Here is a 115,343-nt window from a genome sequence, read left to right on the forward strand (position 1 = left end):
CGCGTACGGGCGGACGGCGAGGGAGACACGGGCGCCCGCTCCCCGCTCCCCGCAGGCCTGCGCCTCGAACTGGTGGACCCGGGTACGGCACCGGCAGCACCCGCGACATCCGCGCGACAGAGCGCTCGCGTCATGGGGGCGGCGGAGCCCGAGTACGCCACCGAGGCCGCGGAGTCGGACGCGGCCAACGCGGACCTCGCGCCCCTCGGCGCCACCGAGATCCCGGCACTGAACCGACAGCAGACGGAGGAAGAGGCGCTGACGCTGCAGCGGCGCCAGGAGACGGAGACGGGAGCGGGAACGGTATCGGAGGAGCGGCAGGTGAAGCCGTACATCGGCCCGCGCCCGCGGATCGTCACCCGGCGCGGCTGGGGTGCGGACGAGACGCTGCGCGAACGCGGCTTCGTCTACACGAAGAAGGTGAAGGCGGCCTTCGTGCATCACACGGCCTCGGGCAACAAGTACTGGTGCTCGGACGCCCCGTCCCTCATCCGTGGTATCTACCGCTACCACGTGGAGAGCAGCGGCTGGCGGGACATCGGCTACAACTTCCTCGTCGACCGGTGCGGAAACATCTACGAGGGGCGCGCCGGCGGCCTGGCGAAACCCGTGATGGGCGCACACACGCTCGGATTCAACACGGACAGCATGGGGATCGCCGTCCTCGGAACTTTCGTCGACTCCAAGCCGTCCAAAGCGTCAGTGGGTGCGATCGCCCGGCTGACCGCCTGGAAGCTGGGCCTGTACGGGGTCAATCCGAACGGGAAGACATACCTGAAGTCGGGTGGTGGCAATCTCTACCCAAAGGGAAAGAACGTACGACTGAACGCGATCTCCGGCCACCGGGACGGCTTCGCCACCGAGTGCCCGGGCCGGCTGCTCTACGGGAAGCTCGGCTCGGCGCGCAAAACGGCGGCCAAATACCAGGGGCGATGAGGATTCGGCCGACCGGACAGCGTCTTCGGTCGGTCCTGGCAGGAAGCAGAGACGACAGGTGACAGAAGCGATCCTCCTGGTCGGCGGCAAGGGCACCCGGCTGCGTCCGCTCACCGTGCACACCCCGAAGCCGATGGTCCCGGCGGCCGGGGTTCCCTTCCTCACCCACCAGTTGGCGAGAGCGAGAGCGGCGGGGGTGGAGCACGTCGTCCTGGCGACCTCCTACCTGGCCGAGGTGTTCGAACCGTACTTCGGCGACGGCTCGTCGCTCGGCCTCCATCTGGAGTACGTCACCGAGGACGAACCCCTCGGCACGGGCGGCGCGATCCGCAACGTGGCCCCGCGTCTGCACTCCGGCCCGGACGACCCGGTCCTCGTCTTCAACGGCGACATCCTCACGGGCCTGGACATCAGGGCCCTCGTCCGCACCCACGAGTCGACGCGGGCGGACGTCTCCCTCCACCTGACCCGAGTGACGGACCCGAGGTCCTACGGCCTGGTCCCCACGGACGAGACGGGCCGGGTGACAGCGTTCCTGGAGAAACCGCAAACCCCCGAGGAGATCGTCACCGACCAGATCAACGCGGGGGCGTACGTCTTCCGCCGCTCGGTCATCGACGCGATCCCGGCAGGCCGCCCGGTGTCGGTGGAAAGAGAAACGTTCCCGGAACTACTCGCTGTGGGGGCGCATCTCCAGGGCCTGGTGGACTCGACGTACTGGCTGGACCTGGGCACCCCCGCGGCCTTCGTCCGCGGCTCGGCCGACCTGGTCCTGGGCCGAGCCCCGTCCCCGGCCGTCCCCGGCCGCTGCGGCGACCGCCTGGTCCTCCCCTCGGCCCGGGTCGCCGCCGACGCCAAACTGACCGGCGGCACGGTGGTGGGCGAGGGCGCGTTCGTGGCGGAGGGCGCCCGGGTCTCGGGCAGCACGATCCTGGCGGGCGCGGTGGTCGAACCGGGCGCGGTCATCACCGACTCCCTGATCGGCGCGAGGGCCCGCGTGGGTGAACGCTCGGTCCTCACGGGCACGGTCATCGGCGACGGCGCGGTCATCGGCGCCGACAACGAACTGAGCGAGGGCGTACGGGTGTGGTGCGACGCAAGAATCCCGGCGGGCGCACTCCGCTTCTCGTCGGACCGGTAGGCCGTACCTCACACTCACCGGCCGGCACCCTTCAGCCGGTCCGGCGTTTGAGGACGAGCGCGTTCAGCGCGTAAGGGGGGTCTGGGGGCGCAGCCCCCAGGGATGGGACGGCTAGGGGCGGCGGGGGCGAAGAAACCGCGCCCCGCCTCAGAGCCGCCCGATATCCCCCTTACGCATACGTGGCGCCCGCCTCCCCGGCGTACGCCCACTCAGCAGGATCAACCGAGCCGCCCGATGCCGCTGCCCCGCATACGGCTCCAGCAACGACAACATCACCTCGTCATCCGCGTCCCGATCCCCCGCCAGCGCGAACCCGACGATCCCCGGCAGATGCAGATCCCCCACAGTCACGGCATCCGCCGCCCCATGACTCCGCTGCACGACCTCGGCCGAGGTCCACGGCCCCACCCCGGGAACCAACTCCAACCGAGCCCGCGCCCGCTCCGGATCCAGCGTCACAGCCTCCTCGATCCGCCCCGCGACCCGGACAGCCCGCAGAACCGTCGAAGCCCGCTTGTCGTCGACCCCGGCCCGATGCCACTCCCAGGACGGAATCAGAGCCCAGTCCCGAGCCGCGGGCACAACGAACAACCCCTGCGGCATGCCTTCGGGCCCGGGCGCAGGCTCCCCGAACTTCCGTACGAGCAGCCGCCAAGCCCGGTAGGCCTCATCGGTCGTGACCTTCTGCTCCAGCACGGACGGAATCAGCGACTCCATGACCAGCCCGGTCCGCGTCAGCCGCAGGCCCGGCCGCCGATGCCGCGCGAGCGCGACAATCCGGTGCCGAGGTGCGAACACCTCGGGATCGTCGGCCGCCCCCAGCAACTCGGGCAACTGCTCCAGCAACCACTCGGCCCCGTGCCCCCACGCCTCCCCCCGGACCACCCCGTCCCGCAGCGCGACCCGCAGAGTGCCGGCCCCGGCAGGCGTACGGCTGGCCCGCCACACGGACCCGTCCGGCGCCGCCCGGAACGTGGGGTCGCCCGGCCCCCGCCGCAACGGCCCCAGAACCAGCCCGAGGTCGAGCGGCACACCGGGCACCCAGGTCCGCGACCGCCCCGGCGCACCGGCCTGCCGCGGCACCCCACCGGGCACGACGACATGCCCACCCCGCACGGTCGTACGAGTGGGCCGGGAAGGCTGAGGAGAGAACCGTCCTGCCACGAAAACCGTTCCTAGCACACACAAAATGGAGCCCGGAAAAACGAACCGCCGCTACGACGAACCGCCCCTACGACGAGCCGCCGCCAAGAAAACAGCAGCCCCCGCCACCCACAACCTCACCGCACCTCGATGAACGCCCCCGCATCCCGGTCCACCCGAGCCCGCGGAGCCTCCGCCGGATGTCCGACCGCGACCGCGCCCATCGGATCCCACCCCGCCGGCAGCCCCAGCACCTCCCGCACGACATCCCGGCAGAACATCGTCGACGACACCCACGCAGACCCGAGCCGCTCACCGGCGAGCGCGACAAGGAAGTTCTGCACCCCGGCCCCGGTCGCGACCACGAACATCTCCCGCTCGGCCCCGTCCCGTCGAGCGTCCCCGTACGTGTGCGACCCGTCCATCACCAGACAGGGCACCACCAGATACGGCGCCCCCCGCAGCACATCCCCCCGCCGCACCCGCTTCTCGACGGACGCCTCGCTCTTCCCGTCCCGCCGCAGATCCGCGATCCAGGCGTCCCGCATCGCGTCGAGCAGCTCGGTCCGGGACCGCTCCGACTCCAGCAGTACGAAGCGCCAGGGCGTCGTGTGATGCGGAGCGGGCGCGGTCACCGCGGCGGCGACCGCCCGCCGTACCGCCCCGGGGTCGACGGGCTCGTCGGTGAAGGCCCGCACCGTACGCCGCTGGGTCACCGCCTCCCGTACGGCCTCCGACGTACCGAGCCGGAACATGTCGTCGCGGGAGTCGCGCACCAAGGCCCGGGCCCCCGCCCTCTCGCTGTCGCCCTCGACCACCAGCTGAGGCAGCCCGCGCACGACGGCGACGGGCAGCCCCGAAGCCTTGCCCTTGACCAGATCCCCGGCGCCGGCCAGCTCGTCGGCGGTCGCCACTACGGTCGCGGAGAGCGGATTGCCGTACGCGTCCGTGCCCCCGCGCAGATCGTCGAGCACGCGCACGCCCGCCGCGCCGATCGCCACGTCGGTGAGCCCCGCACGCCAGGGTCGCCCGAAGGTGTCGGTCACGACGACCCCGACGTTGACGCCCAGCGCGTCCCTGAGCCCGTCCCGCACCGCACGCGCGGACGCGTCGGGGTCCTCGGGCAGCAACAGCACCGTCCCGGAGGGCGTGTTGGAGGCGTCGACACCGGCCGCGGCCATCACCAGCCCCTGCCGGTTCTCCACGATCCGCAGCGGTCCGCGCCGGGCGACGACCCGCACGGTCTCGGCGTCGATCGCGGCCTCCCGGTCCGCCGCCTCGACGACGCGTCCCTCGGCCTTGGACACGATCTTCGAGGTGACGAGCAGCACGTCCCCGTCGCGCAGCCCGGGCTCGGCGGCGGCGATGAGCTTCGCGAGATCGTCTCCACGCTGAACCTCGGGCAGCCCACCCACGGCCCAGACCCGATACCCGTCCCCGCCACCGGTATCGATACCGCCGCCGGTACGGCCACCGATCGCACCCTCACCGGAAAGTCCGCCGTTCAAGCGCCCCGCACCTCCTCCGCCAGCGCGAGCGCCTCGCGCGCCATCTGCGCCGACGCCTCCACGTCCGTCATCATCAGCGGCACCGCACGGCAGCGGATGCCCGCCGTCTCCACCCGCTCCACCGCGCCCGCGTCGACCGTGTCGACGAGCCAGCCGTCCAGCAGACCCGAACCGTAGTGCTCGGCGACCGCCGCCGCCGTGGCCTCCACGCCCACCGCCGCGAGCACCTTGTCGGCCATCCCGCGCACGGGCGCGTCCCCGACGATGGGGGAGAGGCCCACCACGGGCACGCCCGCCTCGGCGATCGCCTCGCGGATGCCGGGCACGGCCAGGATCGTGCCGACGGACACCACCGGGTTGGAGGGCGGGAAGAGGATCACGTCGGCGTCGGCGATCGCCTCCAGGACCCCCGGCGCCGGCTTCGCCTGCTCCGCGCCGACCGGCACGATGGCCTCGGCCGGCACGGAGGCCCGCAGCCGCACCCAGTACTCCTGGAAGTGGACGGCCCTGCGCTCCCCGTCCACCTCGACGGCGACATGCGTCTCCACGCGGTCGTCGGACATCGGGATGAGCCGCACCCCGGGCTTCCACCGGTCGCACAACGCCTCGGTGACGGCGCTCAGCGGATAGCCCGCGCCGAGCATCTGCGTCCGCACGATGTGCGTGGCGAAGTCCCGGTCGCCGAGACCGAACCACTCCGGCCCGACGCCATACGCAGCGAGCTCCTCCTTCACATGGAAGGTCTCGTCGGTCCGCCCCCAGCCCTGCTCCTCGTTGATGCCGCCGCCGAGGGTGTACATCACCGTGTCGAGATCGGGGCAGACCTTCAGCCCGAAGAGGTGAATGTCGTCCCCGGTGTTGCCGATGACGGTGATGTCCGCGTCCGGCACGGCCCGCTGAAGACCGCGCAGGAACCGGGCACCACCGATGCCGCCTGCCAGAACCACAATGCGCATGCGGACAAGTCTTGCAGGCGGGTACGACAGTGCGCCGACCGGTCGCCGGGCCGCCGGCGCGGACCCCGCTCTCAGCCGGTCACGGCCGCCGACGGCGCGCAGCGCGCGGCGTGCATCGGCATCTCCGTCAGGCCCGGGTAGTAGACGTGCAGGCTCACGGCCGGTTCGAGGCTGTCGTTGACCACCTCGTGGACGTACCCGGGAGCGAACACCCGCTGCGAGCCCGCCTTCAACGCGCGCGTGCCGCGCTCCGTCCGCTCGGTCAGCCGCCCGTCCAGGACCGTCAGGACGCCCGACGAGCCGCCGTGGTCGTGCAGCCCGCTGCCCTGTCCGGGGACCCAGGAGAGCAGCCACACCTCGTAGCCGGGGCCGGTGCGCAGCCGGTGGTACCAGCGCGAGGTCGCGTCGTACCGGACGAGGTGCGCCCACTGGGAGGGGTCCGCGGCGATGGCGCGGGCCAGGCCGACGAAGTCGGCGACGGTGGCCGGGTGCTCGCGCGGCGCCTGGAGGAGGTGCGGTACTTCGAGGATGTCGCCGGCGATCTGGAGGTCGCTGTCGCTGTTCATGGAGTGCGGAGGTCCTCGGCGGGAGAAGTGTGGGGGTTGGCTGGGTGTCGCGTACCGTCCGCCCGGGTCACGGGCGGGAAGGCCGGGAAAAGCAGCGCCCTGGTGTGGGCTTCGGGGGAAACAGCAGCCGAGTCGCGGTGGACTCAAAGGCAGCCGGAGCGCGTTGGGCTCAACAGCTGGAACAGCAACAACAGCTACAGCGAACACGGTCAGCACCGAGGGACCGCGCGGGGCGGGTCGAGGTGGGTACCGAGTTCGCGAGCATGCCCACAAGGACATCGGTTCACACCTTCACTGTCAACTCGACGCCCGGTATGTGGGACATGTTTCACCTCATCCGGTTCATCTCCCAGGTGAAAGGTTTGTTCGCCGGCCTTCGAGGACACATGGCGCACAACCAGGCGCACGGAGTTCGGAACGAGATCGAACTTCTGGGCGTCCTCTCCCGTACAGGCGCTGTGCGGGGGTAGTCGTCCCCCGGGGCCTCCTCTGCCTGTCAAGGTTTATGCCGATTTGAACACTTTCCGCTTGGCCTTGGTTCCGCAGAGTGAATAAGGGGCCCAATAGCAGATCTCGGCTTGACTCGCCCGGAGCAGCACACTTGTAATTTCACTCGTGTCGTTCGGCCGACAACGGTCGACGGCAACCTCACGGGGACGCGAAAGACAGACGAGGGGCGCACATGACCGAGACGGTGCAGCAACTGCTGGTCGACGACGCGGACGAGGAACTCGGCTGGCAGGAGCGCGCGCTGTGCGCCCAGACCGACCCCGAGTCCTTCTTCCCCGAGAAGGGCGGCTCGACCCGCGAGGCCAAGAAGGTCTGCCTCGCGTGCGAGGTCCGCTCGGAGTGCCTCGAGTACGCCCTCGCGAACGACGAGCGCTTCGGTATCTGGGGCGGCCTGTCCGAGCGGGAACGCCGCCGTCTCAAGAAGGCCGCGGTCTGAGGCGTACGGCACCGGGCTCCACGTAACGCAGCACACGGCAGCACAACGAACGGCCCGTCGCGGGTGGGGTTGTCCACAGGCGGCGGGCCGCCGTGCTGCCCAGCCGATAGTGTGGCTGCTCGTCCGAGACGCCCCGCCGCTCACAGAGGGCACAGGCGTCCCCCACAGTCCACCGAACCGGGGCCCGTACCTCGATGTCCGCGCACAGCCACACGGCAGCCGACTACGGCACTGCCGCCACGCCCGAGTTCCCGCGTCACGTGGTGACCGCGGTACTCGTCTCCCACGACGGCGCCCGCTGGCTGCCCGAGGTGCTCGCCGGGCTGCTCGGGCAGGAGCGCCCGGTGCAGAACGTCATGGGGGCCGACACCGGCAGCGCGGACGACTCCGCCCAGCTGGTCACCGAAGCCCTCGGCGCCGACCGCGTCCTGCACCTCGCCCGCCGCACCGGCTTCGGCCAGGCCGTCGAGGAGGCCAACCGCACCGCGCCCGTCCTCACCCCGGACGAGCTGACGTATCTGAAGCGCCCCAGCGGCTGGGACCCCGTCACCCGCAGCTGGCGCGACGACGCGTACGACATGCCTGAGCTGCCCCACGGGGAGCCGGTGCAGTGGCTCTGGCTGCTGCACGACGACTGCGCGCCCGAGCCGGACGCACTGGCCCAGCTGCTGCGGGTCGTGGAGCACGAGCACGAGTTGGGCCGGGGGGACGACATCGCGGTCGTCGGCCCCAAGCTGCGCGGCTGGTACGACCGCAGACAGCTCCTCGAAGTCGGCGTCACCATCGCCAACTCCGGCCGTCGCTGGACCGGCCTGGACCGCCGCGAACAGGACCAGGGCCAGCACGACCACGTCCGCCCGGTGCTGTCCGTGTCCACCGCGGGCATGCTCGTACGGCGCGACGTCTTCGACGAACTCGGCGGCTTCGACCGCCGGCTGCCCCTGATGCGCGACGACGTCGACCTGTGCTGGCGCGCCACCGCCGCCGGCCACCGTGTCCTCGTCGCCCCCGACGCGGTCGTACGGCATGCCGAAGCGTCCTCCCGCGAGCGGCGCACCGTCGACTGCGTGGGCCGCACCTCCGCGTCCCCGCACAAGGTCGACAAGGCAGGCGCCGTCTACACCCTGCTCGTCAACAGCCGTACCGCACAGCTGCCCTGGGTGCTGCTGCGCGTGGTGCTCGGCACGCTGGTGCGCGTGGTGGCGTATCTGGTCGGCAAGGCCCCCGGACAGGCCGTCGACGAGATCCGCGGTCTCCTGGGCACCCTGCTGCGGCCCGAGCGGATCATCGCCGGGCGCCGCCGACGAGGCGTCGCCCAGATCGACAAGGGCGAGCTGCGAGCCCTGTTCCCGCCCCCCGGCGCGACCGTGCGGGCCACCGTCGAACAGGTCGCCGGCGACTTCGGCGGCCGCTCCGACCCCGAGGTCACCTCCGGTGCGGGCCGGCACGGCGGCGCGGTCGAGTCCGGGCCCGGCGGTGACGACGCCGACTTCCTGGAGATCGAGCAGTTCGCCCGCCTCAAGCGCATCGCCCGCAAGCCCGGCCCGGTGCTCTTCCTCGTCCTCCTGCTCGTCTCGCTCGTCGCCTGCCGTGAACTGCTCCGCAGCGGTGCCCTCGTGGGCGGCGCGCTGCTGCCCGCGCCGGCCGACTCCGCCGAACTCTGGGCGCGCTATCTGGACGCCTGGCATCCGGTGGGCGTGGGCGACACCTCGTCGGCGCCGCCCTATCTGGCGCTCGTCGCGATGCTCGCCTCCACCCTGTTCGGCTCGGCGGGCCTCGCGGTCACCGTCCTGCTGATCGCCTCGGTGCCGCTGGCCGGCTTCACCGCGTACTTCGCCTCCCGCCCGCTCGTCGAATCGCGGCTCCTGCGCGCGTGGGCGGCCGTTGTCTACGCCTTCCTGCCCGCCACCACCGGTGCCCTTGCGGGTGGCCGGATCGGCACCGCCGTACTCGCCGTCCTGCTGCCGCTGATGGCCCGCGCGGGCATCGCGGCAAGCGGTCTGACACACGCGTCGGGAGCGCGCGGCAGCTGGCGCGCCACCTGGGCGTACACGCTGCTGCTCACGATCACCACCGCCTTCACACCGATCGTGTGGCCCATCGCCCTGCTGCTCGGTCTCGCGCTCCTCGTCGTGCGGCGGGGCGAGATCACCGCCTACGGGCCGCGCTTCCTGGCCCAGCTCGGCGTGCCCCTGCTGGTCCTCGCCCCCTGGTCGCTGTCCCTGCTCCCGTTCGGGTTCTTCCAGGAAGCCGGCCTGGAGTACGGCTCCGGCTCCGCGGGCGCCCTCGACCTCCTCAGCGTCAGCCCGGGCGGACCCGGCACGGTCAGCGGGCTGATGCTCATCGGCGTCGTGCTGGCCGCCCTGGCCGCCCTGCTGCGCACCGAGCGCCAGTTCGGCATCTGGACCGCCTGGGCGGTCGCCCTGGTGGCGCTCGTCTTCGCGGTCCTCTCGAACAGCTCGACGTGGGCCGGACCCGCCACCCTCGTCTACGGCCTCGCCCTGCTGGCCGCCGCCGCGCTCGGCGCCGACGGGGCACGCTCGCGCGTGGCCGAACAGAGCTTCGGCTGGCGTCAGCCGGTCGCCGCGCTGATCGCGTTCGCCGCCGCGGCGGGCCCACTGCTCCTCGCCGCCGGCTGGATGATCGGCGGCGCCGACGGCCCGCTGGAACGGCGTGACCCCGTCCAGGTGCCCGCGTTCGTCGCCGAGGAGAGCGGCACCCGCGACCAGGCCCGCACCCTGGTTCTGACCGGCGACTCCACCGCCCGTGTCGGCTACGCCCTCGTCCGCGGTTCCGGCGTACGCATGGGCGACGGCGAACTCGCCGCCCGGAGCGGTGAGAACGAACTCCTCGACAAGGTCGTCGCCAACCTCGTCGCGGGCTCCGGCGCCGACCAGGCCGACGAACTCGGCGGCTTCGCCGTGCGCTACGTCCTCGTCCACAAGGGCGCGCCCCGCCAGATCAGCCGCGTCCTCGACGCGACGCCCGGCCTGAGCAGGCTCAGCCAGCAGGAGGGCGGCGCACTGTGGCGCGTCGACCGGCAGGTCTCGCGCGCCGGCATCGTCCCGGCGTCCGGCTCCGGTGCCCCGCAGCCCGTCGCCGCCGGACCCGTCGACATCCACACCACGGTCCCGGCCGGCTCCGGCAGCCGCGTCCTGCGCCTCGCCGACTCCTTCGACGAGGCGTGGACGGCCACGCTGGACGGCAAGCCCCTCACCCCCACCACCCTCGACGGCTGGGCCCAGGGCTTCGAGCTTCCCTCCTCCGGAGGGAAGCTGGACGTCACCTTCGACACCCCGATCGGCCACACGGCCTGGCTGTGGACGCAGGGCGCGCTCGCCGTCGTCCTCGTCGTCATGGCCCTGCCGGGCCGCCGCCGGGACGTCGACGACGACCTTCCCGAGGAAGAGCGCGAGATCCCCGCCCAGGCCACCACGGGCGAGGGCCGCCGCGCCCGCCGCCTGCGCGCCCAGGCGGAGGCCGACCAGACCGAACAGGCCGACGAACAGGCCGAGTTCCCCTCCGCCACCCCTCCTCCGGAGGAGGCACCGGCGGCGATCCCGCAGCAGCAGCCGTACGGCGACGAATGGAACACCGCCGCCTACGCGGGCACCCAGTACGAGGGCTACAGCGCCGACCAGTACCAGAACGCCCAGCAGTACCCGCCGGGCACCTACGACCCGGCTTACCAGGGGGATCCGTACCAGAGCGGCCAGTACGACCCGTACGCGTACGGCGGTTCGCCGCAGACGACGGCGTACGACCAGACGTACACCCAGGGCTACGACCCCGCGTACGACCCGGCGCAGCCACCACAACCGCACCCACAACAGCCGCACCCGCAGGATGAGCGCCCCGACGGGAGCCAGCAGTGAACCGCACCACCATCTCCCTGATCGTCGGCACGACCGCGCTCGCCGCCGTCACCGGCTTCGCCTCGCTCAGCACACCGGACGCGTCGGACGCGGGCACGGCCAAGGCCGCCGCCCAGCTGCCCGTGGAGCGCACGAGCCTGCTCTGCCCGGCTCCCAGCACCTCCGACCTCGCGGAGACGGCGTACACGTCCTTCACGCCCGTCACAAAGGGCACCGGGAGTGACGGCAAGGCCGAACTGGCCGCCGCCACCGCGGAGTCGGCCACCGGCGCCAAGGGGAAGGGCAAGGCGAAGCCCGCCAAGCCCGTCCTCACCCCCAAGGAGCCGGGCAGGCCCGTCACCGGGGACACCTCGGGCGGTGACTCGCCCGCGCTCGTCGGCATCGCCGAGGGGAAGTTCGCGCCGGGCTGGACCGTCCAGGAGACCACCGAGGTCGCCGCGGGCACCGGCCGCGGCCTGCTGGGCGTCAACTGCACCGTCCCGGACACCGAGTTCTGGTTCCCGGGCGCCAGCACCGCCGCCGACCGCACCGACTACGTGCACCTGACCAACCCGGACGACTCCGCCGCGGTCGTCGACGTCGAGCTGTACGGCAAGGACGGCAGCCTCAAGTCCGAGGTGGGCGAGGGCATCACGGTTCCGCCGCACGGCAGCGAGCCGATCCTGCTGTCCACGCTCACCGACGGACCGCAGGCCGACCTCACCGTGCACGTGAACGTGCGCAGCGGCCGGGTCGGCGCCGCCGTCCAGGCGCTGGACGCCAAGACCGGCGGCGACTGGCTGGCCGCGTCCACCGAACCGGCGGGCAGCCTGGTTCTGCCGGGCATCCCCAAGGACGCCACCTCCGTACGCCTGATCGCCTTCACACCCAGCGAAAGCGACGCCGACCTGAAGGTGCGCCTGGCCTCCCCGACGGGCCTGATCACGCCGGTGGGCAACGAGACGCTGCACATCAAGGCGGGTATGACGGCCGCCGTCGACCTCGGTGACCTCACACGCGGCGAGGCGGGCTCCCTGGTGCTCACCCCGACCGGCACATCGGTGCCGTTCGTCGCCGCCCTGGAGGTCGTACGAGGCAAGGGCGCCAATCAGGAGACCGCTTTCATCCCGGCCACGGGCCCGGTCTCCGCGCGCGCGACGGCCGTGGGCAACACCGCCAAGGGCACCACGCTCTCCCTGACCGCCCCGGGCCGTGCCGCCCAGGTGAAGGTCACGGCGTCCGCGGGCAGCGAGGGCGGCACGGCGGCCACGAAGACGTACACGATCAAGGGCGGTACCACCCAGGACGTCGAACTCCCCGTCCCGGCAGGCCTGAAGGGCACGTACGCGCTGACGGTCGAGTGGGTCTCCGGTGGAGCCGTCTACGCGTCCCGGACCCTCGCGGCCCCGGCCGACGGCGTCCCGGCGTTCACGGTCCAGACGCTGTCGGACGACCGGGGGACGGTGGCGGTCCCGGACGCGGAGCAGGATCTGTCGGTCCTGCAGAAGTGACAGCGGGGGCGAGTGATCGCCCCGGGACGACCGAAGGTGCCGACTGCCGACAAGGGGTGTCGGTGTCAGTCCTCGCCGTACCGCGGGTCCACGGTGTCCGGGGTGAGCCCCAGCAACTCGGCGACCTGCTCGACCACGACCTCGTGGACCAGGGCCGCGCGTTCGTCGCGGCCCTTGGTGCGGATCTCGACCGGGCGGCGATAGACCACCACGCGCGCGGGGTGACCCTCGCGGGCGGCGATCGTGCCCCCCAGGGGGACTGTTTCGTCGGCCCAGGCCTCGGGCGGCCCTTCGAGCTGCGGTACCTCGAGGACGAGGAAGTCGAAGTCCGCGAGCTGCGGCCACCGCCGCTCCAGCCGCTCCACGGAGTCCTGCACCAGATCCGCGAACGCCACGGCGCGGCTCGCGGAGAGCGGAACCTGCGGCGGGGCCACGGGGCCGCGCATGCCACGGCCGTGGCGATCACGGCGGCGGGGCCCGGGGGCTGCGGCGCGGGGTGGTACGGGGTTGTCCATCACTGACGAAGCGTAGTCCCCGCGACCGCCGCACGGGCGCCGGGCACGCTGCGCCCACGGGCATCGGCCGGGGCCGGACCGCCCGCCCCCGACATGTCGCGGGATGACCATTCCGGCCAAGGTTGGGCTCGATTTCATATGCCTCCTGGAACACCGACGACCGTCGTTGTAACGGCAATTGACATGGTTTATGCCAAGTGGTGACCGGGACCAGGATTGTTCGGTATCTCGTAACCCGTTGTCGCCCCAGGTCAACGAGGTGTCCGGGAAGACCCGTGTGGGCGGTTTCACACCACGACACGGGAGAGTGGCCTGGTGGGGAGTCGTCGCGGCCCGCTCAAGAGTGCGGTACCGTCCAACGTCGTGAGCCCTGTACGTCGCTGTTCGCGCACCGCTTGCGGCCGTCCCGCCGTCGCGACGCTGACGTACGTCTACGCCGACTCGACCGCGGTCCTCGGCCCCCTCGCCACCTACGCCGAACCCCACTGCTACGACCTGTGCGCCGAGCACTCCGAGCGCCTCACCGCGCCGCGTGGCTGGGAGGTCGTCCGGCTCCTGGACAGCTCCGCTCCCGCGCGGCCCAGCGGAGACGATCTGGAAGCGCTTGCCAACGCGGTCCGCGAAGCGGCCCGCCCGCCGGGGCGTACGGCCGAAGCCGGCGGAGCACGTACGGCGGACCCGCGCGAGGTCGCCCGACGCGGACACCTGAGAGTCCTGCGCTCCCCGGACAACTGAGCCACCGGAGCCGTGTCCGGCCCCTTCCCCCTCCACTCCCCGTCCACGCGTCCGAGCCCTCGTCGTCATCCCCCGCTTCGACGCCGTCCAGGTAGTTTGGGGCGACCGATGGGACTTTCGGAAGGGTTGGCCGTGTCTGCAGATCTGTCGCAGCTCGTGAAGGCGTACGACGTGCGCGGGGTGGTCCCGGACCAGTGGGACGAGCCGCTGGCGGAACTGTTCGGCGCTGCCTTCATCCAGGTGACCGGGGCGGACGCGATCGTGGTCGGACACGACATGCGGCCCTCGTCGCCCGGCCTGTCGCGCGCCTTCGCGCGCGGGGCGGCGGCACGTGGCGTCGACGTGACCGAGATCGGGCTGTGCTCCACGGACCAGCTCTACTACGCGTCGGGCGCCTTCGACCTGCCCGGCGCCATGTTCACCGCCTCGCACAACCCGGCCCAGTACAACGGCATCAAGATGTGCCGGGCGGGCGCCGCACCGGTCGGCCAGGACACGGGCCTCGCCGACATCCGTGAACTGGTCGAGTCCTGGCTGGACTCGGGCGTACCGGAGCGGGAGCCCGTGACGCCGGGAACGATCACTCGGCGGGACACGTTGGAGGACTACGCGGCACACCTCCGCTCGCTCGTCGACCTGACCTCCGTCCGCCCCCTGAAGGTCGTCGTCGACGCGGGCAACGGCATGGGGGGCCACACGGTCCCGACGGTCTTCGCCGGCCTGCCCCTCACCCTCGTCCCCATGTACTTCGAGCTGGACGGCACGTTCCCGAACCACGAGGCCAACCCGCTCGACCCGGCCAACCTCGTGGACCTCCAGAAGCGTGCCCGCGAGGAGAACGCCGACCTCGGCATCGCCTTCGACGGCGACGCGGACCGCTGCTTCGTCGTCGACGAACACGGCGATCCCGTCTCGCCGTCGGTGATCACGGCGCTGGTGGCCTCCCGCGAGCTGGCCCGCAACGGCGGCTCCGGCACGGTCATCCACAACCTGATCACCTCCTGGTCGGTCCCGGAGGTCGTCCGCGAACAGGGCGGCACACCGGTACGCACGCGCGTGGGCCACTCCTTCATCAAGGCCGAGATGGCACGCACGGGTGCGATCTTCGGCGGCGAACACTCCGCGCACTACTACTTCAAGGACTTCTGGAACGCGGACACGGGCATGCTGGCCGCCCTGCACGTCCTCGCCGCCCTCGGCGGCCAGGACGGCCCCCTGTCGGCCCTCGTCGCCCAGTACGACCGGTACGCGGGCTCCGGCGAGATCAACTCCACGGTGGACGACCAGACGGGCCGCCTGGCCGCGATCAGGACGGCGTACGCGGGTCAGGAGGGCGTCGAACTCGACGAGTTGGACGGTCTCACGGTCGCCGCCACGGACTGGTGGTTCAACGTCCGCCCGTCCAACACGGAACCCCTGCTGCGCCTGAACGCGGAGGCACGGGACGAGGAAACGATGACGAAGGTACGGGACGAAGTGCTGAGCATCATCCGAGGCTGACCCGGCCCGCACCTTTGTGGGGGTCCCCTGGGACGGGTAGGGGCGACAGGGGCGAAAGCCCTCCCACCGCCCACCACACCCCCCGACACCCCACCCCCCACGGCGGTACCCTGACCAGGCCACATCACCGCGCCCCCGAAGGGACACCACATGCCGCTCGAAGCCGGCCTCCTGGAGATCCTCGCCTGCCCGGCCTGCCACGCACCCCTCAAGGAGCAGGAGTCCGAGCTGATCTGCACCGGTCAGGACTGCGGCCTGGCGTACCCCGTCCGGGACGGAATCCCCGTACTGCTCGTCGACGAGGCCCGCCGCCCCGCGTAGGTCCGTCCCGGCGATCGGAGGTGCCACCCATGCTCGACGAATCGCTGCTCGACGCCCCCGAGGCGTTGGCGGACGCAGACCGCCGCGGCCTCCTGCGCGGCGCGGCGGAAGCGGGCGCCCGCGTCCGCACCGCCGCCCGCCACGCGGCAGAGGCAGGCATCAACGACCTGAAACCGGACGGCCGCCCCCGCGCCGTCCTGATCGCGGGCCCCGGCGCCGCCGCGACCTGTGTCGCCGACCTCCTCGGCACCCTCGCCGGCGCGACCAGCCCCGTCATCCGCCTGGCTCCCACGGGCGTCGCCCCCGCGGCAGGCGCCCTGCGCTGGGAGCTGCCGGGCTGGGCCGGCTCCGTCGACCTGCTCCTGATCGCCACCCCCGACGGCACCGAACCGGGCCTGTCCCTGCTCGCCGAGCAGGCCTACCGCCGCGGCTGCACGGTCGTCGCCGTGGCGCCCGCCGGCACCCCGCTCAGCGAAACGGTGCAGGGCGCCGCGCACGGCCTGTTCATCCGGATGGCGACCGCCCCGTACGAGCAGGACGAGGTGGACCAGCCGCTCGCCGCCTCCGCCCCCGGCGTCCTGTGGGCGCTGCTCACCCCGCTCCTCGCCCTTCTCGACCGCACGGGCCTCCTCACCGCCCCGCCGGACGTGCTGGAGAAGGTTGCCGACCGCCTCGACCACATCGCCGAACGATGCGGCCCGGCCATCGCGACGTACAGCAATCCGGCCAAGACCCTCGCCGCCGAACTCGCGGACACGCTTCCGGTGATCTGGACGGAGGGCACGTCGGCCGGGCCCGCGGGCCGCCGGTTCGCCGCCGCCCTCGCCGAACTCGCCGGCCGCCCCGCGCTCGCCGCCGAACTCCCCGAGGCGCTCGCCGCGCACGGCGCCCTGCTCGCGAGCCGCCTCGCCGCGGGCGCCGACCCCGACGACTTCTTCCGCGACCGGGTGAGCGAGGCACCCGCCCTGCACGCGCGCGTGGTCCTGCTCCGAGACCGCCCGACCGGCGGCCTCAGCGCGGCCCCCGCCGCCCGCGAACTCGCCCTCGGCCACGACACGGCGATCAGCGAGCTCGAACCGGAGGACGGCGCCGAACTGGAGAACCTGGCGGAACTGATCGCCACCACGGACTTCGCGGCGGTGTACCTGGCGCTGACGGCAGGTTCCTGACCTGCAACAACCGCCAAGACCGACACCTCCCAAGCAGCCCATCGCACCTCATCCCCTTCTTCGACCTGCACGCAGAAAGACCGGTATGGACCGCCTCGACAACACCATCCGCCCCTACGCCTGGGGATCCACCACCGCCATCGCGGCGCTCCTCGGCACCGAGCCGACCGGTGAACCGCAGGCGGAGATGTGGATGGGCGCCCACCCCGGCGCACCCTCGCGCACCGGACGCGGCACGCTCGTCGAGGTCATCGACGCGGACCCACAGGGCGAACTCGGCGCGGCGGCCGTCGCCAAATTCGGCCCCCGCCTGCCCTTCCTCCTCAAGATCCTCGCCGCCGGCGCCCCCCTCTCCCTCCAGGTGCACCCCAACCTCGCCCAGGCGAAGGAGGGTTACGCGGACGAGGAGACCCGCGGGATCCCGGTGGACGCCGGGCACCGCAACTACAAGGACGCCAACCACAAGCCCGAACTGATCTGCGCCCTCACCGAGTTCGACGGCCTGTGCGGCTTCCGCGACCCCTCGCAGACCGCCGACCTCCTCGCAGGCCTGGAGGTCGACTCCCTCAAGCCGTACGTCGACCTGCTGCGCGCCCACCCCGAGGAGGCGGCGCTGCGCGAGGTCCTGACGGCCGTACTCAGCGCTGACCGCGAGGACATGGCCCGCACGGTCACCGAGGCCGCGACCGCCTGCGCCCGCCTCGGCGGCGACTACGCCCCCTACGCGGACATCGCCCAGCACTACCCCGGCGATCCGGGCGTCATCGCCGCCATGCTCCTCAACCACGTCCGACTCCAGCCCGGCGAGGCCCTGTTCCTCGGCGCGGGCATCCCGCACGCCTATCTCAACGGCCTCGGTGTCGAGATCATGGCCAACTCGGACAACGTCCTGCGCTGCGGTCTGACCCCCAAGCACGTCGACGTCCCCGAACTCCTGCGCGTCGTCCGCTTCGAGGCGAGCGACCCGGGCGTACTGCGCCCGGAGGCCTCCGCCGACGGCGAGGAGGTCTACGACACCCCCATCGACGAGTTCCGCCTCTCCCGCTACGTCCTCCCGGAGAGCGCACCCGCCCGCGACCTCACCCTCCCGACCCCGCAGATCCTGCTCTGCACAGCAGGCTCGGTCCGTACCGGAGACATCGAACTCGCCCCCGGCCAGTCGGTCTTCGTACCGGCGAACGACAAGGCCGAGGTGTCCGGCCCCGGCACGATCTTCCGGGCGACGGTCGTCGTCTGACCCCACCCGGGGACTGCCGGGGCCCGCCGGAGACTGTTCGAGCACATCCCGGGCACTGGTTGCCGGGGTCTGTGTGACAGCCTGGCGGGCCGTTGCCGGAGGGGGCTGCAACAATGACCCACCGGCAAAGGGCGGGCAAAGCCCGGGACAGCGAACGTACGAAGGGACAACGCGAACACATGAGCGCGTCAGGCGGCACCAGGGCGATCGTGGCGGCACTCGGCGCCAACCTCGCGATCGCGGCAGCGAAGTTCGTGGCGTTCCTCTTCAGCGGTTCGTCGTCGATGCTCGCGGAGTCCGTGCACTCGCTCGCCGACTCCGGCAACCAGGGCCTGCTCCTCCTCGGCGGCAAGAAGGCGCAGCGCGAGGCGACCCCGCAACACCCCTTCGGCTACGGCCGCGAGCGGTACATCTACGCCTTCCTCGTCTCCATCGTGCTCTTCTCGGTCGGCGGCATGTTCGCGATCTACGAGGGCTACGAGAAGATCAAGCACCCGCACGAGATCGAGCACTGGTACTGGCCGGTGGGCGTCCTCGTCTTCGCGATCATCGCCGAGGGCTTCTCCTTCCGTACGGCCATCAAGGAGTCCAACCCGCTGCGCGGCAGCGAGTCCTGGAAGGACTTCGTTCGCCACGCCAAGGCCCCCGAACTGCCCGTCGTCCTCCTGGAGGACCTCGGCGCGCTCGTCGGCCTGGTCCTGGCCCTCGGCGGCGTCAGCCTCGCCCTCGCCACCGGCGACGGCGTCTGGGACGGCATCGGCACCCTCTGTATCGGCATCCTGCTCATCCTGATCGCCCTGGTGCTGGCCGTCGAGACCAAGTCCCTGCTGCTGGGCGAGGCCGCGGGCCCGGAAGCGGTCGTGCGGATCGAGAAGGCGATCGTCGACGGCGACACCGTCACCGGCATCATCCACATGCGCACGCTCCACCTCGGCCCCGAGGAGCTCCTGGTCGCCGCCAAGATCGCTGTCCAGCACGACGACACCGCCGCCGAGGTGGCCGCCGCGATCAACGCCGCGGAGTCCCGCATCCGCGCCGCCGTCCCGATCGCCCGCGTCATCTACCTGGAACCCGACATCTACAGCGAGAGGGACGCCGCCAAGGGCCCCGACCGCGAGGCCACTCCCGGCGGCCCTGCCGGGCCCGCCGCCCACTGAGTTCCCCTCCGCTCGGCCTCGGTCTGTCCTGATGTGTTCGCAGGCGGACTGGGGACGGCCGGGCCGACAGGTGTAGCTTGGGACGGAGCCAGACGTCGCTGCTGATGGCGGTCGGGCGGTCCCACTGCGGACCGACCGAGGGAGAGAGGGCCTCCGACGGACTGTGCTGCGCGTACCAGGGCATGCATGTGCCCTCTTCGGGCACCACTGTGTCCGCCGCCGCGCAGACCAGCCGTATCCACCTCGCCCCAAGCTTGAGGAGCAGCCCGTAATGACGACTGTCGACAACCGACAGGACTTCAAGGTCGCAGATCTCTCCCTGGCCGAGTTCGGCCGCAAGGAGATCACCCTCGCCGAGCACGAGATGCCCGGCCTGATGTCCATCCGCAGGGAGTTCGCCGCCAGCCAGCCGCTGGCCGGCGCCCGCATCATGGGCTCGCTGCACATGACCGTGCAGACCGCCGTCCTGATCGAGACCCTGGTCGCCCTGGGCGCCGAGGTCCGCTGGGTGTCCTGCAACATCTTCTCCACCCAGGACCACGCGGCCGCCGCCATCGCGGTGGGCCCGAACGGTACGCCCGAGAACCCGCAGGGCGTCCCGGTCTTCGCCTGGAAGGGCGAGACCCTGGAAGAGTACTGGTGGTGCACGGAGCAGGCCCTGACCTGGCCGAACACCCCCACCGGTGGCCCGAACATGATCCTGGACGACGGCGGCGACGCCACCATGCTCGTCCACAAGGGCGTCGAGTACGAGAAGGCCGGCAAGGTCCCCTCCGCGGACACCGCCGAGTCCGACGAGCACCGCGTCGTCCTCGAACTGCTCGGCCGCACCATCACCGACGGCTCGCAGAAGTGGACCCAGCTCGCCTCGGAGATCCGCGGCGTGACCGAGGAGACCACGACCGGCGTCCACCGCCTGTACGAGATGCAGCGCGACGGCGCCCTCCTGTTCCCGGCGATCAACGTCAACGACGCCGTCACCAAGTCGAAGTTCGACAACAAGTACGGCTGCCGTCACTCCCTGATCGACGGCATCAACCGCGCCACCGACGTCCTCATCGGCGGCAAGACCGCGGTCGTCTTCGGCTACGGCGACGTGGGCAAGGGCTGCGCGGAGTCCCTGCGCGGTCAGGGCGCCCGCGTCATCGTCACCGAGATCGACCCGATCTGCGCGCTCCAGGCGGCGATGGACGGCTACCAGGTCGCGACCCTCGACGACGTCGTCGACAAGGCCGACATCTTCATCACCACGACCGGCAACAAGGACATCATCATGGCCAGCGACATGGCCAAGATGAAGCACCAGGCGATCGTCGGCAACATCGGCCACTTCGACAACGAGATCGACATGGCCGGTCTCGCGAAGATCCCGGGCATCGTCAAGGACGAGGTCAAGCCGCAGGTCCACACCTGGAAGTTCCCCGACGGCAAGGTCCTCATCGTGCTGTCGGAGGGCCGCCTGCTGAACCTGGGCAACGCCACCGGTCACCCGTCGTTCGTGATGTCCAACTCCTTCGCGGACCAGACCCTGGCCCAGATCGAGCTGTTCACCAAGCCCGACGAGTACCCGACCGACGTCTATGTGCTGCCCAAGCACCTCGACGAGAAGGTCGCCCGCCTCCACCTCGACGCGCTCGGCGTGAGGCTGACGACGCTCCGCCCGGAGCAGGCCTCGTACATCGGTGTCCAGGTCGAGGGCCCGTACAAGCCGGACCACTACCGCTACTGAGCCAACACCCAGCCAGTGGTGAGCACGTCCGTGCACTGACGCGCTCACCACCAGCAGGTCCTCCGAGGCAGGCCCCCGCACCCCCGTGCCGGGGGCCTGCCCTTTTACCGAGGCTCAGAGGCTCGAAAGCCCAAGCGACAGTGACAGTCCGAAAAACCCAGGACCCCCATGCCCCGCGGCCGTTATTCGCTCCACGATCCGCACGATCACACCCCCCTCGCAGAAGAGCACTTCCACTGCGCCCCCGGCCCTTCCGGATGGCGCTACGTCTCCCAGCTGACCGCCCCGTCCGGCGACCACAGTGGCTCCGTCGATCTCACCCTCGACGACCTGGGCCGCCCGATCCGCCTCGAACTGCACGCGGCGAGCTGGCAGGTCCGCGGCGCCGCCCTGGAAGGCGTCACCTGGGTCCGCACCGATCCCACCGGCACCCATGCCACCGAAGGCAATGTCCGAGCCCACGCCTTCACCGGCACATCCCCGGCGTTCCTCGTCGCCACCGCCCGCCTCCTGCGCCTCACCCCCTCCACCGCCGCGACCCGCGTACGCCTCGTCGCCCTCACCGACCCGGTGCTCGCCCCACGCACCGTGGACCAGTCCTGGGCCTTGGTGAAGAGAGAAGCACACGCCACTGACAACGGCCCTCTGACAGTGGACGAATACCAGGTCACAGCCCTGGACACGGGCGAACAGCATGCCGTACACATCGCCGGCGACGTGGTTCTCGCGGCACCGGGCATCGAGCTGGAACACCTCGAATCCCCGCCGTCGACGTTCGCCGACTAGGCAGGCGGAGCGAACCCGCCGGAGGCACGGTGATCACCGGCCCGGTCCTGCGGCGCAGGGTCGACGACCGGGACGGGCACGGCCGATTCGGCAACCGCCGGATGGGGACCCCCAGCGGGCGGGTGCGGAACCGCAGCCGACCACTGGGGCAACGGCACCGGAGCCCCGAACGGCTGAGGTACCCCAGGCATCCCGGGGCCACCGGCCGCCGCCCCGCTCCCGAACGCCCGCCGGGCCTCCCGCACCTGCCGCTCCTGCACCACGGCCGCCAGATAGGCCGCCGGAGGAACGTCCGGCGGCGCCGGAGTCCCCGTACGCGCCGCCACATCGGCGGCGAGCCGCTCAGCCATGGCCGAGCCCACCTGCGGGTCCAGTTGTCGCATGCGCGTCAGATACTGACGTACGGCCAGCCACAGCCCGTCGGGCACGCCCGACAGATCGAGCTCCGCGAACCGTCCGGACAACCAGGGCGGCGGAGGAGGAACGAACGCGGTCTGACCGACGGGCACTCGCTCCCGTACGACGAGGGTGCCCGCGACGACATCACCGAGCCGCCGTCCCCGCGCCGAGACGAGCGACGCGACACAGGCCACCACCCCGACCGTCATCAGAATCTCGACCACACCGACCGCACCCCGTACCAGCGCATGCCGGAAGCGGATCGGCCCGCCGTCGTCCCGCACCACCCGCAGACCGCACGCCATCTTGCCGAGCGACCGGCCATGGCTGAGCGTCTCCACGGCGATCGGCGCGCCCACCAGCACCAGAATGAAAGCCGCGATGGAGAGGGCGATCTGTGCCGCCTCGTCCAGCGAGGCCGTGGATATGACCAGAACAATGGTGACGAGGGTGTAGACCAACCCGACCACCACGAGGTCGAGCAGCACGGCAAGCGCCCTGCTGGGCAGTTTTGCCGGGCGCAGCTCCAGCGCCACAGCCTCGCCCGTAACCAGCTCACTCACGCCTGCCGTCCTTCCCCTGACCTGCCCCCGGAACCGCCAGTCTGCCAAGCTGAAGGGCATCGCGCCGCAGTACGACAAGCCGACACCCACGACGTGCAGTCGACGAACAGCCGAGGAGCAGGCAAAACGATGGACCTCGACGTCTTCGTCTCCGCCCACCGCCCCGAGTGGGACCGCCTGGACGCACTGCTGCGCCGCCAGCGCCGCCTCACCGGCGCAGAGGTGGACGAGCTCGTGGCGCTCTACCAGCGCACAGCCACCCACCTCTCGCTGATCCAGTCGAGCGCCCCGGACCCCCAGCTGACCGGTCGGCTCAGCCAACTCGTGGCACGCGCGCGTAGTGCAGTGACAGGAACCCGCCGCGCTTCCTGGCGTGATGTCACGCACTTCCTTACCCACGGTTTCCCCGCGGCGGTCTACCGATCGCGCCATTGGTGGGTCCCCACCGCCCTCATCTCCACGGCGGTCGCGGTCCTCCTGGGATGGTGGATAGGCACGCACCCCGAAGTGCAGTCCTCCATAGCGGCTCCCGACCAACTGCGCGCCCTCACCCGCCCCGGTGGCGAGTACGAGACGTACTACTCCAGCCACCCCGCCGCTTCCTTCGCCGCTCAGGTGTGGACGAACAACGCCCAGGCCGCCGCGATGTGCCTGGTCCTGGGAGTCTTCCTCTGCTTCCCGGTCATCTGGATCCTCTTCCAGAACATGCTCAACGTGGGCGTCGGCCTGGGCCTGATGTCCTCGGCGGGCCGGCTCGACACCTTCCTCGGCCTGATCCTGCCGCACGGCCTCCTGGAACTCACCGCGGTCTTCGTAGCCGCCGGTACGGGCCTGCGCCTCGGCTGGACGGTCATCGATCCCGGCCCGCGTTCCCGCCGCACGGCACTGGCCGAGGAAGGACGAGCAGCCCTGGGAATGGCGATAGGCCTGGCTCTGGTCCTCTTCGTCTCGGGCGCCATAGAAGGCTTCGTCACCCCGTCGGGCCTGCCCACCTGGGCGCGCATCACGATCGGGGTCGTCGCCGAACTGACCTTCCTCGCTTACGTCTATGTCCTCGGCGGACGAGCGGCCCGAGCCGGCGAGACCGGCGACCTCGAGACGGCCGAGCGCAGCGCCGCCGTCCCCACGGCTGCCTGATGTGCAGACACACCTGTCGGGCTGCTAGTCTCCTCTTCGCCCCACAAGAGCCGTTGACGCGGAGGGAGTGGGGAGGTAGATTAGAGCAGTTGCCTAGAGCCGGACAGGCTCGGTGGTAACGGTGAAAATCCACTGGTTGCTCAAGGACTTTGATTCTTGAGGACCACATCCCGATTAACCTCAGGAATGAACAGCCGGTCAGCCCGGCCAAAAACTTCTGATAAAGTCGGACTCGCCGGAAAGGGAAACGCGAAAGCGGGATCCTGGAAAGCGCCGAGGAAATCGGATACGGAAACGGTCTGGTAGAGTCGGAAACGCAAGACCGAAGGGAAACTGCCCGGAGGAAAGCCCGAGAGGGTGAGTACGAAGGAAGCGTCCGTTCCTTGAGAACTCAACAGCGTGCCAAAAATCAACGCCAAGTTTGTTGATACCCCGTCTCTCCCGTTCGGGAGGGCGAGGTTCCTTTGAAGCAGTAAACACAGCGAGGACGCTGTGAACGGTCGGGCTTATTCCGCTTGACTGTTCCGCTCTCGTGGTGTGACCCGATTACGGGTTGACATTCACGGAGAGTTTGATCCTGGCTCAGGACGAACGCTGGCGGCGTGCTTAACACATGCAAGTCGAACGATGAAGCCTTTCGGGGTGGATTAGTGGCGAACGGGTGAGTAACACGTGGGCAATCTGCCCTTCACTCTGGGACAAGCCCTGGAAACGGGGTCTAATACCGGATAATACTCCTGCAGGCATCTGTGGGGGTTAAAAGCTCCGGCGGTGAAGGATGAGCCCGCGGCCTATCAGCTTGTTGGTGAGGTAGTGGCTCACCAAGGCGACGACGGGTAGCCGGCCTGAGAGGGCGACCGGCCACACTGGGACTGAGACACGGCCCAGACTCCTACGGGAGGCAGCAGTGGGGAATATTGCACAATGGGCGAAAGCCTGATGCAGCGACGCCGCGTGAGGGATGACGGCCTTCGGGTTGTAAACCTCTTTCAGCAGGGAAGAAGCGAAAGTGACGGTACCTGCAGAAGAAGCGCCGGCTAACTACGTGCCAGCAGCCGCGGTAATACGTAGGGCGCAAGCGTTGTCCGGAATTATTGGGCGTAAAGAGCTCGTAGGCGGTCTGTCGCGTCGGATGTGAAAGCCCGGGGCTTAACCCCGGGTCTGCATTCGATACGGGCAGACTAGAGTGTGGTAGGGGAGATCGGAATTCCTGGTGTAGCGGTGAAATGCGCAGATATCAGGAGGAACACCGGTGGCGAAGGCGGATCTCTGGGCCATTACTGACGCTGAGGAGCGAAAGCGTGGGGAGCGAACAGGATTAGATACCCTGGTAGTCCACGCCGTAAACGGTGGGAACTAGGTGTTGGCGACATTCCACGTCGTCGGTGCCGCAGCTAACGCATTAAGTTCCCCGCCTGGGGAGTACGGCCGCAAGGCTAAAACTCAAAGGAATTGACGGGGGCCCGCACAAGCAGCGGAGCATGTGGCTTAATTCGACGCAACGCGAAGAACCTTACCAAGGCTTGACATACACCGGAAACGGCCAGAGATGGTCGCCCCCTTGTGGTCGGTGTACAGGTGGTGCATGGCTGTCGTCAGCTCGTGTCGTGAGATGTTGGGTTAAGTCCCGCAACGAGCGCAACCCTTGTTCTGTGTTGCCAGCATGCCCTTCGGGGTGATGGGGACTCACAGGAGACTGCCGGGGTCAACTCGGAGGAAGGTGGGGACGACGTCAAGTCATCATGCCCCTTATGTCTTGGGCTGCACACGTGCTACAATGGCCGGTACAATGAGCTGCGATGCCGTGAGGCGGAGCGAATCTCAAAAAGCCGGTCTCAGTTCGGATTGGGGTCTGCAACTCGACCCCATGAAGTCGGAGTTGCTAGTAATCGCAGATCAGCATTGCTGCGGTGAATACGTTCCCGGGCCTTGTACACACCGCCCGTCACGTCACGAAAGTCGGTAACACCCGAAGCCGGTGGCCCAACCCCTCACGGGGAGGGAGCTGTCGAAGGTGGGACTGGCGATTGGGACGAAGTCGTAACAAGGTAGCCGTACCGGAAGGTGCGGCTGGATCACCTCCTTTCTAAGGAGCATTTCTTACCAGGGCTCTTCGGGGTCGTGGTCAGAGGCCAGTACATCGGCGAATGTCCGGTGCTGGTTGCTCATGGGTGGAACGTTGATTATTCGGCCGGGTTCACGGGTCGGAGGCTTGTAAGTACTGCTCTCGCAAGAGGGCGTGGAAAGCATGATCTCCGGGCGGGACATGGTCGGGCACGCTGTTGGGTGTCTGAGGGTACGGCCGTCATACGGTCGCCTTCAGTGCCGGCCCCGGTAAAAATCCGCTGTGGTGGGTTGTGACGGGTGGTTGGTCGTTGTTTGAGAACTGCACAGTGGACGCGAGCATCTGTGGCCAAGTTTTTAAGGGCGCACGGTGGATGCCTTGGCACCAGGAACCGATGAAGGACGTGGGAGGCCACGATAGTCCCCGGGGAGTCGTCAACCAGGCTTTGATCCGGGGGTTTCCGAATGGGGAAACCCGGCAGTCGTCATGGGCTGTCACCCACATCTGAACACATAGGGTGTGTGGAGGGAACGCGGGGAAGTGAAACATCTCAGTACCCGCAGGAAGAGAAAACAACCGTGATTCCGGGAGTAGTGGCGAGCGAAACCGGATGAGGCCAAACCGTATGCGTGTGAGACCCGGCAGGGGTTGCGTATACGGGGTTGTGGGATCTCTCTTTCATGGTCTGCCGGCCGTGAGACGAGTCAGAAACCGTTGGTGTAGGCGAAGGACATGCGAAAGGTCCGGCGTAGAGGGTAAGACCCCCGTAGTCGAAACATCAACGGCTCGTTTGAGAGACACCCAAGTAGCACGGGGCCCGAGAAATCCCGTGTGAATCTGGCGGGACCACCCGTTAAGCCTAAATATTCCCTGGTGACCGATAGCGGATAGTACCGTGAGGGAATGGTGAAAAGTACCGCGGGAGCGGAGTGAAATAGTACCTGAAACCGTGTGCCTACAAGCCGTGGGAGCGTCGCGTTGCATGCTTGCATGCAACGTCGTGACTGCGTGCCTTTTGAAGAATGAGCCTGCGAGTTTGCGGTGTGTTGCGAGGTTAACCCGTGTGGGGAAGCCGTAGCGAAAGCGAGTCCGAATAGGGCGATTCAGTAGCGCGCTCAAGACCCGAAGCGGAGTGATCTAGCCATGGGCAGGTTGAAGCGGAGGTAAGACTTCGTGGAGGACCGAACCCACCAGGGTTGAAAACCTGGGGGATGACCTGTGGTTAGGGGTGAAAGGCCAATCAAACTCCGTGATAGCTGGTTCTCCCCGAAATGCATTTAGGTGCAGCGTCGTGTGTTTCTTGCCGGAGGTAGAGCACTGGATAGGCGATGGGCCCTACCGGGTTACTGACCTTAGCCAAACTCCGAATGCCGGTAAGTGAGAGCACGGCAGTGAGACTGTGGGGGATAAGCTCCATGGTCGAGAGGGAAACAGCCCAGAGCATCGACTAAGGCCCCTAAGCGTACGCTAAGTGGGAAAGGATGTGGAGTCGCACAGACAACCAGGAGGTTGGCTTAGAAGCAGCCACCCTTGAAAGAGTGCGTAATAGCTCACTGGTCTAGTGATTCCGCGCCGACAATGTAGCGGGGCTCAAGCGTACCGCCGAAGTCGTGTCATTCCAGCAATAGGGCCAACGCCTGCTGGGATGGGTAGGGGAGCGTCGTGTGCCGGGTGAAGCTGCAGCGGAAGCTAGTGGTGGACGGTTCACGAGTGAGAATGCAGGCATGAGTAGCGATACACACGTGGGAAACGTGTGCGCCGATTGACTAAGGGTTCCTGGGTCAAGCTGATCTGCCCAGGGTAAGTCGGGACCTAAGGCGAGGCCGACAGGCGTAGTCGATGGATAACCGGTTGATATTCCGGTACCCGCTGTGAAGCGTCAAACATTGAACCAGGCGATGCTAAGTCCGTGAAGCCGCCCCGGAGCCTTCGGGCAAGGGGGAGTGGTGGAGCCGACGGACCAGACCTGCAGTAGGTGAGTGATGGGGTGACGCAGGAAGGTAGTCCATCCCGGGCGGTGGTTGTCCCGGGGTAAGGGTGTAGGCCGTGTGATAGGTAAATCCGTCACACATTAGGGCTGAGACCTGATGCCGAGCCGATTGTGGTGAAGTGGATGATCCTATGCTGTCGAGAAAAGCCTCTAGCGAGTTTCATGGCGGCCCGTACCCTAAACCGACTCAGGTGGTCAGGTAGAGAATACCGAGGCGTTCGGGTGAACTATGGTTAAGGAACTCGGCAAAATGCCCCCGTAACTTCGGGAGAAGGGGGCCATCACTGGTGAGGAGACTTGCTCTCCGAGCTGGGGGTGGCCGCAGAGACCAGCGAGAAGCGACTGTTTACTAAAAACACAGGTCCGTGCGAAGCCGTAAGGCGATGTATACGGACTGACGCCTGCCCGGTGCTGGAACGTTAAGGGGACCGGTTAGTCACATTTCGGTGTGGCGAAGCTGAGAACTTAAGCGCCAGTAAACGGCGGTGGTAACTATAACCATCCTAAGGTAGCGAAATTCCTTGTCGGGTAAGTTCCGACCTGCACGAATGGCGTAACGACTTCTCGACTGTCTCAACCATAGGCCCGGTGAAATTGCACTACGAGTAAAGATGCTCGTTTCGCGCAGCAGGACGGAAAGACCCCGGGACCTTTACTATAGTTTGATATTGGTGTTCGGTTCGGCTTGTGTAGGATAGCTGGGAGACTGTGAAGCGGGCACGCCAGTGTTTGTGGAGTCGTCGTTGAAATACCAGTCTGGTCGTGCTGGATGTCTAACCTGGGTCCGTGATCCGGATCAGGGACAGTGTCTGATGGGTAGTTTAACTGGGGCGGTTGCCTCCTAAAGAGTAACGGAGGCGCCCAAAGGTTCCCTCAGCCTGGTTGGCAATCAGGTGTTGAGTGTAAGTGCACAAGGGAGCTTGACTGTGAGACCGACGGGTCGAGCAGGGACGAAAGTCGGGACTAGTGATCCGGCGGTGGCTTGTGGAAGCGCCGTCGCTCAACGGATAAAAGGTACCCCGGGGATAACAGGCTGATCTTCCCCAAGAGTCCATATCGACGGGATGGTTTGGCACCTCGATGTCGGCTCGTCGCATCCTGGGGCTGGAGTCGGTCCCAAGGGTTGGGCTGTTCGCCCATTAAAGCGGTACGCGAGCTGGGTTTAGAACGTCGTGAGACAGTTCGGTCCCTATCCGCTGCGCGCGCAGGAACATTGAGAAGGGCTGTCCCTAGTACGAGAGGACCGGGACGGACGAACCTCTGGTGTGCCAGTTGTCCTGCCAAGGGCATGGCTGGTTGGCTACGTTCGGGAGGGATAACCGCTGAAAGCATCTAAGCGGGAAGCCTGCTTCGAGATGAGTGTTCCCACCCACTAGATGGGGTAAGGCTCCCAGTAGACGACTGGGTTGATAGGCCAGATCTGGAAGCCCGGTAACGGGTGGAGGTGACTGGTACTAATAGGCCGAGGGCTTGTCCTCAGTTGCTCGCGTCCACTGTGTTGGTTCTGAAACCACGAACAACCCCATGCCCGGGGCCACCGGGTGTGGTGCGGTTGATATGTGTTTCACCGTGTTTCGGTGGTCATAGCGTGAGGGAAACGCCCGGTTACATTCCGAACCCGGAAGCTAAGCCTCACAGCGCCGATGGTACTGCAGGGGGGACCCTGTGGGAGAGTAGGACACCGCCGAACAAATATTGCGAAAAGCCCTGTACCGGGTTCACCGGTACAGGGCTTTTCTGCGTTTCAGAGTTGTTTGGAATTGGTGCCTCTCCTTGGTGGAGAGGCACCAATCAGAGGCGTCCTGCAGTTTTCAGGGCCAGATATGCGTCTGCCAGTGCCGGCGCCAATTCATCCGGGGTCGCGTCTACGACCGTGACGCCGTGGCGGCGGAGTTGTTCGGCGGTTCGATGACGTTCTGTCTGTGCTTGGGCGGCGGCTGCGGCCTCGTACACCGCTTCTGGGTTTCCTCGGGCTGCTGCCATGGCTGCGACGTGGGGGTCCGCGACGGAGGCCACGAGGATCGTGTGGCGCTGGGTCAGTTGAGGGAGGACGGGGAGCAGACCCTCTTCGATGGGGGCCGTGTCCAGACTGGTGAGCAGGACGATCAGGGAGCGTCTCGGAGCCGTACGGAGAGCGGTGGCCGTGAGGCTGCGGGCGTCCGTTTCGACGAGTTCGGGTTCCACGCCGGCCATCGCGTTGACCAGGGACGGGAGGACGTCGGCCGCGGCTCGGCCTTGGACCAGGGCGCGCACCCGGCGGTCGTACGCGAGGAGGTCCACGCGGTCGCCTGCGCGGGAGGCCAGGGCTGCGAGGAGGAGGGCCGCGTCCATGGAGGCGTCCAGGCGGGGCACGTCGCCGACGCGGCCCGCGGACGTGCGGCCGGTGTCGAGGACCAGGAGGATGTGGCGGTCGCGTTCGGGACGCCAGGTGCGTACGGCGACCGTGGTCTGGCGGGCTGTGGCGCGCCAGTCGATGGAACGGGTGTCGTCGCCGGGGACGTACTCGCGCAGGCTGTCGAATTCCGTGCCTGCGCCGCGGGTCAGGACGCTGGTGCGGCCGTCGAGTTCGCGCAGGCGGGCCAGCTTCGAGGGGAGGTGCTTGCGGCTGGTGAACGGGGGGAGGACCCGTACCGTCCAGGGGACCTTGTGGCTGCCCTGGCGGGCGAAGAGGCCCAGGGGGCCGTACGAGCGGATCGTCACGCGGTCGGCCTGGCGGTCGCCTCGGCGGGTGGGGCGCAGGCGGGTGGTGACACGGCGGCGCTCGCCGGCGGGGACCGTCAGGCGGTGGCGGGAGGCCTCCACCTCGGTGCCGGACTGCCAGCTGCTGGGGGGCCAGGCATCGCGTAGGTGGGCGCGGAGCGGACGGCCGGAGGGGTTGGTGACCGTGAGCGTCACGTCGGCTGATTCGCTCAGGCGTACGGATGCGTCGCCGGAGCGGGAGAGGCCGAGGCGGCGTACGGGTGCTGCCAGGGCGAAGTCGCAGGCGCAGGCGATTGCCAGGGGGCCGTTGACGGCGAGGATGCCGGTCCAGCTGGGCCCCCAGATGCCGATGGGGATCGAGCCCAGGGCCGCCAGGAGGGCGGTGCGTCCGGTGAGGGCCATCAGCGGGGGACGGGGACGTGGGCGAGGATCGCGTTGATGACCGAGTCGGCTGTCACGCCCTCCATCTCGGCTTCCGGGCGGAGTTGCACGCGGTGGCGGAGGGTGGGCAGGGCGAGTGCCTTCACGTCGTCGGGGATGACGTAGTCGCGGCCGGTCAGCCAGGCCCAGGCGCGGGACGTCGCGAGGAGGGCCGTGGCGCCTCGGGGGGAGACACCGAGCGTGAAGGACGGGGATTCGCGGGTCGCGCGGCAGATGTCTACGACGTAGGCGGTGATTTCCGGGGAGATCGCCGTCTTGGCGACCGCCGCGCGCGCTGCTTCCAGGTCTGCCGGGCCTGCCACGGGGCGTATGCCGGCGGCGCGCAGGTCGCGCGGGTTGAAGCCCTCGGCGTGGCGGGTGAGGACGTCGATCTCGTCCTGGCGTGAAGGGAGGGGGATCGTGAGCTTGAGGAGGAAACGGTCCAGCTGGGCCTCGGGAAGGGGGTATGTGCCCTCGTACTCGACCGGGTTCTGCGTCGCCGCGACCAGGAACGGGTCGGGGAGGGGGCGGGGGGTGCCGTCGACGGTGACCTGGCGTTCCTCCATGGCTTCCAGGAGGGACGACTGGGTCTTCGGGGGCGTGCGGTTGATCTCGTCCGCGAGGAGGAGGTTGGTGAAGACCGGGCCCGGCTGGAAGGAGAACTCGGCGGTGCGCGTGTCGTAGACGAGAGAGCCGGTGATGTCGCTCGCCATCAGGTCCGGAGTGAACTGGACGCGCTTGGTGTCGAGTTCGAGTGCGGACGCGAGTGCCCGGACGAGCAGCGTTTTGGCTACTCCGGGGACTCCTTCCAGGAGGACGTGTCCGCGGCAGAGAAGGGCGACGACGAGGCCGGTCACGGCGGGGTCCTGGCCGACCACGGCTTTGGCGATCTCGGCGCGCAGGGCTTCCAGGGCGGCCCGGGCGGTTTCCGGGTTCCCGGTGGTCCCGGCGTTGTCAGTGGTCGGGTCCATCATGGACGGCGTACCTCTCTTTCGAGGGCGTCGAGTTGGTCGGCGAGGGAGATGAGGGCGGCGTCGTCGCGGGGCGGCGGGCCGAAGAGGAGGGAATGCAGGGTCTGTCCGTCTCCGTGGTCGTGGAGGTGGGAGGACAGCGCGGGGAGCAGGGCCTCGGGCGCATGCGCCTGGGGCACGGGGACGCCTACGAGGGGGGCGAGGCGAGTGCGGGTGGTGGAGCGAAGAGCGCCTGCCGCGCGGTCGCGGGCGTTGGTCTTGCGGTAGAGGCGGGCGTGGCCTTCGACGGTTTCGGAGGCGCGGATCGCCACGGGGAGACGTTCGGGTACCAGGGGGCCGAATCGGCGTGCCCGCCAGAAGGCGGCCAGAACCGCGGCGAAGAAGAGTTGCAGGGTGCCCCAGAGCCAGCCCGAAGGGAGCAGGTCGAAGAAGCTGCGTTCACCGGGATCGGTGCGCGACAGGTCGGAGAGCGAGGGGAGGTACCAGACCAAGTGGGGCCGGGAGCCGAGCAGTTGGAGGGCGAGCGAGGCGTTGCCGTGCTCGTCGAGACGATCGTTGTAGAGGATGTCGGGTGCCCCGAGCACGACGGTGTCGCCGTTCCCTGTGACCGCGGGGACGCGTACCAGGGTGGGGAGGCCGTCGCTGGGGTAGCACGTGTCGGCGTCGGTGGCGGTGGTGTCGTAGCGGAAGCCGCCTGTGTCGGCGGTGCCCGCGCGTCGGGCGGCGGGCAGATCGCAGTCGGGGGAGAGCTTCGAGTGGAAGCTGATCGCGGGGTCGGCGGTGACGCCGGGGGCGAGTGTCCCGACGGACGGGCTGCCGGGGGCGACCAGGACCGTGCGTCCGCCGGCGCTCTCCGTCGCCGTGTGCAGTTGCTGCTGCTGACGGTCGGTCAGCAGGTCGGGGACCGCGACCAGAAGGGTCGTGTCGGCGTCCGCCGCGGCGGACGCCTCGGCGAGGGTGGTGACCACGCGCGTGGAGACGCCCCGGTCGGCGAGGAGTGTGGCGACGGCGCGACTGCCCCGGGGGTCGGCGGAACGTGGGTCGAGGCCGCCGCGCCGGGTGCCGGAGTTGATCACGGCGATGGTGACGGCGCCCACAAGGAGGAGGACGACGCCGAATACGACGCCTCGTGTGCGGGTCCACACCTGGCGGGCGGTGGGCGAGGCCGAGGTGGGGGCGGGGAGCGTGGTGGCCTCGGTGCTCATCCGGCGGCTCCCCGGCGGGTGTTGGGGGCCGTGCCGGGGGCACCGCTGCTGTTCGCGAGGACCGGTTTCGTGCGCTCCAGGTCGTCGTCGAGTTCGGTGAGCCGGCGGTACATCTGCGGGGTCGCGGTGCGTCCGCCGTACGTCACCTCGTCGAAGTCGCGGGCCGCGGTGCGCAGGCGGTCGGTGTGTGCGGGCAGGGCGCGGCCCGCTTCCGCGGCTGCCTCGTCGGCGGTGCGGCCGGGGCGGACATCGAGGAGCGCGCGTTCCTCCAGGGAGCGGACGACGGCGCGCATGCGCTCCTGGACGGCCTGGTTCCAGTGGCCCTGGACGGCGTGGGCCTCGGCGGCGGCGCGGTGTTCGGCGGCGCTGCGCGGGCGGTCGTCGAAGAGCACGGCGGAGGAGGTGGGGCCGATGCGCGGGGTGCCGAGGCGCCACCACAGGGCGCCGATCACGGCGGCGACGGCGAGGAGGACGACCACCAGTCCGACCATGCCTCCGGGGGTCGCGGTCGAGGTCGAGTTGAACACCTTGCCGAGCCAGTCCCAGAAGGCATCCATGGCCCGTTGGAGCGGGCTCGGGTCGTTCTGGTGGTACATGCGCTTGGACAGCTCGCGCCGGGCTGCCTCCCGTGCGGGATCGCGCGGGACCGTCACCGGCGGGTCGTCGGCCGCCAGCGACAGTACGGCGGTCCCACCGGCGCGCAGCAGTGCTCGTACGGCCGCTTCGGCGGTGGGCGGCAGGGCCGGCACCGTGGTGAGGAATCCCCCCGTCAGGCTCACCGCATCAGCTCCCCGGGGTGGCGCCCGGGGCGCCGGCGGTGGAGCCCTGGACACCGGCTGCGCGGGCCAGGTCGAGGTCGAGGGCCTCACGGCGGATGCGCTGGTCGATGTAGAGGAGCACGGTCACGCCCGCGGTGATGGGGAAGGTGATCATGGAGCCGATCACCGAGCCGATGCCACTGACGATCAGGAACGTCCAGCCGAAGCTGCCCGTGCCGTCGAGGAGGCCGCTGATGCCGTCTCCGGTCAGGGCGCCGGCGATGAAGGTGAACGGCAGGACGACGAGGGAGGAGACGACGCCCGCGATGATGGAGGCGAGCAGCTGGATGCCGAAGACCCGCCACCAGGAGCCACGGACGAGCTTCGCCGAACGGCTGATCGACTTCATGATGCTCTGCTTCTCCAGCATCAGCGCCGACGAGGCCAGGGAGAAGCGGATCATCAGCCACAGCGCGACGATGCTCGCGCCGAAGCCGCCCAGGACGGCCAGTGCCGCGCCGCCGCCCTCCGAACCCGCGAGGGCCACGAGGACGCCGGGTGCGATGCCGACGGCGACGATCGCGACGACGGTGAGCAGCAGCAGGAAAATGAGGCCGAACAGCTTCGGGATCTGCGGGCGGGCGTCCCGCCAGGCCTCGCCGATGGTCACCGGCTTGCCGAGTACCGCGCGGCTGGTCACGGTCGTGAGCAGGGCGGTTGCGATGACGGTGCCGATTATGGAGATCACGAAGAGGACGCCGGAGCTGAGCAGGGCGTCACCCATGGCGCGGCTCAGCTCCTCGAAGCTGGGGCTCGTGCCGTCGAGGCCGTCGACGCTCGTGCTGTCGTCCAGGAAGAGTCCCTGGAGGAGGATGGCGACGATCTCCGTGATGATCGCGACGGTGAGCGAGATGCCCAGCACGGTGCGCCAGTGGGCGCGCATGGTGGAGACGGCGCCGTCGAGGATCTCGCCGACGCCGAGGGGGCGCAGTGGGATCACGCCGGGCTTGGCGGCGGGCGGGGGACCGCCCCAGTTGCCTCCCCAGCCGGGGTGGCCGCCGGGCGGGCCGTAGCCGCCGTACCCTCCGGGGCCGCCGTAGCCGCCCGGAGCGCCCGGGTGGTTGCCGCCCCAGCCCGGGCCGGGAGGCGGCGGTGGGGGCGGTGCCTGACCGGGGCCCTGGGGGCCGGTGGGGGCGGACCACTGGGCGGGTGGCGGTTGTTCCTTGGACCACTTCGGGCCGGAGTCGGTCGTGTCGGGGTGCGGCTGGTGCGCGGGTTCCGCGGGACCGGGGTGGTCGGCGGGGGCGGACGCGCCGGGCTGCTGCCCTTCGGAGGGGGCAGATCCGGGCGAGGCCCAGCCCGGAGTGTCGTTCATCGTCGCTCCTTCACGGTGCCCGTCCGCGTTCGCGGCAGGTTGGCAGCCATCGTGCCATGGGGAACGCACGGGGGGATCAGCCCCTGTAGGGGCTGGACAACTTCAATTGTCCGACGGACAAGGGGCAGACTGGGTGGATGGCTGATCAGTACGCGCAATCCCGCGAGGACAACCGGCCCACCGAGATACCGGCGATCCGCTGGGAGGAACCTCCCGAGGGCCCGGTGCTGGTCCTCCTCGACCAGACGAGACTGCCGGCCGAAGAGGTCGAGCTTGTCTGTACGGACGCGCCCGCGCTGGTGGCGGCGATCCGTTCGCTGGCCGTGCGCGGGGCTCCGCTGCTCGGCATCGCGGGGGCGTACGGTGTCGCGCTCGCCGCCGCGCGCGGCTTCGACGTGGACGAGGCCGCGGTGGCGCTGGCGCAGGCCCGGCCCACTGCCGTGAACCTCGCTGTGGGGGTGCGCAGGGCGCGGGAGGCGTACGCGGCGGAGCTCGCCAGGAGCGGTGACCTGGAGCAGGCGGCCGGGGCGGCGCTGGTCGCTGCGCGGGTGCTGCACCGGGAGGACGCCGAGGCCAGCGCGCGGATGGCTGTGCACGGGCTGGCGCTGCTGGACGAGTTGCTGCCCGGCGGCGGGCACCGGGTGCTCACGCACTGCAACACCGGGTCGTTGGTGTCGGGTGGTGAGGGAACGGCGTTCGCGGTGGCGCTGGCGGCGCACCGGGCAGGGCGGCTGCGCAGGCTCTGGGTGGACGAAACGCGCCCGTTGCTGCAAGGTGCTCGCCTGACGGCGTATGAGGCGGCGCGCAGCGGAATGGCGTACACCTTGCTCACGGACAACGCGGCGGGCTCTCTGTTCGCCGCCGGGGAGGTGGACGCGGTACTGATCGGCGCGGATCGGATCGCGGCCGACGGTTCGGTGGCGAACAAGGTGGGGAGCTATCCGCTCGCCGTGCTGGCCAGGTACCACCATGTGCCGTTCATCGTGGTGGCGCCGGTGACGACGGTGGATCCGGACACCCCCGACGGGGCGTCCATCGAGGTGGAACAGCGTGCCGGACATGAGGTGACGGAGATCGCCGCGCCTCAGGTGCCGGTGGCGGGAGCGGAAGCGGGAGGCGGGATTCCGGTGGCACCCCTGGGGACCCAGGCGTACAACCCGGCGTTCGATGTGACGCCTCCCGAGTTGGTGACGGCGATCGTCACCGAAGCGGGCGTTGTGTCGCCCGTGACGGCTGAGGCGCTGGTAGAGCTGTGTGACAGGTCACGACAGGTAACGATTTAGTTAATGGGATGATGTCGTTTATGAAGGGACGAGTCCTTGTCGTCGATGACGACACCGCACTGGCCGAGATGCTCGGCATTGTGTTGCGTGGTGAAGGTTTTGAGCCGTCTTTCGTAGCCGACGGCGACAAGGCGCTGGCCGCTTTCCGTGAGTCCAAGCCCGATCTGGTGCTCCTGGACCTGATGCTTCCCGGCCGGGACGGTATCGAGGTGTGCCGCCTGATCAGGGCGGAGTCCGGGGTGCCGATCGTGATGCTCACGGCCAAGAGCGACACCGTCGATGTCGTCGTGGGTCTGGAGTCGGGGGCCGACGACTACATCGTGAAGCCGTTCAAGCCGAAGGAGCTGGTCGCCCGGATCCGGGCGCGGCTGCGGAGGTCGGAGGAGCCGGCGCCCGAGCAGTTGGCCATAGGTGACCTCCTCATCGATGTCGCCGGTCACTCTGTGAAGCGGGAGGGACAGTCGATCGCGCTGACGCCTCTGGAGTTCGATCTGCTGGTGGCGCTCGCGCGCAAGCCGTGGCAGGTCTTCACGCGTGAGGTGCTTCTGGAACAGGTCTGGGGGTACCGCCATGCGGCGGACACCCGGCTGGTCAACGTGCATGTGCAGCGGCTGCGCTCCAAGGTCGAGAAGGACCCGGAGCGGCCGGAGATCGTGGTGACCGTCCGTGGCGTCGGTTACAAGGCAGGACCGAGCTGACATGTCCGGGGACAGTGCCGCTTCGCCCCCCGGGCGTTCCGGGGGGCGTGCGGAGCGGCCTGTCGGGCGGCAGAAGGTGAGCAGGGCCGGTTCCGGCTGGCGGCAGTTCTTCGAGGGCGGGCTGCTCCAGGGCGGTGTCCAGGGCAGCCCGGTTCTTCGGCTGTTCATGCGCTGGGTGCGTCGGCCGCTGCTGCCCGTCATGCGGCTGTGGCGACGAAACATCCAGCTCAAGGTCGTCGCCACGACACTGCTGATGTCGCTCGGCGTCGTCCTGCTGCTCGGCTTCGTCGTCATCGGGCAGGTCCGCAACGGCCTGCTGGACGCCAAGGTCAAGGCGTCGCAGAGCCAGGCCGCGGGCGGGTTCGCGGCGGCCAAGCAGAAGGCGGACATGGCGGTCAGCGCAGGTGGGGACGACGGCTCCGCCGCGGACGGTCGCCCCGCGCAGAACGTCACCCAGTGGATGAGCGACCTCGTGGAGTCCCTCTCCAGCGGTGGCCAGGGCGCCTTCGACGTCGTGACGCTCCCGATCGGTCCGGCGGGCGTCGACGGTGGCGGCGGGCCAGGTCCGCGCGCCTCCGGCTGGGTGGACCCGACGGCCAGCGTGCCCGAGGCACTGCGCAAGCGCGCCGACGGCAGCACGCTGATGGCCCAGAGCTACACCCGGATCACCTACACCAACGGCAGTGAGTCGCAGCCCGCGCTGATCATCGGCAAGCAGGTCGACGACCCGAACGGGGACGCCTACCAGCTGTACTACCTCTTCCCGCTCACCCAGGAGGAGAAGTCGCTGAGCCTGGTCAAGGGGACGCTGGCGACCGCCGGGCTGTTCGTCGTCGTACTCCTGGGGGCCATCGCCTGGCTTGTGGTGCGGCAGGTCGTGACGCCTGTGCGGATGGCGGCGGGGATCGCCGAGCGGCTGTCCGCCGGGCGGCTGCAGGAGCGGATGAAGGTCACCGGCGAGGACGACATCGCTCGGCTCGGCGAGGCCTTCAACAAGATGGCGCTGAATCTCCAGCTGAAGATTCAGCAGCTGGAGGAGCTGTCGCGGATGCAGCGACGGTTCGTGTCCGACGTGTCGCACGAGCTGCGGACGCCGCTGACGACCGTACGGATGGCCGCCGATGTCATCCACGACGCGCGCGTGGACTTCGATCCGGTGACCGCGCGGTCGGCCGAACTGCTCGCCGATCAGCTGGACCGGTTCGAGACATTGCTCGCGGACCTGCTGGAGATCAGCCGGTTCGACGCGGGTGCGGCGGCCCTGGAGGCCGAGCCGATAGACCTCAGGCAGGTCGTCCGGCGCGTGGTGAGCGGCGCCGAGCCGCTGGCCGAGCGCAAGGGGACGACGGTACGGGTCGTCGGCGACCAGCAGCCTGTCGTGGCCGAGGCCGACGCGCGGCGCGTGGAGCGGGTGCTGCGCAACCTCGTCGTCAACGCCGTCGAGCACGGCGAGGGCAAGGACGTCATCGTGAAGCTGGCCGCTGCGGGCGGTGCGGTCGCGGTGGCTGTGCGTGACTACGGGGTGGGGCTCAAGCCCGGTGAGGCGACCCGGGTCTTCAGCCGCTTCTGGCGGGCGGACCCGGCACGCGCGCGTACCACCGGCGGTACGGGCCTCGGTCTGTCCATCGCGCTGGAGGACGCACGCCTGCACGGCGGCTGGCTGCAGGCGTGGGGCGAGCCGGGCGGCGGTTCGCAGTTCCGGCTGACGCTGCCGCGCACCGCCGACGAGCACCTGCGGGGCTCACCCATACCGCTGGAGCCCAGGGACTCTCGGCGTCACCGGGAACTCAACGACGCGGGTCTGCCGTACGCCGGCGGCGACAAGCTGGCCACGGTGCCGATACAGACGGCGGCCACGGAACAGCGGCCGATAGCGCCGAGGCTCGCCGGTACGACCGCGACCGCGGACCCCACGGCGCTGCCCGGCAACGGCGCTCGCGTGGTGCCGCGCCCGGTCGGCGGGGCGCGACGGGACGGCATGGCCGGTACGGAGTCGCCGTCCTCGGACAGCGTGTCCTCGGATACCGGGCCAGAGCGTGTGGACGAACAAGGGGAGGCATTTCGTGGGCCCTGACCGCGAGCGGGACGGTCGGCGGCGGGAAACGGTTCGCGCGGTGGTGTACGCCGCCTGTGGCGCCGTACTGCTGGCCGGATGCGCCTCGATGCCCGACAGCGGGGATCTGCGCGGAGTCGAGTCCACGCCCCGGCAGGACGCCCAGGTCAGGGTCTTCGCCCTGCCGCCCCACGAGAACGCCCCGCCGGGGCAGATCGTTCAGGGTTTTCTGGAGGCGCTGACCAGCGACGATCCGCACTATGAGACCGCGCTCAAGTACCTGACGGCGCGTGCCGCGAAGCAGTGGCGGCCCGACGTGTCGACCACGGTGCTGGACGGCGGGCCCACTGCCGTTCCCGTGCGCGCGGGCAGCCGGGACGACCCGGACGACTACGCGTCCGCACTGACCGGCAGCCGGTTCGCCACCCTGGACTCCCAGCAGTCGTACGAACCCGCCGACGGGCAGTACAGGGAGACGCTGCACCTCACGCGCGACAAGAAGAGCGGGCAGTGGCGCATCGACGACCTGCCGCAGGGCACCGTCATGGGCAAGTCGGACTTCCTGCGCAACTACACGTCCGTCAACAAGTACTACTTCGCGTCGAACACGCCGACGGAGTCGGACGGGCAGCCCGTGTCCGTCGCCGATCCGGTCTATGTCCGCAAGAAGGTCGACCCGATGACGCAGACGGTGAGTTCGCTGCTGGAGGGCCCCTCCCGCTGGCTGGGACCGGTCGTCAGGTCGAGTTTCCCCACCGGTACGGCGCTCAAGAAGGGCGTCACCTCGCTGACCCCCGACGACCAGAACCGGTTGACGGTGCCGCTCAACGACAAGGCGAACCGGGTCGGGTCCGCCAAGTGCACCGAGATGGCCGCGCAGCTTCTCTACACGCTCCAGGACCTGACCCCCACGGGGGTCGACGAGGTCGCACTGCAGCGTGCCAACGGCACCCAGCTGTGTCTCCTCGGCAAGGAACAGGCCGAGACCGTCGCGGCGCGCGGTGTGGTGCAGCACCCCGATTTCCAGTACTTCATCGACGGCAAGCACCGCCTCGTACGGGTGGCCGGAGACAGTCTCGAAGCCGCCGCCGACGTCACCCCGGTGCCGGGCGCGCTCGGCGAGGGGGAGAAGCAACTGCGATCCGCGGCGGTCTCGCGGGACGAGGACAGCGCGGCCGGGGTCTCGCTGGACGGGACCATGCTCTACGTCGGGTCGCTGGTTTCCGGCGGATCGCTCGGTGAGCCCGTTCTGACCAGCCAGGGAGCCGGCAAGGCCGACCGCCTGACCACACCCAGCTGGGACGGCGACGGCGACCTGTGGGTGGCCGACCGCAACCCCAAGAAGCCGCGCCTGCTGCTCCTGGAGAAGGGTGCGGGCGAGCCGCTGGAAGTGAAGACTCCTGGGCTCGACGGGCGCATCGAAGCGGTACGGGTGGCCGCTGACGGGGTGCGGATCGCGCTCATCGTGGAGAAGGACGGCCTGCGGTCCCTTTACCTCGGGCGGATCGAGCGCGACGAGCGGTCGGCGGCGGCCTCGGGCGGGTCGCCCCAGGAGGGGACGGCGGCGTCGGGACAGGCGAAGGCGTCGGCGACAGGGCAGAAGACCGGGGAGCAGTCGGTTGTGTCGGTCCTCGAACTGCACTCGGTGACACCGCAGTTGGAAGAGGTCACCGCCATGTCGTGGGCCGGGGACAGCCGGCTCGTGGTGGTGGGGCGTGAGCAGGGCGGCGTGCAGCAGATGGGGTATGTGCAGGTCGACGGCTCGACTCCGGTGGGGTCGGCGCCGGCCGCGCTGACCGGCGTGAAGGGCATCGCCGCTGCCGAGGACGAGGGGCTGCCGCTGGTGGCCTACTCGGAGGAGGACGGGATCGTGCGGCTGCTCGGGTCCAAGTGGCAGAAGCTGGTCAAGGCGGGGTCGGCCCCGGTGTATCCGGGGTAGGACGCCTCTCTGGTCGTACGGTTCTCCGGGTTTCCGGATGGGTCCGTGGATCAGGATGGAAGTGAAGTGCGACGGCCCGCCGGATGTCCGGCGGGCCGTCGGCGTTTCCCGCTGCTGTTTGTGGGGCGCCCGAGGTTGTCCACAGGGTGTTTTCCACAGGGGTGGCCGGGTGGCGCCGGTATTGGCACAGTGGTGGGCATGCGGGGGTGGTGGCAGGATCTCGGCGACCTGGTGCTGCCGGCCGAGTGCGGAGGCTGCGGAAGGCCTCGCACGGTGCTCTGCCCGGAGTGCCGTGCCGCTCTGAACGGGGCCGTACCCAGTCGGGTGCGACCGGTGCCGGAGCCGCTCGGGCTGCCGGTGGTGCATGCGGCGGCCCGGTACGAGGACGAGGTGCGTGCGGTGCTCCTCGCGCACAAGGAAAGGGGTGCGCTGGCCCTCGCGGGACCACTCGGAACGGCGCTGGCGGGTGCTGTGCGGGCAGGGCTCGACAGGGCCCCGCGCGGTGGTACGGGCGTGCTGCTCGTGCCTGTGCCGTCCGCGCGCCGGGCTGTGCGGGCCCGGGGTCATGATCCGGCTCGGCGCATCGCGCTCGTCGCCGCGGGTGAGCTGCGCGGGTCCGGTACGCCGGCCCGGGTGCTGGCGGTGCTGCGGCAGCGGCGTGCCGTGGCCGATCAGGCGGGCCTCAACTCCCGGCAGCGGCTGGACAACCTCGCCGGCGCACTGAGCGTCGCCGCCGGGGGCGGGCGGCTGCTGGCCGGGGCGGGTGCGGTCGTCCTGGTCGACGATCTGATGACGACCGGAGCCTCGCTGGCCGAGGCGGCGCGTGCCGTGCGGGAATCGGTCGGGGACGGGGAGTTGGGTGAGGCGAAGGGGGCGCAACGGTCGGGAGAGGCGGGAAACGTGAGAGGAGCGAGAAACGCCGTGTACTCGGAAGCGGGGAGGGAAGGCAGAGAGCAGCGGTGCACGGGAGCCACGGCCGTGGGTGTGGAGCGGAGGCCAGGAGCGTCGGGAAGGGTGGCGCAGGGCGCCTTCGGAGGCATGATCTGCGCAGCCGTGGTCGCGGCGACACCTGATTCCTTCGAAATAAACCGGAACTGACCGAGAACTTGCATCGTTGCAGGTAGTGAGAGGACCAATTCACTTGAACGGAGGTACGCGGCAGTAGAGGGTGACGACATCCGTCCGGGCGAGATATGTTCGGTTGTGAGGGAAAGCCGCAGGCCACACCTCGCAAATCCGAATGCCGTGCTGCGGGTTTTGCTTAATCACCCCGGCCGGCCGCGTGGGGATCTTGCCCATGGGGGAGGAGGAGGTGGAAGTCACCGAGTCCGAGGTTCCGGAGTTCACCGGAGCCTGGTGCAAAAGGGAGACGCTTCGCCACTGAAGCGGAGCGATCCGGGAACGGAGTTCTGCGTGGACATCGTCGTCAAGGGACGCAAGACCGAGGTGCCCGAGCGGTTCCGGAAGCACGTTGCCGAGAAGTTGAGGCTGGACAGGATCCAGAAGCTCGACGGCAAGGTGATCAGCCTCGACGTCGAGGTGTCCAAGGAGCCCAACCCCCGGCAGGCCGACCGCTCCGACCGAGTGGAGATCACCCTCCACTCCCGCGGTCCGGTGATCCGGGCGGAAGCAGCGGCAAGCGACCCGTACGCGGCACTCGACCTCGCGGCGGACAAGCTCGAGGCCCGGCTGCGCAAGCAGCACGACAAGCGTTACACCCGCCGAGGCGCCGGCCGGCTCACAGCCGCCGAGGTCGCCGACCACGTCCCGGACGCGGCAACGCTGAACGGCAATGGTCACCCCGTCCACGAGGAAGACGCGGACGGCGTGCCCGTCAAGAGGATCGGCTCGCTGGAAGTGAAGGGTGAAGGCCCCCTCATCGTCCGCGAGAAGACCCACGTCGCCTCCCCGATGACGCTCGACCAGGCTCTCTACGAGATGGAACTGGTCGGGCACGACTTCTACCTGTTCGTCGACTCCGAGACCAAGGAACCGAGTGTCGTCTACCGGCGACACGCCTACGACTACGGCGTGATCCACCTCAACACGGATCCGATGGTCGCCCATCAGGCGCATTCCCCCGCGGCGGGTGGCACGCTGGGCGGCTGACCGCCCCCGGTGACAGCCGAGCGGGTGCCCCTGGAGCGCGTGTGCGCCCCCAGGGGCACCCGTGTACGCCCCCTCGGGGACCCGCTCTGTCACCGCACTGTCGCCCGGGCATGGAATCATGGCCGCAACGACTCAACCGGTGGGTCGTTGCCTTGGGTTGGCGATGGCACAGGACCACAGGCCAAAGCCTTCAGGGGGAGGAACGATGGCGGACAGCTTCGGACCGATGCAGGTCGAGGACGCCGACGACGGCGTCACCGGCATGGGCCCGGACGCGGGCACCTCGCGCAAGGAGCCGATCAGGGTCCTTGTCGTGGACGACCACGCGCTCTTCCGCCGTGGACTGGAGATCGTGCTCGCGGCCGAGGAGGACATCCAGGTCGTCGGCGAGGCGGGGGACGGTGCGGAGGCTGTCGACAAGGCCGCCGACCTGCTGCCCGACATCGTCCTGATGGATGTACGGATGCCGAAGCGCGGGGGGATCGAGGCGTGCACCTCCATCAAGGAGGTCGCGCCCAGCGCCAAGATCATCATGCTGACGATCAGCGATGAGGAAGCCGATCTGTACGAGGCGATCAAGGCGGGTGCGACCGGCTATCTCCTCAAGGAGATCTCCACCGACGAGGTGGCCACGGCCATTCGCGCGGTGGCCGACGGGCAGTCGCAGATCAGTCCCTCGATGGCGTCGAAACTGCTCACGGAATTCAAGTCGATGATCCAGCGGACGGACGAGCGGCGGCTGGTACCCGCGCCGCGGCTCACGGACCGCGAGCTGGAAGTGCTCAAGCTGGTCGCCACCGGGATGAACAACCGGGATATCGCCAAGGAGTTGTTCATCTCCGAGAACACCGTGAAGAACCATGTGCGCAACATCCTGGAGAAGCTGCAGCTGCACTCCAGGATGGAAGCGGTGGTTTACGCGATGCGGGAGAAGATCCTCGAGATCCGGTAAAGCGTCGGGTGGTCGTGGTCGATGGTCGGTGGAGCGGATTGCCGTGGGTCAGGTGAGGGCCCGGGCCAGTTCCCTCGTCAGGGGGGCTCGTAGGTCCGGGGCGTCCACCCGTTCCACTCGTACGTTTGTGCAGTTCACCCAGCTTGCGGCCTCCAGGAGGGCCTGGGCCGCAGCCGGGACCGCCTTCGGGCCGTTCAGGGAGATCTGCCGGGCCACCAGGGTGTTTCCCTCCCGGGCGGGGTCCACCCTGCCGACGAGATGGCCGCCGGCGAGGACCGGCATCGCGAAGTAGCCGTACACACGCTTCGGCTTGGGGACGTAGGCCTCCAGGCGGTGGGTGAAACCGAAGATCCGCTCTGTGCGTGCCCGTTCCCAGATCAGGGAGTCGAAGGGCGAGAGCAGGGTCGTGCGGTGGCGGCCTCGTGCGGGTGCCACCAGGGCCGCCGGGTCGGCCCAGGCCGGTTTGGCCCAGCCTTCGACCGTGACGGGGACCAGACCGGAGTCCGCGATCACCGTGTCGACCTGTTCCGCCTTGAGGCGGTGGTAGTCGGCGATGTCCGCGCGGGTGCCGACGCCCAGGGACTCGCCTGCCAGGCGGACCAGGCGGCGCAGGCATTCGGCGTCGTCCAGTTCGTCGTGCAGCAGTGTGTCCGGGATGGCGCGCTCGGCCAGGTCGTACACCCGCTTCCAGCCTCGGCGTTCAACGCAGACCACCTCGCCGTACATCAGGGCGCGCTCAACGGCGACCTTGGTGCCGGACCAGTCCCACCAGTCACTGGTGCGTTTCGCTCCGCCCAACTCCGTTGCGGTGAGGGGGCCTTGTGCGCGGAGCTGCTTGATGACCTGGTCGTAGACATCGGGCGGGAGGTCGTGGTTCCAGTGGGGGCGGGAGCGGTAGGCGCGGCGGCGGAAGGCGAAGTGGGGCCACTCCTCCACGGGGAGGATGCAGGCGGCGTGCGACCAGTACTCGAAGGCGTGGGGGCTCGTCGACGCGGGGTTCCAGTAGGCGTCTTCGATTTTCTTGCGGGGTATGGCGCCCAGGCGGGCGTACGGGATGAGTTCGTGGGAGCGGGCGAGTACGGAGATCGTGTCGAGCTGGACCGCGCCCAGGTGGCGGAGGACGCCACGGACTCCTGCTTTGCGGTCGGGGGTGCCGAGGAAGCCCTGGGCGCGGAGGGCGATACGGCGGGCTTCGTCGGCGGAGAGTTCGGTGTGGGGCGGGCTGCTCGTCATGCTTCCGCACGATAGGGGGTGGGACTGACAGTGGGGGTGAGCTGGGGGTTCGGGGGCGGTGGAGTTCGCCCCCGCCGCCCTTACCCGTCACCCGTCCCGTTCCTGGGGACCGTGCCCCCAGACCCCCGTTTCGCGCTGAACGCGCTCGTCCTCAAACGCCGGACGGGCTGGGAATGCGGGTCGGCGCTCGTCCTCACACTCCTCCAGCGAGGGGACCCTCGGACGGGCTGGAGTCGCCTGGGCCCGGGAGGTACGGGGCTGTGGAGGGGAGGCCCACGTCTGACGGGAGGAGGGAAGCCACCCAGCAGTCGTGGCGTACTCCCTTGTTGTTGATCGCCGAGCGCAGGGTGCCCTCCATGGTGAAGCCGGCCTTCTGTGCTGCTGCCCGGGATGCCGCGTTGCCCACCTCCGCTCGCCATTCCACGCGGTCCACCGAGAGGTGGGTGAAGGCCCAGCGGGAGGCGGTGATCGTGGCCTCGGTGATGTAGCCGTTGCCCCGGTGGGCCTTGGCGGTCCAGAAGCCGACTTCGCTGACCCCCAGAGAACGCATGGTGAGGGCGAGCATGCCCACCAGTTCCTCCCCTTCGGGGAGGAAGACGCCGAACGTGAACATCGAGCCGTCCGCCCAGCCGTCGGGCACCAGCTGGGAGGTGAAGCCGTGTGCGTGCTCGGGGAGGTAGGGGGACGGGATCGTCGTCCAGCGCTGGATGTCGGCGTCCTGCACCGCCTCGTACACGTCGTCCGTGTCGTGCGGGCCGACCGTGCGCAGGAGAAGTCGGGCTGTGGTGAGGGTGACGGGGTCCATCGGGCGATTCTGCTCGGGGGAGGATCAGGGCGCCATCTCTTTTGCCATGCGTGGGTTCGTGATCACAATTCGTGCAATTCGTGGGTGGGGCGCGGCACCATCCGTGACTCCCGGCCGTTCTCCTTATGGCTGTCCTACCGGCAGGCCTCCCGGCTGGGCGGGGTCCTCGCATACGATGGCCGTCGCTCAGTTAAGACAATGGAAACCGACCGTCCTAGGCCCGACCGGCAAGGAGACCAACCCCCGTGTCCGTCCTCTCGAAGATCATGCGTGCAGGCGAAGGCAAAATCCTGCGCAAGCTGCACCGCATCGCGGACCAGGTCAACTCCATCGAAGAGGACTTTGTCGACCTCTCCGACGCCGAGCTGCGGGCCCTCACCGATGAGTACAAGCAGCGGTACGCCGACGGTGAGAGTCTGGACGACCTGTTGCCCGAGGCCTTCGCCACCGTGCGCGAGGCGGCCAAGCGCGCCCTCGGTCAGCGTCACTACGACGTGCAGATCATGGGCGGTGCGGCGCTCCACCTCGGCTATGTCGCCGAGATGAAGACCGGCGAGGGCAAGACCCTGGTCGGCACCCTGCCCACGTATCTGAACGCCCTCTCCGGAGACGGCGTTCACCTCATCACGGTCAACGACTACCTGGCCGAGCGCGACTCCGAGATGATGGGTCGCGTACACAAGTTCCTCGGGCTGACCGTCGGCTGCATCCTCGCCAACATGACGCCGGCCCAGCGGCGCGAGCAGTACTCCTGCGACATCACGTACGGCACGAACAACGAGTTCGGCTTCGACTACCTGCGCGACAACATGGCGTGGTCGAAGGACGAGCTCGTCCAGCGCGGCCACAACTTCGCCGTCGTCGACGAGGTCGACTCGATCCTCATCGACGAGGCCCGTACGCCGCTGATCATCTCCGGCCCGGCCGACCAGGCCACCAAGTGGTACGGCGACTTCGCCAAGCTGGTCACGCGCCTCAAGCGCGGCGAGGCCGGAAACGCCCTCAAGGGCCTTGAGGAGACCGGCGACTACGACGTCGACGAGAAGAAGCGCACGGTCGCCATCCACGAGTCGGGTGTCGCCAAGGTCGAGGACTGGCTGGGCATCGACAACCTGTACGAGTCGGTGAACACGCCTCTGGTGGGCTACCTGAACAACGCCATCAAGGCCAAGGAGCTCTTCAAGAACGACAAGGACTACGTCGTCATCGACGGCGAAGTCATGATCGTCGACGAGCACACCGGCCGTATCCTCGCCGGCCGCCGCTACAACGAGGGCATGCACCAGGCGATCGAGGCCAAGGAAGGGGTGGACATCAAGGACGAGAACCAGACCCTGGCGACCATCACCCTCCAGAACTTCTTCCGCCTCTACGACAAGCTCTCCGGTATGACCGGTACGGCCATGACCGAGGCCGCGGAGTTCCACCAGATCTACAAGCTCGGTGTCGTCCCGATCCCGACCAACCGTGACATGGTCCGCAAGGACCAGTCCGACCTCATCTACCGCACCGAGGTCGCGAAGTTCGAGGCGGTCGTCGACGACATCGCCGAGAAGCACGAGAAGGGTCAGCCGATCCTCGTCGGCACGACCTCGGTGGAGAAGTCCGAGTACCTGTCGCAGCAGCTCTCCAAGCGCGGCATCCAGCACGAGGTGCTGAACGCCAAGCAGCACGACCGGGAAGCGACCATCGTCGCCCAGGCCGGCCGCAAGGGAGCCGTCACGGTCGCCACCAACATGGCCGGTCGTGGTACGGACATCAAGCTCGGCGGCAACCCCGACGACCTCGCCGAGGCGGAGCTGCGGCAGCGCGGCCTCGACCCCGAGGAGCACATCGAGGAGTGGGCGGCGGCCCTGCCGAGCGCCCTGGAGCGGGCCGAGAAGGCCGTCAAGGCCGAGTTCGAGGAGGTCAAGGACCTCGGCGGGCTCTATGTCCTCGGTACCGAGCGGCACGAGTCCCGGCGGATCGACAACCAGCTGCGCGGTCGTTCCGGACGTCAGGGCGACCCCGGTGAGTCGCGGTTCTACCTCTCTCTCGGTGACGACCTGATGCGGCTGTTCAAGGCCCAGATGGTCGAGCGCGTCATGTCGATGGCGAACGTCCCGGACGACGTGCCGATCGAGAACAAGATGGTCACCCGTGCCATCGCCTCCGCCCAGTCGCAGGTCGAGACGCAGAACTTCGAGACCCGCAAGAACGTCCTCAAGTACGACGAGGTCCTCAACCGGCAGCGCGAGGTCATCTACGGCGAGCGGCGCCGCGTCCTGGAGGGCGAGGACCTGCACGAGCAGGTCCAGCACTTCATGGACGACACCATCGACGCGTACATCGCCGCGGAGACCGCCGAAGGCTTTGCCGAGGAATGGGACGTGGACCGGCTGTGGGGCGCCTTCAAGCAGCTCTACCCGGTGAAGGTCACCGTCGACGAGCTGGAGGAGGCGGCCGGCGACCGTGCCGGGCTGACCGCCGAGTTCATCTCCGAGTCGATCAAGGACGACATCCACGACCAGTACGCGTCGCGTGAGGAGCAGCTCGGCTCCGAGATCATGCGTGAGCTGGAGCGGCGGGTCGTGCTGTCGGTCCTCGACCGCAAGTGGCGCGAGCACCTCTACGAGATGGACTACCTCCAGGAGGGCATCGGTCTGCGCGCCATGGCGCAGAAGGACCCCCTGGTCGAGTACCAGCGCGAGGGCTTCGACATGTTCACCGCCATGATGGAGGGCATCAAGGAGGAGTCCGTCGGCTACCTGTTCAACCTGGAGGTCCAGGTCGAGCAGCAGGTCGAGGAGGTCCCGGTCGCGGACGCCAAGCCGTCCCTGGACAAGGGCGCCGAGGACTCGGTGCCGGCCCAGGCGAGCGCCGGTTCCCGGCCCGAGATCCGTGCCAAGGGGCTCGACGCTCCGCAGCGGCCGGACCGGCTGCACTTCTCCGCACCGACCGTGGACGGCGAGGGCGGCATCATCGAGGGCGACTTCGTCGGGGACGACGACGAGGTGCGTTCCGAGGCGGACGGACTCACGCGCGCGGAGCGGCGCAAGCAGCAGCGGAGCGGGCGTCGGCGCAAGAAGTAGACGGTAATTCGGTAGTGCAGCAGTAGGCAGTGAGTACCTGGTAGTCGCTGTGTGAAGGGCCGGGCATCCGAGGAGGGTGGCCGGCCCTTCTGCCTTGTCTGCGGGCGTGCGGGGGCTCAGTCGTCCGTGTGCGGCCTTCGGGGGCCGCCCAGTTCCACCGCCGTGCAGCGCCAGCGGAAGTCGCGGCCCAGTTCCAGGCGGAAGGCCATCGCGCGGAGCTGGTCGCCCGCGCCGATGCGGGCGAAGGCCTCCAGGGCGCCTCGGCTGGGCTCGTAGTAGCCGACGTCGCGGACGACGGGGCGGGTGCCGCGGGTGCGGAGGGGGCCGCGTTCCGCGAGCCAGGCCAGTTCGTCGTAGGCGCGGCCCACGGTGTGGCGGAGCATGCTGTGGACGGGGCGTTCGCCGCTCAGGACCGCGAGGAGGCGGTCGGCGAAGAGGTCGGTGGGTCGGGGCTGTGGGGGCGTCCGGCGTGCCTGAGAGGGCTTCTGAAGGGGGTGTGGGGGCGTCCTGTGCTGGTCCGGGTGCTGTCCCTGGGCGGGGACTCGGGGTTCGGGGTGGGCTCCGGGACGGGTCTCGGTGGGGGTGGTGGCTCGGGGGAGGGGCGTGCGGGGGGTGCCTTCGCCCGGGGTGGTGCGGTGCGGGGTGCTGCCGGGGCGGCGGGTGTCCCTGCGTACCGGCGGGCGGGACGGGGTACGGCGGACTGTCCTCGTCATCACCTTGTTCATGGAATGTCCCCGTTCTTGAGGCCCGGGTTGATACCGGGCGGTAACTTTCTGTTGGGGATCTTGTACGGGGAGTGATCGGCCGGGTGCAAGGAGGGACGGGGTGCGGTTCGGGTGGTCGGGAGGTTCACTTATCCGGGTGGTTCGGGGAGGGGAAATGCCTGGTGGGGGTGGGTGGTGGGGGTGAATTTCGAGGAGTCCGGTGGACGCTCGGAGAGGCCTGGGCGGGGACTCGAAAGGGGACGCCTGGACGTATCCTGAGGGTCTTCCCGGGGGCATCCCTGGTCGCGCGGGAGCGCGGGAGGGCCTGCCGGTTCCGGCCAAGGGAAATGCCTACTACGAAAGCGGTCAGCCATGCGCGTCTACGTTCCTCTGACCCTCCCGGGCCTTGCCGAGGCGTACAGGACGGGTGAGTTGGGGGCGGGGCCGTTCGTCGCTTACGCCGTCACGCCCGCGTTGCGTGAGTGGTATCTGTCCGACGACATCGAGGAACTGGAGTACGCGGCGCTGAATCGGGCCGCGCTCGCGTCGCTGCGGTTGCTCGCGATGGAGCCGGGGGTGGTGCGTCGGCGGGTGGTCGTCGCCCTTGAGGTCGCGGACGGGGTGGCGGTTGCCGACCCCGACCGGGGGCTTGATCCGGGTGCGCTCGGTGAGGTGCGGGTGGATGGGGCTGTGTCGTTGGGAAAGGCCGCGGCTGTGCATGTCGACTCCGGGGACGCGGAGGGGGATGTCTCGGCGGCCGCGGCGGCGTTGGGGGCGGCGGATCGGGGGGACGACGATGCGCAGTTCGTGGTGGACGGGGCGGAGGATCACGAGCTGCTCTGGTATGCCACGCAGGAGATTCCGAACCTGGTGGGGTTGTCGGAGTGAGGGGTGAGTGGGGGTGCGGTGGGGCTGCACCCCCGGACGGGCTGGAAGTGCGGGTATTTTCTTGGGTATGGGGAAGCACGGAGTGGCGCACATCGTGTGGGACTGGAACGGGACTCTGTTTCATGACACCGATGCCGTCATAGGGGCGACGAACGCAGCGTTCGCAGAGTTGGGGCTGGAGCCGATCACTCTGGAGCAGTACAGGGAGCTGTACTGCGTGCCGGTGCCGCGGTTCTACGAGCGGTTGCTCGGGCGGCTTCCCACCGATGCCGAGTGGGCTGTCATGGACGACATCTTCCACCGGTACTACGCGGAGCACCGGGTGGCCTGTGAGCTGGCCGTGGGTGCGCGGGATCTGCTGGCCCGGTGGCAGTCGGCGGGGCGCAGTCAGTCCATTCTGAGCATGTACGGGCATGCCGACCTCGTCCCGCTGGTCCGGGGATTCGGGATCGAGCCGCACTTCGTCCGTGTCGACGGGCGTACCGGGCCCTCCGGGGGCAGCAAGGCCGAGCACATGGTGCGCCACCTCGGTGCGCTCACCGGTGTCGAGCCCGAGCGCACGGTGGTCATCGGAGACGCGGCCGACGACGCGATCGCCGCTCTGCACGTGGGCGCGCGGGCTGTGCTCTACACCGGTGGCTCCCATGGCCGGGCCAGCCTCGAAGGGGTGGGTGTGCCCGTGGTGGACAGCCTGGAGGAGGCTGTCGCCGAGGCCGAGCGGCTGGCCGCGTAGCCGTAGCGGCGTTCCGCCTCATCGCCCTGTTCGCTCTCCGCGTTCGCCCGCGTACCATGGTGTTCGGGTTCGGGCAGCGGCGGGGTGGGCAACTGCCGGTCGAGCTGACCAGTTTTGTCGGGCGGACCGAGGAACTCGCGCTCCTGCGGGGCGCGTTCGAGCAGGCTCGGCTTGTCACGCTCGTCGGGCCGGGTGGCGTCGGCAAGAGCCGTACCGCCCTGCGGGCCGCCGCCGGGCTCGGGGAGCTGTTTCCCGACGGGGTGTGGCTGGCCGAGTTGTCCGGGCTGCGCGACCCGGAACTCGTACCCGCGACGCTCGCCGCCGTCCTGGAACTGCCCGAGCAGCCCGGGATGGAGCCGGTCGACGCCGTGGTCGCCCATCTTCAGGGGCGTCGGCTGCTGATCGTGCTCGACACCTGTGAGCATCTCGTCGACGCCTGCGCCATGCTGTCCGACATCCTGCTGCGCGAGGCCGAGGGTGTCAGTGTGCTGGCCACCAGCAGGCAGCCTCTCGACGTGCCGGGCGAGCACTGTGTGCAGCTGGCTCCGCTCGCCCCCGACGAGGCGCTGGAGTTGTTCCTGGAGCGGGCGCGCAACGCCGTGCCCGGGTTCCGGTTCCCCGTCGGCACCCGGTCCCACCAGGAGGGGGAGCCGGGGGATCGGGAGCGGCTGCTCGCGCTCGTCCGGCGGCTCGACGGGATTCCGCTCGCGCTGGAGCTGGCCGCTGTGCGGTTGCGGGCCGTGTCGTTGGAGGAGCTGGTGGCGCGGCTCGACCACCGGTTCGAGGTGCTGACCGGTGGGCGGCGCACGGCGCTCGCGCGGCACCAGACACTCCGTACGGCCATCGGGTGGTCGCACGAGTTGTGCACGCCCGAGGAGCGGTTGCTGTGGGCCCGGTTGTCGGTCTTCGCGGGGCCCTTCCGGCTGGCTGTCGCTGAACAGGTGTGCGGGGGAGGGGAGTTGCCCGTCGGGCGGGTGCTGGAGGCGCTCATCGGGCTCGTCGACAAGTCGGTGGTCCAGCGGGTCGGTGAGGACGGCGGGCGCTACCGGCTGCTGGACACCATCCGGGAGTACGGCGCCGACTGGCTCGACGAGTCCGGGGACGCGCCCGCCGTACGGGAGCGGCACCTCGCCTACTACGAGAACCTCGCCCAGCGGTTCTGGGGCGGGTTCCTCACCTCCGCGCAGATCGGGCTGCACCGGGAGGTGCGCGACGAGGTCGCCGACGTACGGGACGCCCTGCGGTATGCCTACGAGGGCGGGGAGGAGCGCGCGGAGCGCGGGGTGTGGGTGGCCACTCTTCTCGGGCCCTACTGGCGGGCCGTCGGCACCCTGTCCGAGGGGCGGTACTGGATCGACAAGGGGCTCGGGCTGGCCGTCGGCGACTCGGAGGCGCGGAGCTGGGGGCTGTTGATGACCGGGGTCTTCGCCGTGTGGACGGCGGATCTCGACACCGCCCTGGCGCGGTTCCCGGAGGCCCAGGAGGTCGCCCGGAGGGTGGGTGAGGAGCGGGTCGTGCTCTTCACCGAGGCGTATCTCGGTGGGCTCGCCGCGCTCTGCGGGGACGTCGAGAACGGGCTCGCCGCGCTGGAGAGGGCCCGGCTGCGGATGGTCGAGACGGACGACGGGCTCGGGATCGGTGTCGTCCACTACGAGGGTGCCCTCGTGCGGGCCGTGCTCGGGGACACCGCCGGCGCGCTGGAGCTGTGCGCCACCGGGCTGGCGTACCTGGAAGGCACCGGGGAGCGGCAGTTGTACGGGTCGACGCTCATGGTGCAGGGCGTCATCCGCTGGCTCTCGGGCGAGCGGGCGGAGAGCGCCGTCTCCCTGCGGCGGGCCCTCGACGCGGCGGGCGAACTCGGTGAGGTGCTGGTCTTCGCGATGTGCGCGCTGGTGCTCGGCTGGCACGCGGCGCACGAGGGGCGGCCGGTACGGGCGGCCTGGCTGCTCGGATACGCCGAGCACGCGCGCCGCACGGGCGGCGATCCCGTCGACCTGCTGCCGTCGCTGCTGGAGGAGCAGCAGACCGTACGGGCGGCCGTGCGCGAGGCGCTCGGGGACGCGGAGTTCGAGCGGTGGCGCGGAGTCGGGGCCCGGCTGTCCGGGCAGGACGTGCTGGACGCGGTGGGAGCCGACGCCGAGGTGCCGGGGGCGCGGCGGAAGGTGCCCGGGCCGCGGGGCGTCGACGCGCTGACCCGGCGTGAGCGGGAGGTCGCCGCGCTGGTCGCGCAAGGGTTGTCGAACCGGGAGATCGCCGAACGGCTGGTGATCTCCAAGCGGACCGCCGACGCCCACGTCGAACACATCCTCGCCAAGCTGGGCGTCACCTCCCGCGGCGAGATTCCGGCCCTGCCGACTCTGCCGATCCGCCCGGCGATCCAGGTCGTTCCGGCCACACCGGAGAGGTGACGGCGCGGGGTGTACGCAACCCTGTCGTACGTATACCTACGGGCGCGTCCGCTGGCGCCGTCCCGCCGAATCCGTATGCCGATCTCCGCCGGATCCGGGCCCCCGGGTGCCCGTCGTGCCCGATGCTCGTGGTGTGTCGCCCGGGGAATCCCGCTGAGCGGCCGGGTGTCGGCAACGCTGGTCAGAATCCCCACGGCCCGTGGCTGTCATGGCAGGCACCCCGCCGTTCGCCCCGGGCGACGCGGAGGTTCGGCGGCTGTCCTCGTCGGTGGGGCAGCCGCTGCCGTTCGGGGCGTTTCGGGCCTCCCTTTTTCTCCACTGTGCAGAATGTCAAACTTCCCCACCCGCTTTTGTACACAAATGGCTCATGACGTGGCCCCCGTCATGAGCGATAGCCTGGTGGCGTGATCAGCGCGATACGTCGCGGGGGCGTCATGGCCCCTGCCCTGCGCCCGGAATGCACGGACCACATCCGTGCCCGGGTGGCGATCGCTGGTCGGCGCGGGCGGGACGGAACCCCGAGGGTTCCCAGGACGCCGTACGCATCCCACGGACCGGTGTTGCCGAGAGCAGCGTCACACTCCGCGAGGGTGCCGAGAATGGCTGATAACCCCCCGCTCTTCCCACCCTGCGGCATAGCGTCGGAACAGACCGGAGACCCCGCGTCGAGGCGTTGTACCGGAAGAGGGACCGAACTTCCTTCTACGTCACGCAACGGCGCGCGACAGGAGTCAGAGGACAATGCAGACCAAGCTGGACGAAGCCAAGGCCGAGCTGCTCGAGAGGGCCGCCCGGGTAGCTGAGAACAGCCCGGTCGGGGGGCACCTACCGACTGGGACGACACGTGCAACCCTGCCCGGCGGAGACCCCGGAACCCGGGACCACGACACCGTGCTCGCGTTCCTCCAGCGCTACTACCTGCACACCGCCCCGGAGGACCTCGTCGGCCGCGACCCGGTGGACGTCTTCGGCGCGGCCTTCTCGCACTACCGGCTGGGCGAGACGCGTCCGCAGGGTACGGCGAGCGTGCGGGTGCACACCCCGTCCGTCGAGGAGAACGGCTGGGCGTCGACGCACTCCGTCGTCGAGGTCGTGACCGACGACATGCCCTTCCTCGTCGACTCGGTCACCAACGAGCTGTCCCGGCAGAATCGCGGCATCCACCTCGTCATCCATCCGCAGTTCGTCGTACGACGGGATCTGACGGGCCGGCTCATCGAGGTACTTCCCGCCCAGGCCACCGGGAGTGCGGCCGTCGGGGGCGCCGACCTGCCGCACGACGCGCACGTCGAGTCGTGGATCCACGTCGAGATCGACCGCGAGACCGACCGCGCCGATCTGAAGCAGATCACCAACGACCTGCTGCGCGTGCTGTCCGACACCCGTGAGGCCGTCGAGGACTGGGAGAAGATGCGCGACGCGGCACTGCGCATCGCCGACGAGCTGCCCAAGGAGCCGACCGCCGACGACCTGGTCGACCAGGACGTCGAGGAGGCGCGCGAACTGCTGCGCTGGCTCGCGCAGGACCACTTCACCTTCCTCGGCTACCGCGAGTACGAACTGCGCGGAGACGACTCGCTGGCCGCCGTGCCCGGGACCGGGCTCGGCATCCTGCGGGCCGACCCGCACCACTCCGAGGAGGAGGGCCACCCGGTCAGCCCGTCCTTCGAGCGGCTGCCCGCCGATGCCCGGGCCAAGGCCCGCGAGCACAAACTCCTCATCCTGACGAAGGCCAACAGCCGCGCCACCGTGCACCGTCCTTCCTACCTCGACTACGTCGGGGTCAAGAAGTTCGACGAGAACGGTGAGGTCGTCGGTGAGCGGCGGTTCCTGGGGCTGTTCTCCTCGGCCGCCTACACCGAGTCCGTGCGCCGGGTGCCCGTCGTCCGCCGCAAGGTCGAAGAGGTGCTGCGGGCCGCCGGGTTCTCGCCCGACAGCCATGACGGCCGCGATCTGCTCCAGATCATGGAGACCTACCCGCGCGACGAGATCTTCCAGACGCCGCCCGACGAACTCCGGACGATCGTCACCTCGGTGCTCTACCTCCAGGAACGGCGCCGGCTGCGGCTCTACCTCCGCCAGGACGAGTACGGGCGTTACTACTCCGCCCTCGTCTACCTGCCCCGCGACCGGTACACCACCGGCGTACGGCTGCGGATCATCGACATCCTCAAGGAGGAACTCGGCGGCACCAACGTCGACTTCACCGCCTGGAACACCGAATCCATCCTGTCGCGGCTGCACTTCGTCGTCCGTGTACCGCAGGGCACCGAACTGCCGCAGCTGTCCGACCAGGACAAGGAGCGCATCGAGGCACGACTCGTCGAGGCAGCCCGGTCCTGGGCCGACGGCTTCGGCGAAGCCCTCAACGCCGAGTGCGGAGAGGAGCGCGCCGCCGAACTGCTGCGCCGCTACGGGAACGCCTTCCCCGAGGGCTACAAGGCCGACCACACGCCGCGTGCCGCCGTCGCCGACCTCGTCCACCTCGAAAAGCTGGGCGTCGGCACGAACTTCGCGCTGAGCCTGTACGAGCCGGTGGGCGCCGCGCCCGGTGAGCGCCGCTTCAAGATCTACCGCACAGGCGAGTCCGTCTCGCTGTCCTCCGTGCTCCCCGTCCTCAACCGGCTCGGCGTCGAGGTGATCGACGAGCGGCCGTACGAGCTGCGCTGCTCGGACCGGACCACCGCGTGGATCTACGACTTCGGGCTCCGGCTGCCCAAGTCGCTGAGCGGCGGCGGGGATTATCTCGGGGACGACGGCCGCGAGCGTTTCCAGGAGGCTTTCTCGGCCACCTGGACGGGGCAGGCCGAGAACGACGGTTTCAACGCGCTGGTGCTGAGCGCGGGCCTCGACTGGCGTCAGGCGGTGGTGCTGCGCGCGTACGCCAAGTACCTGCGGCAGGCCGGTTCCACGTTCAGCCAGGACTACATGGAGGACACCCTCCGCAACAACGTCCACACCACCCGGCTGCTGGTGTCGCTGTTCGAGGCGCGGATGTCGCCGGAGCGGCAGCGGGCGGGCGTCGAGCTGACCGACGCCCTCCTGGAGGAGCTGGACGCCGCCCTCGACCAGGTGGCCTCCCTCGACGAGGACCGCATCCTGCGGTCCTTCCTCACCGTCATCAAGGCGACCCTGCGGACGAACTTCTACCAGGAGAGCGCGGGCGGCAAGCCGCACGACTACGTCTCCATGAAGTTCGACCCGCAGGCCATCCCGGACCTGCCGGCGCCGCGTCCGGCGTACGAGATCTGGGTCTACTCGCCGAAGGTCGAAGGCGTCCACCTTCGGTTCGGGAAGGTCGCGCGCGGTGGGCTGCGCTGGTCCGACCGGCGTGAGGACTTCCGTACCGAGATCCTCGGGCTCGTCAAGGCGCAGATGGTGAAGAACACCGTCATCGTGCCGGTCGGCGCCAAGGGCGGATTCGTCGCCAAGCAGCTGCCGGATCCGAGCGAGGACCGGGACGCGTGGCTCGCCGAGGGGGTCAGGAGCTACAGGACGTTCATCTCGGCGCTCCTCGACATCACCGACAACCTGGTGGCCGGCGAGGTCGTGCCGCCCGCCGACGTCGTACGGCACGACGAGGACGACACCTATCTCGTCGTCGCCGCCGACAAGGGCACGGCGACCTTCTCGGACATCGCCAACGAGGTGGCCCAGGCGTACAACTTCTGGCTCGGGGACGCCTTCGCCTCAGGCGGCTCGGCCGGGTACGACCACAAGGGCATGGGCATCACCGCGCGCGGCGCCTGGGAGTCCGTCAAGCGGCACTTCCGCGAGCTGGGCGTCGACACCCAGAGCGAGGACTTCACCGTCGTCGGTGTCGGTGACATGAGCGGTGACGTGTTCGGCAACGGCATGCTGCTGAGCGAACACATCCGCCTGGTCGCCGCCTTCGACCACCGGCACATCTTCATCGACCCGAAGCCCGACGCGGCCACCTCCTACGCGGAGCGGCGGCGCCTGTTCGAGCTGCCGAGGTCCAGCTGGGCGGACTATGACAGCCAGTTGATCTCGGCCGGGGGCGGCGTCTTCCCCCGTTCCGCCAAGGCCATCGCGGTCAACGCGCACATCCGTGAGGCGCTCGGCATCGAGGCCGCGGTCGGCAAGATGACACCGGCCGACCTGATGAAGGCGATCCTCCAGGCGCCGGTCGACCTGCTGTGGAACGGCGGCATCGGCACGTACGTCAAGGCGAGTACGGAGTCGCACGCCGACGTCGGTGACAAGGCCAACGACGCCATCCGCGTCGACGGCGCCGACCTGCGCGTCAGGGTCGTCGGCGAGGGCGGAAACCTCGGGCTCACCCAGCTCGGGCGGATCGAGTTCGCCCAGGTCGGCGGGAAGATCAACACCGACGCCATCGACAACAGCGCGGGCGTGGACACCTCCGACCACGAGGTGAACATCAAGATCCTGCTCAACTCCCTTGTCGTGGAAGGCGACATGACGGTCAAGCAGCGCAACAAGCTGCTCGCCCAGATGACCGACGAGGTCGGCAAGCTCGTCCTGCGCAACAACTACGCGCAGAACACGGCCATCGCCAACGCCCTCGCCCAGTCCAAGGACATGCTCCACGCCCAGCAGCGCTTCATGCGCCACCTGGTCCGGGAAGGGCATCTGGACCGGGCGCTGGAGTTCCTCCCGACCGACCGGCAGATCCGCGAACGCCTGGGCGGCGGCCAGGGGCTGACCGGTCCGGAGACGGCCGTGCTCCTCGCGTACACGAAGATCACGGTCGCCGACGAGCTGTTGAAGACCTCGCTGCCCGAAGACCCGTATCTGCGCCGTCTGTTGGACGCCTACTTCCCGAGCGCGCTGCGCAAGAAGTTCCCCGAGCAGATCGACGGGCACGCGCTGCGCCGCGAGATCATCACGACGGTTCTCGTCAACGACACGGTCAACACGGGCGGTACGAGCTTCCTGCACCGGCTGCGCGAGGAGACCGGCGCCTCGCTGGAGGAGGTGGTGCGGGCGCAGACCGCGGCTCGCGCGATCTTCAACTCCGGTGCGGTGTGGGACGGGGTCGAGGCGCTCGACAACACGGTCGAGGCCGCCGTCCAGACCCGGATCCGCCTTCACTCGCGGCGACTTGTCGAGCGTGGCACGCGCTGGCTGCTCAACAACCGGCCGCAGCCGGTGCAGTTGACGGAGACCGTCGAGTTCTTCGGCGAGCGGGTCGGTCAGGTCTGGTCCCAGCTGGGCCGGTTGCTGAGCGGTGCGGATCTGGAGTGGTACCAGAAGATCTACGACGAGCTGACGGGCGCAGGCGTCCCGGACGAACTCGCCACCCGGGTCGCGGGCTTCTCGTCCGCCTTCCCGACGCTGGACATCGTCTCGGTCGCCGACCGGATGGGCCGCGACCCGATGGACGTGGCCGAGGTCTACTACGACCTCGCCGACCGCCTCCACATCACCCAGCTGATGGACCGCATCATCGAGCTGCCGCGCGCCGACCGCTGGCAGTCCATGGCCCGCGCCTCCATCCGCGAGGACCTGTACGCGGCCCACGCGTCCCTCACGGCGGACGTCCTCGCGGCCGGCAACGGCTCGTCGACGCCCGAGCAGCGCTTCAAGGCGTGGGAGGAGAAGAACACCGCACTCCTGGGCCGGGCGCGCACGACCCTGGAGGAGATCCAGAGCTCGGACGCCTTCGACCTGGCGAACCTGTCGGTCGCGATGCGGACGATGCGGACGCTGCTGCGGTCCCATTCGTAGGCGGTGTGCGAACAAGGCGCCCCCGGCCGTCACGGCCGGGGGCGCCCCTTTTTCTTGACAACTGTTAGAGAAAAGCAGACAGGGAATTTACCCTTTCCTGCTAGACGGGACGCCTCGGTTAAAGTCGCGGGCGTGAGTGTGAATGTCTCCGAGGACCGGCTGTCCGTTCCTGTCCGACCGGTGCGGCGCGTAATCCTCGAAGCGGCGAAATTCGGAGCCGTCGGCGGCAGCGGCGTCCTGGTGAACTTCCTGGTCTTCAACCTGCTGTTGCACGGGCTGGGTTGGCGGGCGATGACGGCCACGGTCCTCGCCAGCCTCATCGCCATGGGCACGAACTATCTGGGTTTCCGCTATTTCACGTACCGGGACAGGGCCTCACGTACCAGGCAGCAGATCGCGCTGTTCTTCGTGTTCAGCGCGATCGGCATCGCGATGGAAAGCGGGCTGTTCTACATCGGTTATCACGGTCTGGGATTGCATGGGCCCGTCGAGTCGAACGAGGTGAAAGGCGTCTCGATCGTGCTCGCCTCGGCGTTCCGCTTCCTCGTCTACCGGACCTGGGTGTTCCGGCATTAGTCGGCCGGCACGGGCTCAGGCGGCCCGGGCGGGCTTCGACGGGCGGTTGGTGAAGGCCTCGTACTCCTTCAGTACGTCGTCCGTCGGGCCGTCCATGCGGAGTTCGCCGCGTTCCAGCCACAGGACACGGTCGCAGGTGTCGCGGATCGACTTGTTGTTGTGACTGACCAGGAACACCGTGCCCGCGTGCTGGCGCAGCTCCCGGATGCGTTCCTCGGAGCGCTGCTGGAACGAGCGGTCGCCGGTCGCCAGCGCCTCGTCGATCAGCAGTACGTCGTGGTCCTTGGCGGCGGCGATGGAGAAGCGCAGGCGGGCTCCCATGCCGGAGGAGTACGTCCGCATCGGGAGGGTGATGAAGTCGCCCTTCTCGTTGATCCCGGAGAAATCGACGATGCCCTGGTAGCGCTCCTTGATCTGCTCCCGGGACATGCCCATCGCGAGACCGCCGAGGTAGACGTTCCGCTCGCCCGTCAGGTCGCCCATCAGGGCCGCGTTGACGCCGAGGAGGGAGGGCTGGCCGTCCGTGTAGATGCTGCCGTTCTCCACCGGCAGCAGTCCGGCGACCGCCTTGAGCAGCGTGGACTTGCCGGAGCCGTTGGTGCCGATCAGGCCGATGGCCTCGCCGCGGTAGGCGACGAAGGAGACGTTCTTGACGGCGTGCACCTTGCGCACACCGGCCGCCTTCTCGCTCTGTTTGCGCCGCATCATGCGGTTGAGGGCGGCGGTCGCGGTGCCTCGTCCGGCGCCCGTGCCGTTGACCCGGTAGACGATGTCGACGCCGTTGGCGACGACGGTGGGGATCAGCTCGTCCGGCGTCTCGTCCTGGATGTTGTTCGGGTTCTCAGCCACGGCCGTACGTCTCCTCAGCCTTCCAGAAGTAGATGAAACCGCCGACGCCCGCGAGCAGCGCCCAGCCGGTCGCGATCGGCCAGACGTGCGCAGGCAGCTGGCTGGAGTGGTAGCTGTCGATCAGGGCGAAGCGCATCAGGTCGATGTAGATCGCCGCCGGGTTGGTCTCCAGCATCACCACCACCACGTGCGGCAGGTTGTCCTTCTTGCCCAGCTTGTCGAGGCTCCACATCACGCCTGACACGTACATCCAGGTGCGCAGGATGAACGGCATCAGCTGGGCGATGTCCGGAGTCGACGCGCCCATCCGCGCCATGATCATCGCCACGCCCGCGTTGAACACGAACTGGAGTGCAAGAGCGGGGACGACCAGCAGCCAGGAGGCGGTGACGGGGATGCCGAAGCAGAGCAGGATGACGATCAGCGCGGTCATCGAGAACAGCAGCTGCTGGAGCTGCTGGATGCAGAAGGAGATCGGCAGGGCCGCACGCGGGAAGTGCAGGGCCCGGACGAGGCCGAGGTTGCCGGCGATCGCGCGGGTGCCCGCCATGATCGCGCCCTGCGTGAACGTCCAGATGAACACGCCTGTGACCAGGAACGGGATGTAGTCCGGCACCCCGTGCTTGGTGCCCAGCAGGACGCCGAAGATGAAGTAGTAGACCGCCGCGTTGAGCAGCGGGGTCATCACCTGCCAGATCTGGCCGAGCTTCGCCTGGCTGTACTGGGCGGTGAGCTTGGCGGTGGCGAACGCGGTGATGAAGTGGCGCCGCGCCCACAGCTGGCTGACGTACGTGCGCAGGGTGGGGCGGGCGCCGCTGACCGAGAGGCCGTACCGGACGGCGAGCGCCGTGAGGTGGTCGCCTGCCTGCGTGACCTGCGAGGGGGGTGGCGTGGACAGGGGCGGTGTGTCGAGGGCCTGGCTCACATCCGCTGCTTTCGCTCGGGGGGAAGAGGGGGCGCGACCGGTTCCCGTTTCAGGCGTCCCCCGCCGTTTCCCTGGGTTCCTTACGCGATTCTTGCCATACTCTTACGTCGGGACGGGACCGTATCGTCGTGACGGGAGCGTATTCCGATTCGGCGTCGGAACGCAACCGTTTCGTCGTCACGCCCCTATGCTGGTCCGTATGACGACGAACACCGACGAGCCCGGGACCGCACCGGCACGGACCCGCCGCCGGGCCCCCGCCGGAGCCGCCGTACTGCGGGAGGACGTGACGGAGGCCATCCGGGCAGCCGTGTTCGAGGAGCTGGCGGCCGTCGGATATGCCCGGATGTCCATCGAGGGCATCGCGCGCCGGGCGGGCGTCGGCAAGACGGCGGTGTACCGGCGCTGGCGTTCGAAACTGCACCTGGTGCTCGACCTGGTCTCGGCGATCGCGGTGCAGGGGCTGCCGGCGCCGGACACCGGCACGCTGGAGGGCGACCTGCGGCTGCTGTACGAGCTGACGTCACGCGCGCTGCGCCACCCGGTGGCCTCGCAGGTCATCCCCGACCTCCAGGCGGAGGCCGCCCGCAATCCCGAGATCGCCGACGCCATGCAGAAGGCGCTGCGGGAGGGACAGGACGGGGTCGCGAGCGGGATCGTCGCGGCGGCGGAGGAACGGGGTGAGGTCCGCCGGGGCATCGACGCCGACCTGGCCCTCGACCTGATCTCGGGGCCGCTCTACTGGCGATCGGTCGTGATCCGCAGTCCGAAGCTGCCGAAGGGGTATCTGGCGGCGCTGGCCCGGGCGACCACAGCGGCGCTCAAGGCGCTGTAGAACACGTGCGGGAACGGGGGCGGGCGGTGACCAATGGTCACCGCCCGCCCCCGTTCCCGCCGCTGACTCAGGCCCGCTGCACCTGCCCCCGGCCCTTCAGCAGGGCCGACCCCGCGCCCAGCGACACGACTCCCATGCCCACGGCGGTCGCGATGCCCTGTGCGCCGTCGACAGCGAAGGGCGCGACGGCCGCCACGGCGAGGTTGAAGAGGAACAGGAACCAGAGGACCGGACGGGACGAGAGCAATGCCTTCATGGGATGTCCTACCTTTCAAGGGTGGTTGCTCTGGTCGTTCGTAAGATCGGAGGGCCCAGGGGTTCTGGGTATGGCTGTCATGGCGGCGCCGTTGGCAAGGCTCAAAGGACTTGGCCGCCCGGGACCCCGCGACGACTCGACCGCCAATTGGGAGACGCGACCCGATCGCTGCTGTAGGACAACGTCGGCGAGGTCGTCTGCGGGTGACAGGTGAGACGGCGAGGTGGCGGAGGTGACCGTGCCCGAGATCTGGGCCGGAGTGGACATCGGCAAGGAACATCACCACTGCGTGGTGATCAATACGGACGGTGAACGGCTGCTGTCGCGCCGGGTACTCAACGACGAGAGCGAGCTGCTCCAGCTGATCGGTGACGTCCTGGCGATATCCACCGACGTGCTGTGGGCCGTCGACCTCAACCACGGTGGCGCCGCCCTGCTGATCGGCCTGCTCCTCAGCCACGACCAGCCCATGGCCTATCTGACCGGCCTGGCGGTCCACCGCGCCTCGGCCACCTACAAGGGCGAGGGCAAGACCGACGCGAAGGATGCCTTCGTCATCGCCGACCAGGCCCGGGTCCGCCGGGACCTCGGCCTGCTGCGGCCCGGCGACGAGATCGCCGTCGACCTGCGCACGCTGACCAACCGGCGCCTGGACGTGGTCTTCGACCGCACCCGGCAGATCAACCGTCTGCGGGCCCAACTCCTTGAGATATTCCCCGCGTTGGAGCGATCCCTGGACCTGGTCAACAAGGGGCCGGTCATGCTGCTGACCGGCTACCAGACCCCGGCCGCGATCCGTCGCGCCGGTGCCAAGCGCATTGAGACCTGGCTGAAGAACCGCAAGGTCCGCAGCGCCGCCGTCCTCGCGAGGACGGCCGTGGAGGCCGCCCAGGCCCAGCAGACCGCGCTGCCCGGTGAGAAGCTGGCTGCCGCCATGGTGGCCCGCCTCGCGAAGGGGGTGATGGCCCTCGATGAGGAGATCGCCGAGCTCGACGCCCTGATCGAGGCCCGGTTTCGCGAGCATCCGCACGCCGAGGTGATCCGCAGCCTGCCCGGCATGGGCCCGAAGCTCGGTGCCGAGTTCATCGCCGCGACCGGTGGCGACATGGATGCCTTCGGCAGCGCCGACCGCCTGGCCGGCTTCGCCGGCCTCGCTCCCAGACCCCGTGACTCCGGCCGCGTCAGCGGCAACCTCCGCAGGCCCAGGCGATACCACCGCGGCCTGCTGCGGTCGATGTATCTCTCGGCGATGGTCAGCACCACGACGTGCCCCGCGTCCAAGGCGTACTACCAGCGCAAGCGGAGCGAGGGGAAGGGCCACAAGCAGGCCCTGCTCGCGCTCGCCCGCCGCAGGCTCAACGTCCTGTGGGCCATGATCCGTGACGGACAGTGCTATCAAGGTTCACCTCCCGTCACGGGAGCGGCTTGACATCACGATTGGGAAGTCCTTTCGGGGACTTCGGGGACTTCGGGGACTTCGGGGACTTCGGGGACTTCGGGGGAGCCGTGAACTTCCGAGATCAACCATCCCGGCAGCCGCCCGCCGCCACGAGGGAGTGCGCTCCCGAACCGGTGGTGTAGCGGGCTGCACCACCGCCCGGGGAGCAGACTCTCCCGCGCACCCGCCGACCCGTCGCCTAGCCTGATGACCATGTGGAAGACACTGCGGCAAGCAGCGCGGGCCACGGTCCAGCTGGTCGCGGTCGCGATCCTGGCCTTCGGCTCGTACATATTCATCACCGTCCTGCTGATCACGGCCACCGTCTCGCTTGCGGTCGTCGGCATCGGGATGCTCCCCGAGACGGTCCTGCTCATCCGCCGGATCGCGGGCACCAAGCGCCGGATGGCGACCGAGTGGTCGGGCGTGGAGATCCCGGAGGCGTATCTGCCCATCGAGGGCAGGCTGAAGGAGAAGCTGCGCATCGTGGTCCGCGACCCCGGCACGCGCACCGACCTGCGCTGGATGCTCGCCCACTACGTGTACGGCGCCCTGCCGCTGCTGATGATCCCGCTCTGGCCGGTGGGTCTGGTCGTCGACGGTGTGTGGTCCGGACTGCTGCGCCGCGAGGCGGTCGTCCTCCCCCTGATCGGCAGGCTCGCCGACCTCGACGCCTCCTGGTCGGCCGCCCTGCTCAAGCCCTCCCCGAAGGCGCGGCTAGTCGAGCGGGTCGAGCAGCTGAAGGCGACCCGGGCCGACGCGGTCGCCGCGCACGGCGCCGAACTCCGGCGCATCGAACGGGACCTGCACGACGGCGCCCAGGCCCGCCTGGTCTCCCTGTCCATGCGGATCGGCCTCGCGAAACGGGCCTACGACCGTGACCCGGAGGCCGCCCGCAAGCTGCTGGAGGACGCCCAGGACCAGGCCGAGGAGGCGCTGACCGAGCTGCGCAACGTGGTGCGCGGCATCCATCCGCCGATCCTCACGGACCGGGGTCTGGTGGGCGCCGTACGGGCGTTGGCGTCGAGCAGCGGTCTGGAGGTCGGCGTGGTCGACGACGGTGTCGAGGACGGCGTAAGGGCGCCCGCGGCGGTGGAGGCCGCCGCGTACTTCGTGGTCGCCGAGGCGCTGACGAACGCGGCGAAGTACAGCGGTTCGCCGACCGCGTGGGTCGAACTCGCGCGCGTACCAAGGGGGTTGAAGGTCCGGGTGGGTGACCACGGCCAGGGCGGCGCCGACGAGAAGGGTGGCACCGGACTGCTCGGGATGCGCCGCCGGGTGGCCGCGCTGGACGGAAGCGTGGACGTGTCGAGCCCGGTAGGGGGGCCGACCGTGATCGAGGTGGAACTGCCCTGCGTATGGTGAGCGCGACCGCCGCACGGCCGGTGGGCTGGACCGGATCGAGAACAGGACCGTCATGCGCGTAGTGATCGCCGAGGACAACGCCCTCCTGAGACAAGGGCTCGTCCTGCTGCTGACGTCGGCCGGCCACGAGGTCCTGGCCGAAGTGGGCAGCGGCCCCGAAGTGCTGCCGGCCCTTCTCGAACACCGCCCGGACGCCGCCGTACTGGACGTCCGGATGCCCCCCGGCTTCCGGGACGAGGGGCTGCGGGCGGCGCTGGAGGCGAGGGAGCAGATCCCCGGCCTTCCGGTGCTGGTCCTCTCCCAGTACGTGGAGGAGTCGTACGCGGCGGAGCTGTTGGGCGGCGGAGCGAGCGGCGTCGGCTATCTCCTGAAGGACCGCATCGGCAGGGTCGACGAGTTCCTGGACGCCCTGGAGCGCGTCGCCGCCGGTGGCACGGCTCTCGACCCCGAGGTGGTCGCCGAACTCCTCGTCCGCCGCCGCGACTCACCCCTCGACTCCCTCACCCCGCGCGAGCGCGAGGTCCTCAAGCTGATGGCGGAGGGCCACGACAACACGATGATCGCCAAGACCCTGGTGGTCACGGACCGCTCGGTCAGCAAACACATCGGCAACGTGTTCCTGAAGCTGGGCCTGCCCCCGAGCGACAGCGGACACCGACGGGTGCTGGCGGTACTGGCGTACCTGAACAACAAGTAGGGCCCGGCTACCGGGCGACCAGGCTGCGCGCCAGCTTCTCCAACTCCGGCGCGTGCAGCACCCGTTCGCCGAAACCCGGCAGGGGTACGTGCAACGGCTCGGTCCAGCGCGCGGGAATGCCGGTGACGCCGTACACCGCGCCCGCGAGGGTGCCGGTGACAGCTGCGACGGTGTCGGTGTCGCCGCCGAGGTCGATCGCCGCGCGGACGGCCTCCTCGTACGAGGACGTGGTCCGCAGTGCCCAGACGGCGCAGCCGAGGCAGGGCCAGACGGCGCCGTTGAACTCGGTGGCCAGGTCCGGATGCCAGTCGGAGGAGAGCACGGTGGCGTAGCGGGCCCGGTGTTCGGGGTGGACCGCGGCGAGGGCCTCCGGTACGGCGGTGAGCGGGTCGTCGCCGTCCAGCGCGACCCGCACCAGCTCGTGGCAGAGAGCGGTCCCCTCCCAGGCGGCGCGGTCCCCGTGGGTGAGCGCGGCGATGCGCCGACCGGCGTCCATCGTGGCCTGTCGGCCCTCGCCCGCGAAGTACACGGCCGAGGTGGCCGCCCGCATCAACGCGCCGTTCCCCGCGCCGCGTTGACTGGTCTGAAAATGCAGGGCGGCGGCCACGTCCCAGTCGTCGGGGCCGCACAGCACCGCCTCCGTCTGCAGCCCGATGTCCTTCGGCTCGCTCACCGCCCACCTTCGGAACCGCCGGAAGACGTCCGGGAGTTCGAGCCCACCACACTCCAACAGCGATTCCCCGACCAGCACAGCCATCTGCGTGTCGTCGGTCGCCTCGCCCGGGTCCCAGCCACCGCCCCCGCACATCTCGCCGCCCTGGCCGACCGAGGGGAAGCGCGCGGAGAAGGCACCCTCGGGGCCGAACTCGAAGGGAGCGCCCAGCGCGTCACCGACGGCCGAACCGACGACGGCGCCGACCGCGAGCCGCGCGCGTTCCTGCTGAGCACTCCGGTCGTCCACATCCGCAGAATACGGAGGCCGCCGTATCCGTGGTGCCGTCAGGGTGCCGTCAGGGTGCCGTCGTCCCCGCCTCCGGATGCAGACGCACCCAGCCCTCCCACGCCGAGGTGATCATGTCCTGGACGTCGTGTTTCGCCTTCCAGCCCAGTTCCGCGGCGATGCGGTCGGCCGAGGCCACGACCCTCGCCGGGTCGCCCGGGCGGCGCGGGGCCACCACCGGGGGCAGGGTGCGGCCCGTCACGGCGTTCACGCGGTCGATCATCTCGCGGACCGAAACGCCCTCCCCCCGGCCGATGTTGAGGGTGAGTTCGCGGCCCGGTGTCGCCTCCAGCGCCCGGGCCGTCGCCACATGGGCCTCCGCCAGGTCCGTCACATGGATGTAGTCCCGGACGCACGTGCCGTCCGGGGTCGGATAGTCGTCGCCGAAGACGCGCGGGGGTTCGCCGGCCGTCAGGCGTTCGAAGATCATGGGGATGATGTTGAAGACGCCCACGTCCGCCAGCTCCGGGGCCGCCGCGCCCGCCACGTTGAAGTAGCGGAGGGAGGCGGTGGAAAGGCCCGTCGCCCGGCCCGTCGCGCGGACCAGCCACTCGCCCGCCAGCTTCGTCTCGCCGTACGGGCTCATCGGCGCGCACGGGGTGTCCTCCGTCACCAGGGACCCGTCCCGCGCGGCGGACGGCATGCCGTACACCGCCGCCGAGGACGAGAACACGAACGACGGGACGCGGGCCGCCGTGACCGCGTCCAGCAGGACGCGCAGCCCCTCCACGTTCTCCCGGTAGTAGTGCAGGGGGCGGTCCACCGACTCGCCCACCTGCTTCTTCGCCGCCAGATGGACCACGCCCGTCACCTCGTGGTCCCGCAGGGCACGTGCCACCCGCTCCCCGTCCAGGGTCGAGCCGACCACCAGCGGTACGCCGTCCGGCACGCGCTCGGCGATTCCGGTGGACAGGTCGTCGTACACCACAGTCCGTACGCCCGCTTCGGTCATCGCGCGCACGACGTGCGCCCCGATGTAGCCGGCGCCGCCGGTGATCAGCCAGGTCATGTTCGGCCGTCCCCTCGTGTGGTCAGGTGGTCGGTTGGTCGGTTGAACTTTGTCAGCCAACTCCCGTTAAGGCGCACTAAGTTCCCGCTCGGGCAGCGGACGGGCCGAAGAAGGGGCCGGAAACGGAACCGTGGCCGGGCGGGCCGAGCGCCACAGCCGTACGAAGGACAGGATCGCCGCAGCGCCCAGCAGACCGTTGCGTACGACCATCACCGCCACCCCGGTCCACGTGCAGTGCACGACCTCGGCGTACAGGACCGGGTAGTCGAGACCGCTGACCGCCGCGGCCGCCAGCAGCAGCCACGCCACCGGACGCTGACTCGTGTACCGCGAGGTCAGGCACACGGCGGCCAGTCCGAGCAGCCAGACCATGTACTGCGGGCTGATCACCCGGCTGGTGACCGTGAAGAGGAGTACGGCGGTCAGCGCCGCGTCGAACGGTGTCGCCTCCGTCCAGTGCCGGGCCCGCACCCGCCACAGCAGCAGAAGCCCGAACGCCACGGCCGTCAGGGCGAGGGACAGCGCGGCCACGGCCGAGACGTGCGGGCCCACGAACTCCATCGAGCCGTACTGGTAGCGCACGCGCCCCTCCCACCCGGCGCGCGTGGCGAGGGAGAGCGCGGTACCGCCGAACGACTCGATCTGTACGCCCCGCCCGCCCTGCTGACGCAGGAAGGAGAACGGGTTGCTGAACACCGTCGCCAGGAGCGCCAGGGCGGCCGTCGCCGTGATCGTCGCGGAGGTCCACGCCGACCGGGTCGTCCGGCCCTTCTCCATGCCCAGCAGCACCAGCGCGGGCCAGACCTTCACCAGGGCGCCGAGCGCCGCGAACGCGCCGCACGCGCGCGGGGAGCGCGACAACGTCAACAGGGAGATGACGGCGAACGCCGTGACCTGCACGTCGTAGCGCGCGAGCGGCACCTGGAGGAGAAGAGGCAGGCTGACTGTCCAGTACACGGCACCGCGCAGGGATCGGCCCGGACGCCTTCCCGTGCGCGTGAGGGCCAGCAGAACCAGGACGTCGGCGGCGAGTGTGAGCGCCACGAACGCCTCGAAATACGTCAGCGCCGGCAGCAGAGCGGGCGACAACAGCACCGGACCCGCGCCCGGCGGGTACTGCCACAGCGTGTCGTCTGCCGGAAACGTGCCCTGCGTGAGGACGCCGTACCAGCGGAAGTACAGCCGCTGCACCTCACGTGCCACCCCGCCGCCGCCGAGCAGCGGGATGTCGTCGTGGACCAGCAGCCACAGCATCAGGGCGCGGGAGGCGGCCCAGCCGACGGCGAGGGTGAGGAGGCGGGCGGTGGGGGTGGGGGGTCTCGTCACGGCGGGATCGTAAGCCGCACGGATGCCATATTCACGTCAATTCTGTGCCGATAGCAAATAAACAGTGTCTAATCGCACAAAATCAGGCCTGTGATCAACAGACCGATGAACAAGGAGATGAACAAGAAGACAGCCGCCGTCGCGGTCCCCGTGATCCCCATGGCCGTCATGCTGGTGATCGGCTGCTGGGGGCTCGACCGGAACGGCATATGGCGTGACGAGGCGGCCACCTTCCAGGTCGCGCGCCGCACGGTTCCGCAGATCTGGCGGCTGCTGCACCAGGTCGACGCCGTGCACGGCCTGTACTACCTGTTCATGCGGCCCGTCCTCGCCGTCCACCCCGGTGAGGTCCTCCTGCGGATTCCGTCCGTCCTCGCCGCGGCCGTGACCGCCGGCCTCGTCGCGGCTCTCGGCGCCCGTCTGGCCCGCCCGCGCGTCGGCCTCTGGGCCGGTCTGCTGTACGCCATCAACCCGATGGTCGGCCACTACGCCCAGGAGGGCCGGTCGTACGCGATGGTCGCCGCCGGCGCCGCCGGTGCGACGCTGCTGCTGGTCCGGGCGGTCGGGGGTCGCTCCTGGGTGCCGTACGGAGCGGTCGTCGCCGTCACCTGCCTCCTCCACGAGTTCGCCGTACTGCTGCTCCTCGCCCACGCGGTGACCCTCGCGCTCGCCCGCGTCCCCCGGCGCGTGTGGGCCGGCTGGCTGTGCGCGGCCGGCACCGTGGTGCTGGCGGTGCTCCCGCTGGCGCTGCTCTCGCACGCCCAGTCGGCGCAAGTGGCATGGCTGCGGCCACCCGGCCAGAGCAGCGTGGACCACCTCGTACGTCAGTTCGCCGGCCCGACGGACGAGGTCCTCGCGCCCTGCCTGATCCTCATCTACGTGGCGTCGAGCCGCCCCTGGGGCCGTGGCCTGTCCCTCCCCGCCGTCGCGCTCCCCCTGCTCGTCGTACCGCCCGCGATCCTCATGACCGGCTCCCAGTGGTCACCGCTCTACGACGCCCGTTACGTCCTGTACGCCCTTGCCGGCGCCCCTCTTCTCGTCGCCGCCGGGGCCGACCGCATCGCGCGGGCCGTGCCGCGGCTGCCCCGGGCGACCGTCACCGCGGCCGGGGCGCTCGCCGTGGTCCTTGTCTGTGTGCACCAACTGCCGCTGCTCCGGGAGGACCGTTCCATGGCCCAGCGCGGCGGCGAGAACCTCGCCGTGGCCTCCGCGCTCGCGTCCCGTGAACTGCGCCCCGGCGATCCGGTGCTGTTCCTGCCGGCGATCGGACGGCGCTCGGCGCTGGCGTACCCGAAGGGGTTCCGCGGCTCCCGGGACGTGGCGCTGGCCGAGTCCGCGCGCACATCGGGCACGCTGTACGGCGTCGAGGTGAACCCGGCTGTGCTGCGGCGACGACTGGCGGGCCTGGACCATGTCTGGCTGATCGCGGAACCGTACGCCCTACGCCCGTCCTGGCCCCCGGGCAGCCCGACCGAGCGGACCAAACTGGCGGTGGTGGAGAAGGAGTTCGAGCCGAGGAGGGAGCTGGCGGGAAGCGGGGTGACGCTGCGCCTCTATGAACGCAGGCCCATGCCGGCGCGCCCCATAGGGGCGCGGGGCTGTATCGATATGCGGCTCCGCCGCGTGGGCGCGACCAGCCACGACGGCGCCGCAGCCGACCGACGCACCTCAGCGCTTTGCGGAACAGGCACAGGCACAGCGCCTACGCGTCCAGCGCCGCCGCGTCCAGAGCGACGGTGAGTTCGTCGAGACGGGCCCGCAACGCCCGGATCTCGTCCACGTCGAAACTGGTCGCCGCGACGATCCGGCGCGGCACCTGAAGTGCCCGCTCGCGCAGCGCGAGGCCCTCCTCGGTCGCCCTCACCTCCACCGACCGCTCGTCCCGGGCGCTGCGCTCGCGCCGGACGAGACCGGCCGTCTCCAGCCGCTTGAGCAGCGGCGACAGTGTGCCGGAGTCGAGGCGCAGATGTTCGCCGACCTTCTTCACGGGCAGCTGTCCGTGTTCCCACAGCACGAGCATCACCAGGTATTGGGGGTAGGTGAGCCCGAGGTCCTTGAGGACCACGCGATAGACGCCGTTGAAGGCGCGCGACGCCGCGTTCAGGGAGAAGCAGATCTGCTGGTCGAGACGGAGGAAGTCCTCGGCGGAGGTTGCTGACATGCCTCCACGATACCTCTTTGCCCGTCATTTAGTTGTGCACAATTAAATTGTGTGCTCTACTTATCTTCATCAAGGAGCCCCGCAGGAGGCTCCGGCAGGAATGCCAAGAAGCCAAGAAGCTCTGATGTTGATGAGTTCGATGAGAGGGACGGGTTCCATGGACGCGATCTACACCGCAGTCGCCACCGCCACGCACGGCCGCGAGGGCCGCGCCGTCAGCTCCGACGGCAAGGTCGACCTCCCGCTGGCCATGCCGGTCGAGCTGGGCGGCAACGGTGCCGGAACCAACCCCGAGCAGCTCTTCGCCGCCGGCTACGCCGCCTGTTTCGGCAGCGCGCTTGGCCTGGTCGGCCGTAACGCCAAGGTCGACGTCAGCGACGCCGCCGTGACCGCCGAGGTCGGCATAGGCAAGCAGGGCGAGGGCTTCGGCCTCAAGGTCGCCCTCCGTGTCGAGCTGCCCGACACCGTCGACGCGGAGACCGGCCGCAAGCTCGTCGAGCAGGCCCACCAGGTCTGCCCGTACTCCAACGCGACGCGCGGCAACATCGAGGTCGAGCTCGTCATCGAGTAGTCCGTCGAGCGGTAGGGCAAGAGCGGTACGTCGCTCAGGAACAGGTGGGGACGGGCGTGCCGTCGGTGCTGGACTGCGGGTGCGGCACGCTCGCGAGCGGAGCGTTGGCGGACGTGGCCGCCGCCGACGGCACCGGGTGGCGCTCGGCGAGCGGAGTGACCGGCGCCTGCCCGGCCGTCCCGCCCAGCACCAGCCGCTGAACGACCCGTTCGGCGGCGCGCCCGTCGTCGTACGGACAGAACCGCTCGCGGAACGCCCCCCGCAGCTGCGCGGAGCGTGAACCGCGCCAGTGGCCGGTCGCGAAGATGTCGATCAGCTCGTCCTCGCTGCGCGCGATCGCGCCCGGCGGGAAGGCACGCAGATCGAAGTAGGTGCCACGGGCCGCCTCGTACGCCTCCCGGTCGTCCGAGTGGATCACGATCGGCCGGTCCAGGTTGGCGTAGTCGAACATCAGCGACGAGTAGTCGGTGACCAGCGCGTCCGAGGCGAGGCACAGCGACTCGATGCTCGGGTGGTCGGTCACGTCGATGAGCCGGCCACCCGAGGCGGGCGTCAGCGGAGCGTCGTAGATGTGGTGCGCGCGAGCCAACAGCACGTAGCGCGGGCCGAGTTGGCGCAGGACGCGTTCGAGGTCGAGGGTGTGGCGGGGGGTGCGCAGATAGTCGCGGTGGGTGGGCGCGTACAGGATCGCGACCGATCCCTCGGGGATGCCGAGTGACTCGCGCAGCCGGGTCACGTCCGCCGAAGTCGCCTGCTGGAACACGTCGTTGCGGGGCTGCCCGGTTTCGAGGGTGGTGTAACCGCCGGGGAAGACCCGCTCCCACACGAGGGTCGAGTGGCGGTTGGCCGACAGACAGTGGTCCCAGGTGTCGACGTCCGCGAGGAGCGCGGTGAAGTCGGTGCCACGGGCGGCGGCCGGCCGGTCCTGGAGGTCGAGGCCCATGCGCTTCAGCGGCGTCCCGGCCTGCGTCTGGATCACTGTCTGCCCGGCCCGCTTCACGAACCTCTCGTCCCAACTCACGTTGCTCACCAGGTACTTGGAGCGGGCCAGCGCCGTCCAGTAGGCGGCGGTGCCCGGCCGCACCCGGGCGGTCGCCGTCGGGAGCGTGTGATGGTGCTCGGGGCGGGCGACCCACGCCGTCCGCATACCCGGCACGAAGGAACGGAACGCGGCTTCCAGTGCGCCCGGGTTGCAGCCGTACCCGCGCCCGGAGTGGCTGGTGAAGACGGCCCGGTCGGCGCGCAGCGGCAACCGCCGCTGGATCCCGTAGTGCAGCCGCAGCGCGGCCGAACGGACGCTGCGCGCAACGGACTTGACGAAGCGGGTGATGTGCCTGCGCAGGGCGGACGCGAGACGCATCGCCCGATACGTGCGGTAGCTGCCCGTCCGGACGAGGAGGTGCCGCAGCCGCGAGTGCAGCGGAACTGCGGCTCCCGGGGTGCGGTAACGGCGGTAGTGGGCCCGGGACCTGCGCAGGAACTCGGCACGGGCGGTGCGCGGCAGACCGTCCGGACGGTCCAGCACCGACATCAGCTGATCGACCATCCGCCGGAACAACACCGGCCGCCAGTGCGCGAGTTCGGGGCGCGCGTCGACGAACGCGAAGACCCGGTCGTACTGCTCGTGGATGTCGAAGTGCCCGTGATCGCCACGATCGGCGGGAGCGCCGGTGACCTGCCGCTGCCGACGGTGGTGGACGCAGACCCGGTCCAGGGTGGCGACCGACTCGGCGGCCAGCAGCGCCGGAACCGTCCAGGAGGTGTCCGTGTGGGCGCCGGGCGCGAAGGTGAGCTTCTCGCTCTCGACGAACTCCCGCCGGTAGGCCTTGTTCCAGGCCACCAGCGGCAGCTTGAGCAGCAACGGACGGTCGTCGAGGCGGAAGGGGACGGGACCCTGCTCGGTGAGCTGATGGAGGAACGGGCTGCGGACGGTTTCGCCGGTCCAGAGGGCGTGCGCGTGGTCGTAGACGACGACGTCCGGGTCGCCCGCCTCCTTGATCCGGTCGGCGATCGCCCGCAGCGCGTCCGGGGCGAGGGTGTCGTCGCCGTCCACGAAGACGAGATAGTCCCCGGTGGCGTGCTCGATCCCCGCGTTGCGCGCCCCGCCCACCCCGCCGTTCTCCGGCAGATGGACGGCGCGCACACGGGCGTCGCGTGCCGCGAACTCGTCGACGAGCGCACCGCAGGCGTCGGGCGAGCTGTCGTCGACGGCGATCACTTCGAGATCCGGATACGACTGGCCGAGCACCGATTCAAGGCAGTCCTGCAGATACGCCTGAACCTTGTACGCGGGGACGATGACACTGAACCTGGGCAAGGCACATCCATGGGTCGGTGGGTCGGCACGGGGCCTACTGCCCGGGAACGGCCGATGGAGTGACTTGGTTACGCCGATTGCGGCATGTGGGGGACATGGGCGTTTGGACCCGTAACCCCACAAGTGAGATGCTTATCCGTTTACTTGATCGCGCTACTTGAACGACTCACTTGACCGCGCCCGCCATCACCCCCGACACGAACTGCCGCTGGAACGCGAAGAACACGGCCAGCGGAATCACCATCGAGATGAACGCGCCCGGCGCCAGTACCTCGATGTTGCTGCCGAACTGCCGTACCTGCTGCTGGAGCGCGACCGTGAGCGGCTGCGACTGCGAGTCGGAGAACACCAGCGCGACCAGCATGTCGTTCCACACCCACAGGAACTGGAAGATCCCCAGGGACGCGATGGCGGGCGCGGCGAGCGGCATGACGACGGTCGCGAACAGCCTGATCTCGCCGGCGCCGTCCAGCCGGGCCGCCTCCAGCAGCTCGCGAGGGATCTCCGCGAAGAAGTTCCGCAGCAGGAAGATCGCGAACGGCAGGCCGAACCCCACATGGAACAGCACCACCCCGATGATGTCGCCGAAGATCCCGATCTTCCCGAAGAGATCGGAGAGCGGGATCAGCGCCACCTGCACGGGTACGACGAGCAGCGCGACGACGACCAGGAACCACCAGTCGCGCCCCTTGAAGTCCATCCAGGCGAAGGCGTATCCGGCCATCGCGCCGATCATGACGACCAGGAGTGTCGCCGGGACCGTGATCCAGATGGTGTTGAGGAGAGAGCTGGTGATCGCGTCGTTCTCCAGCAGCGTCTTGTAGCTCTTGGCGGTCAGCCGGCCGGGAGCCGTGAACACCTTCCACCACCCGGAGGTGGAGATGTCCGTCGGGTCGCGGAACGACGACATGAGCAGCCCGAACGTCGGCACCATCCAGATGAGCGCGACGAGGATGAGGAAGAACCGCATCACGCCGCCCGCGGCGCCGGCGGCCACCCGGGCGGCGAAGGAGCGCTTGGCGCGCACGGGCCGGTCGAGGGTGGGATCGACGGGCGGGTCGAGAGCGGTCACCGCTGACGCTCCTTCCTGAGTCGGCGCAGATTGACGAACATGACCGGCAGGACGAGCAGCAGCAGAATGACGCCGATCGCGCTGCCGACGCCGTAGTTGCCGCCACCGCCGAACGACGACAGGAACAACTGGAGCGCGAGGACGTTGGCGTCGTCCTGGCTGGGCTGCGGGGCGATGATGTAGACGAGGTCGAACACCTTCATCACGTTGATCATCAGCGTGACGAGAACGACGACCAGCACGGGTGCGAGAAGCGGCACGGTGATCCGCCGGAACACCTGCCACTCGTTCGCGCCGTCGACCCGGGCCGCCTCCAGCAGATTCCGGTCCACACCCGCGAGCCCCGCCGCGATGAGCACCATCGCGAACCCGGCCCACATCCAGGTGTAGCTGCCGATGATGGCCGGGGTGACCAGGGTCGGCCCGAGCCAGTCGATCCCGCTGTAGGCGGCGGCGAAGTTCGAGCCGGGCAGGCGCAGTTGGGCCCCGTCCGCGTCGGCGGACAGAGTGAAGGTCCCGTCGGCGCCGCTGGTGGCCGAGGCGACGACCTTGCCGTCCTTCACCGCCTCGACCTTGACCCCCTCCAGGGCTTTCTCACCCGGGTCGACCTGCCCCTTCGTACCGCCACCGCCGAGCTTGAAGTCCAGCCAGACGGTGCCGCTGATCCCGGAACCCGAGGCACCGGCCGCCTTCGCGTCCTCGGGCGTGCCGGGGAGCTTGTTGGGGGCGATGCCCACGAGGGGCAGCAGCGCCGGGGTCCCCGGGCTGACGGTTCCGGTCGAGGTGAACGAGCCGCCTCCGGACGCCTTCAGGTCGCTTGCCTGGGCGTTCGGGCGGGCCTTCGGATAGACGGAGGCGTCCACGAAGGCGTCGTGCACGGATGTCACGATCGCGTTGGCGACACCCTGGTCCGGGTCCGCCTCGTAGACGAGACGGAAGATGATGCCCGCCGCCAGCATCGAGATCGCCATCGGCATGAAGACGATCAGCTTGAACGCCGTACCCCAGCGCACCCGTTCGGTCAGCACGGCGAAGATCAGACCGAGCGCGGTGACCAGGGCGGGCGCGACCGCCACCCAGATCGCCGTGTTGCGTACGGCGGTCAGCGTGGCGTCGTTCGTGAAGATGTCGCCGTAGTTCTCCAGGCCGACGAAGCCCGAGCCGTCGGCGTTGTACAGGCTGCGCCAGATCGAGTAGCCGATGGGGTAGACGACGAGCGAGCCCAGCAGGACCAGGGCGGGCAGCAGGAACAGGCCTGCCACCCACCAGCGGGTGCCGGTGACGCTCCTGGCCTTCGTCCTGGCCGTCGGCGGGTCGATCGGCGTCGTGTCGGCTGTGTCCGTCTTCGACTCCATGCCGGGGCCGTCAGCCGTTCTTGTACGCCTTGGCGGCGTCGGCCTCTAGTTTCTTCTGGGTGCCCTCGATGTCCTTCGGGTTCTTCAGGAAGTCCTGGAGGTCCTTCCACTCACCGACGCCCTGGGTACCGCCGAAGGCGGCCGGGGCCTGGTCGGACATGTCGAAGCGGAAGTCGTCGCCGGCCGCGATGAGGGCCTTGGCGATGTCCCGGGTGACGTCGTCCTTGTACGCGGACTGGTCCATCGCCTTGCTGGGCGAGAGGAAGCCGCCCTGGGCCGCCCAGATCTCGGCCGCGTCGGTCGAGCCGAGGAACGTCAGGAGGGCCTGGGCGCCCGCGCCGTCCTTCAGGGCCACGGCGACGTCGCCGCCGCTGACGACGGGTGCCTGGTCGCCGACCGCCGGGAACGGGAAGACCTTCGCGTCCGTGCCGATCTTCGCCTTTGTGTCCGCGTTGATGCTGGCGGCCACGAAGTCGCCCTCGAAGACCATCGCCGCCGGGGTGTCACCCGTGAAGGTCTGGGTGACCGACTTCGGGAACTCCGTCGCCAGCGCGCCGGAACGACCGCCCGCGAGAAGGTCGTCCTTGCCCCAGAGTTCGGCGAGCGTGGTCAGGGCGTCCTTGACGGACGGATCGGTCCACTTGATCTTGTGCTGGGCGAGCTGGTCGTACTTCTCCGGGCCCACCTGCGAGAGATAGACGTTCTCGAACCAGTCGGTGAGGGTCCAGCCGTCGGCGCCGCCGACGGAGACGGCGGGGGAGCCCGCGTCGGAGAGGGTCTGGGCCGCGGCGATGAAGTCCTTCCAGGTGGCGGGGGCTTCGGTGAGGCCGGCGGCCTCGAACGCGGCGGTGTTGTACCAGACCAGAGACTTGTTGGCGGCCTTGACGTAGATGCCGTACTGCTTGCCCTCGAAGGCGCCGAGGTCCTTCCAGCCGGCGTCGAAGTTCTTGTCGAGCTGGGCCTGCGCATCGGCGCCGAGGGGCTTGAGCCAGCCCTTCTCGGCGAACTGGTGCAGTACGCCGACCTGCGGCAGGAACGCGACGTCCGGGGGCTTGCCGCCCTGGATCTTCGTACCGAGGAACGTGGAGGTGTTGTTGCCGGTCGGTACGAAGTTGACCTTCGCGCCGGTGCGCTTCTCGAACTCCTTGAGGACCTTGGTGAAGTTCTCCTGCTCGGGGCCCGTCCAGACGGCGGCGACTTCTAATGTCTGGCCGTCGAGCTTGGGCAGTTTCACGGAGGCGGAGGTGTCACCGCCGGTGCCCGTGCTGGTGTCGGTGCCCTTGTCTCCCGGATCGTCGTCGGAGCCGCAGGAGGTGAGGGTGAGGGCGAGGGCTGTGGCGGAGAGAGCGGTCAGGGTGCGTGTACGTAGCATGCTGCGCATGTGTGCCCCGTTCGTCGTTCGGCGTTGAACGTGCTCGGCGCTTGTCCCGTGGGCTCTGGTCTACGCCGGGTCGTGGGGGTCGGCAAGTGCGCCTGGGGTGTCAAGCGGGTGATCGTGACCGCGTCGTGTCCTTGGTCGCCGACCCGCCCACCCGACTCGGTCTGTTCACCGGGTGCCCTCGAAACGCCCTCCTACCCACCCACCCTTTCAGCGCCGGCCGGCACCCTCCAGGAACAGGATGGGACGGGCAGGGACGGGCAGGGACGGCGGGGGCGAGAAACCGCCCCCGGTCACAACAGCGACGGCACCTCTGTCGCCGACACCGACCGTGCCGCCCGTTCCAACGCACTCGCCAGCAGCGCCAAGTCCGTAGGCCCGTTGCCCAGTTCACGCACCGGCCGCCGCGTCGGCGGATCCCCCATGCGCTGCCAGTCCAGCGCGGTGACAGTCGGCCGCAGCGTCGCCGTACGCGGGATACGCCCCGTCACCCGCCCCCCTTGGAACGGGATGCCCCTGCCGTCCGCCCCGCTCAACCGCCCCCGCCCGGCCGCGGGTTCGTCCGGCCCCGGCGCCGGCGCGTCCAGCGCGACCCGCAGCGCGGCACCCCGGGCCAGTTCCGTCTCCGCCGTACGCCCGCCGACGCCCGCCGCGGCCACCAGATGCACCCCGAGCCGCTCGCCCTCCCGGGCCACCGCCTCCAACGCCCGCACCACGGATCCCGCCGACGGCCGCCCCGGCGACCCCAGCGGGGGCGACACCAACGCGTCCAGATCGTCCACGACCACCACCAGGCGGGCCAGGGGCGGTGTCTCCGTACGCCGCCGACTCGCCGCCGGCCGCAACCGCATCGTCGAACTCGGCGGCGAATCGAGATCCCCGGCGCCCTCCCCGGCACCCGCGCCCACCGAACCGTGAGTGGCCGACTTGGACCCCGAGCCCGACCGCTGGGGCCCGATCCGGCCGGACAGTTCGCGCCCGGTGTGCCACTCGCCGAACCCGACCCGCCCGAGCAACTCGGCCCGCCGCTTCAGCTCGGCGCTGAGCGACTGGGCGAACTCCCGCATACGGACCGGGTCGTTGGCCGTGAGGTGAGTGGTGACATGCGGAAGGTCGGTGCACACCCGCAGCCCTTCGCCGTGCTGGGCGCCGCCGCCGCTCCCGCCAGTGCCGTCCCGGCCGTCCATCAGGACGATGCCCAGCCGGTCGGGCCGCTCGGCGGCGGCCAGCGACGCGACGACCGCCCGCAGCAACTCCGTACGCCCGCTGCCGGGCGGCCCCTCGATCAGCAGGTGGGGTCCCTCGGCCGCGAGGTCCACGCCGACCGGCCCGCGCGGACCGGCGCCGAGTACGGCCCAGGCCCGGCCGCCGAGCGTCTCCTTGTCGTCGGCCGCGTCCGCCCAACGGGCCATCAGGGATGCCGGGGTGGCCCGGGCGAGCCCCAACTCGTCGAGCAGCCGCGCCGCTTGGGGCAAGGGTGCGGAGACGCGCTGCTGCCGTCCCCCGCCGGCACCGTCGGTGCGCAACGGAGCCAGTGCCCGCGCGAACCGCTCGGCCCAGGCCAGGGACACGGCGTCCACGGCGGCGACGGAGCCCTGCCCGACCGGTCCGGCGCTCCCCGCAGGGGTCCGGACCGTCGTGTCGGCGAAGTCGGCGTCGGGGGAGCCCGTCCGCCCAGGTGCGGGCACCCCGGCCCGCGCCACCCGCATCACATGCAGCGCGGTGGCCACGTCACCGCTGAGCAGCGCCACCGCCCCGCACTCACGGAACGGCGGCGAGGCCGCGCACGCCGCCTCGTACGTCTCCGCCACCGGTGACGAGGGCGACGCCGCCTCCGTCTCCGCGAGGCACACGACGTGGATCCCGGCCCGCGGTCCCTCCTGCGCCAGCCGCGCGACGGCCTCCCGGACCGCGGCGCCGCCCGGGTCACCGTCCACGACGACCACCGTGTACGGGCCCGCGAAACCGTTTGCCGACCCGTCAGGGGCGTCGTCCCGGGCCCAGGAGGGCCGCCGGGACTCTCCCCGGTCGGCCTGGGCACTCCGGTCCGGTTCTCCGCCACCGCCGGTGAGGCTCTTCGCCGCCGCTTCCGTGTCGTGGTCCTCCAGGCGCCGCAGGAGTTCGTCGGCGCGGGCCGTGGCCTGTTCACGGTCGTAGGCGAGAAGGAGACGGCAGTCCTGGCCGTGCCCGGGGCGCAGATGCGGGAGCCAGCCGAGCCAGGACCACTCGGCGGCGCGCTCCTCCGGGGTGCGCGTGCGGTCCGTGCTGATCAGGACGACTTCCAGAGCCTCGGGCGAGTGCAGTGCCGTCAGCTGGGCCACCACCGCGCGGGCCAGCCCGGCGAGCCGCGCGCGCGGCCCCGCCAGTCCGAGTGCCCCGACCTCCCGCAGCCCGGCGGTCACCGGTACGGCGGGCAGCAGCCCGGAGCCGTCGGGGGCCGCGCGGTCCGCCGTACCCAGCCGGACCGTGAGTGCTTCCGGGTGCCCCGGGCCGCGCTCCCAGAGCCGGGGGCCGGGGCCCAGGGCCGTGAGCAACAGCGTCGCCGGGTCGGGCCAGCTCTCCGGTGCCTGCGGCGGGGCGTCCGCGAACTCCGGGGCCGCCGGGCCGGACACCGGCCCCTCGTCGTCGTACTCCTCGCCCTCGGGCGTCTCCTGTTCCGTGCGCCCGCCGGTCAGTCGGCGCGCCCACTTGGAGAGCCCGCCGCGCCTGCGCACACCCTGCGGCACGTCCGTCCCGCGCAGGGGCGTCCCCTTGCGTCCGCTGTCCGTGGAGGCCTCCGCGTCGGCCTCGTCATGAGCGCGCGCCTGGGGTACCCCGTCAGCCCCGGACACCGGTGCCGGCACGGAGAATCCCGCGCCGTGGGTGTCTCCGCCACCGCCCGCGGGCCCACGGCTCTCGATCCGCGGTGCCCGGCCCTGCCCCGGGACGAGCGGCTGTGCCGCCTCCGTGGAGCTCTCCGCGCCACGCGGCTCGGGTACGCCCCCGGCCGCTCCCCAACTCGCCGAACCGTAGGCGTGACGGGTTTCCCCCGAGGGCGGTTTCGCCGTGCTGCCGGGCCCCACGCGCGCGTGGGGCACCTGGGACGGACGAGACGGGGACGAGGACGGGAACGGGGATGTCGTCGAAGAAGGTCGCCTGTTGTGGGTGTCCTCGGCGGTGTCCGACCCGTCCGCCGTGGTCCCCGAGGCCTTTGCGTGCCCTTCGGCGACGCTCACGCGCACGTGTCCCTCGCCGTCCGGGGTCGTGCCCACGCGTGCGCCCGCGTCCCCGGGCGGCGTCAGCCGCAGGGCCGACTCGCCGATGCGCAGCAGCGCGCCCGGCGCGAGGCGGACCGGTCGGGTACCGAGGCGGGTGCCGGACAGCGTCGTACCGTTCGTGGAGCCGAGGTCCGCTACCGCTATGCGGCCGTCCTCCGCGACCGTGACCGCGCAGTGCAGCCGGGAGACGTCCGGGTCGTCCAGCGGGACGTCGGCGTCGGCGGAGCGGCCGATGGTGATCTGGCCGCCGTGCAGGAGATGGACCCCGCCCGCGTCCGGTCCCGCGACCACGTGCAACTGGGCGGCCACCTCGTCCGCCTCGGGGTGCGGCTCGGGCTCGGCGGGGGTGCCCAGGGCGAGGACGGCGCCGTCGACCAGCGGGGGCTCGCCGAGGGTGCAGCGCTGGGTGTCGAGGCGCTGGTCGCCCGCGTACAGCACCACCGCGCCGCCGCTCTCGCGCTCCCGGCCGCGCTCGGGCGTGGACGGAAGCCTGTCGCCCGCGACCACCGACGCCAGGGCCGAGGCGACCGCGGCGAGCGCCGTGCCGGCGGGAGCGGTGACCAGTACGTCGCAGCTCGCGGCGCGCGCCCACGGCTCCGAGGGTGGGCCCAGCGGCTCTACGACGGTCAGCCGGATCTGCATCGCCGTCAGCGGTCCCTTCTGCACGGACACCCGGAAAGGAGGACGAAGCCACGCCACGGGTCCCACCACCGCGGACTTCCCCCACCGCACACGAGCACGTAGGCCAGTACTGGAGGCATCCTCGCACCTGCCACTGACAACGCGCCCGCCCCCCACCCATAAGTGATCTTGAATGGTCGCCTCTGCCCGCAAAAGTGCCTGACCAGTGACCGACGGCTGTCCGTTTGGGATCGGTTTGGTAATCGATTTGAGATCGGTCACGTTCGTGATTCGGCAACCGAGGGGACTATCGAGACGTCTTTCCCGTCGACTTTCCGTCGAACGCGCGAAGGAGCCCGTACGTAGCCGTACGTAGCCGCGTGTGGACGGCGGTCGTCGCCCAGGGTGTCCTGGGGGCGCGGCACTACAGTGGGTCGGAAACACCGTGTACGGGATCTACGTACGTAAGGGAGCCATGACGTGCGGCCGGTAGGGAGCAAGTACCTCCTTGAGGAGCCGCTGGGGCGCGGCGCCACAGGCACCGTCTGGCGCGCCCGCCAGCGGGAGACCGCGGGAGCCGAGGCGGCCGTGCCCGGCCAGCCCGGCGAGACCGTGGCGATCAAGGTCCTCAAGGAGGAACTCGCCAACGACGCGGACATCGTGATGCGCTTCCTGCGTGAGCGGTCCGTGCTGCTGCGGCTGACCCACCCGAACATCGTCCGGGTACGGGACCTGGTCGTCGAGGGTGATCTGCTGGCGCTGGTCATGGACCTCATCGATGGGCCCGACCTGCACCGGTACCTGCGGGAGAACGGTCCCTTCACACCGGTCGCCGCCGCACTCCTCACCGCCCAGATCGCCGACGCGCTGGCCGTCAGCCACGCCGACGGTGTCGTGCACCGGGACCTGAAGCCGGCCAACGTCCTGCTCATGCAGGACAACGGCCGGATGCACCCGATGCTCACCGACTTCGGCATCGCCCGCCTCGCCGACTCCCCGGGCCTCACCCGCACCCACGAGTTCGTCGGCACGCCCGCCTACGTCGCCCCGGAGTCCGCCGAGGGCCGTCCGCAGACCTCCGCGGTCGACATCTACGGCGCCGGCATCCTGATGTACGAGCTGGTCACCGGCCGTCCGCCGTTCGGCGGCGGGTCCGCCCTCGAAGTGCTGCACCAGCACCTCACAGCCGAGCCGCGCCGCCCGTCGACCGTGCCCGAACCGCTGTGGACGGTCATCGAGCGCTGCCTGCGCAAGAACCCGGACGAACGCCCCAGCGCCGAGAACCTCGCGCGCGGGCTGCGCGTCGTCGCCGAGGGCATCGGCGTCCACTCCAACTCGATGCAGATCGCGGCGGCCGAGGGAGTCGTCCACCTGCTCGCACCGGACCCGGCGCCGACCGTGGTGCCCGGTTCGGGCGACCCGACACAGGTGCTGCCGTACGGCGCGGGCGCCGCGGGGGCGTACGACCCGAACGCCGCCACCAGCGTGCTGCCGCACACCGGCGGGCCCGGCGCGGTGGGAGCGATGGGCGCCGTCGGCGCCGCGGACCCCACGGCCGTCCTGCCGTCCATGCCGCAGAACCAGCCCGGCGGTCCCGGAGGGGCCGGGCCCCAGGAGCCGCACCCCTGGCAGAACCAGCTGCGCGCCGCCCGGGACCGCAACGAGCAGACGCAGATCCAGAACCTGGACCCCGGCGAGGACCCCCTGCGCCGCCGTCCCCAGCGCCAGCCGGGCCGGCCGCCGCAGCAACAGCCCCACCAGCAGCCGTACCAGCAGCAGCCTCCGCCGTCGCGTCAGCAGCGGGGCCAGCAGCCCCAGCCCGGCTACGGCTATCCGCAGGGCCCGGGGCAGGGCGGCCAGCCCCAGCAGTACGCGCCGCCGCCCCAGCACCACCAGCCCCAGCAACAGCCCCAGCGGTACGCGCCGCCCGCCCCAGCGCCCCAGCGCCCTCAGCAGCCCGAGGGCCGGCCGCCGCGTGAGCCGAGGGAACCCCGGCAGCGCAGCGCCAACCCGATGAAGATCCCGGGGCTCGGCTGCCTCAAGGGGTGTCTCTTCACGATCGTCATCCTGTTCGTCGCCGCGTGGCTGATCTGGGAACTGAGCCCGCTGCAGGATTGGATCGGGACGACGAAGGGGTTCTTCGAACAACTCGGTGACTGGACCAAGACGGTCAGCGGGTGGGTGGAGGGTCTGGGCGGCGGCTCCGGGGACTCAGGGAACCCGTAGGGGGCCGGTCGCCCGGCTGTTTCCCGGTTTTCCCGGTCGCGGGGAGGCCGTCCGCGCAATCCGGTCGTAGCCGGGTCATTTGAGGATCAAGCGGGCGGCGCTCCGACCGTGTTCCGGTGCGACTCTGGAGATTTGTCGACACCTGGCGGGTGATTTCCGTCCCGGCGGTGAAGGTTGCCGCTCCGGACGCGTAGCTTTGTCGGCTGAGGTCGAGGTCTTGTCGGGTACGGGTCCCGAGGGAGCCCCCCGGATCGGCGCAGCGTCGGCAACACGCGTCTGTAGGAGCAGTCTTGGCACGGAAGATCGGCAGCCGGTACACCGCCAACCAGATCCTGGGGCGGGGCAGCGCCGGCACGGTGTGGCTGGGCGAGGGACCCGAGGGTCCCGTCGCCGTCAAGCTGTTGCGCGAGGACCTGGCGTCGGACCAGGAGCTCGTCGGACGCTTCGTGCAGGAGCGGACCGCCCTGCTCGGTCTCGAACATCCGAACATCGTGTCCGTACGGGACCTGGTGGTCGACGGCAACGACCTCGCGCTCGTCATGGACCTGGTGCGGGGTACGGACCTGCGCACCCGGCTCGACCGGGAGCGCCGGCTCGCCCCCGAGGCCGCGGTCGCGATAGTGGCCGACATCGCGGACGGACTGGCCGCCGCACACGCCGCCGGGGTCGTGCACCGCGACGTGAAGCCGGAGAACGTGCTGCTGGACATGCAGGGCCCCCTGGGCCCCGGCGGCGCGCACCCCGCCCTGCTGACCGACTTCGGCGTCGCGAAACTCATCGACTCACCGCGGCGGACCCGGGCCACGAAGATCATCGGTACGCCGGACTATCTGGCGCCGGAGATCGTCGAGGGGCTGCCTCCGCGCGCGGCGGTCGACATCTACGCGCTGGCGACGGTCCTGTACGAGCTGCTGGCCGGCTTCACGCCCTTCGGCGGCGGCCACCCGGGCGCGGTGCTGCGCCGGCACGTGACGGAGACGGTGGTCCCCCTCCCCGGTATCCCCGAGGAGCTGTGGCAGCTGCTCGTGCAGTGTCTGGCGAAGGCGCCGGCGTCGCGGCTGCGGGCGTCGGAGCTGGGGGCGCGGCTGCGGGAGCAGTTGCCCTTGCTGGTGGGGATGCCGCCGCTGGACGTGGACGAGCCGGACTCGGAGGACGAGGCGCAGTCCGGCCAGGACCAGGGTCATGGTCAGGGTTCACGGGACGACGCGTACGACGAGGTGGCCGTGCCGTCGGGGGAGCGGGTGCGGAGGGGTGCGGTGCCCCTGGTGCGGGGTGCGAAGCCGGACTCCAACCGGGACACGCACACGTCGATGCGGGTGCCCGGGCCGGACGAGCTGGCGGGCGGGGCGCTGGGTACGGCCCGTGTGCCGCGGCCCGTGGGCGCCCCGCGGCCCGGCTCGGCGCGGCACCGGGCTTCGGCGCGGCGGCGCAGGGTGACGTTGGGGGCGGCCACGGTGGTGCTGGTGGCTGCGGTGGGGGTCGGTACGTGGGCTGCCATGTCGGGCGACGACGCGGGGGCGACGCCCCAGGAGACGAGTACCTCGTCACCGGCGTCACCGTGATTGGGGGGTTTCGCCCCCGCCGCCCTTACCCGTCCCATCCCTGGGGGCTGCGCCCCCAGACCCCCCTACGGCCCTGAACGGGCCTCGTCCTCAAACGCCGGACGGGCTGGGTGGTGCGGGCCCGCGCTGAATAGATGCCGTAAACGGGTGGGTGGGAAAACAGGCCTGGGCTGCACCGGCCTCGCCGATTTCGCTCCGGGCGAGACCGAAATCCTGCCGCTCGGCGGAGCCGTTACGCTGGTGTCGTGGCAGTCGTCGATGTATCCGAAGAGCTCAAGTCCCTCTCCTCGACCATGGAGTCGATCGAGGCCGTCCTGGACCTCGACAAGCTGAGGGCAGATGTCGCCGTGCTCGAGGAGCAGGCGGCAGCGCCGTCCCTGTGGGACGACCCGGAGGAAGCGCAGAAGATCACCAGCAAGCTCTCCCACCTCCAGGCGGAGGTGAGGAAGGCCGAGGCGCTGCGCGGGCGGATCGACGATCTGAGCGTGCTCTTCGAGATGGCCGAGGAGGAGGACGACGCGGACACCCTCGCCGAGGCCGAGACGGAGCTGACCTCCGTCAAGAAGGCCCTCGACGAGATGGAGGTCCGCACCCTGCTCTCCGGCGAGTACGACGCCCGTGAGGCCCTCGTCAACATCCGCGCGGAGGCCGGTGGCGTGGACGCCGCCGACTTCGCCGAGAAGCTGCAGCGCATGTATCTGCGGTGGGCCGAGCAGAAGGGCTACAAGACCGAGGTCTACGAGACGTCGTACGCCGAAGAGGCCGGCATCAAGTCGACCACCTTCGCCGTCCAGGTCCCGTACGCCTACGGGACGCTGTCCGTCGAGCAGGGCACGCATCGCCTCGTGCGCATCTCGCCCTTCGACAACCAGGGACGCCGGCAGACCTCGTTCGCCGGGGTGGAGATCCTGCCCGTCGTGGAGACGACCGATCACATCGAGATCGACGAGTCCGAGCTGCGGGTGGACGTCTACCGGTCGTCCGGTCCCGGCGGCCAGGGCGTCAACACCACCGACTCCGCGGTGCGCCTGACCCACCTCCCCACCGGCATCGTCGTCTCCTGCCAGAACGAGCGTTCGCAGATCCAGAACAAGGCGAGCGCGATGAACGTCCTCCAGGCCAAGCTCCTCGACCGGCGCCGTCAGGAGGAGCAGGCCAAGATGAACGCCCTCAAGGGCGACGGCGGCAACTCCTGGGGAAACCAGATGCGTTCGTACGTCCTGCACCCGTACCAGATGGTCAAGGACCTGCGCACGGAGTTCGAAGTCGGCAACCCCGAGGCCGTGTTCAACGGTGAGATCGACGGATTCCTCGAAGCCGGAATTCGCTGGCGCAAGCAGCAGGAGAAGTAGAACCCCGCAGGAAGCCTTGTCGACAAAGCAACCGCCGCCCACTGGGCGGCGGTTGCTTTGCGTCGGGAGATGTCTGGGTTTTACATCACACTCACAGGGTCTGATGTGCGGCAAGCGAGGAGCAAGTGGACATTGCGCGCGCAACGACCTTGACGTGCTCTTGGAAAATCGGAAAGGTAAAGCGCGGCATGCGTATCTCTGGGGCGCATGTGAACCGGGGGTGCGCACTGCCGCCCCTGTCGATCACGGCCCCGAGCGCGGCTCCACTGATGAATTAGCTACATGGGGGTAGCAGCCATATGACGAACAAGACGCGGATTCGGATCGCGCGGATCGCGGCCGGCGCGGTGATCGCCGCCGGTGCGTCCTTCACCGCCGCGGGCATAGCCTCCGCCACGGGCGAGGACGACTGCGTGGTCGAGATCTGCGCCGGTACGCCGAGCCCGGCAGAGACCCCGACCGACACCGGGGTTCCGACCGCGCCCGAGGACCCGGAGCCCACCGTGTCCGTCCCCGAGCCTTCCGTGCCCGAGGACCCGGAGCCCACCGCGTCCGACCCGGAGCCCTCGGAGCCGGCGGAGCCCTCCACCGAGCCGAGCGAGCCCACCGAGGAGGACCCGACCGCCACCCCGTCCGACGACTCGACGGACGACGGCAGCGGAACGGAGACCGGCGGCGACGACACCGACGGTGGCAACAGCAACACCGACACCGACGGTGGCTCCAACACCTCCGCCCAGGAGGAGGGCTCCTCCGCCCTCACCGACACGGGCTCGGACACCTCGGCCCAGGGTTCGGGCGACGAGCTCGCCGAGACCGGTGCCGCCGAGACCGGCTTCCTGATCATCGGTGCCGCCACCATGATCGCCGGCGGTGTCGCCTTCCGTGTCCTCCCGCGCCTCGTGGGTGGCCGCGGCGGAGCCGCAGCCTAGTGGTGCCTGGCAGTACCAGTACCCAGTAGTGCGCATGGCTAAGGGCCCGGAGCGACAAGCTCCGGGCCCTCAGCCATGCGTGTCAGGGCTGTGTTCGGGCTATGCGGTCTGGTGTGCCACCAGGGCCAGGGCCGCGATCAGCACCGCCAGCAGTGCGATCAGCGCCATCGGGTTGAGTCCGCCGAACTGGCCGTCCTCCTGCAACCGCTGACGGCTGGCCCGGCAGACGCGACAGCGTCCCTCGGTCACGGGCGCCGCGCAGTTCGCGCATACCAATCGGTCGTACGTCATGCGCCTAGCCCTCCTTGCGCCGCTTCTACGTACACAACGCTTCCGGGGACGCAACCGTTCCCCACTCCACGTCCACTGTGCCAGGTTCCGCGGATTTCGGCGCGGCCCGCCTTATTCTGCCCAGCGCTTTCCCAGGTCAGTCGAGGTGAGGCGAGCGTGTGAGCCCGCTCACGATCGGCACAAAAGGGCACAACCCTTGTGCAAAGCACTCCCGCGCCTGCACTCGCGTGCTCGGTTCGCGTATGGTCACGGTCACCTGCCCCCGATGGTCCGTGGTGTATCCGTGATCCGATTCGACAGCGTCTCCAAGGTCTACCCCAAGCAGAACCACCCCGCCCTCAGGGATGTCACCCTGGAGGTCGAGAAGGGTGAGTTCATCTTCCTCGTCGGGTCCTCCGGCTCCGGAAAGTCCACCTTCCTGCGGCTGATCCTCCGCGAGGAGCGCGCCAGCCACGGCCAGGTGCACGTCCTGGGCAAGGACCTCGCCCGCCTCTCCAACTGGAAGGTGCCGCAGATGCGGCGCCAGCTGGGGACGGTGTTCCAGGACTTCCGGCTGCTGCCGAACAAGACGGTCGCCGAGAACGTCGCCTTCGCGCAGGAGGTCATCGGCAAGTCGAAGGGCGAGATCCGCAAGTCCGTCCCCCAGGTGCTCGACCTCGTCGGCCTGGGCGGCAAGGAAGAGCGGATGCCCGGTGAGCTGTCCGGTGGTGAGCAGCAGCGTGTCGCCATCGCCCGGGCCTTCGTGAACCGGCCCAAGCTGCTGATCGCCGACGAGCCGACCGGCAACCTCGACCCGCAGACCTCCGTCGGCATCATGAAGCTGCTCGACCGGATCAACCGGACGGGCACGACCGTGGTGATGGCGACCCACGACCAGAACATCGTCGACCAGATGCGCAAGCGCGTCATCGAGCTGGAGAAGGGCCGTCTCGTCCGCGACCAGGCGCGCGGCGTCTACGGCTACCAGCACTGACGGTCACTGTCACCGGCGGTCACTGGTGTCAGTGACGCCGACGGTCCTCGGAGTTCCCGGAAAGGCTTGAGCTCGCCATGCGCGCCCAGTTCGTACTGTCGGAGATCGGTATCGGTCTCCGTCGCAACCTGACGATGACGTTCGCCGTCATCGTCTCCGTAGCCCTGTCGCTCGCCCTGTTCGGCGGGTCGCTCCTGATGAGCGACCAGGTCAGCTCGATGAAGGGCTACTGGTACGACAAGGTCAACGTCTCGGTGTTCCTCTGCAACAAGAGCGACGCCGAGTCCGACCCGAACTGTGCCAAGGGCGCGGTGACCAGCGACCAGAAGAAGCAGATCCTCGCCGACCTGGAGAAGATGGACTCGGTCGTGGAGAAGGTCACGTACGAGTCCGCGGACGAGGCCTACAAGCACTACAAGGAGCAGTTCGGCGACTCCCCGCTGGCCAGTTCGCTCACCCCGGACCAGATGCAGGAGTCGTACCGGATCAAGCTCAAGGACCCGGAGAAGTACCAGGTCATCGCGACCGCCTTCGACGGGCGCGACGGGGTGCAGTCCGTGCAGGACCAGAAGGGCATCCTCGACAACCTCTTCGAGCTGCTGAACCTGATGAACGGGGCCGCGCTCGGGGTGATGGGGCTCATGCTGGTCGTCGCACTCCTGCTGATCGTCAACACGGTGCGCGTCTCGGCGTTCAGCCGTCGGCGTGAGACGGGGATCATGCGGCTCGTCGGTGCCTCCGGCTTCTACATCCAGGCGCCGTTCATCATGGAGGCCGCCGTCGCCGGTGGGATCGGCGGTGGGCTGGCCTGTGTCTTCCTGATCGTCGGCCGGTACTTCACCATCGACCACGGCATGGCCCTGTCCGAGAAGCTCAACCTGATCACCTTCCTGGGCTGGGACGCCGTACTGACGAAGCTGCCGCTGATCCTCGCCGCGAGCGTGCTGATGCCCGCGCTGGCCGCGTTCTTCGCGTTGCGCAAGTACCTGAAGGTGTGACGCATGCCAAGGGGGCCGTTCGGACATCCGACCGTACGGCCCTTCGCGTTGTCCTAGACTCACCGGCATGTCGGGCCGCGACCTGTTCACACAGCCCCGCCGTGCAGGCCGCGGGGCGGCTCTGACGTTGCTCTTCGCCAGTGTCCTGGTCGCCGGCGCGGCCACCGGCTCGTTCCCCGAGCCCACCGAGCCGAAGTCGGCCCTCCCTGACACGGCCCGCTCCGCCGCCCCCGCCGGGCACCACGAGGACGTCGCCGCCGCTGCCGCCGAGGCCATGGCCGACGGCAAGTCCCCCATGGAAGCCGCCGAGCGCGCTGTCAGCCGCAGCGGGGACCGCTGGGGAGCGGTGTACTCCCCGGGGGACTACGAGGAGCTCGAAGAGGCCCTCGACGGCCGGTACACGGGCGTCGGACTGTGGGCCCGGCGTGAGCGGGACGGGCGTATCGAGGTCACCAGGGTGCGGTCCGGGTCGCCCGCGGCCGTCGCCGGGATCCGAAGCGGAGACCGGTTGCGCAGTGTGGACGGCAAGGCGGTCGACGGGCGGCCGGTCACCGAGGTCGTCGCCTTACTCCGAGGTGACGCGCAGGACGCCGCCGCCGGTACGGCCGTCCGGCTCGGCCTGGAACGCGGCACGCGCGCGTGGAGCGAGACCGTACGCCGGGCACAGCTCTCCACGGACTCCGCGACAGTCCGGCAGGTGGCCGCGAGCAAGGTCACCGTCATCCGGGTCGCCGCCTTCACCAAGGGGGTCGGTGACGTGGTGCGCGGCGCGGTACGCGCGGCCCCGGCCGGCGCGGGGATCATTCTCGACCTGCGCGGCAACTCCGGCGGGCTGGTCACCGAGGCCGTCACCGCCGCCTCCGCCTTCCTCGACGGCGGCCTCGTCGCCACGTACGACGTCAACGGTGAGCAGCGTGCCCTGCACGCCGATCCGGGCGGCGACACCACCAGACCGCTGGTCGCGCTCGTCGACGGCGGCACGATGAGCGCGGCCGAGCTGCTCACCGGTGCGCTCCAGGACCGTGGCCGGGCGGTCGTCGTGGGCTCCAGGACCTTCGGCAAGGGCTCGGTGCAGATGCCGAGCCGACTGCCCGACGGCTCCGTCGCCGAGCTGACCGTCGGTCACTACCGCACCCCGTCGGGGCGCGGCGTCGACGGCGTGGGCCTCACGCCCGACCTCGAAGCCGACCAGGGAGCACTGGAGCAGGCGGAGACCGTGCTGAGCGGGCTGGGCGATCCCTCGTAGGCCCCACGCAGGTCCCATGTGGTCTCCTCGCGGTCCCCCTGGTAATCCACTTTCCCGGTAGCGGGTCGGTAGTGCGAAAATGGGCGGCACTATGAGCAAGGGAATGTACGTACCGAAGGAGTCCCAGCCCAAGCAGGGCGGGACGGCCGCCAAGGGCCAGGACGGCGAGAAGGGCGGCAAGCGCAAGATCGTCGCCCAGAACAAGAAGGCCCGGCACGACTACGCGATCATCGACACCTACGAGGCCGGGCTGGTCCTCATGGGTACCGAGGTCAAGTCGCTGCGTGAGGGACGCACCTCGCTGGCCGACGGCTTCGTCCAGATCGACCGGGGTGAGGCGTGGCTGCACAACGCCCACATCCCCGAGTACCACCAGGGCAGTTGGACCAACCACTCCGCGCGCCGCAAGCGGAAGCTGCTGCTGCACCGCGAGGAGATCGACAAGCTGGAGTCCAAGGCACAGGAGACCGGCCACACGATCATCCCCCTCGCGCTGTACTTCAAGGACGGCCGGGCGAAGGCGGAGATCGCTCTCGCGCGAGGCAAGAAGGAGTACGACAAGCGGCAGACGCTGCGGGAACAGCAGGACCGGCGGGAGTCGGACCGCGCGATCGCGGCGGCGAAGCGAAAGCAGCGCGACGCGTAGCCACGGGGAATACGGTGGCACGCGCTCGCGTTGGTCACGTACGATGGGACTGCACCTCACAGCGGGTGCGCAGGTCCTCCTCGGGGGACTCCTCCTCGGAGGGCATTGAAAAAACAACATGGGGATGATCGGTTTCGACAGCGGATGTCGAAGCAGGGGAAGCGTGTCGAGGAAGCGGCCATGATCTCGTAAACCACAGGCCGAAAAAAATAATCGCCAATTCCAACAGCGATTCTCCCGCGCAGCAGTTCTCTCTCGCCGCCTGATTTCAGGTAGCGACGAGCCTGCTCCGCACTAATGGGAGTGTCAGCCCGGGAGTGTTCCCGACCCGGATCCTGGCATCAGCTAGGGGACTAAACCTTGATCTCGGTCACGGGGTGAAGAGGGAAATCTAACAGTGACTGAGCCCGTCGGCGACTTGTTCGCGTGATCGCCGGGGCTGAGAAAATCACAGCGAACTGCACACGGAGAAGCCCTGATTCCTCACCGTTGGACGCGGGTTCGATTCCCGCCATCTCCACAATTCCCATGTTATGCAGTGCCAGAGGCCCCGTCGCTTTCGAGCGGCGGGGCCTCTGGCGTGCCTGGGTGCCTACGACGAGCTGGGTGCGCTGCCGTGTACGGGCGACTTGAGGGAGTCGATGAAGGGGGTGTAGGCGGAGGCAGGGAAGGTGAGGGTGCGGGTGGTCGGGGCCTTGGAGTCGCGGATGGCTGTGTGGGTGGGGGAGTTGGCTATCTCCACGCATTCGTTGCCGTCGCCCGGGCCCGAGTAGGACGACTTCCGCCAGGTGTCAGGGATGGCTATCTCCACGCATTCGTTGCCGTCGCCCTCGCCGGAGTAGGACGACTTCCGCCAGTTGTCCATGGGTGCCTCACAGCTCTTTTGCCAGCTTATGGATGAAGTCACGCGACTTTTCGGGTCCGAGTGACGTGTCCTCCACTCTACGGAAGCTCGTTCGATAGATGTTGAGCTGAGGCTCGGAATCGATGAAGACCGAGCCATGGGGCGCGTCCCGTACCACCGTGTCCAGCTTGGACACGGGACCGCCCACGTACGTCATCGTGTTTGCGGCGCTTGCGAACCCGTCCAGGTCGAAGGGGATGACACGCAAGGTGATGTGATCCGCTTCGGAGAGCGCAAGGAGCCGGTTGAGCTGGTCCTTTGAGGCGGCACGGTCGCTGACCCTGATTCGGAGTGCCGCCTCATGGATCACTGCTTTGTACGGGATGGTGATCTCCTGGCGCGCCTTTCGGTGCTGGATGCGCAACTCAAGCTCTTCGTGGGTGAGTTCGGGCAGCCTGGACGAAAAGACGGCACGAGCGTAGCCCTCCGTCTGCAGCAGGCCCGGAACGTACAGGATGGCCACGTGGTGTTGGAACCTGGCGTGGTGCTCCAGTTCGGACAGGTCCAGGAAGGATTTAGGCAGCAGGCCCCGGTACTCCTCCCACCAGCCGCGTGTCCGATCGGTGGCCATCGCGGCCAAGGCGTCGATGAACTCCTTGCCCGTGTAGGCGTAGTGGGATGCAAGGCGGCGCACTCTCTCCTCGCTCACGCCCACGAGTCCGGATTCGATCTGGCTCATCTGGACGCGCTGCACGCCGAGCAGTGCCGCTGCCTCGATGGTGGTGAATCCTGCCGATTGGCGGAGCCTGCGTAGCTCGATCGCCAGGCGCATCTGACGTGCGGTTGTCTCGCGCCTCTGGGGCATCAACAGCTCCTCGTTCGGAGTCGAATTACGCGATCGGCTTGCTTGGCGTTACATGTTACGCCTACCGTCGGTGACGCGACGCACACTCTGCGGAATGCCGGGATCTCCGGAAGCGCACCACTCCGTCCTGCCACGACGGCTGCGGCATGCCACCGCCCGCCCGACCGCAACCCCCACCACTGAACGGGAGTTGACGCATGCCTGAAATCGATGCTGAGCCCGACTTCACGTCCGACCCCGAGTCCTGGGAGTACTCCCTCTACATCCCCAACGACCTCCGAGCAGTCACCGTCAGCCGCCGTACTCTCCGTCTGATCCTCACCATGCACGGACTGATCGGCCTCGTCGACGTCGCTGAACTCCTCGCCACCGAGCTCGTTTCGAACGCCGTATGCCACACCAAGGGCCCCGCCGCCCTACGTGTCCGCTGGTCGGCCGGCGTACTCCGCATCGGAGCCTGGGATGCCGATCCCCAACCACCGGAGCCGTCCCAGGAGTTGGGCCGGCTCGTCGGCTCGGAGGACGGGCGAGGGCTCGGAATGGTGAGGGCCTGTTCCGACCTCTGGGGATGGCAGCCCCTCTCCCGATTCGGGAATCGCGGCAAATTCGTGTGGTGCGAGCTGCGGGCCGCCGCGTGATGAGCCCGGAACTGGAAGAGGAAGTCTCCGGCATCGCCACGGGACTTGTGGCGGCCATGGCTCTGGTGGGCCTCTCGCCCGGGCGAGCCATGGCCGAACTCCACCGAAGGCTCAAGGAGATCCTCAAACGGGAGGGGTTGTCGCCCGGAGAGATCGCGTATCTGCGAGGAAAGATCGAGAACTGGCCGCCGGGATACGCCGAGCAATGGGCCATCGGCTATGCGGACGGCCTGGCGAAGGCGAAGGCCAGGACGATTCTGACCGTGCTGGAAGTAAGGCGGCTCCCCGTTTCCGACGACATCCGCGACCGCGTCACCACCTGCGCCGACCTTTCCCGCCTCGACGACTGGCTCGGCCGCGTCGGCACCGCGGAGCGCGCGGAGGAGCTGTTCACCGGGGATCCGGAGGTTATGCCGGGTGGTGCTCCTGAACAGGGCTGACGGATCGTAGAGTGCCCGGATGAGCATCATCGGAGTCGGGATCGACGTTGCCGAGATCGAGCGGTTCCGGGCCTCCATGGAGCGGACGCCCGGGCTGGCCCAACGGCTGTTTCTGGAGAGCGAGTTGCTGCTGCCCAGTGGTGAGCGGCGCGGTGTCGCCTCGCTCGCCGCGCGGTTCGCCGCGAAGGAGGCGCTCGCCAAGGCGCTGGGCGCCCCGGCGGGCATGCTCTGGACGGACGCGGAGGTCTGCGTCGAGGACAGCGGGCGGCCCTGGCTGCGGGTGACGGGGACCGTGGCCGCGCGTGCGGCGGAACTCGGGGTGCGGTCATGGCATGTGTCCCTCAGCCATGACGCGGGGGTGGCTTCGGCCGTGGTGATCGCGGAAGGATAGGGCCCCTTGTCCGGCGGGCTCTGCGGGCCGGTCCGCGGGTCGTGCGGGAGACTCGGTGTATGCGAACTGCGTACGGCGTGGAGACGGTACGGGCGGCCGAGCGTGAGCTGATGGCGCGGTTGCCGGAGGGTGCGCTCATGCAGCGCGCGGCGGCCGGGCTGGCCGTCGCCTGCGGGCAGTTGATGGGGCGGGTGTACGGACGCCGGGTCGTTCTTCTCGTCGGCAGCGGTGACAACGGCGGCGACGCCCTGTACGCCGGGGCCCGGCTCGCCCGGCGCGGAGCGGGCGTCACGGCGGTGCTGCTCGCGCCGGAGCGCACGCATGCGGGAGGGCTCGCGGCGTTGCGGGGAGCCGGCGGGACGGTGATCTCCGGTTCAGGTTCCGGTGCTGCCGAGGGGGCGATCCGGCGCGCCGACCTCGTCGTCGACGGCATCGTCGGGATCGGGGGCCGGGGCGGGCTGCGGGCCGATGCCGTGCCGTTGGTCGAGGCGGTGCGGGAGGCGGGGGTCGCCGTGGTCGCCGTCGATCTGCCCAGCGGGGTCGACGCCGACAGCGGTGAGGTGCGGGGGGAGGCGATCCGGGCCGATCTGACCGTGACCTTCGGGGCCCACAAGCCGGGGCTGCTCATCGATCCCGCACGCGAGTACGCCGGGACGGTGCGGCTCGTCGACATCGGGCTCGGGGAGGTGCTTCCCGAGCCTGCCGAGCTGGAGGCCTTGCAACACGCGGACGTCGCACGGCTGTTGCCGGTGCCCGGGGTCGAGAGCGACAAGTACCGGCGGGGCGTCGTCGGGATCGCGGCGGGGTCGGCACGGTATCCGGGGGCCGCTGTGCTGGCTGTCGCGGGCGCGCTGCGGGGTGGCGCCGGGGCCGTGCGGTACGTGGGGCCGGCGGCCGACGCGGTGATCGCCCGCTTTCCCGAGGTGCTCGTGTCCGACCAGGGGCCGCACAAGGCGGGGCGCGTGCAGGCGTGGGTCGTGGGGCCCGGGGCCGGGGACGACGCCGCGTCGGTCGCCGAGGTGCTGGAGGCGGACGTACCCGTGCTGGTCGACGCGGACGGGCTGCGGTTGGCGGAGAAGGAGGCGGTACGGGGGCGTACCGCGCCGACGCTGATGACTCCGCATGCGGGGGAGGCCGCCGCGTTGCTCGGTGTGGCCCGCGCGGAGGTGGAGGGTGCCCGGTTGTCGGCCGTGCGTGAACTCGCCGCCCGCTATGGGGCGACCGTTCTCCTCAAGGGCTCGACCACGCTCATCGCCGACCCGGCGGGGGGTGCCGTACGGGTCAACGCGACCGGCACGGGGTGGCTCGCCACCGCCGGCAGCGGTGACGTGCTGTCGGGGCTGGGCGGGTCGTTGCTGGCGGCGGGGCTTTCGGCGCTGGACGCCGGGAGCGTGGGCGCGTATCTGCACGGGCTGGCGGGGCGGCTGGCGTCCGAGGGGGCGCCGGTGGGGGCGCAGGATGTCGCGGAGGGGGTGGGGAGGGCCTGGCGGGATGTTCGGAACGTATAGGCCTTTGGGGCGCACGGTCGGGTGACCCCGCCGCGCGGCTGAGCCCGGTGGCGTCAACCTCGCGTTCTCCTGATCGCATGATCAGTCGACCGTTCGTGCTCCGAGGGCTCACCGCCCTGCTTGTCGCAGTGGCCGTGCTGCCACCCGTCGGCCCTGCCTTCGCGGATCCCGTGCCGCCCGCCGCCGGCCCCGAGGGGGTCCTCGTGCCCGGCGTGCCCCCCGCCCCCTCCCAGCCCTGGACCTTCGACACCCCGGACCAGGTGCTCGCGCCGCAGGTGTACACGCCCACCCGTAAGGAGGACGCCGTCGAGCCGGCCGAGGCCGCGCAGGGGACGTACGACCTCATCGAGTACGTGCCCCTGGGGGAGGCCGCCCGGAAGGTGGCCTGCTCCAAGCTGGCCGGGCCCTATCAGCGGCAGGTCGAGTACTGGCTGAAACTGAAGGTGGACGGGAAGCAGTCCGCCGCCGACTGCCGGGCCATCCGCGCGTTCCAGCGCACGTACAAGATCAAGCCGGACAGCGGATTCGCCGGGCCGGTCACCTGGTCCCGTATGCAGCTGCTGTCCGCGAAGAAGAATCCGAACGCCGCCGGCAGATGTCCCGTACGGACCTACCGCGTCGCCTGTATCGATCTCGGGCGGCAGCTGACCTGGGTGCAGAAGGGGAAGAAGGTCGTCTATGGCCCCGTGCCCGTGCGGACCGGGCGGACGGCCTATCCGACGCGCGGCGGATGGCACAAGGTGTACTGGAAGCACAAGAACCACCACTCGACGCTCTACGACACCCCCATGCCCTACGCCCAGTTCTTCAGCGGCGGCCAGGCCTTCCACGCCGTCTACGGCAGCATCTACACCACCGTCGGTTCCATGGGCTGCGTCAATATGCGGCTCGCCGACGCCCGTACCCTCTGGGGCGTTCTGAAGACGGGCGACCGGGTGTTCGTGTGGGGACGGCGGGCGGTGGGGTAGCCGCGGGTGTGCTCCACGCTCCCTCTGAGACACTGGGGGCGCCATGAGTGAGACAGCAGCCCCGCCGGCCGCCGCTTTGCGAGCCCGCGCCGAGATCGACCTGGCCGCCCTGCGGGCCAACGTACGGACCCTGCGTGCCCGCGCGCGCGGCGCGGCCCTGATGGCCGTCGTCAAGTCCGACGCGTACGGCCACGGGGCGCTCCGGTGTGCTCGGGCTGCCGTCGAGGCGGGCGCCGAGTGGCTCGGCACCGCCACCCCCGAGGAGGCGCTCGCCCTGCGCCGGCCGGACTCGGGGATTCCCCATCACGTACGGGTCATGTGCTGGCTCTGGACCCCCGGCGGGCCCTGGCAGGCCGCCGTCGAGGCGGACATCGACGTGTCGGTGGGCGGGATGTGGGCCCTGCGGGAGGTCGTCGAGGCCGCCTCTGCCGCTCGGCGGCCCGCGCACGTCCAGCTGAAGGCCGACACCGGGCTCGGTCGCGGTGGCTGTCAGCCGGGCGACGACTGGTGCGCGCTCGTCGCCGCCGCGCTGCGCGCCGAACGTGACGGGCTGATCCGGGTCACCGGGCTCTGGTCCCACCTCGCCTGCGCCGACGAACCCGAACACCCCTCCGTCGACGCCCAGCTCACCCGCTTCCACGAGATGGTCGCGTACGCCGAGCGGCACGGACTGCGGCCCGACGTGCGGCACCTCGCCAACTCGCCCGCCGTGCTCAGCCGTCCGGACACGCACTTCGACCTCGTACGGACGGGGGTGGCTGTGTACGGGATCTCGCCGAGCCCGGAGATCGGCACCTCCGCCGACCTCGGCCTTCGGCCCGTGATGACGCTGGCCGCCTCGCTCGCGCTGGTCAAGCACGTACCGGGCGGCCACGGCGTCAGCTACGGACACCACTACGTCACCCCCGGCGCCACCACCCTCGGCCTCGTCCCCGTCGGCTACGCGGACGGCATCCCGCGCCACGCCTCCGGCACCGGCCCCGTCCTGATCGGCGGGAAGTGGCGGACCGTGGCCGGGCGGGTCGCCATGGACCAGTTCGTCGTCGACCTGGGGGGCGACGAGCCCGAAGCGGGCGCGGAGGTCCTGCTCTTCGGACCCGGTGACCGGGGTGAGCCCACCGCCGAGGACTGGGCACAGGCGGCCGGGACGATCGCGTACGAAATCGTCACCCGCATCGGAACCCGGGTGCCCCGCGTCTACGTGAACGAGAAAGAGGAACAAGAGGGGTAGCCGCCCGAAGGGTTCTCCGGCCGGGCGGCACGAGTAACCCGGGCAACTCCGGCAACTCTTCCGACTTCGGCAAGTCCAGTAAGCCGAGTAAGCCAAGCAATCCCAGTAAGCCCAGCAACTTCAGCAACTCCGACAAGCCCGGCAACTTCAGTGGTATTTCCAGCGAGGAGCGGTACGTGAGCGAGAGCAGTGCGGAGGTCGTCGCGAGCGCCGCCACGGCGGCCGTGGCCTCCGCCGCCGGGGTGACGGGCGGGGGATGGCGCCGGGCGACCGGTATCGCGGGTGTCGCCATAGGTGTGGTGGCCGCCGGTGCCGCCGCGGGGGTCGCCGTCGAGCGGCTGACCGTGGGGCGCGGCATGCGCGAGAGGGCGCGGCTCGCGCTCGACTCGACGGGTCCGTACGGCGCGCTGCGCGGCACCCCGGGCAAGGCGTACGCCGACGACGGCACCGAGCTGTACTACGAGGTCGACGACATCGACCCGGAGGCCGCGCCCGCCCTGACCCCGCGTCGGCGGCGGCTCTTCGGCCGTAAGGCCCCGGCGCCCGTCACCGTCGTCTTCAGTCACGGCTACTGCCTCAGCCAGGACTCCTGGCACTTCCAGCGGGCCGCGCTGCGCGGTGTCGTCCGCTGCGTGTACTGGGACCAGCGCAGCCATGGGCGGTCCGGGCGCGGAGTCGCCCAGCACGAGGGCGTGGCTCTCACCATCGACCAGCTCGGACAGGACCTGAAAGCCGTCCTCGACGCCGCCGTGCCCGAGGGGCCGATCGTGCTCGTCGGGCACTCGATGGGCGGGATGACCGTCATGGCCTTCGCCGACCAGTACCCGGACGTCGTGCGGGATCGGGTCGTCGCGGTCGCTTTCGTCGGTACGTCGTCCGGGCGGCTCGGCGAGGTCAACTTCGGGCTGCCCGTCGCGGGCGTGAACGCGGTCAGGCGGGTGCTGCCCGGCGTACTGAAGGCGCTGGGGCAGCAGGCCGAGTGGGTGGAGCGGGGGCGGCGGGCCACCGTCGATCTCTTCGCCGGCATCATCAAGCGGTACTCGTTCTCGTCGCGGGACGTCGATCCCGCCGTCGCCCGGTTCGCCGAGCGGATGATCGAGGGCACACCCATCGACGTCGTCGCCGAGTTCTACCCGGCCTTCACCGAGCACGACAAGACCGAGGCCCTCGCCCACTTCAAGGACCTGCCCGTGCTGGTGCTGGCCGGGGTCGGCGACCTCGTCACGCCCAGCGAGCACAGCGAGGCCATCGCCGACCTGCTGCCGGACGCCGAACTGGTCCTCGTGCCGGACGCCGGGCACCTGGTGATGCTGGAACACCCGGAGGCGGTCACCGACCGGCTCGCCGACCTGCTCACCCGCGCGGGTGCCGTGCCGGCAGGGGCTACGGTTTCCGGTTATGGAAGCACCAACAGCAGCGCACGACGACCCGGCTGAGTCGCCCTCGCGCCCGACGTCCTCCTCGTTGGCCACCTCCTTGGCCGGCTCGTCCTCCCCGTCCTCCTCGTCCTTTGAGCTCACCGTCAACTCGCCCGACGAGATGCGGGAGTTGGGCCGTCGGCTCGCCCGGCAGCTACGGGCCGGCGACCTGGTGATGCTCACCGGTGAGCTGGGCGCGGGCAAGACCACGCTGACGCGCGGGCTCGGCGAGGGGCTCGGGGTCCGGGGTGCGGTCACCTCGCCCACCTTCGTGATCGCCCGCGTCCACCCCTCCCTCGGCGACGGCCCGCCGCTCGTCCACGTGGACGCGTACCGGCTGGGCGGCGGGCTCGACGACATGGAGGATCTCGACCTCGACGTCTCGCTGCCCGAGTCCGTCATCGTCGTGGAGTGGGGCGAGGGCAAGGTCGAGGAGCTGACCGACGACCGGCTCCATCTCCTCATCCACCGGGCCGTCGGAGACACCACGGACGAGGTGCGGCACGTCACCCTCACGGGGGTGGGGGAGCGCTGGGCGACGGTTGACCTGAGCGCCCTGTGAACGTTTGCGTGAATGTTCCGACAATCCGTCGGCAAGATGTTGCGTTGGGCATCTCGCGCGTGGTCACATGGTATCCAGTCCGTGGTTAGGTTTACCTAACCACGTCCGCCCCCGAGCTCCAGGAGGCGTCCATGTCGGCTACCGAGAACACGCCCAAGCCGAAGCCGTACGCGGTTCCCGGGGTGTCCATGCGCGATCTGCTGGCTGCGGGCGCCGCCGCCCGTGCGGTCTCCACGCCCCCGCGCGTGCCCGATGTGCCCGTCCGGCGGCCCGAAGCCGCGTAGCGCGTTCAGCGGATCACGACGACCTTCTCGCCGATCATCGCGAACTCCCACGTCGCGTCCCCGTCCGGCCGGGTCTCCCGGATGCCGCCCGTGCGTGCCTCCGGGTCCTGCTGCCCGACCGGGCCGTCCACCGCCGCGCTGAAGCCGATGCTCACGCCGTCCACGGCCGTGAACCGCACGACGTGCTCGATCGGGGTGCCGTCGGTCCCCGTGATCGAGTTCGAGCGGGACGTGACCAGATAGCTGCCCGGCGCCGGGTCGACCGTCCCCGGTGCGACGGAGAACGAGCGGCGCACCCTGCCGTTGTCGCCGACCAGCCAGACCCGGTCGTCGTCCAGGGAGTACACGACCCGCCTGCCCGTTCCGGAGCCGGCCGGCAGGGCTCCCGGGTGCCGTGTGTCCCGGGGGACCTTCGAGGCCGTCACCGGCTCCGAGGAGGACGTGCGCTCGGCGCCCGGACGCAGCGGGGCGTTCGCCGAGGCCTGGTAGGCGAGGAAGCCGACCGTGACGATGGCCGCCGCGGTGAGCCCGGCCACGAATCCCGAGCTGCTCCTGGTCACCAGCGCCCACCTCTTCGTCTCGTACGTCCCGTTTTGCGGTGACGGTAGCAGCAGCCGTACCCCCGACCGGGGCGGCCGTGCGCGGGGCGCGGGCGCCGTAGGCTGTTCGCGTGCTCTTGCTCGCTCTGGATACCGCCACCCCGGCCGTCACGGTCGCCCTGCACGACGGGACGGCCGTCGTCGCCGCGTCGAGCCAGGTCGACGCCCGCCGGCACGGGGAACTGCTGCTGCCCGCCGTCGACCGGATCCTCGCCGAGGCGGGCACGGGCCTCGACGCCGTCACCGGCGTCGTCGTCGGCATCGGCCCCGGCCCCTACACGGGACTGCGCGTCGGCCTGATGACCGCCGACACCTTCGGACTCGCGCTCGGCGTCCCCGTACACGGCGTCTGCACCCTGGACGGCCTCGCGTACGCCGCCGACGTCGAGGACGGCCCCTTCGTCGTGGCGACCGACGCCCGCCGCAAGGAGGTCTACTGGGCGCGCTACAGCGACTCCCGTACGAGGGTCACGGAGCCGTCCGTCGACCGGCCGGCGGACATCGCCGACCAGGTCGCGGGTCTGCCGGCCGTCGGCGCGGGCGCCCTGCTCTACCCGGACACCTTCCCCGAAGCGCACGCGCCCGAGCACGTCTCCGCGGCGGCCCTCGCCTCCCTGGCCGCCGAACGGCTGGCGGCGGGTGTCGAACTCCCGGCCCCCCGGCCCCTCTACCTGCGCCGACCCGACGCCCAGGTCCCCAAGAACTACAAGGTGGTCACCCCCAAGTGACGACTGCCGTGCTGCGCGAGATGCGCTGGTGGGACATCGAGCCCGTGCTGGAGCTGGAGAAGGACCTCTTCCCCGAGGACGCCTGGTCCCGGGGCATGTTCTGGTCGGACCTGGCCCACGCGCGGGGACCGGAGGCGACCCGGCGGTACTTCGTCGCCGAGGACGAGAGCGCCGACGGGAGCCGGCGGATCATCGGGTACGGGGGGCTGGCCGCCGCCGGTGACGTCGCCGACGTACAGACGATCGCCGTCGCGCGCGAGCACTGGGGCACCGGCCTCGGCGCCGTCCTGCTGACCGAGCTGCTGCGGGCGGCGACCGCGTTCGAGTGCGCCGAGGTCATGCTGGAGTGCCGGGTGGACAACGTGCGTGCGCAGAAGCTGTACGAGAGGTTCGGCTTCGAGCCCATCGGGTTCCGGCGCGGCTACTACCAGCCGGGGAACGTCGACGCCCTGGTGATGCGGCTGCGCGACCCGGCGGCATCGGTCCCTGAAGCCCCCTCGGCTTCCTCTGCCACTTCAGCCCCTTCAGCCCCTTCTGCACAAGGAACCGAGAGCAATGGCTGACTCCAAGGACGTGCCGCTCGTCCTCGGCATCGAGACCTCCTGCGACGAGACGGGCGTCGGTGTCGTCCGGGGGACCACGCTCCTCGCGGACGCCATCGCGTCCAGCGTCGACGAGCACGCCCGGTTCGGGGGTGTCGTGCCCGAGGTGGCCTCGCGCGCGCACCTGGAGGCGATGGTGCCGACCATCGAGCGGGCGCTGAAGGAAGCCGGGGTGAGCCCGAAGGACCTCGACGGCATCGCCGTCACCGCGGGTCCCGGGCTCGCGGGTGCCCTGCTGGTCGGGGTCTCGGCGGCGAAGGCGTACGCGTACGCGCTCGGGAAGCCCTTGTACGGGGTGAATCACCTCGCCTCCCACATCTGCGTCGACCAGCTGGAGCACGGCCCGCTGCCCGAGCCGACGATGGCCCTGCTGGTCTCCGGCGGCCACTCCTCGCTCCTTCTCTCCTCCGACATCACCTCCGACGTACGGCCCATGGGCGCGACCATCGACGACGCGGCCGGTGAGGCCTTCGACAAGATCGCGCGGGTGCTGAACCTGGGCTTCCCCGGCGGTCCCGTCATCGACCGGTACGCCCAGGAGGGCGACCCTCGCGCGATTGCCTTCCCGCGTGGGCTGACCGGGCCGCGCGACCCGGCGTACGACTTCTCCTTCTCCGGGCTCAAGACGGCCGTGGCCCGCTGGATCGAGGCGAAGCGGGCGGCGGGGGAGGACGTGCCGGTGCGTGATGTGTCGGCCTCCTTCCAGGAAGCGGTGGTGGACGTGCTGACCCGGAAGGCGGTGCGGGCCTGCAAGGACGAGGGCGTCGACCACCTGATGATCGGCGGGGGCGTGGCCGCCAACTCGCGGCTGCGGGCGCTCGCCAAGGAGCGGTGCGAGGCTGCGGGCATCCGACTCCGGGTGCCCCGGCCCAAGTTGTGCACGGACAACGGGGCGATGGTGGCCGCGCTGGGTGCCGAGATGGTCGCCCGCAACCGGGCTCCCTCCGACTGGGACCTGTCGGCGGACTCCTCGCTGCCGGTGATCGACCCGCATGTCCCGGGGCACGGTCATGCTCACGATCATGCGCATGAGGTGGGCGAGGGGAACCTGTACACGTGACCGTCGCGTTGATGTGGGAGGCCCGGGCCGTCGAGGGACGCGGGGGCGAACTCCTCGCGTGGGCAAGGGCGCAGGAGCTGGCAGCACAACCCCTGCGCCGGGAGACGCTCCGGGCTCCGCAGGACCGTGTCCTCGTCATCACCTGGTGGGACGCGGAGTTCGACGCCGACCTGCCCGAACTTCCGGAGCCGGGGGCGGAGTTGGTGGGCAGGGCTGTGCACAGGTGGCGGTTCGAGGTGGTGGGCGAATAGCCCCCGCTTCTGCGGGCTCCGGCACTGCTGGCATCCGGCAGGCCGGAAGGGAGCCCCTTGTGGAAGTCGTCGCGCACATGGCGGGGTTCGTCGTGGCCGCGGTTCTCGTCAGGAAGCCGCTCGTTCCGACGTGATGGCCACCGTCGTGTAGCCCACCGTGAATTCGCCGCCCAGTGCGTCGATCGCGGCGCCGGTGGCGGTGAGCAGTTCCGTCAGTCGGGCGGGTGGGAGCCCGTTGGTGCGGCCGTGGGTGGGCAGCAGGTCCAGCCACTCGTCGCGGGTGTACGGGTGCTCCCACTCGTACCGCCACTCCTCCGGCTCGCCGAACGCGCCGCCCGCCTGCCGTATCCCGTCGGCCGCCTCGGCGAACAGGGGTGAGTAGGTGTCGAGGGCCGGCCTTGTCCAGAGGTTGGGGATGTCCGGCAGGACGCGGTCGTGGACCTCGACGAAGGCTTCGGTGACCTTGGGCGGGGGCTGGAACACGTTCCAGAACAGGGTGAGCCGGCCTCCGGGGCGGAGAGCCCGGGCCGCCTTCGCCGCGCCGGCGACCGCGTCCACCCAGTGCCAGGCCTGTGCGGAGACCACCGCGTCGAAGGCCCGCCCGGCCGGCTCCCACTCCTCGAACGCCGCCACCTCCGTCTCGACCCCGCTCAGCCGCGCCAACTCGGCCATCCGGGCGTCGACCTCCACCCCGAGCACCCGGCACCCCGCCGCCTGGAACTGCCGGGCGACGATGCCGGTGCCGGTCCCGACGTCCAGCAGGTCGGGACCGGGCGACGTGGCGGCGATGCGCTGCACCAGGGCTTCGGGATAGCGGGGGCGGGCGCGGTCGTAGCGGGTGGCTTCGGTGCCGAACGACCTTGCTGTCGGGTGGAGTTCAGGGCTCTTGGGCTCTGGCGGGGAAGAAGGCATGCAGCCCACCGTAGGAGATGCTCGCCGCTCATCGCGGAGAAGGTCGGTTTCCGGCCCGGGTGATGTCCGACCTGTCTCCACAGCTGCCCCACCAGGTTGACATGGCTCATTCACGTGATGTCCACATGTGACGCGTCGGCACGACAGGATCCGGCCATTGACTCTCCCCGCGTGGTGCCTTCGGTGCCCGTGGGGAGAGTCGTTTCCGTTTCTTGAAGGGCGTACGTGGTGTCCACGCAGGTGGGTTCCGGCAGACCGGAGTCCGACAGACCCGTGCCTCGGCGGCTGTACGCCGCCAGGGGGTTCGGTGACCGGGTCTTCCGGATCCAGTTGACGGCCACGGGGGTTGTCGTCCTCGCCGTCATGGCGGCCGTCGGGCTGTTCCTGCTGCTGAGGGCGGGGCAGGCTCTGCATGCCCGGGGCCCGGCGTTCCTCACAACTGCCGCCTGGCAGCCGGACGTTCACAACTTCGGTATCGCCGCCGTACTCACCGGGACCCTGCTGATCGCCCTCGTCGCGGTGGCGATCTCCGTACCGTTGGCCGTGGGCACGGCCCTGTTCATCTCCGACGTGGCCCCGCGCGGACTGCGCCGCACCCTCGTGAGCATGGTCGACCTGATGGCCGCCGTACCCTCCGTGGTGTACGGGCTGTGGGGGCTGTTCTTTCTGCAGCAGCATGTGATCGGGCTGTCGCGCTGGCTGTCCGACTGGCTCGGCTGGATACCGCTGTTCACAGTGGACGGCGTCCAGCCGGGCGATCCGCTCGCCTCCGACAGTGTGTACACGGCGTCCACCTTCGTCGCCGGGATCGTCGTCGCGCTCATGGTCGCGCCGATCCAGTGCTCGGTGATGCGCGAGGTCTTCTCCCAGGCCCCGGCGGGCGAGCGGGAGGGCGCCTACGCGCTCGGCGCCACCCGGTGGGGGATGATCCGCTCGGTCGTCCTGCCCTACGGCAAGGGCGGCATCATCGGCGGCACGATGCTGGGGCTCGGTCGGGCGCTCGGCGAGACCATCGCGGTCTATCTGATCATCTCGCCGGTCTTCACCATCCAGCCGCACGTCCTGCAGACCGGCTCGAACTCGGTCTCCTCGCTGATCGCCCTGCACTACGGAGACTCCTCGGAATTCGGGATGTCGGCGCTGATGGCGGCGGGCCTGGCGCTGTTCCTGCTCACCCTGGCGGTCAACTTCACCGCCTCGTCCGTCGCGGCCCGCTCCCGCTCCGGCGCCCAGAGCGAGGCATGAGATGACTGTCGTAGCCGTGGAAGCAGCTTCTGCCGAGTGCGATGCGCTCACCGGGCCCGTCGCGCCGGAAGCAGTGAAAGCCGTACCGCCCCCCGAACAACCCCGCCGTATCGGCGGCGTCAGTCGCTCCGCCGTGCTGTCGCTGGCTGGTGCCGCCGCCTCCGCGCTGTGCGTCACGATCCTGCTGTTCGGTGAACTCGCCCCGTTCTCCGGCACGTTGGGCTTCGTCATCACCGCCTATCTCGTCTTCCTCGCCGTCTACGCGGTGTTGACCGGGTTCGAGGAGGACGGGCAGGCCGTACGCGACCGGGTGATGACGGTCGTGCTGTGGACGGCGGCCACGCTGCTGTTCTCCGCCCTCGTCCTCGTCGTCGGGTTCACGGCCTGGCGCGGCAAGGACGCCCTGCCGCACGGCAACTTCTTCACCCAGGACATGCAGGCGGCAGGCCCGCTCGATCCCCTGACCAACGGCGGCATCGCCCACGCGATGGTCGGCACGCTGATCATGATCGCCATCGCGCTGACGATCACCGTGCCGCTCGGACTGGCCTGTGCCGTCTACCTCAACCAGATCCCGGGGCGCTTCTCCCGCTTCGTCCGCACCATCGTCGAGGCGATGACGGCGCTGCCGTCGATCGTGGCCGGCCTCATGGTGTACGCCGTCTGGATCCTCGGCCTCGGTATGCAGAAGTCGGGCCTCGCGGCCGGGTTCGCGATCAGCGTGATGATGCTGCCGATCGTGATCCGGGCCTCGGACGTGGTGCTGCGGCTCGTACCGGGCACGCTCACCGAGGCGGCGGAGGCGCTCGGCGCGCCGCGCTGGCGCACGGTGTGGCACGTCGTCCTGCCCACCGCCCGCTCCGGGCTCGCCACCGCCGTCATCCTCGGCACCGCGCGCGGCATCGGCGAGACCTCGCCCGTGCTGCTCACCGCCGGCTTCACGGCGGCGCTCAACGCCGACCCGACCGCCGGGCCGATGGTGTCCCTGCCGCTGGCCGTCTTCAACTTCGTCAAGTCACCGCAGCCGGAGATGATCGCCCGTGGCTTCGGCGCGGCGGCCGTGCTCATGACCATGGTGCTGGTGCTGTTCGTGATCGCCCGGGTGATCGGCGGACGCGGCCCCGGTCACCAGACCCGCCGCCAGGCCCGCCGCACCGCCCGCGCCTCCCGCCGCGACGTCGCCCGCTTCGACGAACTGCACGTACCCGCGTCCGCGGCCGGGTTGTCGTTGTTCGACGCCTCCGCCTCCGCCTCCGAACCCGCGGCAGCCGCCGACGGCGAGGACGTCACCCAGGGGCCACCCGCACCCGACTACGAGAGCAGCACGGGTGATGCGGGTGGGTTCGACGGCCCGGCCGGAGGCCGGGCGCCCACCCCTCGACCCGCACCCACCCCCGCACCGGCCCCCGGAGAGACCGACTGATGCCCAGCCACCTCACCACCGCTCTCCGGCGCCTGCGTGCGCCGGCGACTCTCGCCGTCCTGCTCGGCGTGGTCGCCGCGCTGCTCGCCGGGCCGGCAACCGCGCCCGCCGCCGCCGAGAGCTACACCCCGGTCGCCGGGGCCGGCTCCACCTGGGCGGAGAACGCCATCGAACAGTGGCGCAAGGCCGTCAACCAGTACGGCATGCGGATCAGTTACGCAGGCAGCGGCTCCTCCGACGGCCGTCGGCAGTTTCTCAGCGGCACGGTCGACTTCGCCGTCTCGGACATCCCGTTCCAGACCAACCCGACCGACGGCTCGGCCGCCGAGCGCCCGTCCTCCGGCAGCTACGCCTACATGCCGATCGTGGCGGGCGGCACCTCCTTCATGTACCACCTGACGGTCAACGGCAGGAAGGTCACCAACCTCCGTCTCTCCGGTGACGTGGTCACCAAGATCTTCACCGGGGTCGTGAAGTACTGGGACGACCCGGTCGTCAAGGCCGACAACCCGGGGCTGCAGCTGCCGCACCGCGCCGTCGTGCCCGTCGTCCGCTCCGACGGCTCGGGCTCCACCGCCCAGTTCACGATGTGGATGGCCAACCAGCACACGTCGCTGTGGAAGGCCTACTGCGCCAAGGTCGGCCGAGCGGGCGCCTGCGGGCAGACCTCGTACTACCCGACCGTCCCCGGCATGATCGCCCAGTCGGGCGACCCGGGTGTGGCAGGTTACGTCGCCCAGAACTACGGCGAAGGCGCGATCGGCTACGTCAACTACTCGTACGCCCTCAACGAGGGCTATCCCGTCGCCAAGGTCCTCAACCACGCGGGCTACTACACCGAGCCGACCCCGAAGAACGTCGCCGTCTCCCTCCTCAAGGCGAGGATCAACACCGACAAGGCCTCCGCCGACTACCTCACCCAGAAGCTCGAAGGCGTCTACAACGACACCGACAAGCGCAACTACCCGCTGTCCAGCTACTCGTACATGATCCTGCCGCTGAAGGTGCAGGGCACCTTCACCAAGGACAAGGGCAAGACGCTCGGTGCGTTCTCCTACTACTTCATGTGCCAGGGCCAGCAGCAGGCGCCCCAGCTCGGCTACTCGCCGCTGCCGATCAACCTGGTGCAGGCGGGCTTCGACCAGATCCGCCGGATCCCCGGCGTGAAGACGCAGAACATCAACATCAAGGGCTGCAACAACCCCACCTTCAGCGCCGACGGCCGCAACAGGCTTGCCGAGACCGCCCCTTACCCGGCCGCCTGCGACAAGAAGGGCGCCGCGCCCTGCACCACGGGCAGCGGCGGCGCCAAACCGGCATCGGGGAGCGGTGGTTCGGGCGGTTCCGGAGGTACCGGCGGTACTTCGTCCGGGGGCACGACCGGCGGTACGGCGGCTGGGGGCACCACCTCCGGGGGGAGCACCGGCGGCTCGGCGGCCGGCGGAAGTGCGGCGGGCGGCGCGGCGGCGAGCGGGGGCGGCACCGGGCAGCCGTCCGTCGATCCGGACACCGGGCAGGTGCTGTCCGCGTCCTCCGGTGGCAGCGCCGCCACTGGCCCGGGCGGCGGCAGCGCCGTCGACGGCACGATCGCTCTGTCCCAGCCGGTCGCCGTGGCCGGCCGCCGCGGCTGGACCGGCACCCAGACCCTGATGCTCCTCGCGGCACTGCTCATCCTCGGGCTGGTCCTGCTGCCGTCCGCCGTGGCCCGGGCGCTCGGCGCTCGCGGCGACGGCGACTCCCGTACCGACGCCGCCCACACCACGGACGGGGACTCGCGATGAGGATGCACGTGAAGGCGAACAAGCGGATACGTCGACTGCTGACGCGCCTCGTCGCCGGTGCGGCCGTCGGTGCCCTCGCGGGGCTCGCCGTCGCGCAGACCGCGCCGCCCGCGACCGCCGACACGGGCAGCGGTTCGGCCGTCACCGTCTCCGGACGCGGCGAGTTCAAGGACATGAAGTTCACCGTCAGCCAGACCGAGCACCTCACCAGCCAGGCGGTCACCGTCTCCTGGACCGGCGGCACCCCGACCACCCTCGCGGGCACCCTGTTCAACACCGACTTCGTACAGATCATGCAGTGCTGGGGCGACGACGACGGCACCGTCCCCGCCAACCCCGGCCCCTCGCGCACCCAGTGCCAGTACGGCGCATCCCCGACCACCGACCGGGGCAGCTGGCCCGGCAACGAGTACGACGACACCCGCAAGGTCTTCTACAGCGCCGCCCCCACCAACTACGGCCAGGACGACCGCTACGGAGCCGGCAACGTGTCCGGTCTCGGCGAGGTCCCCTTCAAGGCCGTCGACGGCACACTGATCACCTCCGGCACCCAGAACAACGCCCTGTTCAACCGCAACACCACCAACGAGGTCGACTTCGCCCGCACCGGCGCCGACGGCACCGGCCGGGAGTACGTCGAGGTGCAGACCGCCAACGAGGCCCCGCACCTCGGCTGCGGCACCCCCGTCCGGCAGAACGGGACCGTGAAGCCCCGCTCCTGCTGGCTGGTCATCGTCCCGCAGGGCCATCTCGACCTGGACGGCAAGCCCTACGCCGACACCAGCCAGGTCAACGCCGGTTCCCCGGTCTCCGCGACCAACTGGAAGAACCGCGTCGCCGTCAAACTCGACTTCAACACTGTCGGCGCCAACTGCGCGCTGGGCTCCGACGAGCGTGCCACCGGCGGCAGCGAACTCGCCGCCGACGCCATGAGCAGCTGGCAGACCGCCCTCTGCCCGAGCGGCAAGGTGTACGGCTACACGGAACTCGGCGAGCCCGACACCCGCGCCCGTCTCATCGCCGACGGCACCTCGGGGCTGGCGTTCACCACCCGGGCCCTGGGCACGGACCCGGGCACGACCGCCCCGGCGGACCCCACCGTCTACGCGCCGACCACGCTCTCGGGCACCGTCATCGGCTTCACCGTCGAACGCAGACCCAAGGCCGGCGCCTCCGAGGCGATCCGCAAACTCGCCGGGACCAAGGTCGAGTCGCTCGATCTGACCCCCCGGCTGGTCGCCAAGCTGCTCACCGAGTCCTACCGCAACTCTCCCTGGGGAGCGGTCGTCGGCTCCACCGCCGCGAAGGGCTACGGCTGGGCGAAGAACAACCCGGCCGGACTGGCCAGCGACCCCGAATTCATCGCGCTCAACCCGGAGTTCGCCGAACTGTCGGTCCCGGAGACCCCTGCCACCGACACCGACCTGCTCACCGCGCTGGGGCACAGCGACTCGGCGCGCGCGGTCTGGCAGTGGATCGTCTCCGACAAGGAGGCCCGCAACTTCCTCGCGGGCGTCTCCGACGACTGGGGCATGAAGGTCAACCCGTACTTCAGCACCAACACGGACGTGAACCCCACCGGCTTCGCCTTCGACCCGGCCGCCATCGACACGTACCCCAAGAGCGACCCGTGGTGCACGATCCCGCCGGGCACCGGTGCCACCGCCGAGCAGTGCATGATCGACTTCCACCCGTACGTCTCGGACATGCACGCCGGCGCCCTGCACACCCGGCGCGCCGACAGCCTCTGGAAGGCGACCTGGGACCCGCTGGCGAGCCCGCCCTCCTACAAGACCCCCGGTCCGCAGACGGTCGGTTCCCGGTTCGTGATCACGGTGACCGACGTGGCCTCCGCCGCCCGCTACGGCCTCCAGACCGCTCGGCTGCGCAACGCCGCCGGCCGGTTCACCGCACCGACCCCCGCGTCCCTCATCGCCGCCGCGGCGAGCGCGTCCGGCGCCAAGGCCCCCGAGATCGTCCCGGCCAAGGCCACCGCGAAGGGCGCGTACCCGCTCGCCCAGCTCGTCTACGCGGCAGTGCGCCCGGCGAAGCTCGACGCCGCCGCCCGCAAGGACTACGCGACCCTGCTGACGTACGCGGCCGGCAAGGGCCAGATGAGCGGCGCCGACCCGGGCCGCCTCCCGGGCGGCTACGCACCGCTGCCGAAGGCCCTCCGCGACAGGACCGTCAAGGCCGCCACCGACCTCGCCCACTACACCGGCCCGTCCGCAGACCCGGGCGGCTCCTCTTCCTCCGGTGGCGCGAGCGGGGGGTCCAGTGGCGGCGACACGTCCGGCGGAGGCTCCGGCACCTCCGGCGGCCTGGGCGGTTCGGGCGGCACACAGGCCGGGACCGCGACCGACGGCGGTGCGGCCGTCGGTGCCGCGTCCGGCGGCGGCGCGAGCACGAAGCCCAGCGACCGGCCCTCGTACGGCGGCGGCCAGGCCGTCGAGACCACCGCCCTCGGCACCACGCCCGCCGACCCGGCCAACGCGCTGCGCTACGCCGTCCCGGTGGGCGCCGCGCTCGGCGCCGCCGCCGGTATCGGGGCGCCCTTCGCGGGCGGCGGCAGGCTGCGGTTGCCGCTCCGGGTCCCGCTCCCCGGCGGTCGCACCGTGACCGTCGTCCCTCAACTCACCCTGCCGGAACGGCTGCGCAGGCTGCTGCCACCCGGCCGGGGCTGAGCCCCGGAGCCTCCGGCCCACCGGCCGGGGCTCCCCACAGACGGCCGCCCGCCCCGAATCGCAGTCGGGGCGGACAGCCCGTACCACCCTGCCATACCCGCAAGATCTGCCAGATCCATCGGTTCCACACGACGCACAACAGGAGAACCTCGATGCGCAGAACGCGCCTCACGGCGGCCATGGTCGCCGCCGCTGTGGTGTCCGGCACGCTGGCTCTCGCGAGCCCGGCGTCCGCCGACCCCACCCCCGCCGGAACGTTCCGCCAGCTCGTGGGCGTGGGTTCCGACACCACCCAGGACGTCCTGAACGCCCTCGCCGGTGACACCGTCAACGAGAAGAGCTACGCCGGCTCCGCCGTGAAGTCGACGGCCGGCGCCGGCCTCGCCTCGTACGACGCGATCGGCTCCGCCACCATCCAGACCCGCACGGGCGGCACGACGTTCACCCGGCCCAACGGCTCCGGCCCCGGCCGGACCGCGCTCAGCATGTCGCTGACGGGCGACCTGTTCCCCAACGCGACGGGCGTCTCCGTCAAGGGCCAGGTCGACTTCGCCCGCTCCTCAGGCGGTCCGAGCGTCTCCGGCACCGCGCTCACCTACATCCCGTTCGCCCGGGACGCGGTCGGTGTCGCGGTCCGCGGCTCCGGCCTCGACACCCTGACGGTCGACCAGCTGCACGACGTCTACGCGGCCGGCAGCGACCACAAGGTGAACGGCCAGACCGTGCACCCGGTCCTCCCGCAGAGCGGCTCCGGCACCCGCAAGTTCTTCCTCGGGGCGATCAACCTCGCCGAGAACACGGTCGACACCAGCATCCCGACCGTCCAGGAGAACCAGGCCGACGCCGCGCTCACCCAGGACGGCTCGCTCGTGCCGTTCTCCGTGGGCAGCTGGATAGCGCAGAGCAACGACATCGCCCCCGACCACAGCAAGACCGCGATCGCCGCCGGTGCGCACCTGGCGAGCGTCACGCTGCCCGGCGACTCCGGTGCCACCAGCCCGGTCACCACGGTCAACGGCAAGCTCGCCCCGGTCGGCGGCTACTACGAGAACCCCACCTTCGGCCGCGACGTCTACAACGTCGTCCCGACCCGGGCGATCGACCCGAGCAGCGTCTTCTTCGACAAGGACCTCTACGACGTCTTCGTCACCAGCGGCACCCACGAGGCGGCCCTCGCCTCCGACGCCTCCGAGGCCGTCATCGCCAAGTTCGGCTTCGTGAACGAGTCGTACAACGGCTCGGTCAACCTCGCCAAGCACGCCAAGGTCGGCGGCCTGGAGATCAGCGGCCTCGAAGCCAAGACGCCCGCCAAGCCCGTCCTGAAGACCACCCTCGGCGACGCGAGCGTCAAGCTGGCCTGGACCGCTCCGAGCCCCGCCCCGGCCCAGCCCGTCACCGACTACCGCGTGACGCTTCTCGGCGCAGACGGCGGCGTCGTGGCCACCAAGGACGTCCCGGCCACCACCACGTCGTACACCTTCACGGGCCTGGCCGTCGGCACCTACACCGCCTCGGTCGCCGCCGCCAACCTGATCGGCACCGGCGACGCCGCCTCCTGGACCGGCGCCGTCAAGTACGCCAGCACCACGAAGGCGACCGCCGCCACCACCGCGTACGGCGTCGCCCCGAAGGTCGCCGTCACCGTGACCGGCACCCACGGCGTCGTCCCCGCAGGCAAGGTCACCGTCAAGGAGGGCGCGACCACCCTCGGCACCGGCACCCTGAACAGCGCCGGCAAGGTCACCGTCAGCCTGTCGAACCACCTCAAGGTGGCCACGCACACGCTGACCG

Annotated in this window: 90 protein-coding genes, 3 rRNA genes and 1 other RNA gene (2 of these 94 cut by a window edge); 63 read left to right on the top strand and 31 right to left on the bottom strand. The window is 70.0% G+C overall.

The features are described from left to right. Together OHN74_RS26395 and OHN74_RS26400 are read left to right on the top strand one after the other, a co-directional pair. A protein-coding gene (locus OHN74_RS26395; RefSeq protein ID WP_327697078.1) for a peptidoglycan recognition protein family protein crosses the window boundary here: on the top strand, positions 1-936 show its 3' portion. The gene continues 480 nt to the left of window position 1, outside the view; 936 of the gene's 1,416 nt are visible here — the last part of the coding sequence; its start codon lies off the left edge, out of view; it ends in the stop codon at positions 934-936. 58 nt (positions 937-994) lie between these two features. Continuing rightward, complete coding sequence (locus OHN74_RS26400; protein WP_327697079.1) at positions 995-2,077, top strand: NDP-sugar synthase; 1,083 nt, start codon at positions 995-997, stop codon at positions 2,075-2,077. A gap of 147 nt (positions 2,078-2,224) precedes the next feature. Here OHN74_RS26400 and OHN74_RS26405 read toward each other — a convergent pair whose 3' ends face one another. The 4 genes from OHN74_RS26405 to OHN74_RS26420 all read right to left on the bottom strand — a co-directional run bounded on the left by OHN74_RS26405 (position 2,225) and on the right by OHN74_RS26420 (position 6,250). Further along, on the bottom strand, positions 2,225-3,241 hold the full coding sequence (locus OHN74_RS26405) for a DNA-3-methyladenine glycosylase family protein (RefSeq protein WP_327697080.1): 1,017 nt from the start codon (positions 3,239-3,241) through the stop codon (positions 2,225-2,227). A 116-nt stretch (positions 3,242-3,357) separates the two neighbouring features. Then, the gene (locus tag OHN74_RS26410) at positions 3,358-4,674 is read right to left on the bottom strand and encodes a coenzyme F420-0:L-glutamate ligase (protein ID WP_443060574.1); all 1,317 of its coding nucleotides are present in this window, start codon (positions 4,672-4,674) and stop codon (positions 3,358-3,360) included. Between the two features lie 50 nt (positions 4,675-4,724). Next, positions 4,725-5,684: a 2-phospho-L-lactate transferase gene (gene cofD, locus OHN74_RS26415; RefSeq protein WP_327697081.1), complete on the bottom strand. Its 960-nt coding sequence runs from the start codon at positions 5,682-5,684 to the stop codon at positions 4,725-4,727. Positions 5,685-5,755: 71 nt separating this feature from the next. Beyond that, the gene (locus OHN74_RS26420; protein WP_327697082.1) at positions 5,756-6,250 is read right to left on the bottom strand and encodes a cysteine dioxygenase; all 495 of its coding nucleotides are present in this window, start codon (positions 6,248-6,250) and stop codon (positions 5,756-5,758) included. 682 nt (positions 6,251-6,932) lie between these two features. On the opposite strand from OHN74_RS26420, the gene OHN74_RS26425 reads away from it, so the two are divergent. The 3 genes from OHN74_RS26425 (at position 6,933) to OHN74_RS26435 (ending at position 12,561) form a co-directional block, all read left to right on the top strand. After that, the gene (locus OHN74_RS26425) at positions 6,933-7,196 is read left to right on the top strand and encodes a WhiB family transcriptional regulator (RefSeq protein WP_010034659.1); all 264 of its coding nucleotides are present in this window, start codon (positions 6,933-6,935) and stop codon (positions 7,194-7,196) included. Between the two features lie 194 nt (positions 7,197-7,390). Next, the gene (locus OHN74_RS26430) at positions 7,391-11,071 is read left to right on the top strand and encodes a glycosyltransferase family 2 protein (RefSeq protein WP_327697083.1); all 3,681 of its coding nucleotides are present in this window, start codon (positions 7,391-7,393) and stop codon (positions 11,069-11,071) included. After that, on the top strand, positions 11,068-12,561 hold the full coding sequence (locus OHN74_RS26435) for a DUF5719 family protein (RefSeq protein WP_327697084.1): 1,494 nt from the start codon (positions 11,068-11,070) through the stop codon (positions 12,559-12,561). The genes OHN74_RS26430 and OHN74_RS26435 overlap by 4 nt, the downstream gene beginning before the upstream one ends. A gap of 65 nt (positions 12,562-12,626) precedes the next feature. Here OHN74_RS26435 and OHN74_RS26440 read toward each other — a convergent pair whose 3' ends face one another. Then, entirely contained in the window at positions 12,627-13,076 is a 450-nt protein-coding gene (locus tag OHN74_RS26440) for a metallopeptidase family protein (RefSeq protein ID WP_327700280.1), read from the bottom strand. A 315-nt stretch (positions 13,077-13,391) separates the two neighbouring features. On the opposite strand from OHN74_RS26440, the gene OHN74_RS26445 reads away from it, so the two are divergent. From OHN74_RS26445 to OHN74_RS26480, 8 genes are all read left to right on the top strand, one after another. After that, positions 13,392-13,811, top strand: coding sequence for a DUF3499 domain-containing protein (locus tag OHN74_RS26445; RefSeq protein ID WP_327697085.1), 420 nt, complete (start codon positions 13,392-13,394; stop codon positions 13,809-13,811). Between the two features lie 132 nt (positions 13,812-13,943). Continuing rightward, positions 13,944-15,311 carry a phosphomannomutase/phosphoglucomutase gene (locus tag OHN74_RS26450; RefSeq protein ID WP_327697086.1) on the top strand — a complete coding sequence of 456 codons (1,368 nt, stop codon included), beginning with the start codon at positions 13,944-13,946 and terminating at the stop codon, positions 15,309-15,311. A 150-nt stretch (positions 15,312-15,461) separates the two neighbouring features. After that, on the top strand, positions 15,462-15,632 hold the full coding sequence (locus tag OHN74_RS26455; RefSeq protein WP_079054586.1) for a Trm112 family protein: 171 nt from the start codon (positions 15,462-15,464) through the stop codon (positions 15,630-15,632). Positions 15,633-15,661: 29 nt separating this feature from the next. After that, a complete protein-coding gene (locus OHN74_RS26460) occupies positions 15,662-16,801 on the top strand; it encodes an SIS domain-containing protein (protein ID WP_327697087.1) in 1,140 nt (379 codons plus the stop codon). An 85-nt stretch (positions 16,802-16,886) separates the two neighbouring features. Further along, complete coding sequence (gene manA / locus OHN74_RS26465; protein ID WP_327697088.1) at positions 16,887-18,038, top strand: mannose-6-phosphate isomerase, class I; 1,152 nt, start codon at positions 16,887-16,889, stop codon at positions 18,036-18,038. A 179-nt stretch (positions 18,039-18,217) separates the two neighbouring features. Next, complete coding sequence (locus OHN74_RS26470) at positions 18,218-19,195, top strand: cation diffusion facilitator family transporter (RefSeq protein ID WP_327697089.1); 978 nt, start codon at positions 18,218-18,220, stop codon at positions 19,193-19,195. 271 nt (positions 19,196-19,466) lie between these two features. Continuing rightward, the gene (gene ahcY, locus OHN74_RS26475) at positions 19,467-20,924 is read left to right on the top strand and encodes an adenosylhomocysteinase (RefSeq protein WP_327697090.1); all 1,458 of its coding nucleotides are present in this window, start codon (positions 19,467-19,469) and stop codon (positions 20,922-20,924) included. A gap of 168 nt (positions 20,925-21,092) precedes the next feature. Then, positions 21,093-21,710 carry a hypothetical protein gene (locus OHN74_RS26480; RefSeq protein WP_327697091.1) on the top strand — a complete coding sequence of 206 codons (618 nt, stop codon included), beginning with the start codon at positions 21,093-21,095 and terminating at the stop codon, positions 21,708-21,710. Here OHN74_RS26480 and OHN74_RS26485 read toward each other — a convergent pair. Then, the gene (locus tag OHN74_RS26485) at positions 21,707-22,672 is read right to left on the bottom strand and encodes an RDD family protein (protein ID WP_327697092.1); all 966 of its coding nucleotides are present in this window, start codon (positions 22,670-22,672) and stop codon (positions 21,707-21,709) included. The genes OHN74_RS26480 and OHN74_RS26485 overlap by 4 nt on opposite strands. Positions 22,673-22,801: 129 nt before the next feature. Here OHN74_RS26485 and OHN74_RS26490 point away from each other — a divergent pair, with 129 nt between their 5' ends. From OHN74_RS26490 to rrf, 4 genes are all read left to right on the top strand, one after another. Next, complete coding sequence (locus tag OHN74_RS26490) at positions 22,802-23,809, top strand: stage II sporulation protein M (protein WP_327697093.1); 1,008 nt, start codon at positions 22,802-22,804, stop codon at positions 23,807-23,809. Between the two features lie 559 nt (positions 23,810-24,368). Next, positions 24,369-25,895: ribosomal RNA gene (locus OHN74_RS26495) — 16S ribosomal RNA — on the top strand. Positions 25,896-26,220: 325 nt separating this feature from the next. Then, positions 26,221-29,342, top strand: a 23S ribosomal RNA gene (locus tag OHN74_RS26500). Between the two features lie 95 nt (positions 29,343-29,437). After that, positions 29,438-29,554 (top strand): 5S ribosomal RNA (gene rrf / locus OHN74_RS26505). Together the 16S, 23S and 5S rRNA genes form the textbook arrangement of a ribosomal RNA operon. A gap of 101 nt (positions 29,555-29,655) precedes the next feature. On the opposite strand, the gene OHN74_RS26510 is transcribed toward rrf, so the two are convergent. The 5 genes from OHN74_RS26510 to OHN74_RS26530 are packed head-to-tail and all read right to left on the bottom strand — an operon-like array spanning position 29,656 to position 35,293. After that, the gene (locus OHN74_RS26510) at positions 29,656-30,966 is read right to left on the bottom strand and encodes a DUF58 domain-containing protein (protein WP_327697094.1); all 1,311 of its coding nucleotides are present in this window, start codon (positions 30,964-30,966) and stop codon (positions 29,656-29,658) included. Further along, positions 30,966-31,955, bottom strand: coding sequence for an AAA family ATPase (locus OHN74_RS26515; RefSeq protein ID WP_327700281.1), 990 nt, complete (start codon positions 31,953-31,955; stop codon positions 30,966-30,968). Before OHN74_RS26515 ends, OHN74_RS26510 begins: the two co-directional genes overlap by 1 nt. After that, the gene (locus tag OHN74_RS26520) at positions 31,955-33,160 is read right to left on the bottom strand and encodes a DUF4350 domain-containing protein (RefSeq protein ID WP_327697095.1); all 1,206 of its coding nucleotides are present in this window, start codon (positions 33,158-33,160) and stop codon (positions 31,955-31,957) included. The genes OHN74_RS26515 and OHN74_RS26520 overlap by 1 nt, the downstream gene beginning before the upstream one ends. Next, positions 33,157-33,939, bottom strand: a complete 783-nt coding sequence (locus tag OHN74_RS26525) for a DUF4129 domain-containing protein (protein WP_327697096.1) — start codon at positions 33,937-33,939, stop codon at positions 33,157-33,159. The genes OHN74_RS26520 and OHN74_RS26525 overlap by 4 nt, the downstream gene beginning before the upstream one ends. A 4-nt stretch (positions 33,940-33,943) precedes the next feature. Beyond that, positions 33,944-35,293 carry a hypothetical protein gene (locus tag OHN74_RS26530; protein ID WP_327697097.1) on the bottom strand — a complete coding sequence of 450 codons (1,350 nt, stop codon included), beginning with the start codon at positions 35,291-35,293 and terminating at the stop codon, positions 33,944-33,946. 137 nt (positions 35,294-35,430) lie between these two features. Here OHN74_RS26530 and mtnA point away from each other — a divergent pair, with 137 nt between their 5' ends. The 7 genes from mtnA (at position 35,431) to OHN74_RS26565 (ending at position 44,327) form a co-directional block, all read left to right on the top strand. Next, on the top strand, positions 35,431-36,576 hold the full coding sequence (gene mtnA / locus OHN74_RS26535; protein ID WP_327697098.1) for an S-methyl-5-thioribose-1-phosphate isomerase: 1,146 nt from the start codon (positions 35,431-35,433) through the stop codon (positions 36,574-36,576). A gap of 8 nt (positions 36,577-36,584) precedes the next feature. Then, positions 36,585-37,274, top strand: coding sequence for a two-component system response regulator MtrA (mtrA, locus tag OHN74_RS26540; RefSeq protein ID WP_327697099.1), 690 nt, complete (start codon positions 36,585-36,587; stop codon positions 37,272-37,274). A 1-nt stretch (position 37,275) separates the two neighbouring features. Then, positions 37,276-39,348 carry an MtrAB system histidine kinase MtrB gene (gene mtrB / locus OHN74_RS26545; protein WP_327697100.1) on the top strand — a complete coding sequence of 691 codons (2,073 nt, stop codon included), beginning with the start codon at positions 37,276-37,278 and terminating at the stop codon, positions 39,346-39,348. Then, complete coding sequence (locus OHN74_RS26550) at positions 39,338-41,266, top strand: LpqB family beta-propeller domain-containing protein (protein WP_327697101.1); 1,929 nt, start codon at positions 39,338-39,340, stop codon at positions 41,264-41,266. Before mtrB ends, OHN74_RS26550 begins: the two co-directional genes overlap by 11 nt. A 198-nt stretch (positions 41,267-41,464) precedes the next feature. Next, positions 41,465-42,364 (top strand): ComF family protein, encoded by a 900-nt coding sequence (locus OHN74_RS26555; protein WP_327697102.1) that lies wholly within the window; start codon positions 41,465-41,467, stop codon positions 42,362-42,364. A gap of 315 nt (positions 42,365-42,679) precedes the next feature. Then, the gene (hpf, locus tag OHN74_RS26560; protein ID WP_443060449.1) at positions 42,680-43,375 is read left to right on the top strand and encodes a ribosome hibernation-promoting factor, HPF/YfiA family; all 696 of its coding nucleotides are present in this window, start codon (positions 42,680-42,682) and stop codon (positions 43,373-43,375) included. 205 nt (positions 43,376-43,580) lie between these two features. After that, entirely contained in the window at positions 43,581-44,327 is a 747-nt protein-coding gene (locus OHN74_RS26565) for a response regulator transcription factor (protein WP_327697103.1), read from the top strand. A 48-nt stretch (positions 44,328-44,375) separates the two neighbouring features. On the opposite strand, the gene OHN74_RS26570 is transcribed toward OHN74_RS26565, so the two are convergent. Further along, entirely contained in the window at positions 44,376-45,560 is a 1,185-nt protein-coding gene (locus OHN74_RS26570) for a winged helix-turn-helix domain-containing protein (protein WP_327697104.1), read from the bottom strand. Positions 45,561-45,753: 193 nt separating this feature from the next. Then, positions 45,754-46,365, bottom strand: coding sequence for a GNAT family N-acetyltransferase (locus OHN74_RS26575; protein WP_327697105.1), 612 nt, complete (start codon positions 46,363-46,365; stop codon positions 45,754-45,756). A 245-nt stretch (positions 46,366-46,610) separates the two neighbouring features. Between OHN74_RS26575 and secA the strand changes: the two genes are divergently transcribed. Further along, positions 46,611-49,436, top strand: a complete 2,826-nt coding sequence (gene secA / locus OHN74_RS26580; protein WP_327697106.1) for a preprotein translocase subunit SecA — start codon at positions 46,611-46,613, stop codon at positions 49,434-49,436. Between the two features lie 116 nt (positions 49,437-49,552). Here the strand turns inward: secA and OHN74_RS26585 are convergent, their stop codons facing one another. Beyond that, positions 49,553-50,161, bottom strand: a complete 609-nt coding sequence (locus OHN74_RS26585) for an Rv3235 family protein (protein ID WP_327697107.1) — start codon at positions 50,159-50,161, stop codon at positions 49,553-49,555. A gap of 351 nt (positions 50,162-50,512) precedes the next feature. On the opposite strand from OHN74_RS26585, the gene OHN74_RS26590 reads away from it, so the two are divergent. The 5 genes from OHN74_RS26590 (at position 50,513) to OHN74_RS26610 (ending at position 60,460) form a co-directional block, all read left to right on the top strand. Further along, complete coding sequence (locus tag OHN74_RS26590) at positions 50,513-51,028, top strand: DUF6912 family protein (protein WP_327697108.1); 516 nt, start codon at positions 50,513-50,515, stop codon at positions 51,026-51,028. Positions 51,029-51,095: 67 nt separating this feature from the next. Next, positions 51,096-51,761 (top strand): HAD family hydrolase, encoded by a 666-nt coding sequence (locus OHN74_RS26595; protein ID WP_327697109.1) that lies wholly within the window; start codon positions 51,096-51,098, stop codon positions 51,759-51,761. A 56-nt stretch (positions 51,762-51,817) separates the two neighbouring features. Then, a complete protein-coding gene (locus OHN74_RS26600) occupies positions 51,818-54,169 on the top strand; it encodes an ATP-binding protein (protein WP_327697110.1) in 2,352 nt (783 codons plus the stop codon). 741 nt (positions 54,170-54,910) lie between these two features. Next, positions 54,911-59,884: an NAD-glutamate dehydrogenase gene (locus tag OHN74_RS26605; RefSeq protein WP_327697111.1), complete on the top strand. Its 4,974-nt coding sequence runs from the start codon at positions 54,911-54,913 to the stop codon at positions 59,882-59,884. Positions 59,885-60,016: 132 nt separating this feature from the next. Then, positions 60,017-60,460, top strand: coding sequence for a GtrA family protein (locus OHN74_RS26610; RefSeq protein ID WP_327697112.1), 444 nt, complete (start codon positions 60,017-60,019; stop codon positions 60,458-60,460). A 15-nt stretch (positions 60,461-60,475) separates the two neighbouring features. Here the strand turns inward: OHN74_RS26610 and OHN74_RS26615 are convergent, their stop codons facing one another. Beyond that, the gene (locus OHN74_RS26615) at positions 60,476-61,309 is read right to left on the bottom strand and encodes an ABC transporter ATP-binding protein (protein WP_327697113.1); all 834 of its coding nucleotides are present in this window, start codon (positions 61,307-61,309) and stop codon (positions 60,476-60,478) included. Continuing rightward, positions 61,302-62,234, bottom strand: coding sequence for an ABC transporter permease (locus OHN74_RS26620; protein WP_443060450.1), 933 nt, complete (start codon positions 62,232-62,234; stop codon positions 61,302-61,304). The genes OHN74_RS26615 and OHN74_RS26620 overlap by 8 nt, the downstream gene beginning before the upstream one ends. Positions 62,235-62,421: 187 nt before the next feature. Between OHN74_RS26620 and OHN74_RS26625 the strand changes: the two genes are divergently transcribed. Continuing rightward, positions 62,422-63,069 carry a TetR/AcrR family transcriptional regulator gene (locus tag OHN74_RS26625; protein WP_327697114.1) on the top strand — a complete coding sequence of 216 codons (648 nt, stop codon included), beginning with the start codon at positions 62,422-62,424 and terminating at the stop codon, positions 63,067-63,069. A 67-nt stretch (positions 63,070-63,136) separates the two neighbouring features. Here the strand turns inward: OHN74_RS26625 and OHN74_RS26630 are convergent, their stop codons facing one another. Then, the gene (locus OHN74_RS26630) at positions 63,137-63,325 is read right to left on the bottom strand and encodes a hypothetical protein (RefSeq protein ID WP_327697115.1); all 189 of its coding nucleotides are present in this window, start codon (positions 63,323-63,325) and stop codon (positions 63,137-63,139) included. Positions 63,326-63,563: 238 nt separating this feature from the next. On the opposite strand from OHN74_RS26630, the gene OHN74_RS26635 reads away from it, so the two are divergent. From OHN74_RS26635 to OHN74_RS26645, 3 genes are all read left to right on the top strand, one after another. After that, complete coding sequence (locus OHN74_RS26635; RefSeq protein ID WP_443060541.1) at positions 63,564-64,754, top strand: IS110 family transposase; 1,191 nt, start codon at positions 63,564-63,566, stop codon at positions 64,752-64,754. A 222-nt stretch (positions 64,755-64,976) separates the two neighbouring features. Further along, positions 64,977-66,128, top strand: coding sequence for a sensor histidine kinase (locus tag OHN74_RS26640; protein WP_327697116.1), 1,152 nt, complete (start codon positions 64,977-64,979; stop codon positions 66,126-66,128). Between the two features lie 52 nt (positions 66,129-66,180). Next, the gene (locus tag OHN74_RS26645) at positions 66,181-66,825 is read left to right on the top strand and encodes a response regulator transcription factor (RefSeq protein WP_327697117.1); all 645 of its coding nucleotides are present in this window, start codon (positions 66,181-66,183) and stop codon (positions 66,823-66,825) included. 7 nt (positions 66,826-66,832) lie between these two features. On the opposite strand, the gene OHN74_RS26650 is transcribed toward OHN74_RS26645, so the two are convergent. From OHN74_RS26650 to OHN74_RS26660, 3 genes are all read right to left on the bottom strand, one after another. Next, positions 66,833-67,786, bottom strand: coding sequence for an ADP-ribosylglycohydrolase family protein (locus OHN74_RS26650; RefSeq protein WP_327697118.1), 954 nt, complete (start codon positions 67,784-67,786; stop codon positions 66,833-66,835). Between the two features lie 49 nt (positions 67,787-67,835). Further along, positions 67,836-68,834, bottom strand: coding sequence for a UDP-glucose 4-epimerase GalE (gene galE, locus OHN74_RS26655; protein ID WP_327697119.1), 999 nt, complete (start codon positions 68,832-68,834; stop codon positions 67,836-67,838). A 66-nt stretch (positions 68,835-68,900) separates the two neighbouring features. Further along, positions 68,901-70,160: a glycosyltransferase 87 family protein gene (locus tag OHN74_RS26660; protein WP_443060451.1), complete on the bottom strand. Its 1,260-nt coding sequence runs from the start codon at positions 70,158-70,160 to the stop codon at positions 68,901-68,903. A gap of 90 nt (positions 70,161-70,250) precedes the next feature. On the opposite strand from OHN74_RS26660, the gene OHN74_RS26665 reads away from it, so the two are divergent. Next, positions 70,251-71,900, top strand: a complete 1,650-nt coding sequence (locus tag OHN74_RS26665; RefSeq protein WP_327697120.1) for a glycosyltransferase family 39 protein — start codon at positions 70,251-70,253, stop codon at positions 71,898-71,900. Here the strand turns inward: OHN74_RS26665 and OHN74_RS26670 are convergent. Continuing rightward, positions 71,863-72,321, bottom strand: coding sequence for a MarR family winged helix-turn-helix transcriptional regulator (locus OHN74_RS26670; RefSeq protein ID WP_189148241.1), 459 nt, complete (start codon positions 72,319-72,321; stop codon positions 71,863-71,865). The genes OHN74_RS26665 and OHN74_RS26670 overlap by 38 nt on opposite strands. Before the next feature lie 157 nt (positions 72,322-72,478). On the opposite strand from OHN74_RS26670, the gene OHN74_RS26675 reads away from it, so the two are divergent. Further along, positions 72,479-72,892: an organic hydroperoxide resistance protein gene (locus tag OHN74_RS26675; protein WP_327700285.1), complete on the top strand. Its 414-nt coding sequence runs from the start codon at positions 72,479-72,481 to the stop codon at positions 72,890-72,892. 34 nt (positions 72,893-72,926) lie between these two features. Here OHN74_RS26675 and OHN74_RS26680 read toward each other — a convergent pair whose 3' ends face one another. The 5 genes from OHN74_RS26680 to OHN74_RS26700 form a co-directional block, all read right to left on the bottom strand. Further along, a complete protein-coding gene (locus OHN74_RS26680) occupies positions 72,927-75,209 on the bottom strand; it encodes a bifunctional glycosyltransferase/CDP-glycerol:glycerophosphate glycerophosphotransferase (RefSeq protein WP_327697121.1) in 2,283 nt (760 codons plus the stop codon). 166 nt (positions 75,210-75,375) lie between these two features. Then, the gene (locus OHN74_RS26685; RefSeq protein ID WP_327700286.1) at positions 75,376-76,179 is read right to left on the bottom strand and encodes a carbohydrate ABC transporter permease; all 804 of its coding nucleotides are present in this window, start codon (positions 76,177-76,179) and stop codon (positions 75,376-75,378) included. A 98-nt stretch (positions 76,180-76,277) separates the two neighbouring features. Continuing rightward, the gene (locus OHN74_RS26690) at positions 76,278-77,636 is read right to left on the bottom strand and encodes a carbohydrate ABC transporter permease (RefSeq protein WP_327697122.1); all 1,359 of its coding nucleotides are present in this window, start codon (positions 77,634-77,636) and stop codon (positions 76,278-76,280) included. Positions 77,637-77,646: 10 nt separating this feature from the next. Then, the gene (locus tag OHN74_RS26695; RefSeq protein ID WP_327697123.1) at positions 77,647-79,017 is read right to left on the bottom strand and encodes an ABC transporter substrate-binding protein; all 1,371 of its coding nucleotides are present in this window, start codon (positions 79,015-79,017) and stop codon (positions 77,647-77,649) included. Between the two features lie 290 nt (positions 79,018-79,307). Further along, positions 79,308-82,913, bottom strand: a complete 3,606-nt coding sequence (locus OHN74_RS26700; RefSeq protein ID WP_327700287.1) for an FHA domain-containing protein — start codon at positions 82,911-82,913, stop codon at positions 79,308-79,310. Positions 82,914-83,372: 459 nt separating this feature from the next. Between OHN74_RS26700 and OHN74_RS26705 the strand changes: the two genes are divergently transcribed. The 4 genes from OHN74_RS26705 (at position 83,373) to OHN74_RS26720 (ending at position 88,964) form a co-directional block, all read left to right on the top strand. Further along, positions 83,373-85,118 carry a serine/threonine-protein kinase gene (locus tag OHN74_RS26705; RefSeq protein WP_327697124.1) on the top strand — a complete coding sequence of 582 codons (1,746 nt, stop codon included), beginning with the start codon at positions 83,373-83,375 and terminating at the stop codon, positions 85,116-85,118. Between the two features lie 290 nt (positions 85,119-85,408). Further along, positions 85,409-86,680, top strand: coding sequence for a serine/threonine-protein kinase (locus tag OHN74_RS26710; protein ID WP_327697125.1), 1,272 nt, complete (start codon positions 85,409-85,411; stop codon positions 86,678-86,680). 245 nt (positions 86,681-86,925) lie between these two features. Next, positions 86,926-88,032, top strand: coding sequence for a peptide chain release factor 2 (prfB, locus tag OHN74_RS26715; RefSeq protein WP_327697126.1), 1,107 nt, complete (start codon positions 86,926-86,928; stop codon positions 88,030-88,032). A 299-nt stretch (positions 88,033-88,331) separates the two neighbouring features. Further along, the gene (locus tag OHN74_RS26720; protein WP_327697127.1) at positions 88,332-88,964 is read left to right on the top strand and encodes a hypothetical protein; all 633 of its coding nucleotides are present in this window, start codon (positions 88,332-88,334) and stop codon (positions 88,962-88,964) included. 99 nt (positions 88,965-89,063) lie between these two features. Here OHN74_RS26720 and OHN74_RS26725 read toward each other — a convergent pair whose 3' ends face one another. Beyond that, the gene (locus tag OHN74_RS26725) at positions 89,064-89,255 is read right to left on the bottom strand and encodes a hypothetical protein (protein ID WP_327697128.1); all 192 of its coding nucleotides are present in this window, start codon (positions 89,253-89,255) and stop codon (positions 89,064-89,066) included. 283 nt (positions 89,256-89,538) lie between these two features. On the opposite strand from OHN74_RS26725, the gene ftsE reads away from it, so the two are divergent. From ftsE to ssrA, 5 genes are all read left to right on the top strand, one after another. Beyond that, positions 89,539-90,228 (top strand): cell division ATP-binding protein FtsE, encoded by a 690-nt coding sequence (gene ftsE / locus OHN74_RS26730; RefSeq protein ID WP_053741518.1) that lies wholly within the window; start codon positions 89,539-89,541, stop codon positions 90,226-90,228. 77 nt (positions 90,229-90,305) lie between these two features. Then, the gene (ftsX, locus tag OHN74_RS26735) at positions 90,306-91,226 is read left to right on the top strand and encodes a permease-like cell division protein FtsX (RefSeq protein WP_327697129.1); all 921 of its coding nucleotides are present in this window, start codon (positions 90,306-90,308) and stop codon (positions 91,224-91,226) included. Positions 91,227-91,293: 67 nt separating this feature from the next. Continuing rightward, positions 91,294-92,472, top strand: a complete 1,179-nt coding sequence (locus tag OHN74_RS26740; protein WP_327697130.1) for a S41 family peptidase — start codon at positions 91,294-91,296, stop codon at positions 92,470-92,472. Positions 92,473-92,575: 103 nt separating this feature from the next. After that, a complete protein-coding gene (gene smpB, locus OHN74_RS26745; protein WP_327700288.1) occupies positions 92,576-93,118 on the top strand; it encodes an SsrA-binding protein SmpB in 543 nt (180 codons plus the stop codon). Between the two features lie 120 nt (positions 93,119-93,238). Continuing rightward, positions 93,239-93,641, top strand: a transfer-messenger RNA (tmRNA) gene (ssrA, locus tag OHN74_RS26750). Positions 93,642-93,710: 69 nt separating this feature from the next. Here the strand turns inward: ssrA and OHN74_RS26755 are convergent. Both OHN74_RS26755 and OHN74_RS26760 read right to left on the bottom strand, forming a co-directional pair. Continuing rightward, positions 93,711-93,983 (bottom strand): DUF397 domain-containing protein, encoded by a 273-nt coding sequence (locus OHN74_RS26755; RefSeq protein ID WP_327697131.1) that lies wholly within the window; start codon positions 93,981-93,983, stop codon positions 93,711-93,713. A 7-nt stretch (positions 93,984-93,990) separates the two neighbouring features. Continuing rightward, on the bottom strand, positions 93,991-94,827 hold the full coding sequence (locus OHN74_RS26760) for a helix-turn-helix domain-containing protein (RefSeq protein ID WP_327697132.1): 837 nt from the start codon (positions 94,825-94,827) through the stop codon (positions 93,991-93,993). Between the two features lie 197 nt (positions 94,828-95,024). Between OHN74_RS26760 and OHN74_RS26765 the strand changes: the two genes are divergently transcribed. The 9 genes from OHN74_RS26765 to OHN74_RS26805 all read left to right on the top strand — a co-directional run bounded on the left by OHN74_RS26765 (position 95,025) and on the right by OHN74_RS26805 (position 102,267). Next, positions 95,025-95,465 carry an ATP-binding protein gene (locus OHN74_RS26765; RefSeq protein ID WP_327697133.1) on the top strand — a complete coding sequence of 147 codons (441 nt, stop codon included), beginning with the start codon at positions 95,025-95,027 and terminating at the stop codon, positions 95,463-95,465. Further along, positions 95,441-95,905 carry a hypothetical protein gene (locus OHN74_RS26770; protein ID WP_327697134.1) on the top strand — a complete coding sequence of 155 codons (465 nt, stop codon included), beginning with the start codon at positions 95,441-95,443 and terminating at the stop codon, positions 95,903-95,905. Before OHN74_RS26765 ends, OHN74_RS26770 begins: the two co-directional genes overlap by 25 nt. A gap of 19 nt (positions 95,906-95,924) precedes the next feature. Further along, a complete protein-coding gene (locus tag OHN74_RS26775; RefSeq protein WP_327697135.1) occupies positions 95,925-96,296 on the top strand; it encodes a holo-ACP synthase in 372 nt (123 codons plus the stop codon). Between the two features lie 59 nt (positions 96,297-96,355). Next, positions 96,356-97,804, top strand: a complete 1,449-nt coding sequence (locus OHN74_RS26780) for an NAD(P)H-hydrate dehydratase (protein ID WP_327697136.1) — start codon at positions 96,356-96,358, stop codon at positions 97,802-97,804. Positions 97,805-97,881: 77 nt separating this feature from the next. Next, entirely contained in the window at positions 97,882-98,772 is an 891-nt protein-coding gene (locus tag OHN74_RS26785) for a L,D-transpeptidase family protein (protein WP_327697137.1), read from the top strand. Positions 98,773-98,815: 43 nt separating this feature from the next. Then, positions 98,816-100,003, top strand: a complete 1,188-nt coding sequence (alr, locus tag OHN74_RS26790; RefSeq protein WP_327697138.1) for an alanine racemase — start codon at positions 98,816-98,818, stop codon at positions 100,001-100,003. A gap of 176 nt (positions 100,004-100,179) precedes the next feature. After that, positions 100,180-101,439: an alpha/beta fold hydrolase gene (locus OHN74_RS26795; protein ID WP_327697139.1), complete on the top strand. Its 1,260-nt coding sequence runs from the start codon at positions 100,180-100,182 to the stop codon at positions 101,437-101,439. Further along, positions 101,402-101,983 carry a tRNA (adenosine(37)-N6)-threonylcarbamoyltransferase complex ATPase subunit type 1 TsaE gene (gene tsaE, locus OHN74_RS26800; RefSeq protein WP_327697140.1) on the top strand — a complete coding sequence of 194 codons (582 nt, stop codon included), beginning with the start codon at positions 101,402-101,404 and terminating at the stop codon, positions 101,981-101,983. The genes OHN74_RS26795 and tsaE overlap by 38 nt, the downstream gene beginning before the upstream one ends. A gap of 131 nt (positions 101,984-102,114) precedes the next feature. Further along, positions 102,115-102,267 carry a hypothetical protein gene (locus OHN74_RS26805; RefSeq protein WP_327697141.1) on the top strand — a complete coding sequence of 51 codons (153 nt, stop codon included), beginning with the start codon at positions 102,115-102,117 and terminating at the stop codon, positions 102,265-102,267. A gap of 5 nt (positions 102,268-102,272) precedes the next feature. Here the strand turns inward: OHN74_RS26805 and OHN74_RS26810 are convergent, their stop codons facing one another. After that, positions 102,273-102,827, bottom strand: a complete 555-nt coding sequence (locus OHN74_RS26810; RefSeq protein ID WP_327697142.1) for a hypothetical protein — start codon at positions 102,825-102,827, stop codon at positions 102,273-102,275. 110 nt (positions 102,828-102,937) lie between these two features. Between OHN74_RS26810 and tsaB the strand changes: the two genes are divergently transcribed. The 4 genes from tsaB to OHN74_RS26830 are packed head-to-tail and all read left to right on the top strand — an operon-like array spanning position 102,938 to position 105,507. Further along, positions 102,938-103,594 (top strand): tRNA (adenosine(37)-N6)-threonylcarbamoyltransferase complex dimerization subunit type 1 TsaB, encoded by a 657-nt coding sequence (gene tsaB, locus OHN74_RS26815; RefSeq protein ID WP_327697143.1) that lies wholly within the window; start codon positions 102,938-102,940, stop codon positions 103,592-103,594. Then, positions 103,591-104,157: a ribosomal protein S18-alanine N-acetyltransferase gene (gene rimI / locus OHN74_RS26820; RefSeq protein WP_443060452.1), complete on the top strand. Its 567-nt coding sequence runs from the start codon at positions 103,591-103,593 to the stop codon at positions 104,155-104,157. The genes tsaB and rimI overlap by 4 nt, the downstream gene beginning before the upstream one ends. Next, a complete protein-coding gene (gene tsaD / locus OHN74_RS26825; RefSeq protein ID WP_327697144.1) occupies positions 104,150-105,256 on the top strand; it encodes a tRNA (adenosine(37)-N6)-threonylcarbamoyltransferase complex transferase subunit TsaD in 1,107 nt (368 codons plus the stop codon). Before rimI ends, tsaD begins: the two co-directional genes overlap by 8 nt. Continuing rightward, positions 105,253-105,507 carry a hypothetical protein gene (locus tag OHN74_RS26830; RefSeq protein WP_327697145.1) on the top strand — a complete coding sequence of 85 codons (255 nt, stop codon included), beginning with the start codon at positions 105,253-105,255 and terminating at the stop codon, positions 105,505-105,507. Before tsaD ends, OHN74_RS26830 begins: the two co-directional genes overlap by 4 nt. 108 nt (positions 105,508-105,615) lie before the next feature. Here the strand turns inward: OHN74_RS26830 and OHN74_RS26835 are convergent, their stop codons facing one another. Further along, positions 105,616-106,419: a class I SAM-dependent methyltransferase gene (locus tag OHN74_RS26835; RefSeq protein ID WP_327697146.1), complete on the bottom strand. Its 804-nt coding sequence runs from the start codon at positions 106,417-106,419 to the stop codon at positions 105,616-105,618. Between the two features lie 228 nt (positions 106,420-106,647). Here OHN74_RS26835 and pstC point away from each other — a divergent pair, with 228 nt between their 5' ends. The 5 genes from pstC to OHN74_RS26860 form a co-directional block, all read left to right on the top strand. Further along, positions 106,648-107,664, top strand: coding sequence for a phosphate ABC transporter permease subunit PstC (gene pstC / locus OHN74_RS26840; RefSeq protein WP_327697147.1), 1,017 nt, complete (start codon positions 106,648-106,650; stop codon positions 107,662-107,664). Between the two features lie 16 nt (positions 107,665-107,680). Beyond that, a complete protein-coding gene (gene pstA / locus OHN74_RS26845; RefSeq protein ID WP_327697148.1) occupies positions 107,681-109,087 on the top strand; it encodes a phosphate ABC transporter permease PstA in 1,407 nt (468 codons plus the stop codon). Then, on the top strand, positions 109,087-110,868 hold the full coding sequence (locus OHN74_RS26850; protein WP_327697149.1) for a phosphate ABC transporter substrate-binding protein PstS: 1,782 nt from the start codon (positions 109,087-109,089) through the stop codon (positions 110,866-110,868). The genes pstA and OHN74_RS26850 overlap by 1 nt, the downstream gene beginning before the upstream one ends. After that, a complete protein-coding gene (locus OHN74_RS26855; protein WP_327697150.1) occupies positions 110,865-113,552 on the top strand; it encodes a hypothetical protein in 2,688 nt (895 codons plus the stop codon). Before OHN74_RS26850 ends, OHN74_RS26855 begins: the two co-directional genes overlap by 4 nt. Positions 113,553-113,704: 152 nt before the next feature. Then, positions 113,705-115,343: the 5' portion of an Ig-like domain repeat protein gene (locus OHN74_RS26860; protein WP_327697151.1), read on the top strand. The gene runs 344 nt beyond the window's last position; the window shows 1,639 of its 1,983 coding nt (coding positions 1-1,639); the start codon lies at positions 113,705-113,707; the stop codon falls past the right edge of the window.

It is taken from the genome of Streptomyces sp. NBC_00459 (assembly GCF_036013955.1).
GTDB lineage: Bacteria > Actinomycetota > Actinomycetes > Streptomycetales > Streptomycetaceae > Streptomyces.

Excerpts from the sequence above, each read along its gene's own strand:
- cofD (WP_327697081.1), bottom strand. The coding sequence starts at position 5,684 with ATGCGCATTGTGGTTCTGGCAGGCGGCATCGGTGGTGCCCGGTTCCTG.
- OHN74_RS26420 (WP_327697082.1), bottom strand. The coding sequence starts at position 6,250 with ATGAACAGCGACAGCGACCTCCAGATCGCCGGCGACATCCTCGAAGTA.
- OHN74_RS26425 (WP_010034659.1), top strand. The coding sequence starts at position 6,933 with ATGACCGAGACGGTGCAGCAACTGCTGGTCGACGACGCGGACGAGGAA.
- OHN74_RS26430 (WP_327697083.1), top strand. The coding sequence starts at position 7,391 with ATGTCCGCGCACAGCCACACGGCAGCCGACTACGGCACTGCCGCCACG.
- OHN74_RS26440 (WP_327700280.1), bottom strand. The coding sequence starts at position 13,076 with ATGGACAACCCCGTACCACCCCGCGCCGCAGCCCCCGGGCCCCGCCGC.
- OHN74_RS26455 (WP_079054586.1), top strand. The coding sequence starts at position 15,462 with ATGCCGCTCGAAGCCGGCCTCCTGGAGATCCTCGCCTGCCCGGCCTGC.
- OHN74_RS26460 (WP_327697087.1), top strand. The coding sequence starts at position 15,662 with ATGCTCGACGAATCGCTGCTCGACGCCCCCGAGGCGTTGGCGGACGCA.
- manA (WP_327697088.1), top strand. The coding sequence starts at position 16,887 with ATGGACCGCCTCGACAACACCATCCGCCCCTACGCCTGGGGATCCACC.
- OHN74_RS26470 (WP_327697089.1), top strand. The coding sequence starts at position 18,218 with ATGAGCGCGTCAGGCGGCACCAGGGCGATCGTGGCGGCACTCGGCGCC.
- ahcY (WP_327697090.1), top strand. The coding sequence starts at position 19,467 with ATGACGACTGTCGACAACCGACAGGACTTCAAGGTCGCAGATCTCTCC.
- OHN74_RS26480 (WP_327697091.1), top strand. The coding sequence starts at position 21,093 with ATGCCCCGCGGCCGTTATTCGCTCCACGATCCGCACGATCACACCCCC.
- OHN74_RS26490 (WP_327697093.1), top strand. The coding sequence starts at position 22,802 with ATGGACCTCGACGTCTTCGTCTCCGCCCACCGCCCCGAGTGGGACCGC.
- OHN74_RS26510 (WP_327697094.1), bottom strand. The coding sequence starts at position 30,966 with ATGGCCCTCACCGGACGCACCGCCCTCCTGGCGGCCCTGGGCTCGATC.
- OHN74_RS26515 (WP_327700281.1), bottom strand. The coding sequence starts at position 31,955 with ATGGACCCGACCACTGACAACGCCGGGACCACCGGGAACCCGGAAACC.
- OHN74_RS26520 (WP_327697095.1), bottom strand. The coding sequence starts at position 33,160 with ATGAGCACCGAGGCCACCACGCTCCCCGCCCCCACCTCGGCCTCGCCC.
- OHN74_RS26530 (WP_327697097.1), bottom strand. The coding sequence starts at position 35,293 with ATGAACGACACTCCGGGCTGGGCCTCGCCCGGATCTGCCCCCTCCGAA.
- mtnA (WP_327697098.1), top strand. The coding sequence starts at position 35,431 with ATGGCTGATCAGTACGCGCAATCCCGCGAGGACAACCGGCCCACCGAG.
- mtrA (WP_327697099.1), top strand. The coding sequence starts at position 36,585 with ATGATGTCGTTTATGAAGGGACGAGTCCTTGTCGTCGATGACGACACC.
- mtrB (WP_327697100.1), top strand. The coding sequence starts at position 37,276 with ATGTCCGGGGACAGTGCCGCTTCGCCCCCCGGGCGTTCCGGGGGGCGT.
- OHN74_RS26555 (WP_327697102.1), top strand. The coding sequence starts at position 41,465 with ATGCGGGGGTGGTGGCAGGATCTCGGCGACCTGGTGCTGCCGGCCGAG.
- OHN74_RS26565 (WP_327697103.1), top strand. The coding sequence starts at position 43,581 with ATGGCGGACAGCTTCGGACCGATGCAGGTCGAGGACGCCGACGACGGC.
- OHN74_RS26570 (WP_327697104.1), bottom strand. The coding sequence starts at position 45,560 with ATGACGAGCAGCCCGCCCCACACCGAACTCTCCGCCGACGAAGCCCGC.
- OHN74_RS26575 (WP_327697105.1), bottom strand. The coding sequence starts at position 46,365 with ATGGACCCCGTCACCCTCACCACAGCCCGACTTCTCCTGCGCACGGTC.
- OHN74_RS26585 (WP_327697107.1), bottom strand. The coding sequence starts at position 50,161 with ATGAACAAGGTGATGACGAGGACAGTCCGCCGTACCCCGTCCCGCCCG.
- OHN74_RS26590 (WP_327697108.1), top strand. The coding sequence starts at position 50,513 with ATGCGCGTCTACGTTCCTCTGACCCTCCCGGGCCTTGCCGAGGCGTAC.
- OHN74_RS26595 (WP_327697109.1), top strand. The coding sequence starts at position 51,096 with ATGGGGAAGCACGGAGTGGCGCACATCGTGTGGGACTGGAACGGGACT.
- OHN74_RS26600 (WP_327697110.1), top strand. The coding sequence starts at position 51,818 with ATGGTGTTCGGGTTCGGGCAGCGGCGGGGTGGGCAACTGCCGGTCGAG.
- OHN74_RS26605 (WP_327697111.1), top strand. The coding sequence starts at position 54,911 with ATGCAGACCAAGCTGGACGAAGCCAAGGCCGAGCTGCTCGAGAGGGCC.
- OHN74_RS26625 (WP_327697114.1), top strand. The coding sequence starts at position 62,422 with ATGCTGGTCCGTATGACGACGAACACCGACGAGCCCGGGACCGCACCG.
- OHN74_RS26630 (WP_327697115.1), bottom strand. The coding sequence starts at position 63,325 with ATGAAGGCATTGCTCTCGTCCCGTCCGGTCCTCTGGTTCCTGTTCCTC.
- OHN74_RS26640 (WP_327697116.1), top strand. The coding sequence starts at position 64,977 with ATGTGGAAGACACTGCGGCAAGCAGCGCGGGCCACGGTCCAGCTGGTC.
- OHN74_RS26645 (WP_327697117.1), top strand. The coding sequence starts at position 66,181 with ATGCGCGTAGTGATCGCCGAGGACAACGCCCTCCTGAGACAAGGGCTC.
- galE (WP_327697119.1), bottom strand. The coding sequence starts at position 68,834 with ATGACCTGGCTGATCACCGGCGGCGCCGGCTACATCGGGGCGCACGTC.
- OHN74_RS26670 (WP_189148241.1), bottom strand. The coding sequence starts at position 72,321 with ATGTCAGCAACCTCCGCCGAGGACTTCCTCCGTCTCGACCAGCAGATC.
- OHN74_RS26675 (WP_327700285.1), top strand. The coding sequence starts at position 72,479 with ATGGACGCGATCTACACCGCAGTCGCCACCGCCACGCACGGCCGCGAG.
- OHN74_RS26685 (WP_327700286.1), bottom strand. The coding sequence starts at position 76,179 with ATGCGGTTCTTCCTCATCCTCGTCGCGCTCATCTGGATGGTGCCGACG.
- OHN74_RS26690 (WP_327697122.1), bottom strand. The coding sequence starts at position 77,636 with ATGGAGTCGAAGACGGACACAGCCGACACGACGCCGATCGACCCGCCG.
- OHN74_RS26695 (WP_327697123.1), bottom strand. The coding sequence starts at position 79,017 with ATGCGCAGCATGCTACGTACACGCACCCTGACCGCTCTCTCCGCCACA.
- OHN74_RS26700 (WP_327700287.1), bottom strand. The coding sequence starts at position 82,913 with ATGCAGATCCGGCTGACCGTCGTAGAGCCGCTGGGCCCACCCTCGGAG.
- OHN74_RS26720 (WP_327697127.1), top strand. The coding sequence starts at position 88,332 with ATGACGAACAAGACGCGGATTCGGATCGCGCGGATCGCGGCCGGCGCG.
- OHN74_RS26725 (WP_327697128.1), bottom strand. The coding sequence starts at position 89,255 with ATGACGTACGACCGATTGGTATGCGCGAACTGCGCGGCGCCCGTGACC.
- ftsX (WP_327697129.1), top strand. The coding sequence starts at position 90,306 with ATGCGCGCCCAGTTCGTACTGTCGGAGATCGGTATCGGTCTCCGTCGC.
- OHN74_RS26740 (WP_327697130.1), top strand. The coding sequence starts at position 91,294 with ATGTCGGGCCGCGACCTGTTCACACAGCCCCGCCGTGCAGGCCGCGGG.
- smpB (WP_327700288.1), top strand. The coding sequence starts at position 92,576 with ATGTACGTACCGAAGGAGTCCCAGCCCAAGCAGGGCGGGACGGCCGCC.
- OHN74_RS26755 (WP_327697131.1), bottom strand. The coding sequence starts at position 93,983 with ATGGACAACTGGCGGAAGTCGTCCTACTCCGGCGAGGGCGACGGCAAC.
- OHN74_RS26760 (WP_327697132.1), bottom strand. The coding sequence starts at position 94,827 with ATGCCCCAGAGGCGCGAGACAACCGCACGTCAGATGCGCCTGGCGATC.
- OHN74_RS26765 (WP_327697133.1), top strand. The coding sequence starts at position 95,025 with ATGCCTGAAATCGATGCTGAGCCCGACTTCACGTCCGACCCCGAGTCC.
- OHN74_RS26775 (WP_327697135.1), top strand. The coding sequence starts at position 95,925 with ATGAGCATCATCGGAGTCGGGATCGACGTTGCCGAGATCGAGCGGTTC.
- OHN74_RS26780 (WP_327697136.1), top strand. The coding sequence starts at position 96,356 with ATGCGAACTGCGTACGGCGTGGAGACGGTACGGGCGGCCGAGCGTGAG.
- OHN74_RS26785 (WP_327697137.1), top strand. The coding sequence starts at position 97,882 with ATGATCAGTCGACCGTTCGTGCTCCGAGGGCTCACCGCCCTGCTTGTC.
- alr (WP_327697138.1), top strand. The coding sequence starts at position 98,816 with ATGAGTGAGACAGCAGCCCCGCCGGCCGCCGCTTTGCGAGCCCGCGCC.
- tsaE (WP_327697140.1), top strand. The coding sequence starts at position 101,402 with ATGGAAGCACCAACAGCAGCGCACGACGACCCGGCTGAGTCGCCCTCG.
- OHN74_RS26805 (WP_327697141.1), top strand. The coding sequence starts at position 102,115 with ATGTCGGCTACCGAGAACACGCCCAAGCCGAAGCCGTACGCGGTTCCC.
- tsaD (WP_327697144.1), top strand. The coding sequence starts at position 104,150 with ATGGCTGACTCCAAGGACGTGCCGCTCGTCCTCGGCATCGAGACCTCC.
- OHN74_RS26835 (WP_327697146.1), bottom strand. The coding sequence starts at position 106,419 with ATGCCTTCTTCCCCGCCAGAGCCCAAGAGCCCTGAACTCCACCCGACA.
- OHN74_RS26850 (WP_327697149.1), top strand. The coding sequence starts at position 109,087 with ATGCCCAGCCACCTCACCACCGCTCTCCGGCGCCTGCGTGCGCCGGCG.
- OHN74_RS26855 (WP_327697150.1), top strand. The coding sequence starts at position 110,865 with ATGAGGATGCACGTGAAGGCGAACAAGCGGATACGTCGACTGCTGACG.